Genomic DNA, 111,917 nt, shown 5'->3' with positions numbered 1-111,917 from the left:
GAAATTCCCCCGCGATGCGCCCAGCCGCTCGACCTTGAAGCTGGAAGAGGCCTGGCACCACTTCATCCCCCGCGACCAGTGGGACGAGCGCCTGCACGGCGACATGACCGGCGTCGACCTGGGCGCGGCTCCGGGCGGCTGGACCTGGCAACTGGTCAACCGGGGCATGCTGGTGACCGCCATCGACAACGGCCCCATGGCCGAAAGCCTGATGGACACCGGCCTGGTGCAACACTTGATGGCCGACGGTTTCACCTTCGTGCCCAAGCAGCCGGTGGACTGGATGGTGTGCGACATCGTCGAAAAACCGGCTCGCAACGCCGCCTTGCTGGAAACCTGGATCGGCGAAGGCTATTGCCGTGAAGCGGTGGTCAACCTGAAACTGCCGATGAAGCAGCGTTACGCCGAGGTCAAGCGTTTGCTCGAGCGCATCGAAGACGGCTTCAAGGCGCGCGGTATTCGTGTGGAAATCGGCTGTAAGCAGCTGTACCACGACCGCGAGGAAGTGACCTGCCACTTGCGTCGGCTGGTGGATGTGAAGAAAACCAAGGCCCGTTAAACTGAGCGCCTGCCGTAGGAGTAATCAATGAGCGATATGACCGACACTGCCGTCGACGGCACCCTCGACGCCACCGGGCTGAACTGCCCGGAGCCGGTGATGATGCTGCACCAGCACATCCGTGACCTGCCGCCTGGCGGCTTGCTCAAGGTGATCGCGACCGACCCGTCGACCCGCCGCGACATTCCCAAGTTCTGCGTGTTCCTTGACCACGAACTGGTGGCTCAGCAGGAACAGGCCGGTACGTACCTGTACTGGATCCGCAAGAAGCTCGACTAAGCCCCCGATTCCTGTAGGAGCGAGCTTGCTCGCGAAAACCCCGAGAGCGCCACGTCAAACCAGGCAAGCTGCGTTATCGCTGGCGACCTTCGCGAGCAAGCGCAGGTGTGTGCTGCTTAACCCCGCACCTTGTCCCGGCGAATGCGTCGGCGTGCGCTGCGCGCCAGGCGCACCAGCAACATCCCCGCCGCGCAGCTCAGGCCCACGATCAGCCCCTGCCACAAACCGCTGGGGCCGCTCGCAGCGCCCAGCCAGTCGGTCAGCCCCAGGGCGTAACCCACCGGCAAGCCCACGCCCCAGTAGGCAAACAGGGTCAGCACCATGGTCACCCGGGTGTCCTGATAGCCGCGCAACGCACCGGCGGCGGTGACCTGGATCGAGTCGGAAAACTGGAACAGCGCGGAAAACACGATCAGCGTCGACGCCAGGTGGATCACCACCGGGTCCGGGGTGTAGATCGCCGCGATCTGCTCGCGAAACACCAGCATCAGGCTGCAGGACAGGCAGGCATACGCCAGCGCCGTGCCCATGCCGACCCCGGCAGCGAAGCGCGCTTCACGCGGCAGGCCACGGCCGAGGGCCTGGCCGACGCGCACGGTGACGGCCGTGCTCAGGGAGTAAGGGATCATGAACACCAGGGAGCTGACGTTCAGGGCGATCTGATGGCCGGAGACCACCGTGGCGCCCAGGCTGCCGATCAGCAGGGCGATCACCGCGAAGATGCTCGATTCGGCAAAGATCGCGATGCCGATCGGCAGGCCGATGCCCAATACGCGCTTGATCACCGCCCATTGCGGCCAATCGAAACGCTTGAACAGTTCGCTGCTCTGGTACGCCGGCCCCCAGCGCGTCCAGCCCGCCAGGCCGAGCATCATCACCCACATCGCAATGCCCGTGGCCCAGCCGCAGCCCACGCCGCCCATGGCCGGCACGCCGAAATGGCCATAGATGAAGATGTAGTTCAGCGGGATATTCAGCGCCAACCCGCACAGGCCCATGACCATGCTCGGGCGTGTGCGGCCCAGGCCGTCGCTGAAACAACGCAACACGTAATACAGGGCAACGGCCGGCATGCCTGCGGCGATGCCGTGCAGGTAGCCCATGGAGGGTTTGATCAGGTCGGGTTCAACCTTCATCGCGTGCAGGATCGGTTCGGCGCTGAGCAGCAGCAGTGACGCGGTGATGCCGACCACCACCGCCAACCACAGGGATTGGCGCACCAGTGGCCCGATCTCGCTGTAGTGACCGGCGCCATAGCGCTGGGCGACTTTCGGCGTGGTGGCCAGCAAGGTGCCGGTCATCAGCAGGTACACCGGAATCCAGATCGAATTGCCCAGGCCCACCGCCGCCAGGTCCTGCGGGCTGACGCGCCCGGCCATCACCGCATCGACAAAGCTCATCGCGGTGGTTGCCAGTTGGCCGATCATGATCGGCACGGCGAGTGTCAGCAGGCCGCGCACTTCCCGGCTGATGCGGGCGGGACGGGTGAGGGTGGCGGTGGCGGTGTTCACGTGCAGATGTCCAAAGAAGAGCGCAGGACGGCGGATTCTACGCGTTGACGCAGCGGTCAGGAAAAAACCTGTGTTAGCGATTTGTAAGCGATCTTCCAGGCGCCGCAGCGTCCACCTTCGATCTGCGGTGGAACACCGATCGCATCCCTGTACACTGCTGTTCCGCCAAAGGAGCCTGCCATGCTGATTGTTGCCGACGAAAATATTCCGCTGCTCGATGCTTTCTTCCAAGGATTTGGCGAAATACGCCGGGTGCCCGGCCGTTCCATTGACCGCGCCACCGTCGAGCAGGCCGATGTGCTGCTGGTGCGCTCGGTGACCAACGTCAACCGAGCCTTGCTCGAAGGTTCCAAGGTGCGCTTTGTCGGCACCTGCACCATCGGCACCGATCATTTGGACCTCGACTATTTCCAGCGTGCCGGCATTCAATGGTCCAGCGCGCCCGGCTGCAATGCCCGTGGCGTGGTGGACTACGTGCTGGGCAGCTTGCAGACCCTGGCCGAGATCGAGGGCGCCGACCTCAACCAGCGGACTTACGGTGTCGTCGGCGCCGGTGAAGTGGGCGGGCGTTTGGTCAAGGTGCTCAAGGGCCTGGGCTGGAACGTGCTGGTCTGCGACCCGCCGCGGCAGATCGCCGAAGACGGTGACTACGTCAGCCTGGAGCAGATCATCGAGCAATGCGACGTGATCAGCCTGCACACGCCGTTGACCAAGTCCGGCAACGGCTCCACCTGGCACTTGTTCGACCGCGAGCGCCTCAACCGCCTCAAGCCCGGTGCCTGGCTGATCAACGCCAGCCGTGGCCCGGTGGTGGACAACGCCGCCCTGCGTGACGTGCTGCTTTCGCGTGAAGACCTGCAAGCGGTGCTGGATGTGTGGGAAGGCGAGCCCGAAGTGGATGTCGACCTGGCCGACCTCTGCGTGCTGGCCACCCCGCACATCGCCGGTTACAGCCTGGACGGCAAGCAGCGCGGCACGGCGCAGATCTACCAGGCGTTCTGCGCGCATCTGGGCCAGGCGCCGGCGATTGAACTGAGTGATTTGCTGCCGCCGCCGTGGCTGGCCGAGGTCCACTTGAATGCGTCTACCGACCCGGCCTGGGCGCTGGCGACGTTATGCCGCAGCGTGTACGACCCGCGTCGCGACGATGCGGATTTCCGTCGCAGCCTCGTGGGAACGGTGGACGAGCAACGCAAGGCGTTCGATCTGCTGCGCAAGCACTATCCGGAGCGCCGTGAGATCGATGGCTTGAAGGTGCGTATCCATGGGCAATCGGCGCTGTTGTCTGGCATCGTCGAGGCATTGGGCGCTGAGCTGCTGTAGGAACGAGGTCACAAAAAAACCGGCCATCAAGGCCGGTTCTGAAAGAGCGTGGGCGCTTCAGCCTTGCTGGGCAGGCTTGACCAGTCGCTGTTCCAGCTCGCGGCACGCTTGCTGGATCATGTCTTCGGTAATCTGCACTTCGCGGCCTTGGGCGTCGATGACGGAGCAAGGCAGGTATTGCGGTTGGCGGATTACTTCAATCTTGGCATCGCTGCTGTTTTGCAAGGTCATGGCCTGTCTCCTCATCAGGTTGTGTACCAACTTTAACCCCCCCGCGTGACCGAGCTGTTACAACTCCTTGCAAGATCATCGCTTCGAATACTCAGTCCACCAGAAACCGTTACAAATTTCCAGCCGGGTGTTAGACCGATAACCTCTAGGGGGCAGAGTGGGCGGGCATAATTAACCCGACTCATTGTTATTTACCCAAGTTCCCCCAATGTTGTCTGTAGGTTCCGATCTCCCCTCATCAGGTGATGCCCCCCATGTTCTCTGTCCGACAACGCCGTGCAATTCGCCTGGCCAGCCGCTTCATTGCGCCCTATCGCTGGCAGGCGCTTGGCGCGCTGGTGGCGCTGATCGTCACCGCCGGCATCACCTTGTCCATGGGCCAGGGCATTCGCCTGTTGGTGGACCAGGGCTTCATGACCCAGTCGCCGCACCTGCTCAACCAATCCATCGGCCTGTTCATGATCCTGGTACTGGGCCTGGCCGTCGGCACGTTTGCGCGGTTTTACCTGGTGTCGTGGATCGGCGAGCGGGTGGTGGCCGACATTCGTCGGCAGGTGTTCAACCACCTGATCTACCTGCATCCTGGCTTCTATGAAAACAACCGCAGCTCGGAAATCCAGTCGCGGTTGACCACCGACACCACATTGTTGCAATCGGTGATCGGCTCCTCGCTGTCGCTGTTCCTGCGCAATGCGTTGATGGTCATCGGCGGCATCGTGCTGCTGTTTGTCACCAACCCCAAGCTCACCAGCATCGTGGTGGTGGCGCTGCCGCTGGTGTTGGCGCCGATCCTGATTTTCGGCCGCCGCGTGCGCAGCCTGTCGCGCTTGAGCCAGGACCGTATCGCCGACGTCGGCAGCTACGTGTCCGAGACGCTCGGCCAGATCAAGACCGTGCAGGCCTATAACCACCAGGCGCAGGACGAACAACGCTTTGCCGTGACCGTCGAGGACGCTTTCAGCACCGCACGTAAGCGCATCGCCCAGCGTGCCTGGCTGATTACCCTGGTGATCATGCTGGTGCTCGGCGCCGTCGGGGTGATGCTGTGGGTCGGCGGCATGGATGTGATCAGCGGGCGCATTTCCGGTGGTGAACTGGCCGCGTTCGTGTTCTACAGCCTGATCGTCGGCAGCGCCGTCGGCACCTTGAGCGAAGTGCTCGGCGAGTTGCAGCGCGCCGCGGGGGCGGCAGAGCGGATCGGCGAGTTGCTGCAGTCGCACAGCGAGATCCAGGCGCCCGTCGCCGGCGGCGTGCAATTACCGCCACGCGTCAGCGGCCGCATGGAGCTGCAAGACCTGCGCTTTTCCTACCCGTCGCGGCCGGACACTTACGCCATCGACGGTTTGAACCTGACCATCAACCCCGGCGAAACCCTCGCGCTGGTAGGGCCGTCGGGCGCGGGCAAGTCGACGATTTTCGACCTGTTGCTGCGCTTCTATGATCCCCAGCACGGCCGCATCCTGCTCGAAGGCCAGCCGCTGACCGAACTCGACCCCCAGGACCTGCGCCGCCACTTTGCCCTGGTGTCCCAGAGCCCGGCGCTGTTCTTTGGCAGTGTCGAAGACAACATCCGCTACGGCAACCCGAGCGCCACTCGCGAGCAGGTCGAAGCCGCCGCGCGCATTGCCCATGCTCACGACTTCATCCTGCAAATGCCCGATGGCTACCAGACCCACCTCGGCGACGGCGGCATGGGCCTCTCCGGCGGCCAACGGCAACGCCTGGCGATCGCCCGCGCGTTGCTGGTAGATGCGCCGATCCTGCTGCTGGACGAAGCCACCAGCGCCCTCGACGCCCAGAGCGAACACCTGATCCAGCAGGCGCTGCCACAACTGATGCAGGGCCGCACCACGCTGGTCATCGCGCATCGGCTGGCGACGGTGAAGCATGCGGACCGGATCGCAGTGATGGACCAGGGCAAGCTGGTGGCGATCGGCACGCATCAGCAGTTGATCGCGAGCAACCCGCTGTATGCGCGGTTGGCGGCGTTGCAGTTCAGTGATGGCGTGGAGGAACAGGCTGCGCACTGAAATCACTGCGCATAAAAATGCCCGCATCCTTCGATGCGGGCATTTTTGTGTGTGCGTCACGCTTTATTGATCGTCGAAATACCGCTCATGCCAGTCCACCAACGGCTGTGGCGAATTGAGCTTCTGCCCGTAGATCACCGAATAAGACAGCACGTTCTGCACGTACTGGCGGGTTTCGTCGAACGGGATGCTTTCCACCCACACGTCGAAACTCAGGTGATCGGCGCCGCGCAGCCACTGGCGCACGCGGCCCGGGCCGGCGTTGTAGGCGGCGGAAGCGAGGACGCGGTTGCCGTTGAACTGGCTGTGTACCTGGCTCAGGTAAGCGGCGCCGAGCTGGATGTTTTTATCCGGATCGAGCACCTGGGCCGGGGAGGCCAGCGGGATGCTGAACTTGCGCGCGGTGTCTTTGGCGGTGCCGGGCATCAGTTGCATCAGGCCGCTGGCGCCGACGCCGGAGCGGGCGTCGTCCATGAACGCGCTTTCCTGGCGGGTGATGGCGAACACCCAGCTCGAATGCAGGCCGCGCACCTTGGCTTCGCGCACCAGGGTGTCGCGGTGGGCCATTGGGAAGCGGATGTCGAGGTCATCCCAGTACTGCGCCTGGCTGATGGTACGGATCGCCGGGAAGTACCACTTCATGTCGTAGGCCAGCCTGGCCTGGGCGACCATTTCGTCGCGATTGAAGTGACGGCTGACGTGGTACCACTCGCGGCGGCCATCGACCACCTGGCCCCGCGCATAGAACTCCAGGGCGCGGCGCACGCCGGGGGTGTTGCGCACTTTGTTGATCAGCGCCTGGCTCATCAACAGCGGCTTGTTCATCAGTTGGTACGGCGCTTTGGAGCGGTCGGCGGCGAGGAAACCGTAGAAATCGCGCTCCCGCGACAGGTTCTTGTACAGCACCAGGGCTTGCGGGTTTTTCGGCTCGGCCAGCTCCAGGCTGCGGGCCTGCCAGTAGCGCCAGCGGTTGGTGGTGGCCAAGTCCTGCGGGAGTTTGCGCGTGAGTTGGTAGGCGTCTTCCCAGCGGGCCAGGCGCAACAGCAGGCGCAGGCGCCATTCGGACACGGTGTTGTCGCGCAGTTCCGGGTCGTACTTGGTCATCACCTCAAGAGCGCGTGGATCAAAGCGCTTGGCCAGGGTCAGGCCGATCTCACGGGCAATCGCCACTTTTTCGTCACGGGAGAAGTGCATGCTGCTGGCATAGCCGTCGAGCATGGCCATGGCCTTGTCCGGGTCCTGGCGCGCCAGGCGGCGCAGGCCCAGGCCCACGGCGTCAGACATGGCCTCGGTGGCCGGCAGGAAGCGCGATGGGTCGTTGAGCATCTCCGGCTTTTGCGCCACGTCCACCATCAGGCGGCCTTGAGCGCCGAGGGTCGGCAGGCTTTTCACCAGGCTGTTGGCCAGCGCGTAGTTGCGGGCTTCGGCGGCGAGCTTGGCGCGGTCCCAGATTTTCTGTTCGGTGAGTTGGCCATCTGCGGCCCACTGCGCGAACGTGGCATCACAGGCGGACGGTTGCGATTTACCGGTCAGCCAGAGTTTTTCGGTGGTTTTGTAGCCTTCGGCCTTCAGATTGTGCGTGAGCTGGAACTGGCCATGCAGGCAATCGAGCTCGACGAAATTGAGCTTGGGGTCGTAGTACTTTTCAAAGGTCTGCCAGTCGCCACGCTCGGCCAGCCAGCGCAACCAACGCAGTTTCATCCAGTTGGCCTGGGGCAGGTCGCCGTTTTTGGCGAGGAACTGTTCGATTTCCTCGTTGCTCGCGGTCTTCAGGCGTGCGGTCAGCTCGTCGTAGGCCAGGTACGGCGTCAGCGGGTAGTCGGCCAAGGCCTGGCTGTATTGCATGTAGGGCCCGGTGTCGCCCTTGGCCAGGGCGCGTTTGGCTTCATCGTAATATTGACGTTGGGTGGTTATGTCCACGGCCAGGGCGGATTGAGCGGCAGTGGCGGTAAGAAGCAGACAAGATAAAAAGTTGAAAAGGCGACTGCGCATGAGACGTCCGTGCAGAGAAATCACGACTAGCGCCGGCACCGCCGACACTCATTGCCTCTAGCTTAGCCTTTTGCCAGCGGCCGGTGAAAGCTTTGCCGACCTGTTCGTTCAAGTTCGCCGGAATTGTCTTACAGAACCCACCCGTAGCGAAAATGCCGGCCGCATCCCACCCTCAACTCAGGTAGAATGCGCGCCCAGTTTTTGGAGAAGCGTATGACCCTGCTCAAATTCAGCGATGTGTCCCTTGCTTTCGGCGCTATGCCGTTGTTGGACAAGGTGTCCTGGCAGATCGCCCGTGGTGAGCGGGTGTGCATCATCGGCCGCAACGGCACCGGCAAGTCCAGCATGATGAAGCTGGTAAAAGGCGACCAGAAGCCCGATGACGGCTCTGTATGGCGCGCCCCGGGCCTCAAGATTGGCGAATTGCCGCAGGAACTGCCGGTGGCCGACGGACGGACAGTGTTCGACGTGGTCGCCGAAGGCCTGGACGGCGTCGGTGAGTTGCTTGCGCAATACCATCACCTGGCGCAGAACTGCGTTACCGAAGAAGACCTGGACAAGCTGATGCACGTCCAGCAAGACCTCGAAGCCCGTGACGGCTGGCGCCTGCAGCAACTGGTGGACAGCACCCTGAGCCGCCTGCAACTGCCGGCCGACAAGACCCTCGCCGAATTGTCCGGCGGCTGGCGTCGCCGCGTCCTGCTGGCCCAGGCCCTGGTGTCCGAGCCGGACCTGCTGCTGCTCGACGAACCGACCAACCACCTGGACATCGGCGCGATCGCCTGGCTCGAAGAAGCCCTCAAGGATTTCCAGGGCGCCGTGCTGTTCATCACGCACGACCGGTCCTTCCTGCAGAACCTGGCGACCCGTATCCTCGAGCTGGACCGTGGTGGCCTGATCGACTGGAACGGCGACTACGCCAGCTTCCTGGTCCACAAAGAAGCCACCCTGGCCGCCGAAGAAACCGCCAACGCCTTGTTCGACAAGCGCCTGGCCCAGGAAGAAGTGTGGATCCGCCAGGGCATCAAGGCGCGCCGCACCCGTAACGAAGGCCGTGTACGCGCACTCAAGGCCCTGCGCGTTGAACGCAGTGAGCGTCGCGAGCGCACCGGCAAGGCCAATATCATGCTGGAAACCGCCGACAAGTCGGGCAAGCAGGTGATGGTGCTGGAGAACGTCAGCTTCCATCACCCGGACGGTCCGTTCCTGATCAAGGACTTCTCCATGGTCCTGCAGCGCGGCGACCGTATCGGCCTGCTCGGCGCCAACGGCACCGGCAAGACCACGTTGCTCAAGCTGATGCTCAACGGCCTGCAACCGACCAGCGGTAAAGTGGAAGAGGGCACGCGCATCGACGTGGCCTACTTCGACCAATTGCGTCACCAGTTGGACCTGGAAAAAACCGTGATCGACAACGTCGCCGAAGGCCGCGACTTTATCGATATCGACGGCCAGAGCCGCCATGTGCTGAGCTACCTGGGCGACTTCCTGTTCAGCCCGCAGCGCGCGCGCACGCCGGTCAAGGCCTTGTCCGGTGGTGAGCGTGCGCGCTTGCTGCTGGCCAAGCTGTTCAGCAAGCCGGCCAACCTGCTGGTCCTCGACGAACCGACCAACGACCTCGACGTGGAAACCCTCGAGCTGCTGGAAGAGGTCCTGCTGACCTTCAACGGCACTGTGCTGATGGTCAGCCACGACCGGGCATTCCTCGACAACGTGGTCACCAGCACCCTGGTCTTCGAAGGTGAAGGCAAGGTGCGCGAGTACGTCGGTGGTTACCAGGACTGGCTGCGCCAGGGCGGCTCGCCGCGCCTGCTGGGCGTGACCGAGAGCAAGTCCGGCAAGGCCGACTTGACCTCTGCCGTCGTCGCCCCCGTGGCCGCCGCTGCACCGGCGCCGGAAGCCGCGCCTGCCGCGAAGAAGAAACTCAGCTACAAGCTGCAGCGTGAGCTGGAAGCCCTGCCGGGTGAAATCGACGCCAAGGAGCAGCAGATCGCTGCGGTCGAAGCGCAAATGGCTGACGCGGGTTTCTACCTGCGTCCGGCGGCGGAAACCGCCGAGGTCATCGCGTCCCTGGAAACCTTGAACCAGGAGCTGGAAGTGCTGGTTGAACGTTGGGCCGAGTTGGACGCCTGATTGATTCCAGTGCATTAAAAAACCCGGTGTTCATTTCAATGAGCACCGGGTTTTTTATATGAGCTGCAGTCCAACATATGGGAGGGAGCAAGCTCCCTCCCATATTTGGGTCTCGATCGGTCTTACGCGTTCTTTTTCAGCTTCACCGCCAGCACATCGCACGGTGCGCCGTGCAGGACGTCATTGGCTGTGGAGCCCAGCAGCAAGGCCAGGCCGTGACGGCCATGGCTGCCGACCACGATCAGGTCGCAGCCCTGTTCCTTGGCCAGGTGATGGATTTCCTGGCGTGGCTGACCATAGGTCAGGTGGCTCTGACCTTTTTTCAGGTTCGGGTACTTGGTGGTCAGGCGCTCAAGGCGTTCCTTGGCTTGATCGAATTGCTGCTGTTGCAGTTGTGACAGGTCCATCGGCACGTCGCCGCCAAAGGCCATGGCCATCGGTTCGACGATATGCACCAGGGACAGCTTGGCAGTGGTGCCAGCCAGATCCACGGCGCGTTTGATCACTGGATCGCACTCTTCGGTCAGGTCTACGGCGACCAGAATATGTTCGTATGACATGGGGCGTTCCTCCAGGGGACTGCAATAAGTTCAGTATGGCTGCTTTCAAGCGGATGGGGTTGCGTCAGGTCAAATCCGCTTATCTAAAAAATCGGGAGTACACATATGACGGTCTGGATAGTGGTGTCAATCCTTGCGGTGGTTTTGAGCCCCCTGGCATGGCTGCGCCCGTCGCGCCATCAGAGTGGGCGCATGGCCCTGCGCATGGAGGCGCGCCGCATGGGCCTGGCGATGCAACTGGCGCCCCAGGCGTGGCCGCACTGGCTCAAGCAGGAGCCGCCGAGCCCGTGCGCGCAATACCACCGGCCACGGCGCGGCAAGGTCCCTGCACTATGGAGTTATTGGCAGCTGGAGCCTGGCGTGTGGGTCAACCAGTGGCAGGAAGCCTGCGTGGACGAGCAATTGCTGGCGCATTTTGCGACGCTGCCGGCCAACGTCTACAAAGTCGAGGCAGACCGGCAAATGATCGCGTTGTGCTGGGGCGAGAAGGGTGAGGTGAGCGACCTGCAGGCCATTGATACGTTGCTCAAGGCCCTGGCCTGAACGTCGGGCAATAAAAAGCCCGACATCATCATCGGGCGGGGTTGGCCAGGCAGGCCGGTAAAGCTGTGTGTTTCACGCCGGGTATTCACCCAGGCGTTTTGACTATTCTGTAATGGCTGCCGCAAGCCTAGCCGGATATCCGGATCTGTACAGTCTTTTCCTACGCTGTGTTCATTATTGATTTGGTGAATAGTTGAATATTGGCGAAGCGTGGGCCAAGGGTTGGGGTTCTGAAATGACTGGAAAGTCGCGTTTTTCCTAGCGCTTTCGAGCGATTGACAATTGCCCGGAATTGGATGAAGGTGGCGTACCCAAATCAAACGGGCGTATGAATTGAGCGTTTGTCTGTCAGACGTCTCATACAGAATCCCGACTATCGCATTGGCGGGTGTGCCTGGCGCATTGGGGTGAGCATTGACGAAATCATCAATGTCCAACCAGAGGCCAGCGTCCGATGTGTACTGTTCAGCTTCCATATCGTGGAGATCAGTTGATGATTTACGAAGGTAAAGCCATCACGGTTAAGGCTCTTGAAAGTGGCATCGTCGAACTGAAATTCGACCTCAAGGGTGAGTCCGTCAACAAGTTCAACCGTCTAACCCTGAACGAACTGCGTCAGGCCGTAGACGCCATCAAAGCAGATGCTTCGGTCAAGGGCGTGATCGTCTCCAGCGGCAAGGACGTGTTTATCGTCGGCGCCGACATCACCGAATTCGTCGAGAGCTTCAAGCTGCCCGATGCCGAGCTGGTGGCTGGCAACCTCGAAGCCAACAAGATTTTCAGCGATTTCGAAGACCTCAACGTGCCGACCGTTGCCGCGATCAACGGCATCGCGCTGGGCGGCGGCCTGGAAATGTGCCTGGCCGCGGATTTCCGCGTCATGTCGGCCACTGCGAAAATCGGCCTGCCGGAAGTCAAGCTGGGCATCTACCCAGGTTTCGGCGGCACTGTGCGCCTGCCGCGCATCATCGGGGCCGACAACGCCATCGAGTGGATCGCCGCCGGCAAGGAAAACAAAGCTGAAGACGCGCTGAAAGTCGGTGCCGTCGATGCCGTGGTTGCCCCGGACAAACTGGCCGAAGCCGCGCTGAACCTGATCAAGGGCGCCATCAGCGGCGAATTTGATTACAAGGCCAAGCGTCAGCCGAAGCTGGAAAAACTCAAGCTCAACGCCATCGAACAAATGATGGCGTTCGAAACCGCCAAAGGTTTCGTGGCTGGCCAGGCCGGCCCGAACTACCCGGCGCCGGTTGAAGCGATCAAGACCATCCAGAAAGCCGCGAACTTCGGTCGCGACAAAGCCCTGGAAGTGGAAGCGGCAGGTTTCGTCAAACTGGCCAAGACCTCCGCTGCCCAGAGCCTGATCGGTCTGTTCCTGAACGATCAGGAACTGAAGAAAAAGGCCAAGGCCTACGATGAAGTCGCCAAGGATGTGAAACAGGCCGCCGTACTCGGTGCCGGTATCATGGGCGGCGGTATCGCCTATCAGTCGGCGTCCAAAGGCACGCCGATCCTGATGAAAGACATCAACGAACACGGCATCGAGCAAGGCCTGGCGGAAGCGGCCAAGCTGCTGGTGGGTCGGGTTGATAAAGGTCGCATGACCGCGGCGAAAATGGCTGAAGTGCTCAACGGCATTCGTCCTACGCTGTCCTACGGCGATTTCGGCCACGTCGACCTGGTGGTCGAAGCGGTTGTCGAAAACCCGAAGGTCAAGCAAGCGGTACTGGCGGAAGTGGAAGCCCAGGTCAAAGACGACACCATCCTGGCGTCCAACACCTCGACCATTTCCATCACGCTGCTGGCCAAGGCCCTCAAGCGTCCGGAAAACTTCGTCGGCATGCACTTCTTCAACCCGGTGCACATGATGCCGCTGGTGGAAGTGATCCGTGGTGAGAAGTCCAGCGAGCTGGCCGTCGCCACTACCGTTGCTTACGCCAAGAAAATGGGCAAGAACCCGATCGTGGTCAACGACTGCCCGGGCTTTTTGGTCAACCGCGTGCTGTTCCCGTACTTCGGCGGTTTCGCCAAGCTGGTCAGCGCCGGTGTGGACTTTGTGCGTATCGACAAGGTGATGGAAAAATTCGGCTGGCCGATGGGCCCGGCGTACCTGATGGACGTGGTCGGCATCGACACCGGCCACCACGGTCGCGACGTGATGGCTGAAGGCTTCCCGGACCGCATGAAAGACGACCGCTGCTCGGCGATCGACGCGCTCTACGAGGCCAAGCGCCTGGGCCAGAAGAACGGCAAGGGCTTCTACGCCTACGAGACCGACAAGAAGGGCAAGCAGAAGAAGGTTGCCGATCCGTCGGTCCACGAAGTGCTCGCGCCGGTCATCTATGAACAGCGTGAGGTGTCCGACGAGGACATCATCAACTGGATGATGATCGCCCTGTGCCTGGAAACCGTGCGTTGCCTGGAAGACGGCATCGTCGAAACCGCCGCCGAAGCCGACATGGGCCTGGTGTACGGTATTGGTTTCCCTCCATTCCGTGGCGGTGCACTGCGTTACATCGACTCGATCGGTGTGGCCGAGTTCGTTGCCCTGGCTGATCAATACGCTGATTTGGGCCCGCTGTACCACCCGACCGCGAAGCTGCGTGAGATGGCCAAGAACGGCCAGAGCTTCTTCGGTTAAGCGTCCCATACACTTGAGCGAGAATATTTATGAGCTTGAATCCAAGAGACGTCGTGATTGTCGACTTCGGTCGCACGCCGATGGGCCGCTCCAAGGGCGGCATGCACCGCAACACCCGCGCCGAAGACATGTCGGCGCACCTGATCAGCAAATTGCTGGAGCGTAACGTCAAGGTCGACCCGAACGAAGTCGAAGACGTGATCTGGGGCTGTGTCAACCAGACCCTGGAACAGGGCTGGAACATCGCCCGCATGGCCTCCTTGCTGACCCAGATCCCGCACACCGCGGCCGCCCAGACGGTCAGCCGCCTGTGTGGTTCGTCGATGAGCGCATTGCACACGGCTGCCCAGGCGATCATGACCGGCAACGGTGATGTATTCGTGGTCGGTGGCGTGGAGCACATGGGCCACGTCAGCATGATGCACGGTGTCGATCCCAACCCGCACATGTCGCTGCACGCGGCAAAAGCCTCGGGCATGATGGGCCTCACCGCGGAAATGCTCGGCAAGATGCACGGCATTACCCGCGAAGCCCAGGATGCGTTCGGCCTGCGTTCCCACCAGCTCGCCCACAAGGCGACCGTGGAAGGCAAGTTCAAGGATGAAATCATCCCGATGAACGGCTACGACGAGAACGGTTTCCTGAAACTGTTCGACTACGACGAAACCATTCGTCCGGATACCACCCTGGAAAGCCTGGCCGCCTTGAAACCGGCGTTCAATCCAAAGGGCGGCACCGTGACAGCCGGCACTTCGTCGCAAATCACCGACGGTGCCTCGTGCATGATCGTGATGTCGGCGCAGCGTGCCAAGGACCTGGGTATCCAGCCGATGGCGGTGATTCGTTCGATGGCCGTAGCGGGTGTGGACCCGGCGATCATGGGCTATGGTCCGGTACCGGCGACACAAAAAGCCTTGAAGCGCGCGGGCCTGACCGTCGCCGATATCGACTTCTTCGAGCTCAACGAAGCCTTCGCCGCACAGGCCCTGCCGGTGCTGAAAGATTTGAAAGTACTCGACAAGATGAACGAGAAGGTTAACCTGCACGGCGGCGCGATCGCCCTGGGCCACCCGTTCGGTTGCTCCGGCGCGCGAATCTCCGGCACTTTGCTCAATGTGATGAAGCAAAATGGCGGCAACCTCGGGGTTGCAACCATGTGCATTGGTCTCGGCCAAGGCATTTCCACCGTCTTCGAACGCCTTTAAGCGTTGGGTTGACGGAAGCCGGGGCCCAGTGCCCCGGTTTTTGTTTTTCGGTAGTTTTATTATTTTTTTTTAACAAATTTTGTAAGGTGGCCAGAGCATGAAAGTCGAACCAGGGCTCTACCAACATTATAAAGGTCCGCAGTACCGCGTTTTTAATGTGGCGCGGCACTCCGAGACCGAAGAAGAAGTGGTGTTCTACCAAGCACTGTATGGCGATTACGGCTTTTGGGTGCGCCCGTTGAGCATGTTCCTCGAGTCCGTCGAAGTTGACGGCGAACAGGTCCCACGCTTTGCTTTGGTGCAGGCCGAACCCAGTCTTTTTTCAGGGCAATAACGGCAGGCTGCGCAGAATGCTGCGCTTGACCTCACCCGGTTGCCACTATATATAGCGTTGCCGCGTCAGGCGCCAACTGCCTTTCACTTCTCGAATTCAGGAATTTTCCGATCCATGGGCAAATCGCTGGTCATTGTGGAATCCCCGGCTAAGGCCAAGACCATCAACAAGTACTTGGGCAACGAGTACGTGGTGAAGTCGAGTATCGGCCATATCCGAGACCTGCCCACCAGCGGTTCGGCTAGCGCCAGCAAGGAGCCTGCCGCCAAGCGCGGCAAGGCGGCTGCGGGCGAAGGTCCGGTGCTCACGCCTAAAGAGAAAGCGCGCAAGCAACTGGTCTCGCGCATGGGTGTGGACCCGGAACATGGCTGGAAGGCCAAGTACGAAATCCTTCCGGGCAAGGAAAAGGTCATCGAAGAGCTGCGCCGGCTCGCCAAAGATGCCGACACCATCTATCTCGCAACGGACTTGGACCGCGAAGGGGAAGCCATTGCCTGGCACCTGCGGGAAGCCATCGGCGGTGATGACAGCCGCTACAAGCGTGTGGTGTTCAACGAAATCACCAAGAAAGCCATCCAGGAAGCCTTCTCCAAGCCGGGCGAACTGGATATCGACCGCGTCAACGCCCAGCAGGCCCGTCGTTTCCTCGACCGTGTCGTGGGTTACATGGTCTCGCCACTGCTGTGGGCCAAGATTGCCCGTGGCCTGTCCGCTGGCCGTGTGCAATCGGTCGCGGTCAAGCTGGTGGTGGAGCGTGAGCGCGAGATTCGTGCGTTCAACCCTGAAGAATACTGGGAAGTCCACGCCGACCTCGGCACCGCCAGGGGCGCCAACGTGCGCTTTGAAGTGGCCCGTGAAAAAGGCGAGGCCTTCAAGCCGCTGAACGAAGCCCAGGCCATGGCCGCGCTGGAGAAGCTCAAGTCTTCCAGCTACAGCATCGTCAAGCGCGAAGACAAACCGACCAGCAGCAAGCCGTCGGCGCCGTTCATCACGTCCACCCTGCAACAGGCCGCGAGTAACCGCCTGGGCTTCGGCGTGAAGAAAACCATGATGATGGCCCAGCGTCTGTACGAAGCCGGCTACATCACCTATATGCGTACCGACTCCACCAACCTGTCGCAAGACGCAGTGGCGATGGCGCGCACGTATATTGAAAGCGAGTTCGGCAAGAAGTACCTGCCGGAGAAGCCGAACGTCTACAGCAGCAAAGAAGGCGCCCAGGAGGCTCACGAAGCGATTCGTCCTTCGGACGCCAACACCGAGCCGAGCAAGCTGAGCGGCATGGAACGTGACGCTGAGCGCCTCTATGAGCTGATCTGGCGCCAGTTCCTGGCCTGCCAGATGCTGCCGGCGCAATACCTGTCCACCACCGTCAGCGTGGGCGCAGGCGACTTCGAGCTGCGTGCCAAGGGCCGTATCCTCAAGTTCGACGGCTACACCCGCGTGATGCCGCAAATCGCCAAGCCAGGCGACGACGACGTACTGCCGGACATGGCCCAGGGCGACACGTTGAAGCTGATCAAGCTCGACCCGTCCCAGCACTTCACCAAGCCGCCGGCGCGTTATTCGGAAGCCAGCCTGGTGAAAGAAATGGAGAAACGCGGTATCGGTCGTCCTTCGACCTATGCGGCGATCATCTCCACGATCCAGGACCGTGGCTACGTGGCGCTGCACAACCGGCGTTTCTATTCGGAAAAAATGGGCGACATCGTCACCGAGCGTCTGTCCGAGAGTTTCTCCAACCTGATGGACTACGGCTTCACCGCCGGCATGGAAGAGAACCTCGATGACGTGGCCCAGGGCGAGCGCGACTGGAAGAGCGTGCTCGACGAGTTCTACGGCGACTTCAAGAAAAAACTCGAAGTGGCCGAAAGCCCGGACAGCGGCATGCGTGCCAACCAGCCGGTGATGACCGACATCCCGTGCCTGACCTGCGGCCGGCCGATGCAGATTCGTACCGCGTCCACTGGCGTGTTCCTCGGTTGCTCGGGCTACAGCCTGCCGCCGAAAGAGCGCTGCAAGGCCACCGTCAACCTGGTGCCGGGCGATGAAATCGCCGCCGACGACGAGGGTGAATCCGAATCGCTGGTGCTGCGTGGCAAGCACCGTTGCCCGATCTGCAGCACGGCGATGGATGCCTACCTGTTGGACGAGAAGCACAAGTTGCACATCTGCGGTAACAACCCGGATTGCGACGGCTACGAGATCGAAGAGGGCAGCTACCGCATCAAGGGCTACGAAGGCCCGAGCCTGGAATGCGACAAGTGCGGCAGCGAGATGCAACTCAAGACCGGCCGTTTCGGCAAGTTCTTCGGTTGCACCAACCCGACGTGCAAGAACACCCGCAAACTGCTGAAAAGCGGTGACGCGGCGCCGCCGAAGATGGACCCGGTGAAGATGCCCGAACTCAAGTGCGAGAAGGTCAACGACACCTATATCCTGCGTGATGGCGCTTCGGGGCTGTTCCTGGCTGCCAGCCAGTTCCCGAAAAACCGCGAGACCCGTGCGCCGCTGGTGCTCGAGATCGTGCCGCACAAGGATGAGATCGATCCGAAGTACCACTTCCTGTGCGAAGCGCCGAAGAAGGACCCGGACGGTCGCCCGGCCGTGATCCGCTACAGCCGCAAGACCAAGGAACAGTACGTGCAGTCCGAAGTGGACGGTAAGCCGACCGGTTGGAAGGCGTTCTACGACGGTGGCAAGTGGAAGGTCGAGGACAAGCGCCAGGGCGCTTGATCGGTTAATCTGATAACGCTAAAAGCCGTCTGCATAGACGGCTTTTGCTTGCTGTAGGAGCGAGCTTGCTCGCGAAGGTCGCTAACGATTACACGAAAAACCTGATGCCCCACGGCGCCCCCAGGTTTTTCGCGAGCAAGCTCGCTCTTACATACCAGCATTACGCCTATTCGTTGTGGAGATTGCCGTCATGGCCAACGAACTCTATACCCGTACCAACCAGAAAATTTACTTCGCGGGTTTATCCCTGGAAGCCCTTGGCCGTGCCGAGGAAGGGAAGGAGATGAACGCCATCGCGCTGGTCCAGGCGGGGCGTGAGGCGGCCCTGTTCCACCTGTACGGCGCCTTGCTGGGGCTGTGTCATGAAATCGCCGGGTTCTACCGTTTGCCCCAGGCCGGTTCGCCGCGTGCGGAAATGATCATGAATCGCGAAGTGCTGGACGCCATGGCGATCCCTGAACTCGCCGAATTGGTGGAAATGGCGCAAAGCCCCGACAGTTGGGTGGCACGCCTGCTCAAAGCGCATGCCGATATGTTCCAGCCGCCACGTGTTCCCCATGTGCCCAAGGGCGATGTGACACAGCCGTTGATCGTGGCGCTGTCGCTGGAAGAGGATGAACCGAAGCCGTTGAGCCGCGAAGAGCTCGAAGGTTGGCGCCAGGAGCTGAAAAACATGGCGCTGCGGTTTCGCGAAGGTTTGAACGAGTGCTGAGACACGCTCGTTGAGCCGGTGATCATTGCGAGCTGACAGCCAAGGCACCTGCGCAGATGGGTGCCAATCAAAATTGTGGCAGTGGGCTTGCTTTCACTAAGCACCATTCATCCAGCCGTAAAGAAACCTCGCCAGATCCACTGCGAGGCCCGGCAGATGACTGATATAATCCCGGCCTTTCGTGGAGAACAGACTTTTATGCCAACGTCCTTTCTGGAAATTGTTGAATTGCCTGACGGCCGAATCGAGCTGCGCCGGGCTGAGGACGAGGGTTCTCTGGTTATCTTGGACTTTTCCGAAGACGCCAAGGCGTTCCTGCAAGGCCAGCACGTGGAAGTGGCAAAAGCCATGTTGAGCGTTGGCGTACAGATGGCAGGCCGCCTGGCAGAAGGCGAACCGGAGAAAGAAGACGGTCCACGGGTTCTGCACTGAGTGTGGCGTGGGAGCTTGCTCCCGCTGGGGCGCTAAGCGGCCCTGAACATGCGATTGCTGCACCGTCCAATGGGAGCAAGCTCCCTTGCCACAGGGTTAGCCTGCGGCACCTCGAATTACCCCAAACGAATATTCAAGCTCTGCGCATCGCCGGTACGTGCGGCGCTGATCAACTGTTGCTTGGCGTTGGCATTCAGCGGGTTCAACCAGCTCACCACTGTATGGCTGCGGCCCAGGCGCAGGGCTTCGCAGGTCAACTGCTGGGCACTTTGCGCGCCGCGTGGTTGCAGCAACAGGATGCGTTCGCGGTTGAGACCGGCGTCCCGCAGCCAAGCCTGGGTCAGGCTGGCGGGTGGGGCGATCAGCGTCAACCAGCGTGCATCCTGTTCCTCGCTTAGTTCGCGCAGGATCGGCGCCAGCAGGCTCAGGCAGCTCCCGGCCGCACCGCGCAACGACAGTTCACTGAACGCCTCAGGCTCGGCGCACCAGGGCGCCTCGACCGTTTCCTTGAGGATGGGCGCAAGGGGTTGGGCCATGAAGGCCTCGAACAGCGACAGTTGTGTGTGTTGTGGGGTGTGCACGAGCTGCATGATGCCTCCTTTAGCGGCGAATGACGCCGACGCTCAGGCCTTCGATCACCAGGTCCTGGTCTTTCAGGTTGACTTCGATCGGGGCGAACTCAGGGTTCTCGGCCAGGAGCCAGACCTTGCTGCCTTCGCGCTTGAAGCGTTTGACGGTGACTTCATCGCCGATGCGGGCGACGACGATCTGGCCGTTACGGGCTTCACGAGTGGTGTGGACAGCCAGCAGGTCACCGTCGAAAATGCCCACGTCCTTCATGCTCATGCCATGCACCCGCAACAGGTAGTCGGCGCGAGGATGGAAGAAGGTCGGGTTGATGTTGCAGGATTCCTCGACGTGCTGTTGCGCCAGGATCGGCGCGCCGGCAGCGACGCGGCCGATGATCGGCAGGGTCGATTCGTCGGCCTTGGCTTCGAAACCGGGGATGCGAATGCCCCGCGAAGCGCCCGGGGTCATCTCGATCGCGCCTTTGCGAGCGAGGGCCTTGAGGTGTTCTTCGGCGGCGTTGGGGGATTTGAACCCCAGTTCCAGCGCAATTTCCGCGCGCGTCGGCGGGTAGCCGTTGTCGTCGAGGCAGCGCTTGATAAAAGCCAGAATCTCAGCTTGGCGTGGCGTCAGTTTTAGCATGTTGATCGCTCTGTCTTTTTATACAGTGACTGGGATTATATACAGTGGACTGCGCTTGGCAATCATCCTTTTTTGCGCGTCCGCTGGACGGTCATTCGTCAGCCCTCCTACAACGCAAAGACAGCGCTGCCTACAGAGTTGAAAGGATGTGATTAAATAGCGTTCAAATAGATGACTGCCTGGCCGGAAAGCGAACCCACAGGCTTGACAAGACACAAGCTGAAACGTATGTTTCAAACAAGTGTTTGTCAGGCGGAGTAGCCATGGCCCAGTCGGAAACCGTTGAACGCATTCTCGATGCTGCCGAGCAATTGTTCGCGGAAAAAGGATTTGCTGAAACCTCATTGCGGCTGATCACCAGCAAGGCCGGGGTCAACCTCGCCGCCGTGAACTACCATTTCGGCTCGAAAAAAGCCCTGATCCAGGCGGTGTTCTCGCGTTTCCTGGGGCCGTTCTGCGCCAGTCTCGACCGTGAGCTCGAACGCCGCCAGGCCAAGGCCGACCATAAGCCAAGCCTGGAAGAACTGCTGGAAATCCTCGTTGAGCAAGCGCTGGTGGTGCAGCCACGCAGCGGCAACGACCTGTCGATCTTCATGCGCCTGTTGGGCCTGGCGTTCAGCCAGAGCCAGGGCCACCTGCGCCGCTACCTGGAAGACATGTACGGCAAGGTGTTCCGCCGCTATATGTTGCTGGTCAACGAAGCCGCCCCGCGCATCCCGCCGATCGAATTGTTCTGGCGCGTACACTTCATGCTCGGCGCTGCGGCATTCAGCATGTCCGGGATCAAGGCCTTGCGGGCGATTGCCGAGACCGACTTTGGCGTCAACACCTCCATCGAGCAGGTGATGCGCCTGATGGTGCCGTTCCTCGCTGCCGGCATGCGCGCCGAAACCGGCGTGACCGACCAGACCATGGCTGCCGCGCAATTGCGTCCGCGCAGCAAATCGACGCCAATCCCCGCGAAGGTTTGACCGCCCCGGGTGTGCGCGGCCGCCAGCATCCGCTAAGCTAGCCGCCCATGCCGAATTCAGCTATTTACTCGCAACCCATTGTTCTTGCCGCGCCCGCCGCGCCGCGAGGGCAATGGGTTGTGTGCGTTATTTAAGGAAGGTTTATGACTGCTGCCCTGCAAGGTTCTTTGATGGTCGACGTTGCCGGTACCTGGCTGACGGCCGAGGATCGCCACCTGTTGCGCCAGCCTGAGGTGGGCGGCCTGATCATTTTTGCGCGCAATATCGAGCATCCGCGCCAGGTGCGGGAATTGAGCGCGGCGATTCGTGCCGTGCGCCCGGACCTGCTGCTGGCGGTCGACCAGGAGGGCGGTCGCGTGCAGCGCCTGCGCCAGGGTTTTGTGCGCCTGCCGGCCATGCGCGCGCTGGCGGATCACCCTAACGCCGAATACCTCGCCGAACAGTGTGGCTGGATCATGGCCACTGAAGTCCTGGCCGTCGGCCTGGACCTGAGTTTCGCCCCCGTGCTGGACCTGGACTACCAGCGCAGCGCCGTGGTCGGCAGCCGTTCCTTCGAGGGCAACCCCGAGCGCGCCGCGGTGCTGCGGTGCTTGCCGGGGCGTTTATCCGCGGCATGAACAGCGCCGGCATGGCCGCCACCGGCAAGCACTTCCCGGGGCACGGGTGGGCTGAAGCCGATTCCCACGTTGCGATTCCCAATGACGAACGCAGCCTGGAACAGATTCGCGCCAATGACCTGGTACCTTTCGCACGCCTGAGCCGGCAATTGGCGGCGGTGATGCCAGCCCACGTCATTTACCCGCAAGTCGACGCCCAGCCGGCCGGTTTCTCGCGCCGCTGGTTGCAGGACATCCTGCGCGGCGAATTGCAATTTGACGGGGTGATTTTCAGCGACGACCTGTCCATGGCTGGTGCCCACGTGGTTGGGGATGCGGCCAGCCGAATTGAAGCCGCACTGACGGCGGGGTGCGACATGGGCCTGGTGTGCAACGATCGGGCGGCTGCCGAACTGGCGCTGAGCGCGGCCCAGCGGATGAAGGTCACGCCATCGGCGCGGATCGCACGGATGCGTGGGCAGGCGGTTGCGTCGACGGAGTATAAGCAAGACCCGCGTTGGCTGGTGGCGCTCGGCGCGTTGCGGGATGCGCAGTTGATCGATTGAAACGGCGGCGCGCCTATCGCGGGCAAGCCCGCTCCTACACTTGATTGTGTACATTCTGTCGAAGTGCGGTTGAATGTGGCGATGCGCTGGCCCGCGAGGGCGATCTAACCGTCAGCGTTTTTCTTGTTTGTTGGGCAGCGGCGCAAACAGCGCCTCGATCTCTTCGTTGCCCAACTGCCAATCCCCGGTGGTCCGCCCGTCCAGCACGCCCGCTGCAAGGTCGGACTTTTCCTTCTGCAGGTGCTGGATTTTCTCCTCCACCGTGCCCCGTGCAATCATCTTGTAGACGAATACCGGTTTCTCCTGGCCGATGCGATACGCACGGTCGGTGGCCTGGTTTTCCGTGGCCGGGTTCCACCACGGGTCATAGTGGATCACGGTGTCGGCTTCGGTCAGGTTGAGTCCTACGCCACCTGCCTTCAGGCTGATCAGAAAGATCTGCAGCTTGCCGCTCTGGAAGTCTTTCACCGGCGTGCGCCGATCGCGGGTCTGGCCGGTCAGCAGCGCATAGGCGACGCCGCGTTTTTTCAGCTCGAGTTCAATCAGGCTCAGCATCGAGGTGAACTGGGAGAACAACAGAATCCGGCGCCCTTCGGCAAACAGCTCTTCGAGCATTTCCATCAAGCTGTCGAGCTTGCCCGAGCTGCTGCCGCGCGTTGGCAGGGTGGCATCGTTGACCAGGCGCAAATCGCAGCACACCTGGCGCAGCTTGAGCAGCGCTTCAAGAATGATGATCTGGCTGCGCGCCACGCCTTTGCGGGTGATCTCATCGCGGACTTTTTTGTCCATGGCCAGGCGCATGGTTTCGTACACATCGCGCTGGGCCTCATTGAGCTCGACCCAGTGGATGATCTCGGTTTTCGGCGGTAATTCCGTCGCCACCTGTTCCTTGGTGCGACGCAGCAGGAACGGTTTGATCCGACCGTTCAGGTGCTGCAATCGCACATCGCTGGCGCGTTTTTCAATCGGCACGCGGTAGTCGCGGTTGAAGCTTTTCACGTCGCCCAACCAGCCCGGCAACAGGAAGTGGAACAGCGACCACAGCTCGCCCAGGTGGTTTTCCAGCGGGGTGCCGCTCAGGCACAGGCGCTGCCGTGCGTTCAGCTCACGCGCCGCCTGGGCCGCCTTGCTCGAAGGGTTCTTGATGTACTGCGCTTCGTCGAGGATCAGCACATGCAAGGGCAGGGCGGCGAGTTGCTCGATGTCTTTGGGCAGCAACGCATACGTGGTCAGCAGCAGGTCGTAGTCCTGCAGGTTTGCGAAGTGCTTTTTGCGGGTGGCGCCATACAGCGCCAGGACCTTGAGTTGCGGCGTGAAGTGCGCGGCCTCGTCGAGCCAGTTGGGGATCAGGCTGGTGGGCATCACCACCATGCACGGGCGGTCCAGGCGCCCGGCGATCTTCTCGCTGAGAATATGCGCCAAGGTCTGTAAGGTTTTGCCCAGGCCCATGTCGTCCGCAAGAATGCCGCCCACTTCCAGCTGGCGCAGTGACTGCATCCAGCTCAAGCCCTCCAGCTGATAGGGGCGCAAGGTCGCGTTCAAGCCTTCGGGCGCGACGCAGGTGAAATCCTTGATGTCGCGCAGGCGCTGGGCGAAGGTGCGGATCTTCTCGCCGCCTTCCCATTGCAGCGGCAGGTCTTCCAGCGGGTTGAGGCGGATCGCGTCGGCCTTGGCCAGGCGCAGCGTGGTGGTGCCGGGTTCCTGCAGGTAGAACTCGCCGAGGGTGGCCAGGACGGGTTTCAGGCGGCCGTAGGGCAGCGCCACTTGCAGCGGGCCGTGGCCACCGTTGGGCAGGCCGGGGATGTTGACCAGGATCAGTTCGTCATCGCGGCGGCGTGCGAGTTTTTCCGGGTTGAGGATTTCGGTGTGCGAACGCATCAGGTTGAGCAGGATCGGCAGCAGGCTCAGGCGTTCGCCGTTGACGATGATCCCCAGTTCCAGGTCGAACCAGTCGCGCTCCGGCCCTTCGTCGACGGTGGCATACCAGTCGTCCACCGGGCTCAGGTCGAAGCCGAAGTCGTCGTCGATCTGCAACTCCCAACCTTCGGCCCGCAGTGTCGGCGATGCGTTGAGGGTGAAGTTCAGCCAGGCGCTGTCATTGATCATCTCGAACAGTTCGCCGGCACTTTCCGGCAACGCTTTGCTCTGGCGCGTGGCGATCTTGAAACCGAGCAGGCGCAGTTGTTCGCGATAGCGCTGTTCCAGCTCGGGGTGCCGCTTGATCCGCAGGCTCTGGGTTTCCTGGCGGACGATGATGTCGGCGTTCTTTTGCCCGCTGACGTAGTTGCCCAGATAGTTGAACGACAGCGCCGCACGGTGCTGGATATAGCGCTGCATCTTGCCGTTGCGCGGCTCGAACGCGCTGAACTCGACACTGGCCAGCCACAGGCGCGGCACGGGCAGCACGTCGTCCATCACCACCTGCGGCAGCACCACGCGGTTGTCCAGCACGGCCTGGAGTTTTTCCAGCAGTTCGGCGTCCTGGGCCGCCGCCGGGTAGGCCAGGGTTTCCTGGACCTTGAGCAGCACCGCGGCGATGTGTTTGCAGTTGGTGTGTACCGGGCAGGTGCAGCGGCTGTCCACCAGGATCAGCGTGCCCTTGGCCGATTCGCGCAACGAGATGGTCTGCCGGTAGACGTTGCTGCCCGAGCCTTCGCAACTGGCGATGATGGTGCTGTCGCCCGACTCGACGATGCGTACCCGGTTCTCCAAGGCATAGCGCCGCCCGCGCTCCAGGCTTTGTTCTTTGAAGCGATTGGCCCACGAAGGGGCCAGGGGCTTGGTGAGCGGCGACGTCAGGGGCATGGCGCTGGATCAGTCCTGAAAGTCGACGGGCGGTGCGCTGGGCTGTTTGGCGGTCAACGAAGTGATCTTGATCAGCAGCGCCAGGTGGCCGCCATCCAGGTAGTTGAGCTGGTTGTTCTTGGTCCGCACGTCTTTCTGCGCCAGATGCTCGCTGGCGATGACGCTGCCGTTGCCGTCGAACTGGTTGATCCAGAAGTCCGCGTCGATATCGGTAAAGCGCCCCAGTTGCAGGCTCAGCACACCCTCGAGGGGAAACTGACCGAACTGCTCCCGGCCGTCGGTGATCGCGATTTTTACCGGCTGCTCACCGAGGTTCTGTTCCCAGGCCTTGTGCGCCAGCACCGTGTAGTTGGCGTCTGCGCGGAGTTTGTCGACGATCGTGCCCAGGCGCGCCGGGCTGCTTCTGTCGCCCAGGCGCTCGGCGCCGGCATCCCAGTCTTCCGGCGCGGCGCGGCTGTTGATCACCGGCTCCGCGTTCTGGCGCACCAGGACCATTTCCACTTGGTACAGGCTGTCGGCAAACGCCGAAGGTGCGAGTACCACTAATAACAAGCTCAGAATGCGAAACACGCGCATTGGGGCGTCCTTCAAACAGATTTCGGGATGAGGCGCTCAAACAGCGCCTCCAAGGTATTGAAGCGTTCTTCGGCACGTTCCATCGGCACCATGAACTTGAACAGCGTAGCCCCTTCGAACTTGTACCGGTTGGGCTGGCCCTGGATCAGCTTGATCAGCACCAACGGGTCCACCGGCGTCTGCGCTTCGAACTCGATGCGCCCGCCCTGCGGCCCGGCGTCGACCTTCTTGATCCCCAGTTGCTCGGCCTGCAATTTGAGCAGGGTCAGGCGCACCAGGTTCTTGGTCGGTTCCGGCAACAGGCCGAAGCGATCGATCATCTCCACCTGCAGGTCCTTGAGGCCTTCTTCGTCGGTGGCCGAGGCGATGCGCTTGTACAGGATCAGTCGCGCGTGGACATCCGGCAGGTAGTCTTCGGGGATCAATGCCGGCAAGCGCAGGTTGATCTCCGGACCGCCGCCCAGGGGTTGGTCGAGGTTCGGTTGCTCGCCCTTGCGGATGGCTTTCACTGCGCGTTCGAGCATCTCCATATATAAGGTGAAGCCCACGGCCTGGATCTGCCCGCTCTGGCCGTCGCCGAGCAGTTCGCCGGCGCCACGGATTTCCAGGTCGTTGGTGGCCAGCACAAAGCCGGCGCCCAGGTCCTGGGTGTTGGCGATGGCTTCCAGGCGTTTTTCCGCGTCGCCGGTGATTTGCTGGCGCGGTGGCGTCAGCAGGTAGGCGTAGGCCTGGTGGTGACTGCGTCCGACGCGGCCGCGCAGTTGATGCAGTTGTGCCAGGCCGAACTTGTCGGCGCGCTCGATGATGATGGTGTTGGCGCTCGGCACGTCGATGCCGGTCTCGATGATGGTCGAGGCGATCAGCACGTTGAAGCGCTTGTGGTAGAAGTCGCTCATCACCTGTTCGAGGTCGCGCTCGCGCATTTGCCCGTGGCCGATGGCGATGCGTGCTTCCGGCACCAGTGCGGCGAGGTCGGCGGCGCATTTCTCGATGGTTTTCACATCGTTGTGCAGGTAATACACCTGCCCGCCACGCAGCAATTCGCGCAGCAGCGCTTCCTTGACCGTGCTGTTGTTCTGCTCCATCACGAAGGTGCGTACCGACAGGCGCCGCGCCGGTGGAGTGGCGATGATCGACAGGTCGCGCATGCCCGACACCGCCATGTTCAGCGTGCGCGGAATCGGCGTGGCGGTGAGGGTCAGAATGTCGACTTCGCTGCGCAGTGCCTTGAGCTGTTCTTTCTGACGCACCCCGAAGCGGTGTTCTTCGTCGATGATCACCAGGCCCAGGTTCTTGATCTTCACATCGTCCGACAGCAGCTTGTGGGTGCCGATCACGATGTCGATCTTACCCTCCGCCAGGTCGGCGACGGCGGCGTTCACTTCCTTGGCGGATTTGAAACGGCTCATCACTTCCACGGTCACCGGCCAGTCGGCAAAGCGGTCGCGAAAGCTGTTGTAGTGCTGCTGGGCGAGCAGGGTAGTCGGCACCAGGATCGCCACTTGCTTGCCGCCATGCACCGCGATGAAGGCGGCGCGCATCGCCACTTCGGTCTTGCCGAAGCCCACGTCGCCGCACACCAGGCGGTCCATCGGCTTGGGCGCGAGCATGTCGGCGCGCACGGCTTCGATGGTGGTTTGCTGGTCCGGGGTTTCTTCGAAGGCGAAGCCGGCGCTGAAGGTGGCGTAGTCGGCTTTCGGGTCGGCGAACGCATAACCCTCGCGGGCGGCGCGACGGGCATAGATGTCGAGCAGCTCGGCGGCGACGTCGCGCACCTGTTCGGCGGCCTTGCGCTTGGCTTTCTGCCAGGTCTCGGAACCCAGGCGGTGCAACGGCGCCAGGGCGTCGTCGCTGCCGGTGTAGCGGGCGATCAGGTGCAGGTTGGCCACCGGCACATATAGCTTGGCGCCTTCGGCGTATTCCATGGTGAGGAATTCGGCGGCCTGGTTGTCGATTTCCAGCGTTTGCAGGCCCAGGTAGCGGCCGACGCCGTGGTCGATATGCACCACCGGCGCGCCTTCGCGCAGTTCGGTGAGGTTTTTGATCACTGCGTCGTTGTTGGCGTCGGCGCGTTTTTCGCGGCGACGGCGCTGCATCACCCGTTGCCCGAACAGCGGGCTTTCGGCGATCAGCGCCAGGGCCGGATCGTCCAGCAACAGGCCTTCATCCAGCGGCGCAATGGTGATCGCCAGGCGCTCTTTGCCGGCGACGAAGTCCGGCCAGCTGTCGACGGTTTTCGGGCGCAGCTTCAGGCGTTCCAGCAGCTCCAGCAGCACTTCGCGGCGCCCGGCCGATTCGGCGGTAAACAGCACGCGCCCGGCGAAATCGCCGAGGAAGTTGGACAGCGCTTCGAGCGGCTGGCTGGCCTTGGCTTCAATCGCCAGGTTCGGCAGGTTTTGCGCGGGGAAGCGCGTGCGGCCGCTGCCTGCGTCCACATCCTCTTGGCTGGCGACCACGCGCGGCCAGTTTTTCAGGCGGGCGAAGCAGTCTTCCACCGGCAGGAACAGTTCAGCCGGCGGTAATAAAGGACGGGACGGATCGACGCGACGCTCTTCATAGCGGTTGCGCACGTCGCTCCAGAAGTTTTCCGCCGCCTGCTCGATGCCCGGCAGCGAGAACACTTGGGTGTCCTGGGGCAGGTAGTCGAACAGGGTGGAGGTTTCGTCGAAGAACAGCGGCAGGTAGTACTCGATACCGGCGGGGGTAATCCCGCTGCTCAAGTCCTGGAAGATCGGGCAGCGGCGGAAGTCGACGTCGAAGCGTTCGCGAAAGCGCGCCTTGAAACGCGTCACCGCGTCTTTCTGCAGCGGGAATTCCCGCGCCGGCAGCAGTTTGATCGACTCGACTTTGTCGATGGAGCGCTGGTTTTCCGGATCGAAGGTGCGCAGGGTCTCGATTTCGTCATCGAACAGGTCGATGCGGTACGGCAACTTGCTGCCCATCGGGAACAGGTCGATCAGCGCTCCGCGCACCGCGAATTCGCCGTGCTCGTACACCGTGTCGACGCAGCGGTAGCCGCTGGCTTCCAGGCGTGTACGCATTTGCTCCACGTCGAGCTTCTGGCCGATATCCAGCACCAGGCTGCTGCCCAGCAGGAACTTGGTCGGCGCCAGGCGGTGCAGCGCCGTGGTGATCGGCACCACCAGCACGCCGTGGACCAGTTCCGGCAGGCGGTACAGGCTGGCGATGCGCTGGGAAATGATGTCCTGGTGCGGCGAGAACAGGTCGTAGGGCAGGGTTTCCCAGTCGGGAAAATGCAGCACCGGCAAATCGGGGGCGAAGAAGCTCAGCTCCTGCTCCAGCCGTTCGGCGCTTTGGCTGTCGGCGGTAAGCAGCAGGGTAAAGCGCTTGGCTGCGCTGGCAGCCTCGGCGATGGCCAGGCTCAGGGCGGCACCGGGCAAATTGCCCCAGTGCTGTTTACCTGCCGCGGCAGGGAGTTGCGGTAGACGCAGAACGGGCACGGAAGGTTGAGCTCCAAGCGTTGCGACAAAGTCGGTAATTGTAACGGCCCGAGGTGCCGCCTGTCAGTTGCTGACTGAGCCTATTACGGTTTGCGGGAAATGTGGTGGCTAAGACAAACAATGGCGCGTTTTGACTCAATATGTAGTGCCAATATGCATATAGTTTTCGGAGGGTTACGGACAAGTCGTGCTGCCCGCTCCACTAGTGGCCTTCTGGAACCCGCGTATTTACTGGGCTGCAGCGAGGTGGCTTTTTTGGGTAAGCGCTTTTTGTTGTAGGACGCGCATTGCTCCGGGGGCGGCCGGGCGGCATAATGTAGCCCCTTTTTTCAGCCCCTACATGTGGAAGGTTCCCGTGACTCAGAAGCCCGACCAGTGTCTTGGTGAATGGATCGACCGTGAAGCACTCGCTGAAGCGATGATCCCGCTTATCGGTCAGCTGTACCGCAATAACAATGTGGTGAGCTCGATCTATGGCCGCAGTCTGATCAACCAGTCAGTCATCGCGATTCTCAAGGCGCATCGCTTTGCTCGCCATCGTTCGACCAACGACAGCGAACTCTCCGTCCACGAAACATTCCCTCTGCTCAAAGCCATGAGCGAGCTCAAGCTCGGCGCGGCTTCGGTAGACCTGGGCAAGTTGGCCGCCAAGTTCCGCGCTGAAGCCAACGGCCGTTCCGTCGAGCAGTTCGTGCGTGAAGAAATGGCCGACGTGGTCGGCAAGCAGAACGCCTCCGCCCGTAAAGGCACTGACGTTGTGCTCTACGGCTTCGGTCGCATCGGCCGCCTGCTGGCACGCATCCTGATCGGTAAAACCGGTGGCGGCGACGGCCTGCGCCTGCGCGCCATCGTGGTACGCAAGGGCGCCGAGAACGACCTGGCCAAGCGCGCGAGCCTCTTGCGTCGCGACTCGGTACACGGTCCGTTCAACGGCACCATCGTCATCGACGAAGAAAACAACACCATCACCGCCAACGGTAACCTGATCCAGGTGATCTACGCGAAGAACCCGACCGAGGTGGATTACACCCAGTACGGCATCAAGGACGCCCTGCTGGTGGATAACACCGGCGTATGGCGCGACGCCGAAGGCCTGGGCCAGCACCTGACCTGCCCGGGCGTTGCCCGCGTTGTCCTGACCGCGCCTGGCAAAGGCAAGCTGAAGAACATCGTTCACGGCATCAACCACACGGAAATCACCGCTGACGACAAGATCGTGTCCGCCGCTTCCTGCACCACCAACGCCATCGTGCCGGTGCTGAAGGCAGTCAATGACAAGTTCGGCATCATCAACGGTCACGTCGAAACCGTTCACTCGTACACCAACGACCAGAACCTGATCGACAACTTCCACAAGGGCAATCGCCGTGGTCGCAGCGCCGCGCTGAACATGGTGATCACCGAGACCGGTGCCGCCACCGCTGCCGCCAAGGCCCTGCCTGAGCTGGCCGGCAAGCTGACCGGTAACGCGATCCGCGTGCCGACGCCTAACGTGTCGATGGCCATTCTCAACCTGAACCTTGAGAAAGCCGCTACCCGCGACGAGATGAACGAGTACCTGCGCTACATGGCGCTGCACTCCGATCTGCATAAGCAAATCGACTTCGTCAACTCCCAGGAAGTGGTCTCCACCGACTTCGTTGGCTCGCGCCACGCCGGTGTGGTGGACGCGGAAGCGACCATTACCCAGGACAACCGTGTTGTGCTGTACGTGTGGTACGACAACGAGTTCGGCTACAGCTGCCAGGTCGTTCGTGTGATGGAAGACATGGCTGGGGTCAACCCGCCTGCATTCCCGCGCTAAGCGTTCAGGTTGAATGAAAAAGCCCCGACTGGTTCGGGGCTTTTTTCTGCCTGTGGGTTTCGGCTGTGTGGGAGGCATCGCGCGCAAGCCCGCGCCTACAGGGGCATGCATTTTTTCAGGCGATACGCCGTCAACTGTGGCCGGCCAAGGTGAGACGATCCGCCTCATTGGTGAGCGCCGGGAGTGCGAACATCAGCCATAAACAGATAACGGCATGCCGCATAATGGGCGGTCCTGCCAGGGTGTGTGCCTGCGGGTTAATTCACTTTTCGACGGCGATCAGGTTTATGGGCAATCTGCGACAGATAGCGATGGTGTGCGGTTTTGCGGCGCTGGCCGGCTGTGGCGGCGATACGCTGGAGCAGTTTGGGGGGCCGACCATGGGCAGCACCTATTCGATCCAGTATGTCAGAAGCTCGACGGCACCTACGCCGAAAGAGCTGCAGCGCCAGGTGGAAAAAATCCTGGGGGATGTCGACCGACAGATGTCGACCTACCGCAGCGACTCGGATATCGAGCGTTTCAACAATCTGCCGGCCAATAGCTGTCAGCCGATGCCTGCGCCGGTGCTGCAACTGGTGCGTACCGGCGAGCAACTGTCCCAGGCCAGCGCGGGTGCGTTCGACCTGACGGTGGAGCCGCTGCTGAACCTGTGGGGGTTCGGGCCCCAGGCCCGGCAACTCAAGGTGCCGGACGCCGCGACGCTGGCCGAGGTGCGTCAACGGGTCGGTCACCAGCATCTGCGCATCGACGGCGAACAACTGTGCAAGGACGCCGCCGTCGAGGTCGACTTCAACAGCATTGCTGCCGGTTACGCGGTGGATCGTATCGCCGAGCTGTTGAGCGGCCTGGGTATCCATCACTACCTCGCCGAAGCCACCGGCGAACTCAAGGCTGCCGGCCACAAACCGGATGGTTCGCCCTGGCGCGTCGCGCTGGAAGAGCCTCGCGATGACCAGCAGGTCGCCGAAAAAATCATCCGCGTAGACGGCTTTGGTGTGTCCACATCGGGTGACTATCGTAATTATTTCCAGCAGGGTGGTCGGCGCTATTCCCACACCCTGGATGCGCGGACCGGCGCGCCGATTACCCATCAACTGGCATCGGTGACAGTGTTGCACCCGTCGGCGCTGATGGCCGATGGGTTGTCGACGTTGCTGTTGATCCTTGGGCCGGAGCAAGGCTGGGACTACGCCGAACAGCACCAGATCGCCGCGTTTTTTGTGCAGCGCGAGGGGGATGTTTTTGTCACGCGCAGTAATCCGGCGTTCGAACAGATGACCGCTGTGAAACCGTAATCCACGCTGTGTAGTAAAGGCAAAACTGGCCTACGACGCGACCAAGGGTTAATGTGCGCGGCGTTGAGCCTTATATAGACTGTGCCCCGGTTCACACACTTGAGCCAAATTGTCCTTCATGACCGCTGGCCGCGGCATGATTTAGCCAGGCGTCAAACCGCGCGCCTGGCCTGTTCTGAGGAGTACGCATGGCTGTCTACAACTACGACGTGGTAGTACTGGGTTCCGGCCCGGCTGGAGAAGGTGCGGCGATGAACGCCGCGAAGGCAGGGCGCAAGGTGGCAATGGTCGATAGCCGTCGCCAGGTCGGCGGAAACTGCACCCACCTGGGTACCATCCCGTCCAAGGCCTTGCGTCACTCAGTGCGCCAGATCATGCAGTTCAATACCAATCCGATGTTCCGGGCCATTGGCGAGCCGCGTTGGTTTTCGTTCCCGGACGTGCTCAAAAGCGCGGAAAAAGTCATCGCCAAGCAGGTGGCGTCGCGGACCGGCTATTACGCCCGTAACCGTGTCGACCTGTTCTTCGGCACCGGCAGCTTCGCCGACGAGCAAACCGTCGAAGTGGTCTGCTCCAACGGCGTGGTCGAGAAGCTGGTGGCCAAGCACATCATCATCGCTACCGGGTCGCGCCCGTATCGCCCGGTGGATATCGATTTCCTCCACCCGCGTATCTACGATAGCGACACCATCCTCAGCCTGGGCCATACCCCGCGCAAACTGATCATCTATGGCGCCGGCGTGATCGGCTGCGAATACGCCTCGATCTTCAGCGGCCTTGGGGTGCTGGTAGAGCTGGTGGACAACCGTGACCAGTTGCTGAGCTTCCTCGACTCGGAAATTTCCCAGGCGTTGAGTTATCACTTCAGCAACAACAACATCACCGTGCGCCACAACGAAGAGTACGAGCGCGTCGAAGGCCTGGACAACGGTGTGATCCTGCACCTCAAGTCCGGCAAGAAGATCAAGGCCGACGCCTTGCTGTGGTGCAACGGTCGTACCGGCAACACCGACAAGCTGGGCATGGAAAATGTCGGGGTCAAGGTCAACAACCGTGGCCAGATCGAAGTGGACGAGAACTATCGCACCTGCGTGTCGAATATCTACGGTGCCGGCGACGTGATCGGCTGGCCAAGCCTGGCCAGCGCCGCCCATGACCAGGGCCGTTCGGCCGCCGGCAGCATTGTCGACAATGGCAGCTGGCGCTATGTGAACGACGTGCCGACCGGGATCTACACGATTCCGGAGATCAGCTCGATCGGTAAGAACGAACACGAACTGACCAAGGCCAAGGTGCCTTACGAAGTGGGCAAGGCGTTCTTCAAGAGCATGGCGCGTGCGCAGATCGCCGGCGAGCCGCAAGGCATGCTGAAGATTCTGTTCCACCGTGAAACCCTGGAAGTCCTCGGCGTGCATTGCTTCGGCTACCAGGCTTCGGAGATCGTCCACATCGGCCAGGCCATCATGAACCAGCCGGGTGAGCAAAATACCCTCAAGTATTTCGTCAACACCACGTTCAACTACCCAACCATGGCGGAAGCCTATCGGGTCGCGGCCTACGACGGCCTCAACCGGCTTTTTTGAGCGGCTCCGGCCGGTGGCCTGAGCCGGCCGGGGAGACCGATTTCAGTAATTCTCGAGCGTGGCAGTGGCCAAACCGGGAAAGTCTGTAATCAGGCTATCTACGCCGAAGTCGGCGAGCCTGCGCATCAGCGCAGGTTCGTTGACTGTCCACACCGACACGTGCAATCCCTGGCGCTGGGCTTTTTCCAGACGCTCGGGGGTACACAACGTCCAGTTCAACGCCAGAAACTCACAGCCATAGTTTTGCGCGACCTTCAGCGGGTCGAGCCAGGCGTATTCGGCCACCAGCCCGCGCGACAGGTCCGGGGTGAGTTCCACCGCCGCTTTCAACACTTCCCGTGAGCTTGAGGTCACTGTGACCTTGTCCATGAGGCCGAAACGCACGGCCATTTCCCGGATCGCCAGCACGGTGGTCGCGGCGCGGGTGCGCGAGGCGCTTTTGACTTCCAGTTGCCAGTGATCGAAGTCGCACTTTTCAAACAGTTCTTCCAGGCGCGGGATCGGGCAGGGGTTGATCCAGCCGGGGCCGCCTTTGCGGGCGTCCATCTTCACCAGGTCTGCCGCCGAATACTCGACGACTTTGCCGCGCCGGTCGGCGGTGCGCTTGAGGGTCGGGTCGTGGATGACCATCAGTTCGCCGTCCATGGACAGGTGCAAATCCAATTCGCAACGGCGTACACCGTGCTTGAGGCACTGCTGGAAGCTGGTCAGGGTGTTTTCTGGTGCTTCGCCTTTGGCACCGCGGTGGCCGTAGATCAGGGTCACAGTTGCTCCTTTGCGCCAGGTCGTCTGGCGGGGTGAATACGAATTCAGGTGTCTTTGGCGTCGCTCTGTTCCCGCGCCAGGCGCCGTTGCTGCGCCTGTTTCTGCAGGATGTAGCGCGCCAGCAGTTGGCGTTGGGCGTCGGTCATCGATTCGAATTCCGTGCCAATGGCAAAAGCGCCGCCCTTGGCATCGCAATGGGTGACCCGCGCCCGTAACAGCAGGCCCAGCGCCTGGGGCATCAGCACCAGCTTGACCGCCAGGTGGGCGTCGAGTGCCAGGGGCGTCGGGTGCAGGAAGTCGATGCCGCCTTCGGAAATGATCACCGGCTGCGGTGCGCCGACTTCATCCAGTAGGCCGCGCGCCATGATCTGGCTGAGCAGATCCAGGCGTTTGTTCTGGATTCGGAGGAGGGCGGCCAGGCTGCGATCTTTCTCGCTGAGCTGGCGCAACAGGTGTTGGGCTTCGAATTCGCTCAGGTGCAGTTCACTGAGTAGATTGAATAGCGGCGAATCATCCAGCAACACTTCCTTGCTCGCCGCTTCGGGGGCGGACAGGCTTTTGATTTGAAGTGCGATCATGTCGTCGATACGGTAGTATTCGCGGCGTTCTTCTTCATCTAATGTCGACATGGCGAACCCAAAGTAGCGGTAATGGTCTGAGTGTAAAGCTGCTTACCAGACCCCGCCACCGGGACGTCTTCTTTTCCTCCGAACAAGCCCCGACATGTTCAGACCTCTCTTCGTATTTATTGGCACGCGTTATACCCGTGCAAAGCGTCGCAATCATTTTGTGTCGTTCATTTCCTTGACCTCGATGATCGGTCTCGCCCTTGGCGTGGTCGTGATGATCGTGGTGTTGTCGGTGATGAACGGCTTCGATCATGAGATGCGTACCCGCGTGCTGGGCATGGTGCCCCACGCGACCATCGAGTCGGGTGAACCGATCAGCGACTGGCAAAGCCTGGCCGACAAGGTCAAGCAGAACCCCAAGGTCGTGGCCGTGGCGCCGTTCACCCAGATGCAAGGGTTGCTGACCAATGACGGCAAGGTGCAGAAAATCCTGCTCAATGCCATCGACCCGGTCCAGGAGCGCAAGGTCTCGATCATCGACAAGTTCATGCTGCAGGGCAAACTTGACGACCTGGCGCCCGGCAGCTTCGGTATCGTCATCGGCGACAAGGCCGCGGCCAAGCTCGGCGTGGGCATCGGCGACAAGCTGACCTTCGTCGCCCCGGAAGTCACCGTGACCCCGGCCGGCATGTTCCCGCGCATGAAGCGCTTTACCGTGGTCGGCACCTTCCACGTCGGCGCTGGCGAGATCGACGGCTACCTCGGCCTGACCAACCTCACCGACCTGGCGCGTCTGCATCGCTGGAAGCCGGACCAGGTGCAGGGCCTGCGCCTGAAGTTCAACGATTTGTTCGACGCCCCGCGCGGCGCCTGGGAAATCGCCCAGCACCTGGGTGAAAACCAGTACTACGCCCGCGACTGGACCCGTACCCACGGCAACCTGTACCAGGCCATCCGCATGGAAAAAGCCATGATCGGCCTGTTGTTGCTGCTGATCGTCGCCGTCGCGGCCTTCAACATCATCTCCACCCTGGTGATGGTGGTGAACGACAAGAAGGGCGACATCGCCATCCTGCGCACCCTGGGCGCCACGCCGGGGCAGATCATGGCGATCTTCATGGTGCAGGGCACGGTGATCGGCGTGGTCGGCACCTTGATCGGCACCGCGCTGGGCATTCTGGCTGCGCTCAACGTCAGCGCTGCCATCGCCGGCCTCGAAACCCTGATCGGCCACAAGTTTCTCAACGCCGACGTCTACTTCATCGATTACTTGCCGTCCCAGGTTCAGGCCCAGGACGTGCTGATGGTGGGCGGCGCTGCGTTGGTCCTGAGTTTCCTTGCCACCCTGTATCCAGCCTGGCGCGCGGCACGTACCCAGCCAGCACAGGCCTTACGTTATGAGTGAATCGGGCATGAGTGAAAAAGCAATCCTGAGCTGCCGCAACCTGGGCAAGTCCTACGAGGAAGGTCCGGAATCGGTGGTGGTGTTGTCCAACCTGCAACTTGAGCTGCACCCCGGCGAGCGCGTGGCGATCGTCGGCAGTTCCGGTTCCGGCAAAAGTACCTTGCTCAACCTGTTGGGCGGCCTCGATACGCCGTCCCAGGGCAGCGTGTGGCTGGCCGGCGAAGAACTCTCGGCCCTCGGCGAAAAGGCCCGCGGCCAACTGCGCAACCGTTCGTTGGGTTTCGTGTACCAGTTCCACCACCTGTTGCCGGAGTTCACCGCCCTGGAAAACGTGTGCATGCCGCTGCTGATCGGCAAGACCGCGATCCCAGAGGCGCGCCAGCGTGCCAAGGCTTTGCTGGAGCGCGTTGGCCTCGGCCATCGCCTGGAGCACAAACCGGCCGAATTGTCCGGCGGTGAGCGCCAGCGTGTGGCGATTGCCCGTGCCCTGGTGAACAACCCGGGCCTGGTGATGCTCGACGAGCCGACCGGCAACCTCGATTCCCACACCGCCCAGGGCATCAAGGACTTGATGCTCGAACTGAGCACCCAGATGCGTACCGCGTTCCTGGTGGTGACCCATGACATGAGCATGGCCCGGCAGATGGACCGCGTACTGCACCTGCAGGAAGGTCATCTGGTCGCCATCTGACCTGTTTCAAGCCCGGTGCATGACGCCGGGTTTTTTCATTTTTTCAGGCGGTGCAAGCGAATGTTCAGACCGTTATCGATTTTCATCGGCACGCGCTATACCCGCGCCAAGCGCCGCAACCGTTTTGTTTCGTTTATCTCGATGACCTCGATGATCGGCCTCGCCCTGGGCGTGCTGGCGATGATCGTGGTGTTGTCGGTGATGAATGGCTTTCAACGCGAAATGAGCTCGCGCATCCTCGGCATGGTGCCTCACGCCACCATCGTCGGCGTGAACCCGATCGACAACTGGCAGCCGGTGGCCGCCGCCGCGATGAAGAATCCCGAAGTGACCGCCGCAGTACCGTTCACGCAGATGGACGGTATGTTCTCCTACAAGGGCGCGATGCAGCCGATCGAGATCAGCGGCGTCGACCCGGCCCAGGAAGGCAAGGTGTCGATCGTGGCCCAGCATATCGTCCAGGGTAAACTGGAAGACTTGAAACCCGGCGAGTTCGGCGTGGTGGTCGGTGAAATCACCGCGCGGCGCTTTCGCCTGAACGTGGGCGACAAGCTGACCCTGATCGTCCCGGAAATCAGCAGCGCGCCGGGTGGCATCACCCCGCGCATGCAGCGATTGAACGTGGTCGGTATCTTCAAGGTCGGCGCCGAGCTGGACGGTTCGATGGCGTTGATCCATATGGCCGACGCCGCAGAAATTCAGCATTGGCAGCCGAACCAGGTGCAGAGCGTGCGCCTGGCGGTGAAGGACTTGTACGCGGCGCCCAAGGTCTCGGCGGACATCGCCGCCAGCCTCGGTGCGGCCTACAAGGCGGATGACTGGACCCACACCCAGGGCAGTCTGTTCAGCGCGATGAAGATGGAAAAAACCATGATCGGCCTGCTGTTGCTGATGATCGTCGCGGTGGCGGCGTTCAACATCATTGCCACGTTGATCATGGTGGTGAACGACAAGGGCGCGGACATCGCGATCCTGCGGACCATCGGCGCCACGCCACGGCAGATCATGGCGATCTTCATGGTGCAGGGCACGGTGATCGGTATCATCGGCACCCTGATCGGCGGTGTGCTGGGCGTGATTGCGGCGCTCAACGTCAGTGAGCTGGTGGGTTGGCTGGAGCGCGTGAGCGGGCAGCATATCTTCAGTTCGGACGTGTACTTCGTCAGCAACCTGCCCTCGCAATTGCAGGGTGGGGATGTGCTGCTGATCTGCTCGGCCGGGTTTGTGTTGAGCTTTTTGGCCACGGTTTACCCGGCGTATCGGGCGGCGAAGATCGAGCCGGCGCATGCCCTCAGGTATTCGTAGGATTTAAGACCGCTATCGGGAGCAAGCCCCTCCCACATTTTGAATGTATTCACAGATCAAAATGTGGGAGGGAGCTTGCTCCCGATAGCGCCGGCACAGCTTGCATCACCCCCCCCTGGCAACTCGATCACAAACCGCGTCCACCCCGGCTCAGACTCGCAATAAATCCGCCCGCCATGCGCTCGCACAATCGACTGGGTAATCGCCAGCCCCAGCCCTGCGTGTTCACTGCTGCCTTCATGCCGCGCCGGGTCCGCCCGGTAGAAGCGGTCGAACAATCGCGGTAACACCTCCGCCGGAATGCCTTCGCCGCTGTTCTCCACTGTCAGCGTCACGCCTTGTGCGCCCTGCGCCAGATGCACCCGCACTTCGCCGCCCGCGGGCGTAAAGCGCAGCGCGTTATCCAGCAGGTTCGACAATGCCCGGCGCAACATGCCGCGATCGCCGGTTGTGTGAGCCATACCCTCGCGCACCAGGCTGACGTGCGCGTCTTCCGCCAGCAAGACGAAGAACTCCAGCAGTGCGTCCACTTCGTCCGCGAGCTTCAACGGTTCGCGCGTGGGCGCCAACAGCCCGTGATCGGCCTTGGCCAGGTACAACATGTCGTTCACCAACTGCGCCATCCACTGCAACTCTTCCAGATTGCTGTGCAGCGCCTCGCGGTAATCCTCCAGCGGGCGCGGCTGGGTGAGGATGACTTGGGTGTGGGTCAACAAGTTCGACAGGGGCGTGCGCAGTTCGTGGGCGATATCGGCGGAGAACGCCGAGAGGCGCTGGAACGCGTCGTCCAGTCGGCCCAGCATGGCGTTGAAGGCCTGGGCCAGTTCCGCCAGTTCCACCGGCATGCCCTGCTCGGGCAAACGCTGGGTCAGGGAGTGGGCCGACACGCTGGCGGCCACTTCGCCCATGCGCCGCAACGGTCGCAGCCCGCTGCGCGCCGCCCAGGCGCCTAGCAGCGCGGTGGCCAGGGCCGAGAGGCTGACTGTGAGCCAGATCAAATGCTGCATGCGTTGCAGGAAGTGCTGATGGTGGGTGATGTCGAGCATCAGGCTCAGTTGCGGCGAGTCGGGTTGGCCCGGCCTTAGCGGCGCGTTGTACACGCGGTAGTCGATGCCGGCGTTTTGCAGGCTGTGCAGGCCGGGCGACTCGGGCAGGGCAATGGCCGGCGCGCCGTCAAACCAGCGCTGGCCGGCGGCGGTGATGCGTACTGTGAGGTCGGGCTGACGATTGAGCTCGGCGCGCAGTTGCGCTTCGCGCTGGGCGAATAGCTGCGGTGAGTCGACGCCCTGCAAGGTGCTGCGCAGCGCCACCAGTTTGCTTTCGAGCAGTTGCTGGTCCAGCTCGACAAAATGCGCCTCGCTGGCGCGGTTGAACAGCACGCCGGCGAGCAACGAGACCACCGCGGTGCAGGCCGCAAACAGCAGGGCCAGGCGGCTGGCCAGGGACAGACGCTTGATCAACTGCATCGTTCCTCCAGCACATAACCCATGCCGCGCACGGTGTGGATGAGTTTATTGGGGAAGTTGTCGTCGATTTTCAGGCGCAGGCGGCGGATCGCCACTTCGATGATGTTGGTGTCGCTGTCAAAGTTCATGTCCCACACCTGGGACGCGATCAGCGACTTGGGCAGTACTTCGCCCTGGCGCCGCAGCAGCAGTTCGAGCAGGGCGAACTCCTTGGCGGTGAGGTCGATGCGCTGGCCGTCGCGCTCGACGCGGCGACGGATCAGGTCCAGGCGCAGGTCGGCCAGTTGCAGGGTGGTTTCCTGCGGTGCGCTGCTGCCACGGCGCAACAGGCTGCGCACCCGCGCAAGCAGTTCGGAGAAGGCGAACGGCTTGACCAGATAATCGTCGGCGCCCAGTTCCAGGCCGTGTACGCGGTCTTCCACTGCGTCGCGGGCGGTGAGAAACAGCACCGGGACGTCGAGGCCAGCGCTGCGCACTGCCTGTAGGATCTGCCAACCATTGCGACCGGGCAGCATCACATCGAGGATCAGCAGGTCGTAATCGCCAGTCAGCGCCAAGTGTTGGCCGCTGGTGCCGTCGGCCACCAGCTCGGTGGTAAAACCGGCTTCGGTCAGGCCTTGGCGCAGGTAATGGCCGGTTTTGGGTTGGTCTTCGACGATCAGCAGTTTCATGGGCAGCTCTTGGCGGCGGGTCACGTCAGGCTTTATACCGTGGTGGCCAGGGGAGGGGCGCAACCTGACAAAGTTGTAATCTAGCAGTCAGCTGGCTGGCAGCGCTGCAATCTTAGAGTGGTCCTCAGACTGATCCCACACCTTTGGAGAATTGAGATGGCATTGCGTACCCCCTTGTTGTTGGCGGGCTGCCTGTTGGCGTTGAGTGTCGGAGCAATGGCCGGCACGGCCCACACCTATGCGTTCGGCCAGCCGGCATCTGCCGATAAGGCCACGCGCACCGTGGAAGTGGTGCTGCAGGATATGTCCTTTTCGCCCAAGTCCCTGGACGTAAAAGCCGGTGAGACCGTGCGCTTTGTGCTGGTCAACAAAGGCCAGTTGCTCCATGAGTTCAACCTGGGCGATGCGGCCATGCATGCGGAGCATCAGAAGCAAATGATGCAGATGCAGGCCAGCGGCATGCTGAACGCCACCGGCATGGGCAAGATGGACCACGGCGCCATGGAGCACGGCAATATGGGCAATATGGGCGGGATGAAGCACGATGATCCCAACAGTGTTCTGGTCGGACCGGGTAAAACCGCCGAGTTGACCTGGACCTTCAGCAAAGCCACCGGGTTGGAGTTTGCCTGCAATATTCCCGGGCACTACCAGGCGGGCATGGTCGGCAAGATCAACGTCGATTGAGCCGCTGCGGCGATTGACGGTGTCGATGCGGCGGTTGTTAGAGGCGGGGGCAAAGGCTGGTAGACTGGTGGGGTTAATTTAGCCAGGTTTCCGCCATGCATCCCGCAGCCGAACATTCGCCGCTGGGCAAGTCCAGTGAATACATCTCCACCTACACCCCTTCGTTGCTGTTCCCGATTCCACGCGCCGCGAAATGGGCCGAGCTGGGCCTGAGCGCCGAGACCCTGCCGTACACGGGCGTGGATTTCTGGAACTGCTTCGAACTGTCCTGGCTGCTGCCGTCGGGCAAGCCGGTGGTGGCCATCGGTGAATTCAGCATTGCGGCCGACTCGCCGAATATCATCGAGTCCAAGTCCTTCAAGCTGTACCTCAACTCGCTGAACCAGACCGTGTTTGCCGATACGCAAAGTCTGGAGGCGACGTTGCGCACCGACCTCAGCGCTGCTGCCGGCAAGCCGGTGGGCGTGCGCGTGCGCAGCCTGGCCGAGGTTGAAGCCGAAGGCGTGGTGGCGTTGCCGGGAGTGTGCATCGATGACCTGGATATCAGCGTCAGCAACTACGAACATCCGCGTCCGGAACTGCTGCGTTGCGATGACTCGCGCATTGTCGAGGAGAGCGTGTACAGCCACCTGCTCAAATCCAACTGCCCGGTCACCAGCCAGCCCGACTGGGGCAGCGTGGCCGTGCAATACCGCGGCGCACAGCTGGATCACGCCAGCCTGTTGGAGTATCTGGTGAGCTTTCGCCAGCACTCGGACTTCCATGAGCAGTGCGTGGAGCGGATCTTCCTGGACTTGCAGCGCCTGCTGAAGCCGGAGAAATTGACGGTATATGCGCGGTATGTGCGGCGGGGTGGGTTGGATATCAACCCGTATCGCAGTACTGAGGCGGTGCCGTTCCAGAACCTGCGCCTGGCGCGCCAGTAACCTTTACACAAACCCAATGTGGGAGGGGGCTTGCCCCCGATAGCGGAGTGTCAGTCACAGTCTCTGTGTCTGACCCACTGCAATCGGGGGCAAGCCCCCTCCCACATCGCACAGCTGGATCACGCCAGCCTGTTGGAGTATCTGGTGAGCTTTCGCCAGCACTCGGACTTCCATGAGCAGTGCGTGGAGCGGATCTTCCTGGACTTGCAGCGCCTGCTGACGCCGGAGAAGTTGACGGTATATGCGCGGTATGTGCGGCGGGGTGGGTTGGATATCAACCCGTATCGCAGTACTGAGGCGGTGCCGTTCCAGAACCTGCGCCTGGCGCGCCAGTAACCTTTACACAAACCCAATGTGGGAGGGGGCTTGCCCCCGATAGCGGAGTGTCAGTCACAGTCTCTGTGCCTGACTCACCCCTATCGGGGGCAAGCCCCCTCCCACATTGGGTTCTGTGCTTGGTTTGGGCGCGGGTTAAATGCCGATGTTGCCCAGGGTGATCACGATATTGCGCAGCGTCCCGGCAATGCCTGGGTGGTCTAACTCGAAACCTTCTACCGCCCGGTTCACTTCGTCGGCGATGCTGGGCGGCTGGGTGGCCGGTTCCAGTTCAAGTTGTACTTCAAACTTGGCCAGCAAGGCTTCCAGCGCTTCACGTTTTTCGGCTGGCAGCGGTGGTTCCTGGTCCAGTTGCTCGCGCAGGATGTTGACCTGTTCTTGCAGTTTTTCGCGGGCAGGCATGGTGTTGTTCCTTTTATCGATAGGCACTGGCATAGACCACGGCACGCCGAGAAAGGTCTACGAGAGGAGCTGTAGATTAATCTACCGGCGCCGTCTGTGCATGATCTCAATCAGGGCTTTTCGCCTTTGAGCTGGCGCAGGCTGATGTCTGCCAGGCAGGTGCCGAGCTCGCCGAGGTGATCGATCACCGAATGCACCCCCAGCCCATACAGCGCCACGGTGGCCTTGCCGCGTTTGTATTCGCGTTGTTGGTCGGTCAGTGCCTGCCATTGCTCGGGCGCCAGGCCGCACAGCGAACCGCAGGACGCCAGGCCGATAGTCCACAGCCCGGCATTCAGGCCCGATTGCAGCAGGCGCGGCTCGCCGCTGACCAGCACGCAGCCTTCCAGGCGTTCGATGTTCAATTCCATCAAGGCTTGCCAGCATGCATGAGGGGCGGGCCAGCGGATGGGAGAGGACGATGCGGCCTTGAGCCAATCGGGCAGCGCAGCGGCCAGTGGGGTTGTTACCGAGGGCGGCAGCTCATCCAGCCAGGCGCAGGGCACGCCTTGTTCCTTGAGGCTGCGCAGGACCTTCAGCGCACCTGGTGTGGCTTCGGCGTGCGGGGAGGGTGAATCGGTGCGCGCCTGGGAACCGAAATCGACCAGGCAGCCACTCAGGCCAAACAACACGGCGGTCAAGGTGGGGGCAGTGGCGACGGCAATCTCGGCGTGAGGCATTTCGACATCCCTGAAATAGCTACGACGCTATCGGAGTGGCGTGACAAGTCCGTGACAGTTTGTAGGAATTTTGTACATTCTCCGTATGTCGTTTCCTGGCAGCTGCCTAAAAGGACACTTCCGTCATATACTGGCGCCTTATTCAGGGCATAGCGCCCATGACAGACTATTCAAGGAGCAAAAGCTATGCGCTGGAGCCACTACTTCGCTCAGTTTTCGGTGTGTGCCGTTATCCTGATGGCCCCTTTCGCCGCACAGGCCGCGTCGGAAGATGATCCATGGGAAAGCATCAACCGCCCGATCTTCACCTTCAACGACACCGTTGATACCTACGCCCTCAAACCATTGGCCCAAGGCTATCAGTTTGTGACCCCGCAATTCGTGCAGGACGGCGTGCACAACTTCTTCCGCAATATCGGCGATGTCGGCAACCTGGCCAACAACGTGCTGCAACTCAAGCCACACGCGGCCGGCGTGGATACTGCCCGCCTGTTGATGAACACCACCTTCGGCGTGCTGGGCTTTATCGACGTCGGCACCAAAATGGGGCTGCAACGCAGCGATGAAGACTTCGGCCAAACCCTCGGTTACTGGGGCGTCGGCAGCGGTCCTTACGTGATGCTGCCGCTGCTGGGCCCAAGCACCCTGCGCGACGCGCCGTCCAAATACGTGGACAGCTACACCCAACCGTACCGCTACATGAACGACATCGGCTGGCGCAACAGCACCTTCGGCCTGAACATCGTCGACACCCGTGCCAGCCTGCTCGACAGCGAGAAGTTGATCACCGGCGACAAGTACACCTTCATCCGCAACGCCTACCTGCAGAACCGCGAGTTCAAGGTCAAGGACGGCAAGGTTGTCGACGACTTCTAGGTCGAGACCTCTTGAAACGAAAAAAGGCGACCATGTGGTCGCCTTTTTTGTGCGCGGGTATCAGCGCATTTTCAGGATCTTCAGCCCCAGATGCTGGCCGTCGCCCTCGTTCCTCGCCCATACCACCTGGGTGTCCGCTTCCAGGCCCGCGAGGGCCGCGTGTTCCGACTCGATACGCACGGTCAGCAGATCGCCCACCGTGAACTGGCGAGGTGCCTGCACCTGCATGCCGGAGCTGGAGAGGTCCACGCAAACCCCGTCAATTTCTTGCCCGGCATGGATCAAAGAGACATTGGCATCCACTCGCATGCGGATGAAATCGCGCTTTTCAGCGTAGTCGCGCTCGTGTTCGCTCACAGCTTCCATCCTTACTTTGTGTTGTGGTGATGGCTGTTCTTATAACTCCCGGTGATTTGCGATGTAAAGACGTTCGGCGACCATCGGCATGAGCTTGAAACCCCTGTCGGATGGGAGTACCGTCTGCGCCTTAGAAGGGCACCTCTGCTTTACCTTTGTGCGTGGGCAAAAAGCCTATGCTTTGTAGGACAGAGAGGCTAGAAAGCGAATCCAGTAGCGTGAGCCCGGCCATTGCCGAGCCGCCTACGCCAACCTAATTCTGGCGCCGTTTGCCCACATGCCAAAAACCAGTGCCACGCTGCTGATAATCGATGACGACGAAGTAGTGCGCGCAAGCCTTGCGGCCTATTTGGAAGACAGTGGCTTCAGCGTCCTGCAGGCCAGCAATGGCCAACAGGGTCTCCAGGTGTTCGAGCGCGACAAGCCCGACCTCGTGATCTGCGATCTGCGCATGCCCCAGATGGGCGGCCTCGAACTGATTCGCCAGGTGACCGAGCTTGCTCCGCAGACGCCGGTGATTGTCGTGTCCGGTGCCGGGGTGATGAACGATGCCGTCGAGGCCCTGCGCCTGGGCGCCGCCGACTACCTGATCAAGCCCCTGGAAGACCTGGCGGTGCTGGAGCACTCGGTGCGCCGCGCCCTGGATCGCGCACGCCTGCTGGTGGAAAACCAGCGCTACCGCGAAAAGCTCGAAACCGCCAACCGCGAACTCGAAGCCAGCCTGAACCTGCTCCAGGAAGACCAGAACGCCGGTCGCCAGGTGCAGATGAACATGCTGCCGGTCAGCCCGTGGACCATCGATGAGTTCAAGTTTGCGCACCAGATCATCCCGTCGCTGTACCTGTCGGGTGATTTTGTCGACTATTTCCGCGTAGATGAGCGGCGGGTGGCGTTTTATCTGGCCGACGTGTCCGGCCACGGCGCGTCCTCGGCATTTGTCACCGTGTTGTTGAAGTTCATGACCACACGGCTGCTGTTCGAATCCAAGCGCAATGGCACCTTGCCGGAGTTCACCCCCTCCGAGGTGCTGGGCCACATCAACCGAGGCCTGATCAGCTGCAAGCTGGGCAAGCACGTGACGATGGTGGGCGGCGTGATTGATGAAGAAACCGGTCTTTTGACCTACAGCATCGGCGGTCACCTGCCGATGCCGGTTTTATACACTCCTGACAGTGTGCGCTACCTGGAAGGGCGTGGTCTGCCCGTCGGCTTGTTCAATGAAGCCACCTACGAAGACCACATCCTGGAGCTGCCGCCGACCTTCAGCCTGACGCTGATGTCCGATGGCATCCTCGACCTTCTTCCAGAGCCTACACTCAAAGAGAAAGAAGCTGCCTTGCCCCAACGGGTCAAGTCGGCGGGCGGCAGCCTGGATGGCCTGCGGCAGGTTTTTGGATTGGCCACGCTAGGGGAGATGCCGGATGATATCGCCCTATTGGTGTTGAGCAGGAATCTTTGATGAGTACCGGAAGAATCCAATTCGCCGAGCAAGACGGGACGTTTGTCCTGAAGTTTGTCGGTGAAGTGCGCCTGACCTTGTGTTCGGCGCTGGATGCAACGATTGAGCGGATCTTCACAGCGCTGAATTTCTCGGCGATCGTGATCGATCTGACCGAAACCCGCAGCATCGATAGCACCACGCTTGGGCTGTTGGCCAAGTTGTCCATTCTGTCTCGGCAGAAGGTCGGCCTGTTGCCCACTGTCGTCACCACCCACGAAGACATCACCCGTCTGCTGCAATCCATGGGCTTCGATCAAGTGTTCAACATCGTTGACCGCCCGATCCCCTGCCCGGAATGTCTGACCGACCTGCCGTCCCAGGACCAATCCGAGGAAATCGTGCGGATCAAGGTGCTGGAAGCGCACAAAATCCTGATGGGCTTGAACGAGTCCAACCGCGAAGCCTTCCACGACCTCGTCAACGCCCTCGAACGCCACTGATCTCTCCAGGTGTGGGAGGGGGCTTGCTTCCGATTGCCCCAGACCTGTCAGTACATGCCTAACGGATTGACACAAAAAAAGGGCGGAACCCTCACAGGTCCCGCCCTTTTTGCTGCCGCCGCTGTTACAGCTTGGCAGCCAGCAACGCCTCCAGCTTCTCCTGGTCGCGGGCAAACTGACGAATCCCCTCGGCCAGCTTCTCGGTCGCCATCGCATCCTCGTTGGACTCCCAACGGAACTGCGCTTCAGTCAGATGTACCCGCGCTTCACCGGCATGGCCTGGCGACAACTTGCGCTCCAGCTTGCCAGTATCGGCCGCCAGTTTCTCCAGCAGGTCCGGGCTGATGGTCAGGCGATCACAGCCGGCCAGCTCTTCGATCTGGCTCAGGTTGCGGAAACTCGCCCCCATCACCACGGTCTTGTAGCCATTGGCCTTGTAGTAGTTGTAGATGCGCGTCACCGACTGCACGCCCGGATCGTCTGCGCCGGTGTAGTCGTTGCCGTTGGCTTTCTTGTACCAGTCGTAGATACGGCCCACGAACGGCGAAATCAGGAACACGCCCGCTTCGGCACAGGCCACGGCCTGGGCGAAGGAGAACAGCAGCGTCAGGTTGGTCTGGATGCCTTCTTTTTCCAGCTTCTCCGCCGCGCGGATGCCTTCCCAGGTGGACGCGATCTTGATCAGCACGCGATCACGGCCAACCCCGGCTTTTTCGTACAGGTCGATCAGACGGTGCGCGCGCTTGAGTACGGCGTCAGTGTCGAACGACAAGCGCGCATCCACCTCGGTGGAGATACGGCCGGGCACCACTTTCAGGATCTCTTGACCCACCGCCACCGCAAAACGGTCGCTGGCCAGGCCGACATCACCGTTGCAGTCTTTCACGCACTCATCCAGCAACTTGGCATAGCCCGGGATCGACGCGGCCTTGAGCAGCAGGGAAGGGTTGGTGGTGGCATCTTGCGGCTTGAGATTGGCGAGGGCCGCAAAATCGCCGGTATCGGCGACGACGGTGGTGAACTGTTTGAGTTGTTCCAGCTTGGAAGTCATGAGCGTGCTCTGTCCTATGGGTCTGATGACATTACCCGAGCGCTGGCAGGCGCTCAAGGGCGCAAATGCGTTCGATCGTTTGCGAGGGCAACAACCTGAAAACAGCCGTTTGAATGACTGGCCTTGCTGGTAAATAGGAGGGCAAAATCGCCCGCAGGTTCAACCCAACAGCTCGATGAACACCGCGATCAACCTGTGGGCGCCGGTTTCACCGGCCCTCCAACAACTCCGCCGCCTGATCCAGCAACGCCAGCGGGTCACTTGCTTTATGAATATCCACCGACAACAACTGCCGGAACTTGCGCGCCCCAGGGAAACCCGTGCCCAACCCCAGCACATGCCGCGTAATGTGATGCATCGAGCCACCGCTTGCCAAATGCTCCGCGATATAAGGCCGCAACTGCGCCAACGCCTCTGCCCGACTGATCACCGGCCGCGTGCTGCCAAACAACTGCTGATCCACCTCTGCCAGTAAATACGGATTGTGATAAGCCTCCCGGCCCAGCATCACCCCGTCAAACGTCTGCAAATGCTCATGGCACTGCTCCAGCGTCTTGATCCCGCCGTTGAGAATAATCTCCAGCTCGGCAAAATCCCGCTTCAACTGCGCCGCCACGTCATAACGCAACGGCGGAATGTCGCGATTCTCCTTCGGCGACAACCCCTCCAGAATCGCAATCCGCGCATGCACGGTAAAACTGGTACACCCCGCGTCCTTCACCTGCCCGACGAAATCACACAACTGGGCGTAACTGTCCCGCCCATTGATCCCGATACGGTGCTTCACCGTCACCGGAATCGACACCGCATCGCGCATCGCCTTCACACAATCGGCCACCAACGCCGGATGGCCCATCAGACACGCGCCGATCATATTGTTCTGCACCCGATCGCTGGGGCAGCCGACGTTCAGGTTCACTTCATCGTAACCGGCAGCCTCGGCCATACGGGCACAAGCGGCCAAATCGGCGGGAACACTGCCGCCCAGTTGGAGGGCGAGCGGGTGCTCGGCGTCGTTGTGGCGCAGGAAGCGCTCGTGATCGCCGTGGAGGATCGCGCCGGTGGTGACCATCTCGGTGTAGAGCAGGGCGTGTTTGGAGAGCAGGCGCAGGAAGAACCGGCAGTGGCGGTCGGTCCAGTCCATCATCGGGGCCACACTGAAGCGTCGAGACGACTTGGAGCGGGGCGGGCTTTTATTTACGGGCGCTTCAGGTTTTTCGGAATTCATTTGTTCGACTGATCTTTTATACAGCTGTTTTTACCCATTTTTCCTTGTTTTTCGAAGTCGGTTGCTACAATGTAGCAAGCGAATTCGGCAATGTAGCAACTGGAAATGGGCACGATCACATCACGCAAGCGCAAGGACAACTCGACGGCCTATACGGCGCAGATACGGATCAATCGGGATGGGCGCACAGTTTATCAGGAAAGCCAAACCTTCGACCGCAAGCAGGTCGCTCAGGCTTGGATCAAACGGCGTGAGACGGAGCTGGCCGAGCCTGGTGCAATTGAGCGCGCGAACCGCAAGGGCGTAACGATAAGGAAGATGATTGAGCAGTACCTGGACGAGTACGAGAAGATCCGGCCGTTGGGTAAGACAAAGAACGCAACACTCAATGCGATCAAGGAAACTTGGCTAGGTGACCTTGATGACTCGGCGCTGACCAGTCAGAAGCTGGTTGAGTTCGCTCAGTGGCGGATGAGTGAAGAGGGCGGTGGCGTTCAGGCGCAGACGGTCGGCAATGATCTCTCGCACTTGGGCGCTGTGCTGTCGGTGGCCCGGCCTGCGTGGGGCTATGAGGTCGACCCGCTAGCTATGCCTGATGCGCGCAAGGTGTTGCGTAAGCTGGGTATGGTGAGTAAGAGCAAGGAGCGCAACCGGCGGCCGACGATCGAGGAGCTGGACAAGCTCATGGCGCATTTCTTCGAAATGCAGGAACGGCGCAATGCTCAGATCGACATGCCGAAGGTGATCGCCTTTGCGCTTTTCTCGACGCGCCGACAGGAGGAAATTACGCGTATCCGCTGGGTTGATCTCGACGAGTCGCGGCAGGCTGTCCTGGTGCGCGATATGAAAAACCCTGGTCAGAAGATCGGTAATGACGTTTGGTGTCATCTGCCAGATGAGGCTTGGGCAATTTTGCAGAGCATGCCCAAGATCGAGCGGGAAATCTTTCCCTACAACGCCAAGTCAGTGTCGGCCGCATTTACGCGGGCGTGCCCGATGCTCGGCATCAAGGATCTCCACTTTCACGACCTTCGTCACGAAGGTGTGAGCCGGTTGTTTGAGATGGATTGGGACATACCTAGGGTGTCGAGTGTATCTGGGCACCGGGACTGGAACTCGTTGAGACGGTACACCCACTTACGAGGACGAGGCGACCCATACATTGCCTGGCGCTGGCTTAGCGCGGTTATTTCTTGATTTTAAAGTGACGCCGCTGGCATATTCCTTGCCTCATATCGGCCTATTCCAAGGATAGAAAATGACTGAGTATTACGTTACTGCGGTACGTCACAACAAGGAACAATCAAAAATTATTGCCTTGCAGGTTCGTAGGCGTATTCTGGAAGAGAAAAAGGTTGGTCCGCGCGTCGGCAGTAGTCGTGAGTTTATTGCTGATTTGATCTTGTCGAAGACGGCGACCTTTAAAACTGCGACTTACAACAAGGCGGAAAAATATTGGGAGAGTGGCGCTCTTGTTCATGTAGTGGGTGACAATTTCCTCTCGACAGATCGAAATGATAAAACAAAAGACAATTTAGGGGAGCTGCCGCCGTTTTGACCTTTACTGTTTTTGGAGTAAAGCCCTGACTTCTTCAGGGCTTTTTCACTTTTGTTATGCGGCTTTCCTTCCCATTAGTTGATTTTGTTCAGCTCGCGCTTTTTCGGTCTGACGATCGATGTAGTCGGCAAGGTCTCTAAGATGTATTCCCAGCGCCGCTTTTTGACTGTCTGCCCCCAATCGCACAACAGGAATATCAATCTCACCATCTAGCCTTTTACGCTTGAATTTCTCCACTGTCAGATGCATGTAATCCGCGCATACACGATCTAGGGGGATAACTGCCTGCCCATCGTACTGAGCCATCAATAGGAACAAGGTATTCATTGATGCACCTCTTGTGTCGACGCGCTTAGCGCAATGGCTACCGGTTGCACCCAGATCGAAACGTTGCTGAGCATAAATGTCTCGCCTGCCTCCGAGAGTAGTAGCGTCATACCAAACACGTCAGCCATGGCCTTTGCTGCGGCGCGGGGTACTGCGTTGCCGATGCGTTCACGGTGGCTGCCATCGTTGATTCCGTCCAGCTGGAAGAACCTCGCATGTTCAAGCTTGCGAGCATGTTGCATCACTCGAATGTCACGGGCGGTCTGCGGATCTGCTGACCAGTGATCTTCTGGATCAAACAGCGACTGCAGCGCGGCCAGCTCCAGGGTGGTGAACGGACGGTGCCAGGTGCCGTCGAGGCTGGTGATCATGCAGGTCAGCCGGTCGTTGGGCGCCGGCATACGCTGATCGGCAACCGACCACCGCCCGTTGTCGTGGCAGGCACTGGCGGACACGGCACCTGCCGGCGTGTTGTAGTCGACGACTCCGTAATGCCCGCCTGTAAGGTAGGCGTCGCCCTTGCTGCGCGACATGCCCGGGCGCGGATCTGCGATCGATAAAGCCCCACTGGCAACCTGTTGAGAGCCAGTCACGGTTTTGGCGCTCTCGCACCAGGGCGTGATCCGCAGCTTTTGCGTGCTGGCGTTCGGGTGCCAGTTTTTATAGGTCGGATCTGCCACAGCGAAAGCGCCTTGCCCGGTGGTGCTGCCGGCGATCACGGTGCCGGCCGGCTTGCTGTAGTCGGTGACCAGGTACTTACCGAAGCCCTTTGACGGTTGTCGAGGGTCAGCCACGGCCTGCACGCCGGAGCTAGGGCCGTGCCCTGCGGTGGCAGTGCCTGCGGCTTGGTCGTTGCGAACTACCCGGAATATGTTGTTGCGCCGCTCGCGGCTCATGCGCGGGTCTGCAACGCTGAACGTCCCTTGCCCTGGGCTGCGTTGGCCGGTGACTACGCCGCAATGGCGGTTGTAAGGCAGCACGCCGTATTGGGTGTATTCGAATTTGCTGGTCGGACGCGGATCCGCGACGGAAAACTTGCCGTTCATAGGCCGGCTCGCACCTGCAACCACGCCTGCTGTATCGTCCCAATCGACAACACCGAGTACGCCGTTGTGGTATTCCGGCACGATCACAAAGTCACGTAGGTGACCGTCCTCGATCGCAAACCGACTTAGGCTGCGCCAATCCTTCCCGGCCTCAACTAATGCCAGGCGCACCCACGTTTTCCACTGCAGCGCAGGTACTCGGTGCATCGGGCCGGCCTGTTCGATGTCACCTGCCAGCGGCATGCGGCTCAGCACGTCGCCAACGGCGCGCAGGCTGCGCTTCTCGGGCTCGTATAGAAACGCCGGCACTTTCTCGACGTGTCTGGCCACCAACAGGAATCGCTTGCGGCTCTGTGCCAAGCCACCGATCTCGCCGCAATCATGGGTGGTTTCCGCGACCGCGTATCCATAGAAACTGAGCAGCTTGTTGATTTGATCGAGCAGGTGACGGCCGCGAGTAGCTAAACGTGGCACGTTCTCGAAGATAATCAGCGAGACTGGGTTGTGCTTCCATGCTTCGCACATCAGCCAGACACAGCGCAGCGTCAGTTCGTTTAGGGCCTGATACTTCGGGGTTTGGCTCATCGTCTCGGAGAGCAACCCCGACGCACCTTTGCAGGGACTGCTGATGAATACGGCGTCCGGATCTTCATTACAGGCGGCGCGGCGTAGATCTTCAGCGGTGGCTTCTTTCCAGCCTGCAGGCGGTTCCTTTCCATGGAATGCGGTGAACTGTTCGCGGGTGAACAGATCCATCAGCGTACCTGGTACGCCGGTCATCATTTGAAAGTCACGTAGTCCAGCGGGATCAACGTCAACACCACCTAGGCATCGCCATTCGGCTTGTACTGAGCCCAATGCAGGCTTGGAGTCACTAAAACCTGCGGCACCACTGCCCAGCCCGCAGCACATGTGGAAGTGTTTGAAAGTACGCTTGATCACAGGCGAACTCCCTTGGCTTGCTGGCCAACGAGTGCGGCGTGCTTCCACCCTCTGCGCTTCCATGCTGCGAAGCCTGCCCGGTACGCGTAATGCTCACGGGCGAACGAGTCGGATGTCTTCGCACTAGGTGCGGTGATGTACGTACCTCGCTGGGCGCAGTACCGCAGGCCTTCGGGGACTGGGAACTCTTTCTCGAACTCGGTGCGCTCGTCGATCTGAGGCTCGTCGACGGTCTCTTGTGACGGGTTTTCAGAGTTGCTGTGAAGGTGCGTATACCCCACAGCAAGCTGCGCGGGCGGGCGACTTTGAGCGTTTAGCGTTGCATCAGCGAGCGCTGCCCCGCGCAGCTTTTCGTGGGGTATAAGTGCCTTGGCAGTGGCGCTGGAAGAGGCAATATTGCCTGCTGCTGCGCAGCAGAGACTGTTTGTTTCTAGCGTGTCGAAGCCACCTGCATCGCGGAGCAAAGCGGGCAGGGCATTAGCGTTGTCCTGGCGGGTCTTCATGCCGCTTTCCTCCGATGTTCGAAAGCAAGTTGGTCCATCAGCCGCTGGTGGTAAGTGAGTCGGGCCTCTGCGGCGGGCCATGGCCGGATGGTTTCAAGCATGGGGTTGATGCCGGCCAAGCAATCCCACATAGCCGGATCGGTTGGCATGAGGTCGCGGCGTTCTGTTGCCAGGGCAATCAGATCGGCATGGTGCACGCTGGCAGGGAGATCGAGGGCCAGGTCGAAGCGCTCACAAACGCGCATCCAGATCACATCCTCGAAGCCTAGGTAGTCGGGCATCCACTGCTTTAGTGGGCGTGTCATGTCGCCCAGGTATGCCTCGGTCGCGTCGTGGAGCAAGGCCGCGAGCTTGTGCTCTTCCGGCACCAGCTCGGCGACGATGCAGCTGTGTTGGGCCACGCTGTAGAACTCGCGGGTGTGGCCGTTGAAGCGGCACAGGTGGGCCAGCGCGTGCGAGATGTCCCGTGGGTCAATCATGTCGACGTCTGGCTCGTATAGGTCGAAATGCTTGCCGGTTGAGGTGAGAATCCAGTTCATGCGGCTTCCCTCATAAGATCGGCCAGCAGCAGGGCGTTGTCTGTTGCTTTGTGCAATTGGCGCAAAGCGTCATAACCGATCAGCGCTTTCAGCTGCCGGTCGAATTCCTTGTTGTAGCGGGTCAGGGCGCGCAGGTGCTTGGTGGCCTTAGCGTGCTGCTGTTGCAGTGTGCCGGCGGCTTGTGGCGTCAAGCGCAGCATTGGAATGGAGCTGCTCATACGTCACCGCCGACTGCTTTTTGGTTTCGGGTGTGAATTTCCGCTTCGGTTCGAAAGAATTGCGCTGCTTTGCGGGCGTCTGCAGGGCACATTTCTTCGGTTTGCTCGCGCTGTATCACCCAGCGGCCTTGGGGCTCAGTGATTGAGATGGCCGCTGGGGCCGGTGCCAGCTTTGAGGCTTCTGAACCCAGTAAAGCTGCCATTGCAAGAGCTTGGTCACGGAGAGTAAGTGTGTCGCGCTCCAGTTTCTTGCCGGTACGGAATGCGCTGAATGTTTCTGCGGCAATTCGCAACTTTTCGGCGATCTCCAAGAGAGTTCGGCGGGATGGCTCCCCAAGTTTTGAAGCGGCCAATGCTCGTTCGTAATGGGAATACAGTTTCATATACTGGGCCTGGGCCTGATTAAGCAGTCGCTTCAGATCCTCAATCGCCACTGAGTTATCCGATTGCTGAATGGCCTTGCCTTCGCCGATACCTTCGATGCGGCCATCAATTAGGCCTCCTCGATAGCCGACCCAGTAGAGAATGCCAGCGGCTATTACGATGCTGATTAGTGCGCAGATTTGTATTGCGGTCATGTGGTGTGCTCCTTTTGGTTTTGTTGGCTGGTGGTGGCAGCCGTTTGGTTACTGGTCTTGCTCAGTTAAATCGTTCTGCGGACGCGGCATGTCCTCGTCCGCCTTGTAGGCGCGGATGTCGATCAATGCTGCGATGTGCTTGATGTGGGCATACCTCAACGCCTTGACGCTGTGGTCCAGGGTGGTCACCGGCAACTGAATCCGGCCGCTGTTGATCGCCTCGGTGAAGGTCTTTTCATTGAGGTTCTTGAAGTAATGCACGCGCAGCTTTTCCAGGGGGATAAGCACGTCGCCGAAGAGTTGGTGGAGCATCTCGACGGTTGCGCTATCCGGCGCGGGTTGCAGCCGTAGCGGTGTTTGAATGTTGTTGCTCATGTGCGGCGGCCTCCTTGCGTTTGAGTCGTGAAGGGTGGTTCCAGGCATTCAGGCAGTGGCGTTTGGTTAGCTCCCGCAGATGCTCCGGCACTTCGAGGAGTGCAGCGTTGCGCTCCTCTCGTGTGTGCATGGCGACGATCTGGCGGGCGTACTCCCTAGGCCACGTCACGGTTGTCTGCCGGGATGGCTGGCAGTTCGAGGCCCAACTGTTCGGCGAGCCAGCGTATGCCTGCCTGCCGGACCTTGGTCGACTGGCTGTACTGCATGCCGGCGGTCTCGTGATACCAGTTGCTGTCCTTGATCCGCAGGTACTCACGGTCGCGGACGGGGAAGGCCGGTAGGTTGCGGTCGTTGAGCAAGCCCTTCTCACGCATGAGCGCGATCAGTTTGGGACGGGTGAGGCCAAAGTACTTGGCGGTTTTTTCCAGGCTACGTTCCATCTCGGCCTCCTAGGCTGCATGCGCGGCGGGTGTTGCCACGGCAGCCAGATGGGTGATGGATTCGGCGACCATGGAGTAGATCTCCACGTCACTGCCGTACACCGTGAAGCACTTGGTACGCGGCTTCCTGACGCCGATGCTCATGATGGTGGTGATGCCTGCGCGGGTTTTGTTACGGTGGATTGCCAGGTTGATCGGTTGTTCAAAGCCCATATCGAGGCTGAGGGCGCCGCCGGTTTGCACTAGGTCGAATACCTGCTGCCGGTGTTCAGTTTCGAACACGCCGTAGCGGCGGTCTGCATGCGGCAAAGGCGATGGCTCGGAGGAGGTGGTTGGCCCGTTGACGATCTCTTCAATGAAGTCTGCAAGCTTGAGGTGCATCTTTTTGCTGTTGGTCAGGGTCAGCGTGTGGCGTTCGCTGTCCAGCTCAACGGTGAAGTGTGTGTCGACTTTGCGGCGTTCGACTTTCAGGCGGAAGGCCAGGGGTTCACGCTGCGTCTCGGCGCGCAGGAGGTGATTGAAGGTTTCGGTCAAGTTGACCTGTGCCTTGAGCAGGGTCAGGGTGCGATTGTCGAGTTTGTACTTGCTCATGCTGCTTGCCCTCCGCCGTTTGGATCGAAGGGGGCGGGTGCGGCGCGCTGTTTCAGCCTGGGGCTGGACGAGATGAAGGCGCAGCCGCTGTCTTGCGCCAGGCGGCGGATTTCGAATATGCGGGAGGGGTTAGCAGCGGCCGGGTGGACGTGCAATGTGGCTGTGGTGTGCATGGTTTTGCCTCGCTCTGTGGTGAAAGAGTGAAGCAAATATCAACCAGTGGTTTATAATTGTCAACCACCGATGGTTGATATTTGAGATGGCTAAACTCTTGTTGGACATATTGATGGCATTTTAGTAGCGTTCATCCTGACGAATTTCCTCTTAGGATAGAGAATGGATATTATGGAGAGACTTCTACCCGCTAATTTTTTGGAGCTCCTAGGAGGAGTTCTAGCTATTGTCGCTATCTTTGCCGGGTTGGGATCATTAAAGTTTAATTTGAGAGTTCATCTGCTGAAGTTGTTATCTATAGCCTTTATTTGTGCGCTAGCTTTGTTTTCTAATAGCGTTACAACATACTTTGTGGCGATCTTTGTTATTGCGACTGCAGTTACTGAGCTGGATTTTTTACAGAATCTTGCTGCAATAATTAGAGGGAATGATGGTTACTTTAATTACAAGAAAGAGGCTTTGTCTAGAGAAAGTAAGTTTGGGAATTTGGCGGCGGATGTCGCGCAGGCTGATGTTGTCTCCTCTAGTGGGTTGGATAGCGCGGGCGAGAGAAGCACTAATTCGGGCCCTGAAGAATTTGCAGGATCAGAAGCGGGGAATGCTAAAAATGATGCTGAAACAACCCCTTTGGAAAAGGTTGTAGTCGAGTCAAGTCATGAAGACATTGAGGTTGAAGCTGAGAAGCCTGACGGGGTGATTGCATTAAAAAGTAGTGACCACCGACGTGCTTTTGGAGAGAGCGATAGATTCTTAGGACTTTCAAGCACTACAGAGCGGTTGAGGCGAGTATTTGACCTGGAAAACAAAGCGTTCGACAGATTGGAAGTGTCATATAGGACTACGATTGAGCGCGGTGTCCGCCTTGTCTCAAAAAGCGGACTGCAAGTTGAACTCGATGGACTAATTTCTACTCGCATGATTCGGCATACAATATTCGAAATCAAATATTTGAGATCTCCGAGAAATTTCATTTCTTGGGTAAAGCTAGTTTCATCTCAGTTGGATCGCATTCGGGCGCTGTATAAAGAGATTACGAATAAAGATGCAGTTATTCATTTTGTATTGATTCTTGAAGATGGTGTTTCTTTAACCGAAAGGCAGACAAGAGAACTAAAGGGCATGAATGCTGATGATGTTTCGGTTTTTACTGCCGCATTGCTTGAGTCTAAGGTGGAGTAGTTGGCGTGATCTTATTCTGGGATAAATGATCCAACGACTTTTCCGCATATATGAGTCTCTTCCGTAATGTCAATGATTGGATATTGCGGATTGATAGGCTTCAAAAACTGCCTCCCTGCATCTTCGACTAAAACTTTGAATGTCGCCTCATTTGTTCTTGGCACTCTTGCAATTACTCTGTCTCCAGTATTTGCTTCTGCCTCCGGATCGACAAAAATAATACACCCCGTAGGATAGCTGCGACCTGGGCCTGGGTTCGTCATCGAGTCTCCAAGAACTCGAAGGGCATAGCCACTGTCACTGATGGGGACTGGGCAAGATAGCCAGGACTCACCATCGTATTGTTCACAATTTGCCTCGCACCATGCTCCTGCCTGTACCCACGAAATTAGTGGGACTTTGCCAAATCGTTTTGTAATTTCGAGAACATTGTTGTCGCCTCTGTTAATGAGTTGACGAACGTTGCTGTCTCCAATCTGCTCTTTAGGCTGGACACCATATTCTAACCACTCGCGCCGGACTTTGAGCCACGCGCAAAGGGCAACCATACTGTCAGCCTCGGCGATGGCATCTCCATTAAGCCACTTACTGACAGCTTGCGGACTCTTGACCACGCCAACGCTCTTCAAGTGCTTATGAATGTCCACCCCACGTCCCCGGGTGCGTACACCGGCATCGTCAAGTGCTTCGTGTAGGCGCGCCGTGAAAGCTGCCCGTAGCTCGTTCTTATCAACCATGAGTTGATACTCTCACAGGGGTTGCGCAATAGTCAGTTGATGTTAATATCAACCGCGAGTTGATAAATGGAGGTTGCCATGTTGAACCCCGCAGATTTTCCAAACGCTATCGCGTTCGCATTTGAAGCAGTAGGCGGCATTGGTGCCGCCGCCAAGGTGTGTGAGAGGAGCTATCAGGCGCTCAATAAATGGCGCTTGGCTGCCAGCCTTCCCCGCACCGACTACACCGGCGAAACCCACTACGCAAAACTGTTAGCGACCGCTGCTGAGCAAAAGGGCAACGCGTTTGATGCTGCCTGGTTGCTCAACGCATCGGCACCGCAGAAAGCTGCAGCGTAGATAGAAAAAAGGCGACCCACGGGCCGCCCAGTTCCTCCCGGCACACACCACCACAGTGCTGTCGGGTCGCGACGAAAGTTGGAGGGCACACCACATGCAAACCACCTCCTTTTATCGCGCTACCAAGACACGGATGTCTTGGGTTGCTGCCTTTTCCACCACAGATTAGGCAGCTGTTGCGCCAGAGGTGAGCAACGGATTGTTCGCCTCGGCACGGTGCCGGTTTCGATCCCTAAGATCTGGCCGGCGTTTGGGCCCTTTCAAGCCACGCGGCAAATGTAACACCACTGCATGTCGCGGGGCACTGGCAACTTAGTAGGATTAATGCCATGAGCCGAGTAGCTTTAAGCTGTGTTGATCGAGCGCAAAGGGAAGTCCTGACGCTCGAATTAGCCCTGTACCACGCCGCACGGGACTACCCCGGCGGTGCCGCTGCAATCGCCGCCACCACCGGCCGCAATGCCACCACGTTGCAGCACAAGTTGTCTCCCACCCATCCCTCGCACGCGGTCAACATTCAAGAGTTCGGCGAGATCCTCGAATTGACCAAGGACCGCCGCATCCTCGATGCGGTGCATGCATTGGTCGGCGACACAACGTGGCAAGAGCTGGCAGAAACCTATACCAGCGACATGCCTGAGACCCTAACCACAGGTATCGCCTCGTACTTCAGGCAGGTGGCTGATCTGGCTGACACCTGGGCCAAGAGCATTGGCGATGGCGTTGTGAGTGATCAGGAACTGGCTGAAATTCGCCTGCAGGTATTTCGCGGTATCCAGGGACTGTTGGGGATGTTCAACCGCGCCAAATACGTCAACCAGACAACTCGGGGGGCGGACCGTGGCTGACGACATCGACTTTGCAAATGACTTGGTGCAGGAGCGCATGGACCGTGCGCTCGCCGCACGGCATGCGAACAAAACCGCCACGCTCGCGCATTCCTTCATGTTCTGTGAAGAGTGCGACGCGCCGATCCCAACAGCGCGCCGTGTAGCTATCCCCGGCTGCACCCATTGCGTGATCTGCCAATCCATCGACGAAGCCAGGAAGGCCCGCCATGCTCGATGAGGTATTGAATCAGTTCGCGGACTACGGCCTTGAACCCGCTCAGCCCCTGGCCTTCGGCAAACTCACCCGCTGCAAAACCACCCAGGACAAGGGCAAGGAAAAAAACGGCTGGTATGTCATCCACGAACACCGTACCGAAAAAAACGAAACGCTGATCTTCGGCAGTTTCGGTGACTGGCGCTCCGGCGACACCCAGAAGATCAAGGTCAAGGCCGGCCGTATGAGCCCAGAAGAGCGCGACGTCATGCGCGCTCGCCAGGAGGATGCCAAGCGCAAGGCCGCTGAGATCGCGGCCAACGCGTCACGTCGAGCGGCCAACCGCGCAGCCGGCCTGTTCAAGCGCATGCCCGAAAAGGGCAAGAGCGCCTATCTGGATCGAAAGCAGATCGTTGGCTTCAAAGTCCGCTATGCGCCCCGTACCGGCGCATTTTTGGTACCCATGTGTAACGTGCGCGACCAGATCGTCGGCCTGCAGGTGATCTTCCCCGCGAAGCAAGAGGACACCGGGCGCGACAAAGCGTATTGGCCCTACGGCATGTCGAAAGAGGGCGCCTTCCACCTGATCGGCCCGCACCCTGAGCCCGGCGAACCGGTGCTGGTGTGTGAGGGCTACGCCACGGGCGCCAGCCTGCACATGGCGACGTCGCTTACTGTTGCCATCGCCTTCGACGCGGGCAACCTGCTGCCGGTCTCCAAGGCCATGCGAGAGCGTTTCCCCGGTTGCCCGCTGATCATCTGCCGCGATGATGACTGGAAGACCACGCGCCCCAACGGTGTCCCTTGGAACCCTGGCGAAGAGAAAGCCAACAATGCAGCGCTGGTTGTCGGTGGCCAGGTGGTTGCCCCTGTGTTCTCCGGGGAACGCGAGATCAAGTGGACCGACTTCAACGACCTGCATGTCGCCGAAGGTTTAGAGGCCGTCCGCCGCCAGGTGCTGGCAGTGGTCAAGCCTCCTGCAGCGGGTGGCTGGAAAGACCAACTCGCCCGCACCGAGAACGGCTCCCTTATCGCGCACATGCAAAACGTCGAGCTGATCCTGGGTAATGACGAGCGCTGGGCCGGGGTCATTGGTTACAGCGTGTTCAGCTCCAAGATCGTCAAGCTCCGGTCCGCGCCCTTCGGCGGCGGTGCCGGCGATTGGGCTGACATCGACGACATGCGCGTGATGAAGTGGCTCGCGCAGCAATACAACCTCCGCGTAAAGGCATCCCATGTGATCGAGGCGGTCAGTGTGGTTGCACACGACCACGCCTTTCACCCGGTGCGAGAGTACCTGGAGAAGCTTGAGTGGGATCGCGTGCCTCGCATTGAAACCTGGCTGACCGACGTGCTGGGCGTTCAGGCAAGTGAGTACTCGGCCAAGGTCGGCAAGCGCTGGCTGATCTCGGCGGTCGCCCGTGTGATGCGCCCAGGCTGCAAGGCCGACTCGGTGATGATCCTCGAAGGCGGGCAGGGCGCCGGTAAGTCCACGGCCATGGGCGTACTCGGTGGCGAGTGGTTCATGGATACGCCCTTTGCCCTCGGCGACAAAGACAGCTTCCAGGCGATTCGCGGCAAGTGGATTGTCGAGTTGGGGGAGCTGGACAGCTTCAACAAGGCTGAAAGCACCAAGGCCAAACAGTTCTTCTCCGCCTCCACCGACACTTACCGCGAGAGCTACGGCCGCAGAACGAATGACGTGCCACGCCAGTGTGTTTTTGTGGGCACTACCAACCAAGAGGAGTACCTCAAGGACGCCACGGGCAACCGCCGCTATTGGCCGGTGTTCTGCAACAAGGTCGATCTGGAGCAACTGCGCGAGGTCCGCGATCAGCTATGGGCTGAGGCGCTGTTCTGTTTCGAAGCCGGCGATATCTGGTGGGTGACCAAGGACGAATCTTGGATGTTCGCAGAGGCCCAGGACGAACGCTTCGTGGTGGACGAATGGGAAGGCCCAATCCTCGCTTGGATGGAAGAGTCTCAGATCGGTGAAACCGCCACCGGCAACGAGATCCTGACCCAGGCGCTGAAGCTCGACTTCGGTCACTGGGGCAAACCCGAGCAGATGCGAGTCGGGGCGATCATGCACCGGCTGGGTTGGCGTAAGCGACGCATGCCGGCATTGGCAAAAAGCGGCGTGCGGCCCTGGGCCTATGAAAAGCCTGCGGGTTGGGGGCGTGCGTCTGCGCTGCAGCAGTCGGTGATCGAGGAGCCTTGCTTTGATTAAGCGAATCGACGAGATGCTCAAGCTCTGGGCACAGGATCTGCACTCGCCGGTGCCAGAAAACGTGGGCGGGCCGAGCGGCGGCAACATGATCGCCATGCTGATGGAGTGCAAGGGCGAGCTGATACGCGGCACACGCGGCAGTCGGGTGTTGCTGGATGAGTCTGCGGACATTGAGCTGATCGTCAACAAGCACTTGCCGCCGCAGCTGTCGGTCGTTGTGCGTGAGCACTACTGCAACCACGAAAGCTTCCTCTCGCAGAAGTACACCCACTGCGGATGCGGTCGGGATACCTACTACCAGCGCCTGCACGAAGCCCACCTGCACATCGCCGGCATGCTGATGGGGAAGGCTGCATGACCCCTGGCGTCACTCCGCGTGCCTTTGTCCTACTGTCCCGCCTTGTCCGACTCGCATTTAGCGCAGTTGGACAGGCGCAGGCCGCGCCGTTGTTGGCTTGTCCTACCGTCCAACCTTCAACCGCCCCACGCACACATGAGCATAGCGGGTACGTAATCGCGCCCATGGCGCGCATGCGTGCTTTTAGCTTTCTCTCTATACACAAGAGAAAAGGAATAAAGGTAGGACAGTAGGGCAGAGCCCCGTATTCAGGCGCCTGTAGCTGTCCTACTTCGATCAAGAGTAGTGGGACAGGTCAGACGGGGCACCAGAAGCGATAACCGAATGAATGCGTTGTACCTGCGTTGCACCTGCGTCATACCTGTATTGCACCCGTATTGCGCCATGGCATTAAAACTCACTTGCTGCCACCGGAATCGACCTGTAAAAAGTACCCATCTTCGATAGGTGCGACCGCAAGCAGCGGGACACACCACCACACTGAACCCGGCCATTGCGCCGGGTTTTTGCGTTTATGGGGTAGGGCGATGACAAACGAGCAGCAAGCGCTTATTGAGATGCCGATCTGGATGGTGATCCTGCTATCCCTGATCGGCGGTATTTCCGGCGAGGCATGGCGGGCCGACAAAGCGGGGGTAAGCGGCTGGTCATTGGTTCGCCGCTTGCTGCTTCGATCCGGGGCCTGTGTGGTCTGCGGGCTCTCCACCATGATGTTGTTGCACGCATCGGGCATGTCGGTCCTGGCGGCGGGGAGCATTGGCTGCCTCACCGCGATGGCCGGCGCCGATGTCGCCATTGGCCTGTACGAACGCTGGGCCGCCAAGCGGTTGGGCGTGTGCGATGTGCCGCCCTCGGGTAGCGGGCAGGTCTGATGCTCTGGAGGCCACGAAATACGTGGCCTGTAGATGATTGAATCAAGATGGTGCGCCGAAAAGTCGCCGGGGACCCTGGCAGCATTCGAGGGACACGGGGCATGAAACCCGCGGCTTTTTGTTAGTGGCTGGGTTCCAAAGTTAGTTGACCTCAGTTGACTGGTTGACCAGTTGACCGGGCTTGGAAATAGGAGGGTTTATGGCTTTTTTGACTCGTAAGGAATACGGCACGCTGAAAGGCTGGTCCAAGCAGCACATCAGCAAACTGATACTGAATAATCGCTTGGTGTTGGATGAGGCAGGGTTGATCGATGTTGATGCCAGCGAGCAGTTCCTGGCGCTGACACGCGACCCGAGCAAGGCTGGGGTGAGCGCTCGCCATAAGCTAGACAAGCAGTCTCCAGCCCAGACTCCTGCGGTATCGGTACATCAACCGGCTTACAGCGGACAGCCGCCAATTCCCGATTATCAACGGTCTCGCGCACGTCGTGAACATGCTCAAGCTGAGCAAATTGAAACCCAGGTCCGCAAGGAAAACGGTTCCTTAGTAGAGGCTGAGGTGGTCGATAAGGCCGCCTTTGAGGCCGGACGTATGCTGCGCGATCTTCTACTTGGCCTGCCGCCTCAAATCGCTTCGGAATTGGTTGCGCTTACTGATCCCTGGGAAATCGAAAAACACCTGACGGCGGCGATCAGAAGAACCCTTGAAGACGCTGAGCGCATGTCAATCAGCGATCTTTCCCGAGCACTAACCAAGAGCTAAGCCTGATGCATTTTCCATACGCTGACGGTGAAGAGGTTTACCGCACGGCGTATTTACGCGGCTTGCATCCTGACCCTGACCTTTGGGTTGATGAGTGGGCCGATGAATACATGCGAATTCCGCGCAGTGTGGGCGCCGCTGAGCCAGGCCAATATCGAACATCCCGCACGCCCTATGCCCGTGAGCCTATGCGTTGTTTGTCCCCGGCACACCCTTGCAAGCGTGTAGTCACCATGGTGGCTTCGCAGTTGATGAAAACGCAGATTGCTTTGAACTGGATCGGAGCGTTAATTCACATGTCGCCTTCGAACATTTTGACATTGCTGCCAACGCTAAAACTGGCTTCTCGGGTTTCATCTCGGATTAGTAAAACGATAGATGCAACACCGGTTCTACGCGAAAGAGTGGCTGCGCCGCGTTCGCGTGATGCTAAGAACACACAGGATACGAAAGAGTTTGAGGGGGGGACGCTTTACGCAGTAACAGCAGGTTCAGCGGCCAACCTAGCCGAGTTGGCAGCGCGCTTTATATACGGTGATGAGATCGACCGCTGGGAGGTCGATGTGGGTAACGAGGGCGACCCGGTAAAGTTGGCAGAGATCCGGGGCAGCACATTTGGCAGAAAGGCCAAGTTTTACTTCTCCAGCTCACCAACCCTCAAGGGCGCCTCCCGTATTGCCGACCTTTTTGCTATGAGCGATCAGCGTTATTACTACGTTCCGTGCCCACACTGCCAGCACATGCAAGTGCTGGAGTGGGAAAACCTCAAGTACACCGAGGACTACAGCCAAATCCAATATCTTTGCAGCGGGCCAGAATGCGGCGCGCTTATTGATGAACACCATAAGGGTGAAATGCTAGCTCGCGGGGAGTGGCGTTCCCACGCTGAAGGTGACGGTGAAACTGTCGGTTTTCATCTCAATGCTCTTTATGCCCCACTGGGTTGGACTAGTTGGTTGTCGATGGCAAAAGACTATGACGAAGCTGTGGTGAAGCAGGCTAGTGGTGATCTTGAAGCTATGCAGGTGTTTTTCAACACGCGCCTGGCGAAGGTCTGGGACAGTACGCAAGAACAGACAAAGGCCAGCGTGCTGCAGGCTCGTGCGTTGCAGGAAGACTACGTACTGGGCTCTGTACCTAACGGTGCACTAATGTTGACGGCCTCCGTGGATGTTCAAGCCAACCGACTTGAGTTCATGGTAATGGGCTGGGGTGTTGGCATGGAGCGTTGGGTCATCGACCATCAGGTGATTATGGGCAATCCATCGGACGAGCAGACCTGGTCCGCATTGGATGAAAAGCTGAAGGCAAGGTACTGGCACCCCTGCGGTGTAGGTCTGACGATTCTGGCAACTGCCGTCGATACGGGTGGTCACCACACCAATGACGTTTACCAGTTTTGCCGCGTGCGCCGTTGGCGCAATGTCTTTGCGATCAAGGGGGCCAGCAAGCCCGGCAAACCGCCGATTGCCCAGCGCCCCTCAATGGTCGACGTAACCTGGCGAGGCCAGACCGAACGTAATGGTGCCGAACTTTGGTTTGTTGGCACCGACACCGCGAAGGATTGGATCTACAACCGATATCCTTTTGAGTCCGGTCCGGGGGCATTGCACTTTGCCAAAGATTTGCCTGACGATTTTTTCGCGCAATGCGTGGCCGAGCGCAGGATAACCCGCTATGTGAAAAACAAGCCGGTCACTGAATGGATCAAAGGTAAGTCGGAGCGTAACGAAGCCTTAGACCTGATGGTGTATTGCTTGGCGATGGCGCATTACCTCGGCCTAGATCGATACAAGGAAAGGGATTGGGATCGGGTCGCTCAGGCTCTCGCTCAATCTGAGCTGTTCGCAGAGAAACCCGCTTCCAATATCCCGGATGTTAGGGACGTTGAAGGCCCAGCGCCGGTTTCAAGGCCTCAAACTTTACAACAACCTGTCGCCCCGACCGTCCAACCGCGCCCCGCTGCACCCCCTCAACGCCGCAGTTCCACCAGCGGTTACCTGAAGAGACGCTGATATGTCGTTTACCCCGAAGCACCTCGAAGCCATCGAGCGCGCCATCGCACGCGGTGAAAAGACCGTGCGCTACAGCGACCGAACGGTGGAGTACCGCTCCATCGACGAACTGCTCAAGGCCCGCGACGAGATCCGCACGTCGCTCAGCCAAGCCACCGGGCCTCGCTCTCGCGTGGTTCGGCTTACCCACGGAGGCAAAGGACTCTAATGGCCCGACATTATCCGACGCTGACCCGTAATGGATTCTTGCTGCCGTCGAACATCAAGGCCAGTTACGAAGGCGCCGGGGAGGGCCGTCGTTCGGCCAGTTGGGAAGCCACCGACAACGGTATCAACAGCATCAACACTCCGGCCTTGCGCAACCTGCGGGCTCGCTCGCGGGCGGCGGTGCGCAATGACCCGTACGCGTTCAATGTCATCGACAAGCGTGTCAGCAACCTGATCGGTACCGGCATCACTCCTAGGCCGACCACGGATGACGCGGCCCTGCGCAAACTCAAGCAACAGCTGTGGGATGACTGGGTGGATGAGGCGGACGCCGACGAGTTGACCGACTTCTACGGCATGCAGGCCCTGGTGGCGCGCACCGTGGAAACGGCCGGTGAGTGCTTTGTGCGGCTCAGGCCGCGCAGTCCGAGCGAAGGCTTGGCGGTGCCGCTGCAGCTGCAGGCGCTGGCCCCTGAATTTGTCCCACACGACAAGTTCGAGACCGCCAAAAACGGCAACGTGATCCGCGCCGGGATCGAGTTCAACCCGGCCGGCAAGCGAGTGGCGTATTGGATGTACCTCTCGCACCCACGGGATTCGTCGTCGTTGAACGCCGGCTACAACCAACTCGTGCGTGTACCGGCGGCGCAGGTGCTGCATATCTTCGAACCGATGGAGCCGGGGCAACTGCGCGGCGTGCCACGTTTGGCTCCAGTGTTGAAGCGCCTGCGCAGTCTGGACAACTACGACGACGCGGTGTTGTTCCGCCAGGAAGTGGCGAACCTGTTCGCCGGTTTCATCAAACGGCCATCGCCGGACATGGGGCAGCAACCACGCGACCCTGTCACGGGACAACTCCTGACCACCGACCGCGACGGCTTCACGCCGATGGTCGCCTTGGAGCCCGGCACGATGCAGGAGCTGGGGCCGGGTGAAGAGGTGGAGTTCTCCAAACCGCCGGACGCCGGCAACAACTACCCGGACTTCATGCGGCAGCAACTGATGGCTGCGGCGGCGGGTTCGGGGACGCCCTACGAGATCCTCACCGGCGACATGCGCGAGGTCAACGACCGGGCGCTGCGGGTGGTGCTCAACGAGTTTCGGCGCCGATTGGAGCAACTGCAATTCGGCGTGTATGTGCATCAGTTATGTCGCCCGGTGCGGGCCGCCTGGATGGACATGGCGGTGCTGTCCGGCGCCCTGATGCTGGAGGACTACGCGCAACGTCGCCGCGAATACCTGCGTACGCGTTGGGTACCGCAAGGCTGGGCCTACATCCAGCCGGTGCAGGACGTACAGGCGAGGCGCATGGAAGTGCAAGCGGGCTTTGCCTCACGCAGCGAGATGGTGCTGCGCACCGGTTACGACGCGGAAACGGTCGACACGGAAAACGCTGCTGATCTCGTCAGGGCCACGGATCTTGGACTCAACTACACGACTCTTGAAGCCATCGAGGTGATCGATGACAAGGAACAACCATGAGCAAAAAGACAAAACCCCGCGTTTATGACAAGGCGGGCAAGCAGGTAACGGTGGCCGATAAAAGCTGGTACACCCTCCAGGCTAACGGCGAAGCCGAGCAACGCAGCATCGAAATCTTCGTGTACGGCGAGATCGGCACCTGGGGCGTCACCGCCAATCAGTTCGTGCAGGATCTGCGCGCCATGGATGACGGCACTTCCCCTGTGATTGTCGCGTTCAATAGCATCGGCGGTGATCTGTTCGACGGCCTGGCGATTCACAACGCGCTGTCGAGATTGGGCGAGCGCTGCACTGGTCGTATTGACGCCCTGGCGGCCAGCGCGGCCAGTGTCGCGGTGTGCGGCGCTCACCGGGTAGTGATCGCGGCCAACGCCATGTTGATGATTCACAACCCCTACACCTTTACCGGTGGTGATGCCGAAGACTTCCGTCGTGTCGCGGATGTGCTGGACCAGACCCTGGAAGCGATTATCGCGGCCTACAAAGCCAAGGCGCCGAACATCGACGAAGCCGAGCTGCGGCGCATGGTCAACGCCGAAACCTGGCTCACGGCCAATGAGGCTGTGGCGCTGGGCCTGGCCGATGAAGTTGGCGACGGCCTCAAGGTCAGCGCCTGTCTCGGCCAGGGCAGCGTGTTGCAGCGCTTCCAGAACGCCCCGCCCGAGCTGCTCGCCCAACTGGACGAGCAGCCGGAAGTTGAACCGCCGGAGCCCGATCCTGCCCCTGTGCTGGACGCGGCAAAACTGGCGCTGCTGGTCACTCAGGGCTGCGCGGCGGCAGGTATCAGCAACCTGGTGGACCCGATACTCGCCACGACGAAGCTGGAAAGCGAAGTGATAGTCCAGGCGGCGCTGACCAAGGCCAAAGCGCTGCATGGCCTGTGTGTCGCTGCACGGTTGCCAGAGCTGACCGGTGAATTTATCAACGCAGGCTTGGACGAGGCGGCCGTCAGGGCGCGCCTGTTCGACAAGCTGGTGGGTAGCGGCGGCGGGTTTGAAATCAACAACAGCCTGCCGCTGGACAATGACCCAGCACCAACGATCAAGGCCAAACAGGTCGACACCCATGCAGTCTGGGCGGCTCGCCAGGCAGCACAGAACGGAACCTCGAAAGGAGTAAGATCATGAAAATCGAATCGATGCACGCAGGTGAGTTCCTGCTGTCTGAGGGCCCCGGCACCATTTCACGCGAAGCGATTAACGTCGCAGCAGGGCCAGCGCTGGAGCCGGGCCAGATCCTGGGGCTGGTGACCGCTACGGGCGAGTTCGCCCCCTATCTGCCGACAGCTGAAGACGGCTCTGAGAACGCCATCGCGATTCTTTACGGCCCGCTGGGGCAGTCTGATGTGGTCCGTCGCGGCCGAGCCATAGTGCGCCAGGCCGAGGTCAGCGAAGCCCATTTGACCGGTCTCGACCCCGCTGCCGAAAAGGCTCTTGCCGCTCATTTCGTGATCGTTCGCTAGGACGCTCACTCCATTTATCCATCCCGCCGAGTGCGGGATTTTTCGTTTCTGGAGAGTACCCCATGGCCGATATCGCCATTTTTGAAGACGATGTGTTCAGCGTCTCCTCGTTGACCGCTGCAATCAATGAACAGGAATACCTGCCGGGCCGCATTAGCAGCTTGGGCCTGTTCCGTGAGGAGGGCATCAGCACCCTGACTGTGCAAATCGAGAAGGACGGCGACACCCTGGCCCTGGTACCCGCCGGTGAGCGTGGCACCTCTGGCCTGGTGGTCGCCGGGTCCAAGCGTCAGATGATCCCGTTCAACACCGTACACCTGCCTGAACGCTTCACCATCAAGGCGGATGAGATCCAGGGCATTCGTGCCTTTGGCACGCGTAGCGAACTACAGGCGGTGCAGGATGTGGTCAACAAGCGCCTGGCGAAAGCACGTCGCCAGTTGGACGCCACGCACGAATTCCAACGCATGGGCGCCTTGAACGGCCAGGTATTAGATGCAGACGGTAAGACGGTGCTGTTGGATATCTATAAAACTTTCGGCGTTGAGCGCAAAAGGTTGCCGATGGACCTGGATAACCCTGGCACTAAGGTTCGGGTCAAATGCGGTGAGGCACTCGATATGCAGGAGGATGCGCTGGGCAGCATTACCAGCACAGGCTCCCGTGCCCTCTGCGGTAAAACTTTCTGGAACGCGCTAATTTCCCACGAATCGGTGGAGAAAACCTACCTCAACACTATGCAAGCCGCGTCCCTGCGTGGCGATGCACGTGAAAGCTTCGAGTTCGGCGGGATCGTCTGGGAGCGTTATCGCGGCAAGGTGGCGGGCGTCTCGTTTATCCACGACGACAAGGCCCTGCTGATCCCCGAGGGCGTCCCGGACCTGTACATCTCGTCCTTTGCGCCGGCCGATTACATGGAAACGGTCAACACCCAGGGCATCCCGTACTACAGCAAGATCGAGCCGCTGCCATTCAACAAGGGCGTGGCCGGTGAAGCCCAGTCCAACCCGTTGCACCTATGCACGCGGCCCTTGGCGCAGATCCTGCTGGAGCTCTGACCGTGGCCTTCCGCGATCTGATCGACGATATCGACGACGTGGTCTTTGAAACCCTGGGCGATAGTGCGTTGATCGAAGGCCGCGCTGAGCCGGTGCTGGGCATGTTCTCTGCGCCCTGGAAACAGCCCCAGTTCGGCAAGCTCAACACCGGCCTGCGGGAGCCACGCTTCGAGATCCGCGTCAAGGATTCGGACGGATTGGTAAAGGGCTTACGGGTCAGCGTCGATCTACCGGCGTTGGATGGTGGCGGCGACTATGACCTGCTGCAGCTTGAGCCAAACGGTAATGGCCTGGTGGCCTTGATCTTGAGGAAGCGGCCATGAGCATTGGCAGCTACACCCAGCAGAAGCGTGGCGGCGGGATGCTCACCATCCAACCGTCGGCAGTGCATGTTCAGACGTTGAAAGAGTTCGGCGAGCTGGTGCCCAAGGCAGCAGCGGCGGCCCAGCGGCGTGCAATCAACAAGACAATACGTCGGCTGCGTACCCATATCGCACGGGCGGTAGGCAAGCAGGAGCGGATCGCCATCGGCGCCGTCCGGCAACGCTTGCGGGCTTACCCGGTCAGCGGTGGAGCGATGCGCGGCAAGTTGTGGTTTGGGGTCAACGCCATTGAGGCCAGCCGCATCGGACGGCCTCGGCAATCCCGCGCCGGTGTCTCGGTGGCGGGGCGGCGCTACCAGGGCGCGTTCTTCAAGCAGGTGTACGGCAGCAGTCCTGACATCTGGATCCGCACGTCGAGCAAGCACTTCAATGCCACGGATTACCCCGACAGCACGCAGGGGCGGCGCAGCTCTGGCTTCATTGCCGAGAGCGACAACCGCTTCCCCTTGGCGAAAGCCAAGGTCTCGCTGGACCAAGTGCGGCCGCACTTCGACACCTGGGTGAAACGCGCCGATGAAATCTTGCTGGAGATCCTCAAGCAAGAACTCAACTTTGAATTGCAGAAGTACCTCAAGGGGACCGCCCGTGTCTGATCAGCCTTTCAGCCTCGACCGTCTGTATGAAGCCATCGAGCAGCACCTGCAGGAGCACTTGCCGGGTATTCAGGGAGCGTCGTTCTGGCCGGATCTGTCGGCAGACACCAGCATTCCCACGCCGGTGGTGCTGCTGGAGATGGCTGAAATGGAGCCGGCGACCGATATCGGTACCGGTGAAACTGCGCTGACCTGTAAGTTCGAGGCGCGGATCATTGTCGATTCGATCAGCGCGGATCCGCAACGTCAGGCCGTGCAACTGGCCTCACAACTGGCGGTGCTTCTGCGAGGGCAGAGCTGGGGCTTGGAGGTCGCCTGCGCGCAGTTCGTGCGCTCCACCCAGGACTGGACCAAACCCGAACTGGATGGCTACTTCGTCTGGCTGGTGGAGTGGGATCAGACGGTATACCTGGGCGCTGAGGAATGGCCATGGCCTGATGAGCCGCCTGGTTCGCTGGTTTTCAACATCGAGCCGGGCGACGGGCCCGTGAGCCCCGAGGATCTTCAGTGAGTTACGCCGAGGCGGAGCATGACCGCATGATCGCCGCCATGCTCATGCCTTGTGTGGTGGTCGGCGTGGACCTGGCGGCGCCGGCGGTGCGTGTCAGCAATGGCGAGTGGACCAGCGCCTGGGTGCGTTGGCATAGCCTGGCGGCCGGCAAGGCGCGGCACTGGCGCGCGCCCAGCCTGGGCGAGCAGGGAGTGTTGTTCAACCCCAGCGGCCAGGCGGGCATGGGCACGTTTATTCCCGGGCTGTACGGCAATGCCGGCGGCCCGCCAGATAACCGCGACCATGTAGAGGTCTGGCGGTTTGATGATGGCGGCTCTCTGGTTTACGACTGGGAGGCCAAAACCTACACCATCACGTTGCCCACCGGCACGGTCACCATCAAAGTGGGCAGCACGGTTGTAACCGTTACGGATAACGCGGTGAATGCCACGGTCGGCGGCACAGAGTTTGACTTGGCGCCCGGATGGGCGGCGGTTAAGTCGCCTCAGATATCGTTGATCGGCGCGGTTGAGATCGACGGCCCGTTACACGTAACGCAGACCATCACCGGCGCCGCCGATATCCTGGCAACCGGTAACAGCGACAACCACCACAAGCATTAACCCAAATCATCTACAGCCCGCCGCGTGCGGGTTTTTTCATGCCCGGAGAAAATCATGGCCAAGACCATCGACAAGCCCGTAACCGACGAACAAGCCCCGGCCGCGTCGGCGTCCCTGACGTTCCGCGATCTGGTCTACACATCGCGCACGCTGGTTGTGCCTGGCACCGAACGCACTTATCCAGTGGTCAAGGCCCTGGTGGTGGTGCCGGAGTCTGACAAAGAGGCAGTGGCCTTCCTGAAGGCCAGCAGCGAATACGCTGCCCAGGAGGGCTAAGCCAGATGATCGGAATGGATCGCCACACCGGGCAGCCCATATCCGGCATTGAGCATTTGCGACAGTCCATCGCGGACATCTTGAGTACGCCCCTGGAAAGTCGTCGGCACCGGCCGGAATACGGCAGCAAGTTACGCCAGTTCGTTGACTTGCCAATCAATGCCGGTTGGAAAAGTGCGGTGCAGGCCGAAGCGGCTCATGCCCTCGGCCTACATGAGCCGCGCCTGAAGCTTGAGCGTGTGACGGCGCTGTCGCTGCTGGACGGGAAAATAAACATGATCATTTCCGGCAAATACCTGGGCGATAGCTTTGTCTTGGAGGTCAGCGTATGAGCATCGTGGACTTGTCGGCCTTGCCGGCGCCGGAGGTGCTTGAGCCGCTGGACTTCGAAGAGGTTTACGAAGAAGGGCTGTCAGCGTTTCGTGACTACATGGGCGACAATTGGAACGCCGCACTTGAAAGCGATCCAGTTACCAAATTGCTGGAGGTTGGTGCTTATAACAAGGTTGGCAACCGCGCCCGGGTTAACGATGCGTGCAAGGCGCTTTTGTTGGCGCACGCCATTGGTGCCGACCTCGATCAGCTGGGCGCAAACGTCAACCTGAAACGTCTGGTGATCCAGCCCGAGAACTTTCTGGCGGTGCCGCCCGTGCCGCAAGTGCTTGAGGATCATGATTCGTTTCGTGAGCGCATCCAGTTGGCATATGAGGGGCTGACCACTGCGGGGCCGCGTAACAGCTACATCCTGCATGCGCGTAACGCGTCCGGCCTTGTGCGCGATGCCACGGCGGAAAGTCCGTCGCCGGCGAGCGTTACCGTAACGGTGTTGAGCACGGAAGGGGACGGGACACCCACGCCGGAGCTGTTGGCCACGGTGGCTACAGCTCTTAATGACGATAACGTGCGGCCGCTGGGTGATCGGGTGACAGTCCAGGGCGCCGAAATTCTGCATTACCGAATTGACGCAATCCTTCATATGAACAGCGCCGGTCCAGAAGGTGACGCGGCTCTGGCCGAAGCCCTAAGCCGCCTTTCGAAATGGGTAAACCCCCGCAAGCGTCTTGGCGTTGAGGTGGCCCGTTCTGCTGTAGACGCCCAGGTGCATGTTGCCGGCGTTTCCCGTGTCGATCTGCCTGGGTGGGTCGACTTGGCTCCTACTAGAGCCCAGGCCGCGTACTGCACTGGTTACAGCGTGAGGTTGGCGGATGAAAAGCCTACTGCCCAGCAATAGCACCAAGCTAGAGCGGGCCATTGAGACGGCGCTCTACGAAAAAACCATTGTTCCGCTGCGCACGCTCTACAACGCCGATACATGTCCGGCTCACTTGCTGCTGCATTTGGCGTGGGCCTGGTCGGTCGACCGCTGGGATTATCGGTGGAGCGATGCGACCAAGCGTGCCGCTATCAAGGCCTCGTATTACATCCATAAGCACAAGGGCACGATTGGCGCTTTGCGCCGCGTTGTCGAGCCGCTGGGTTATCTGATTGAAGTCGTTGAATGGTGGCAGACGGTGCCGGCGGGTGTTCCCGGTACGTTCGCGCTGAAAGTCGGCGTTCTGGACACCGGTATTACCGAAGAAATGTACGAAGAGCTTGCCCGGCTCATTGATGACGCCAAGCCCGTCAGTCGGCATATGACAGGCCTTGCGATAAGCCTTGAAACGCGTGGCGCCGTAAATATCGGCGTTGCCCTCTATGACGGCGACGTAATCGACGTCTATCCACCAGTACAGCGTGATATCGACGTGACCAGCTATATCAGTGCGGCCGGTCGTGAGCACAGCATAGACACTCTGGATGTGTATTCATGATTGATCAAAACTCGCAATTTATGGCGATCCTCACGAACGTGGGTGCTGCCAAACTCGCTAATGCTAATGCCCTTGGTACGGCCTGGAGCCTTACAGCCTTGGGTGTTGGCGATGCCAATGGTACAGATCCGATTCCCAGCAGCACACAAACAAAGCTCATTAATGAGCGTCGTCGTGCACCGCTTAATCAGGTTCGCGTCGATCCAGTAAATGACGCCGTTATCATCGCAGAACAAGTAATTCCGCCGGATGTGGGTGGCTTCTGGATTCGTGAAATAGGCGTGTATGACGCGGACGGCGATCTGGTGGCTGTTTCGAACTGCGCACCTAGCTTCAAGCCAGTGCTATCCCAGGGGTCGGGGCGCACGCAGATTGTGCGTATGAATTTCATCGTTTCCAGCACTGGAAACATCGTTCTTAAAATTGATCCGGCGGTGGTGCTGGCGACGCGTGAGTATGTCGACCTGGCTGTTGCTGAGGCTTTCAACAAACAGGACTTTAAAAACTCTGTGCTGTTGGCAACTACTGGCCCCATCACGCTCAGTGGGTCTCAAATAGTTGACGGTGAGGCGACCGCTGACAAGGCCAGGGTGCTAGTTAAAGATCAGCTTGAAGCCAAGGATAATGGCATTTACATCGTTTCTCACAGCGGCGCTTGGGCCAGGTCACAGGATGCAGATGTAAGCATTGAAATCACGCCGGGCCTTATGGTGCCGGTCGAAAAAGGTGTGGCAAACGGAGACAGTATTTTTCAGCTTACGTCTGACGGCCCGATTGTGCTGGGAACCTCTCGGCTGTTTTTCGAAAAGCTCGCTGGTCGAAGCGGAGTTTATGCCGGCACATATCGGTCGGTTACCGTCGATAGCATGGGCAGGGTGCTTGGTGGTAGTAATCCGACGACGCTTGCAGGGTACGGATTGGTTGACGCCGCTCCGCTCGATAGCCCGAAGTTGTCGGGAGTACCTAAGGCGCCGACAGCTTTACCCGGTACTAGCGATGAGCAAATATCTAATGCGGCATTTGTCCAGGCTGCGATTGCCGCGCTTGTGGGTGGCGCCCCCGGCTCGCTGAACACCTTGAAAAAGCTGGTCGACGCCATGGAGTTGTTGGCACCGCTCGCAAGCCCAGCGCTTTCGGGAGTTCCCAAGGCGCCTACACCTGCTGTCGGGGCGAATAACGACCAAATTGCGAATACGGCGTTCGTTCAAGCGGCCATCGCGGCGTTAGTCAATTCGGCACCTGGCGCGCTGGATACGCTCAAAGAGTTAGCCGATGCGTTGGGCCAAGACCCAAACTTTGCCACCACCATAAACAATGCTCTTGCGGCCAAAGCTCCCTTGAACAGTCCTCTTCTGTCAGGCAAGCCGAAAGCTCCAACCGCTCCGCTGTCTGGCGAGGGCTCTAACAATGAGCAAATTGCCAACACCCAGTTTGTTCAGAGCTTGATATCGACCCTATTTCCCAAACGCACGTTTTCGGCAAATGACTTTATTCGGATTCCTGATACGCCGGGAGGTTTCATCATTCAGTTCGGTAGTGCAGTGGTCGCGCCTGAGGGAACCACTGACGTGACGCTGCCTATTTCTTTCAACAGTATTCGAGGGGCTATTGCTGGAATGGGTGTGTCGGGATGGAACAACAATGGCAACTATAGCGCTTATGCGGGGCTTATATCTCAATCAGTGATCAGGCTAACTCAGGACGTTTCTTCCAGCAGTGGCGCAGGTAATCAGACGCTGTATTACTTGGCTTGGGGTAATTAAATATGCGGTTTTATTACTGCTACGAATTGTCGGGTTGGTTTAGCCCTGAATACAATCAAGTTATTCCGCCCGATGCCGTCGAGGTCGATCAGGAAACGCGTATAGCTTTGCTTGCGGGATTAGAGGCTGGTTTTGTAATCGTCAAAGGCGAGGACGGTATGCCGGAACTTGCTGATCGTCCTGGCCCCTCCCTGGATCAACTACAGGCGAAAGAGCGCGTTTGGCGGGATGCACAATTGGCACTCACTGACCCTCTTGTTATGCGTCACCGCGACGAGTTGGAGCTTTCGGAAGTGACCACTTTAACTTCCGAGCAGTACAGCCAGTTGCAGGCTTACCGAAGCGAGCTGCGCAATTGGCCTAACGGCTCGCTGTTTCCAGCGTCTGCTCATCGCCCTGTTTTGCCTTCCTGGCTTGCCGCCGAGTCGGTGTAGTCGCCCTTACCTTTTTTTGGGGGGCGCTCCAAGTACAGCTAACTCGAACAACCTACGGCCCTGCTCATGCGGGGCTTTTTCGTTTCTGGAGATTGACCCTTATGAGTTTCTTTCACGGCATCACCACTTCGCTGATCGACACCGGGGCGCGCACTATCTCGCTCCCGTCGTCCTCGATCATTGGTCTGTGCGACACCTTCACCCCTGGCGTACTGGGTGGCGGCAGTGCCAAGGCTGGTGAGCTTAAGCTGATCACGTCCGAGCGTGAGGCTATTGCCGCGTTCGGGGCTGACTCGGCTATCACCCGGGCGTGTCAGGCGATCTATGTGCGGGCGAAGGCTGTAATCGTCGCAGTTGGCGTCCCTAAGCTCGCTGACGCCGCGCTGCAAACGTCCGCCATCATCGGTGGCGTTCTGGCGGATGGACAGCGCGCGGGCCTTCAGGCGCTGCTGGACGGCAAGAGCCGACACAACGCCCAGCCCAAGTTGCTGATTGCCCCAGGGCACTCGGCCATCCAGGCGGTGGCCACTGCCATGGATGCCCTGGCCGGCAAGCTGCGGGCGATTGCCATCATTGATGGCCCGAACACGACTGACGAGGCCGCCATGGCCTACGCGCTGAACTTCGGCAGTAAGCGCATTTACCTGGTGGATCCTGGCTTGCAGTTCTGGAGCACCGTCGAAAACGCGACCGTTGATGCCCCAGCCTCGGCCTGGGTGGCAGGCCTGTTTGCCTGGACCGACGCGGAATACGGCTACTGGGCGTCGCCGTCGAACAAAGAGTTTGTTGGTATCACCGGTACCACCCGCCCGGTGGAGTACTTGGACGGTGACGCAACGTGTCGGGCCAACCTGCTCAATAACGCGAACATCACCACGATCATCCGTGACGGCGGCTACCGACTGTGGGGTAACCGCACCTGCTCGGCCGATGCCAAATGGTCGTTTGTCACCCGCGTGCGAACTTGCGACATCCTCATGGATGCGATCCAGGCCGGCCACAAGTGGGCGGTAGACCGCTCGATCACGAAAACCTATGTGTCGGACGTGACCGAAGGGCTTCAGGCCTTCATGCGTGACCAGAAAAACGCTGGCGCTGTGATCAACTTTGAGGTGTACGCAGACACCGAAATGAACACGGCCTCCCAGTTGGAGCAGGGCAAAGTCTACTGGCGCATTCGCTTCACCGACGTGCCGCCAGCCGAGAACCCGAATTTCCTGATCGAGGTCACCAACGAGTGGCTGACCGAAGTACTTGAAGCAGCCTAAGGGGGCCGAGCAATGATTCCTGAAATGTTGACCAACTGCGTCATGTTCTGTGACGGCGTGAGCTTTTCCGGTGATGTGCCGTCGATGACGTTGCCCAAGCTGGCGATCAAGAGCGACGAATACCGGGGCGGTGGTATGAGCGGCCCTGTCGACCTGCCCACTGGCTTGGAGAAGCTGGAAGCGGCATTCACTACCAACGGCGTGCGTAAAGAGGCGCTGAAGTTCTTCGGTCTGGCGGATCAGACCGCGTGCAACCTCGTTTTTCGTGGAGCGTTCAAGGGCCAGAAGGGCACCGTCAAGGCGGTAACGGTGACCCTGCGCGGCTCGCTTAAAGAGGTGGACATGGGCGATTGGAAGCCGGGCGATAAGGCCGAAATCAAGCACGCCGTGGCCGTCACTTACTACAAGCTCGAAATCGACGGTCGTGTGATGTTTGAAATCGACTTTGCAAACATGGTGCAGCTGATCAACGGTGTTGATCAGCTGGCCGCTGAACGTTCGGCCCTGGGCCTTTAAGGATTGATGACATGACCGATTCTCTTGCAGCGCCGCTGCCATCCTGGCTGGTCCTGAGCGACGACGGCGTTACCGTAACGCTCAAGCATAAGGCCAATCTCAATGGGGTTGTGACCGATAAGCTGATGATGCGGGCGCCCAGCGTGAAGGATGTTATGGCCGCCAAGATCGCTGGCAATGGTGACCATGAAAAGGTGGAGCTGAACTTGTTTTGCAGCCTGCTCATGGCTACCGAGGCCGAACTCACTGCCCTCAAATACAAGGACTACATGCGCCTTCAGGCGGGCTATTTTCGCCTGGTTGAAGAAGACGACGTGTAACGAGGGCACGCTTAAGGTGCTGGCCAAGCGCTTGGCAAAAGAGACGGGTTTCTCGTCTGCCGAGATCCTGGCCATGCCTTTTAACGTAATGGTTTGGTGGCTCACGGACTGAGCCGCTGTTGATGTAACCGACGTATAGGGCGTGCATATGGCGAACAAACTTGCTCTCGGCCTGGTGATTGGCGGCGCCGTCAGCTCGACGGTAGGGGCGGCGTTCAAGGACGTCAGCAACAAAATCAAGAAGCTGGAGGAACAAGGTTCCCGCGCGCGGGTGCTGGAAAAGACCATTGGCGAAACCATGCGCTTGCGTGACGAATGGCGCAAGGCGCACATGGCTGGCGACAAAGGTGCGGACGCGCTACGGCGAAAGCTTGAGAATAATCTGGACGGCCTGCGCAAGCAGGGCGTTGAGGTGCGCAACCTGACCAAGGCTTATTCGGCCATGGGGCAGGTGGCGACAAAAGCCGAGCTTAAAGCCAAGGGCCATATGCAGCTCGATGCTGGTAAACAGCAGATGAAAAGCAGCATTGGCCAGGCAGCGGCGGCGACGGCAGCGATGGCCATTCCGACGAAGGTTAGCGCGGACTTTGGCGCGATCATTCGTGACATTGCGATCAAGGCGAACATTGCCAACAAGCCCGAAGAAGCGCAGATGGCCAAGACGATTATTGGTACGTCGCGCGATTCCGGCATGGCCCGCAATCAGGTGGCCGAGGTGGTCAACGCCCTGGTGGGGGCCGGCATGGAGCTGGATAAGGCGCTGTCGTACGCACCAGTGGCGGCCAAATTTGCCGTAGGGCAGGGGGCGGATGGCGGCGAAACGGCCCGCATGATTAACGCCTTGGGGCAGAACGCCAAAATCTCCGACCCGGCCGTGATGCAAAAGGCACTGGAGGCCATCGCCTATCAGGGCCAGGCGGGTAGTTTTGAAGCGGCTGACATGGCGCGCTGGTTTCCCGAGTTGCTGGCAGGCATGGGCAAGATCGGCATTACTGGCATGGATGCGGTCACGCAACTGGGCTCAATGCTTCAGGTTCAAATGAAGACCGCCGGCGGCGCCGACGAAGCGGCCAATAACCTCAAGAACTGGATGGAGAAAATCGGTTCTGGCGAAACGGTCAAGGCCTACAAGGATGCCGGGATTGATTACCAAGGGTCGATGAATACCGGCCTGCAGAACGGTAAATCAACCTTGGAATCCAGCTTTGAGCTGGCACAGAAGTACATTGCGGCGACGGATCCGAAGAAGGCCGCCGCGATGGCAGCTGCTACAGCCAAGATCAGTAAGGAAACTGACCCCGAGAAAGCCAAGGCCATGATTGCATCCCTGGAGCAAGCGTTGCGCACCGGGGATCTGTTCGCGGACATGCAGGTTAAGGGTGCTTTGACGGCCTACATGCAGAACAAAGAGCTGTATGCCCAGCTCAAGAAAGACTCGGCCTCGGCCACTGGGATCCTTGATAAGAACCTTGAGGAACGCCGGCAGGCGTCGGCTCAGAAATGGGCGGAAATGGCCCAGGGCATGGACGAAGCCATGCGCGCCATTGGTGACGCATTCCGGCCCGTCACTGACAAGGTGGCGGATGGGTTGGCCTATGTCACCCAGGGGCTGGCCAAGCTGTCGGATGAGTCGCCCCGGGTTGTGACCGGGATCGGCGCCGCTGTGGCCGCTGTGATCGCGTTTCAGACCGCTATGAGCGGATTCAAGATTGCCAAGGGGTTGCTCAACCTTGGGCGCGGCTCGCTGATGGGTAACCCGAATATCCCGCAAAAAGTCATTGTCACCAACATGCCTGTTGGTGGGTCTGGCGGTATGGATATCGGCGCCGATGATGCCGGCGGCAAGGATGGGAAAGGGAAGGGCAAGGGCGCCGGCCGTGGCGGCCGAAGTCCGGGGCGAGGTATTGGGGCTGGGGTGAAAGGCCCGGCAGTGCTGGCGCTGGTTGAGGCCGGTTTTAAGGTCAAAGATACCTACGACAACGCTGAAACCCAAGATGAAAAAGCCGAAGGCTATGGCGCAGCGGCAGGCGGTCTTGCCGGCACGCTCGCCGGCGCTGCGGCCGGTGCGGCCATCGGTTCGGCGGTGCCGGTAATCGGCACCATCTTGGGGGGGCTGATTGGTGGCTATCTTGGGAGCTTGGGTGGTGACGCCCTGGGCGGTGCCATCGGCAAGTCGATGTTTGGTTCTGACGAAAGCAAGAAGGTCATGCCCGTGGCCGGCCCGTTGATGATGAAGGATGCCGGCAAAGACATCCCGCCGGTGCTGGGGGATATCGCCAAGTCGTTCGCTCCGTCGCGCACGGGGCCTCTCATGCTGACCAATCCGGGCCAGGGTGCATTGCCGGCAACGCCTGGCGCGGTCAACCCAGGTGATGCTGCGCGTTCCATGATGATGCCCCAGGCCGTCGCAGATGCGACGGCTGGGCCGCTAGCGGCGGCCGTGGTCGCCAAGGTGCAGCCGGCGAAGATCGAGCCCAAGGTGGACATTACCGCGCCCTTCACGCTGACGGTGCAAGGCGATGTGAAAGATCCGAACGAGTTGGCGGCCAAGTTGCAGCCGTTGCTGGAGCAGCACCGCCGGGAAATCGCCCAGCAGCTCGAAAACCGCAAGCTTTACGACGCGCCGCACATCTAAGGGGGGGATCATGGAATCACTGGCACAGCTACAGTCCGGCCTGAAGTATCTGGCCTCGGCCGGGGAGGCGGGCCGGCGCAGTATCGACGGCATGATGGGGCCGGTAAATGGTGCAATCAGCGAAATCACCGGCGCCGCCAACGAGCTGGAGGATCTGCCGTTTATTGGCCCGGCCGTAGGGGCAAAGCTTCAGCGCGTCATGCGTGGCATTGCCACCGCCCAGGCCAAGGTTGGCCAGGTGGTGGCCACCTACAACCGTGCGACGCGCGCCCTGTCGCAGATAGACGAACGCCTGGGCACCTTGAAAGAGCAGGCCGGGCGTGCTGCTACAGCGATCAACAAGATCGCCGGCAAGATTGACCCGTCACTGGCCAACATCCTGCCCACCGGCGCATTTGCCACGGATTCGACGCCGGCAAAAGAGGCGGTAAAGCCTTTTCCCCATCTGCTGATCATTCAGCCGCTGGACTCGAAGGCGCAGCCGTATTACTTCAACCTTGATACGGCTGCCTTTGATTCGCTGCGCCGCTCGACCGAATACCGCTGGGCCTCCCAGGAACGCCTGACGCGTCGGTCTGCCCAGCAGGCCGTGGGCATGGGTGATGAGAAAATCACGCTCAAGGGCGATATTTTTCCGGGCTACCGGGGCGGGCTGGAACAGCTCAATACGCTGCGCTCAATAGGCTCACAGCTTAAGCCGGTGACCCTGACCACGGGTTATGGCTTTGTGCTGGGCACCTGGTGCCTCAAGACCATTGACGAAGACCAAAGCGCGCTGATGCAGGGCGGTATCCCCCGAAAACAGGCGTTTACCTTGGAGTTTGTGCGCTATGGCGACGACATGCAGAACATCTGACGGCGATCTGTTGGACACCATTTGCCATAACTTTTATGGCCATCTGGTGGGCAGTGTCGAGGCCGTGTTGGCAGCCAATCAGGGGCTGGCGGATGAGGATCAGCCTTACCGTGCCGGCGTGGTGATTTTCTTGCCGGATCTGCCAGGTCCCGTGGATGAGCAAGTGGCGCTGTGGGATTGATTCAGTTCTATCGGCTGCGCCCTTGTTCCGTTACGCGTAACGCCTCCTTTCCCTAGAGCCCGCCCAGTGCGGGTTTTTATTGGCCAATGCCCTATGACTCCCCAATTTAGAATCGTCGCGAACGGTTCCGACATTACGTCGCTGATTAACGATCGGCTTTTGCTGTTGCGCACCACGGATAAGCCCGGCATGGAGTCGGACGAGTTTGAGTTGCGTATTGATGACCGCGACGGCCTGGTAACGCTGCCCAAACGCGGCGCCGGGATCGAGGTCTACCTGGGCTATGCCGAAACGTCCCTGGTGCGCCTGGGGCTCTATGTGGTCGATGAAATCGAGGTATCCGGCCCGCCGGACACCATCGTTATCCGTGGCAAGGCGAGCGACATGCGCGGTACCGGTAAATCGATCCGCAGCGGCAGCTGGGAAGGCGTGCCGCTGTCGAAAATCGTTTCCGATATCGCGGCCCGTAACGGCTGGACCCCAGCCTGCACCATCGCTACGAAAGTCGCCCGGGCTGACCAGCTCCACGAATCTGACTTCAGCTTTGTCACGCGCCTGGCCAAGCAATACGACTGCACCGCCAAGGTGGGTGACGGTAAGTTGATGGTGATGCAGCGCCAAGCGGGCCTGAGTGCCAGCGGCAAGGTGATTGGCGCGATCACCATCACGCGCAGCGACGTAAGCCGCTGGCAGTTTCGCCTGGGCGACCGTAACGCGCACAAGACCGTGGCGGCCAAGCATCAGGACAAGAAGACGGGCAAGTTGTCAGTGGTCTCCCTGGAGAATGACGACGTGCCGGATGGCCTGCCGGCAGTTCACACCGACCGCCATATTCACCCGAACAAGACCGCCGCCGAGTCAGCGGCTAAGGCGCGATTGGCTGCGTTCAACCGCTCGACGGCGGGAGTGCGCCTGGAAATGGTCGGGCGCACGGATCTTTTCGCGGAGCGCTCTATCAACGCCCAGGGCTTCAAGGTGGGGCTCGATGGCGAGTACCTGGTGGATTCAGTCGAGCAGACATTCACCCAAGCCGGCTGGTCCACCACCGTCGAGTGCAACGGCGGTAAAAAGGGCAAGGCCAAAGCCAAAGGCAAGAAAACGAAGAAAGCCGCTAAGCCAGTCAAAGTCGTCAGCCTGGCTTAGCGGTCGCGCACCACAACCCCCGCCAAGTGCGGGCTACTCATGTTAGGAGCTTGTATGCCCATCACCCAGCAGCAGTTGCTGCAGATCCTCCCGAACGCCGGCCGCCAAGCCGGCGTTTTTGTATCCGCCCTAAACGCGGCCATGGCGAATCGAAAGATCGACACACCGAAGCGCCAGGCGGCATTCCTCGCCCAGATCGGCCACGAGTCGGGCCAGTTGCAGTACGTGCGTGAGCTGGGGAGTGGTCAATACCTCAGCAAGTACGACACCGGCGCGCTTGCGGCCAAGCTGGGGAACACGCCTGCAGCCGACGGTGACGGCCAACGCTATCGAGGGCGCGGGCTGATCCAGATCACCGGCCACGACAACTACCTGCGCTGCAGCTTGGCATTGTTCGGCGATGAGCGATTGCTTGGCACGCCTGAGCTGCTCGAGCAGCCGCAGTGGGCGGCAGAGTCAGCTGCGTGGTTCTGGTCCGTGAATGCATTGAATGCACTCGCTGATCAAGATCAGTTCAACACCATCACCCGCCGGATCAATGGCGGGCTCAACGGACTGGAAGATCGGCTGCAGCTGTGGGCCAGGGCGAGGGCAGTGTTATGCGTCTCTTCGACCTGATCCCTGAGCAGTTCCGTATCGCTGCTGTTGGCTTGTTGCTGGTGATGTTGGCGGCCGGCTCTGCTGCATTGGCCTGGACCGTTCAAGGATGGCGTTACGGCCAGCAGCTGGAGCGCCAGGCCCGGCTGCATGCGGACACCCTCAACGAGCTATCGCAAGCCTCTGCCGCTCTGCAGCGCACCGAGCAGGACAAGCGCTTTGCTCTGGAGCAACGCCTGCAGGACAAAGATGAAACCCACTACAAGGAATTGACTGATGAGCAAACGAAGCAGGCTCGTCTGCGTGATCGCCTGGCTACTGCTGATCTGCGGCTGTCAGTCTTACTCGCCGCCACCGACGCCGCCAGCGGCTGTTCAGTGCCAGCCACCACCGCCACCGGCCGCGTGGTTCATGGCTCCACAAGAGCCCAACTTGACCCAGCGCATGCTCAGCGAATTATCGGAATCACCGATGCCGGCGACCAAGGATTGATCGCCCTACGGGCCTGTCAGGCCTACGCAAAAGAAGTCTCTACACCGAAGTAAAAGGAGCGGCCGGGCAGGATGCGTCAACATCCAGCCCGGCCACCTTCCCCGCAGAACGTCCCTGCAAGTCCAGCCAAGGCTCCTGCTTCGTGCACAAAGCGGAGCGAGCCTAGCACTGTTTATCCATACAGCAAAGGTCTTGCTTTTATATGTCTACACCCATCATCCCTTGGATGGGCGGCAAACGCCGCCTGGCCGACCGCCTTATCCCGCTCTTCCCTCCCCACGAATGCTACGTGGAAGTCTTTGCCGGGGGCGCCGCGCTCTACTTCATGCGTCCTCAGGCCGCGCCGGTTGAAGTCCTCAACGACATCAACGGCGACCTGGTGACGCTGTACCGCGTGGTGCAGAATCACTTGGAAGAATTCGTCCGCCAGTTCAAATGGGCGCTCAGTTCTCGGCAGGTGTTCGAGTGGCAGAAGATGACCCGCCCGGAAACCCTCACTGACATTCAGCGCGCCGCCCGATTCTTTTACCTGCAGCACCATGCCTTTGCAGGCAAGGTCACCGGGCAGACGTTTGGTACTGCCACCACTGGCCCGGCCATCAATCTGTTGCGGATCGAGGAGAATCTCTCGGCCGCTTGGCAACGGCTGTCCGGGACCTACGTCGAAAATCTCCCCTGGCTTGAATGCGCAGAACGCTACGACCGCGCCCACACCTTTCACTACATGGATCCGCCTTACTGGCAGACAGCGGGCTATGGCGTGGATTTCCCCTTTGAAAACTACGAGCGCATGGCCGACTTCATGCGACGGTGTAAAGGCAAGGTGATGGTCAGCATCAACGATCACCCGGACATCCGGCGGGTATTCGAGGGCTTTCACTTCGAAACTTTGGATATACGCTACTCCACGACCAATCAGCGGCAGGGGAAGGCTGAGATTAGCGGTGAGTTGGTGATCATGAACTGGGAACCATCGGCGTTTGGAGGCTTGTTCTGATTCGATTTTCGGCTGGATTGCTGGCGCCAGCTTAATTACCCGCCTTCTGTGTGGCTGCGTCCGACCCAAAGCTGCCCTTCACCGAGGGCAGGAATCGGCCCAGGCTGTGTAAAACGTTTTTGAGCGCGTCAGGTACTCCAAACCGGACTGGAAATCGCGTTTCTACGCGAAATCCACATCTGCAGACTTGCCGATAAATTTCAGATTTAACGTAGACGCGCACACTTCAATTTTGGCGAAGCGTTTTTACACACTCTGGGCCAATTGCAGCCCTTCGCCATAGGTAGCAATCGTGAAAAGCGGCGTGCCACCAATTCAGCTAAAGGCTAAGAACAGTTACTCCCGACACAGAAATGGCACCGAAATTCCATTAATTTTCTAAAGCGAAAGAAAAACCTAAAATTATAGTAAAAAAAAACAGAAATAACTTTCTTTTTAAAAAAATTGCCAACACCGTAAATCTCGACTAAACCCTAAGCTGTCAATGAGTTGCTAAACCCACTAGCAACCATTAAATCCTTAATAATCTAAAGGGACATACAGTCTACTAATGGAGCACGTATGCCTGATCGAATTCAGTGTGTTGACTTAGCCCACGTTCACATAATTGTCGACGATATCGACTATGCCAGCGAGTTCTACAGAGAAGTTTTAGATTTCGTAGAAATGCAAAGCCATGACAACTTGGCCAATCCAGGACTTGCTAGATATTATGGCTGGTTTGGAAATGTTGATGACTTTCGAGTAAGCCTTCGCTTCCTCACTTGGCCAGATACATTAACAATTAAACTAGTAAAGGTTCGAATACGTGGAGTATATGACGGATCAAATGCTCAAATGCCTACGCAGTTCGAACCCAGGCTAACTTCAGGATTCTCGCAATACTTTTCTAATGGCACAGGAGCTTTATCTGTAAGAGTGAAAGACTTAGATGCTACCTTTGCTCATCTTTTGGCCTATGCTCAAGATTACACATCAAAATACAAAATTACATTGATAAGTAACCCTACGTTTTTGTCAGCCTTGAAACCCGGGGACATTGGCGCAACGAGCAATAGCGCGCTTTATCAAAACGACGTAGTACTAGAAGCTTTAGCAAAGACTTTCGATCAGCGATCAAAGTTCCAACTTATAGACCCGTTCGGGGTTAGATGGGAATTTAATAATGACATTGTCTGAGCATAGGAGTGAATGACATGGGCTGGACATGGAAAGACCGTAACCTATTACTTCAAATGTACCCTTCACTAGCTTTGTCTCCTATATTACTGGAGCGCTGGCCCGGTCTGAAAGAGGCCGTAGCGGAGCTACAGGCAAAACAAGACGCGCAGAACTCAGGCGGAAGCAGTGCAGTTGCGAACCCTCTAGTTGACGCGGGCAACATAGATACCCAGAAGGATAGCTGATATGTCCCCCGGGCTTATATTTCCGAAGGAAACACTTTACGCATACCCGCTCGAAGTGTCCGGAGAGGGACTGGCGCCAAGTATTTCGGTAGCGTCCCACCTTTCGAGTCTTGACGGTGCAAATTCGCAGTGGCTAAAAAAGCCGCTAGCGATATACATACATATTCCGTTCTGTCCAAGCCTCTGTCAATTCTGCGGATTTATCAAGCAAAAGGTTGGTCCCTATGAGCAAATAAACGAGTATGTAAACCTTCTTACTTCTGAAATAGAATTTGTTGCAAGCCATATCCCTCGCGAATTACGCACAGTCAGTTGCATTTATTTCGGGGGAGGCACACCCAGCGTCCTTTCAATTGGCCAAATCAAAATAATTCTTGATGCTATCAATAGCAACTTCGACACTAATTTAGCTGTTGAGATATCTTTTGAGGGTGAGGCGAACTCTCTGAGGCGACCAAAGTATTTAAGTGAGATAGCATCTCTCGGATTTAACAGGCTCTCATATGGCATCCAGACAATGGATCCCAATATGCGCAGCATTCTTAACCTCAAACCAACACTGGAAACTCTATCAACTGTGTATGCATTAGCATCGCCTTTGTTTGAAGAGGTAATGGTTGATTTCATCTTCGGATGGCCAGGTCAGACATTGGATGCCTTGCGAAATGATCTTGAAGAGCTAATGCAAAGAATCCGGCCAAATGCTATTGAAGCGTTCTTGTTTGAGGCGCTTGATGCCTCTCCTAGCTTCTTAGCTGCACTGTCCGCGTATGGTGTTGAACCTATTGAGCCCTCCGAAGCTATAAAAATGCGGAGCTTTGTAAAAAAATTTTTAAATAAAGAATTTAGCATGATGGGATATACCAAATTCAGACGAGACTTTTCGATTGAAAATAATCTAGTCAATCGGCCAGGAAACTACGATGAATGCTACTACGGTTGGAATAATGGTCAGGTTTTAGGGTTCGGCAGAGGAGCACAGTCTTTTTTTTCCGGAGCAATGTGGGGCTCCTCCACTACACCTAAGCAGTACAGCGATCTAACATCCAAGAAAATAATTCCGGCAACAACGTTCACTACCTATTCGCTTGACGAGCGTGAACGTGTGACTTGGCCAAGAAAGGGATACGTTAGCGAAAAAGTGATTTCCAATGACATTGAGTGCTTTGAGAAGATAGAGAATTTAGTATCATTAGGTTTGTGTGCTAGAACTACGGATGGCTACTCTCTGACCGAGACAGGTGAAGAATTAGTTCCCGCAATACTGACAATGCTAATTCCGGAGAATCGCAAAGAGACAATTGATAAGATCACAAGGCAGCGTCTTTCTGCTCGGAGCACTATTGATGATCACTTCAGGAGATAGCCAGAGATTTGAGGGGCTTGACCCCAATGATCAAGCAACTACCACATTACTTGATTCGGTCCAGGCGGGAATATTAAAATCTCATGGAAGAGATTTTGTCGCGTATTTATTCATAACATGGAACCTAGCCCTTCTAAACAGAATACAAGTAGGTAAGTGGCTCCATAGCTTAAAAGTCACATCTGCTGCACAACAACTAGAACAAATCAAAAATTATAAGACGCTGCTAATAGAGGATTCAGTCATCCTCAGCGTTATGCTAAGCATTTTTGCCTACAAAGCCTTAAAAATACCTGCTCGATTAATACCTCGTGAAGTCGCTTTTCGAGACGGGATGAAAACTTCAATGTTACGCCTAGGGGAAAGAGGCACCGTAAATTGGGATCCATTTTATAAATCCAGTCCTCACTGCTGCATCCAAATTGCATGCTCAGACCAGCAAAAACTTGAACAAAAAATCGCGGATCAACAAGATAGCGTTTCGTTTTATTTTGGCGAAGGCGCGGAAGTTCACATAGAACGTGGTGAAATGCTCAGGAATTCCCAGGGAGAAGTTATCGAGCACTTTGGATTCAGAGACGGAATTAGTCAACCTTTATTCTTCAAGGATCAAATAGAGAGCCAGAGCAGTCATATCTATGACAACTCTTATGATCCTCATGACATTGTATTGGTCTCAGAGGCTCCGATTACTTCCAGCTTCGGGAGTTATTGTGTTTATAGAAAAATTGAACAAAACATGTCAATTTTTAAAAAATTGGAATCTGAACTTTCTCAGGCCATCGGTGCTAGTGAAAAGCTTGCAGGTTCATTAGCTATGGGTCGTTTCCCTGAAGGCGATCCAACTGTGAAAGTAATGTCGGGAGACATTAACTCATTCACGTTCGCCGACGATTTAGATGGCATGCAGTGTCCATTGCACAGTCATATTCGAAAATCAAATCCTAGAATACCAGCGGAGGATGTAAGAATTGTGAGGAGAGGTATTCCCTACGGAAACTCCAACAAAACGTCTACATGCGGACTTCTATTCTTTTGTTTTCAGCGGGATATCTCTACTCAATTTGAGAAAATACAAGGCGCGTGGTTGAACAGCCCTCGCAGCTCTGAGTCGCCAATAAAAATGGTCGGCCAAGATGGAATTAGCGGCCTGTGGGACCTTCAAAATTCATTAAATCAACAGTGGCCGCAGCCATGGCCTTCACCTATAAGCAAAATAAAATTTTCTTTCGGGAATGTAACCACCATAAAGGGCGGCGAGTATTTTTATACTCCAAGCATAAAAATGCTACAGCTAATTGCGTCAAACTTGGATGACACAAACAATGACTAATATCAATCCTGTAAGCATGCTGATTGAAGCAGTCAATCTCAAAAACTCAAGTGAAACAACAAAAGCGACAAGAATACTAAAAAGAATTAATGAACTTTGGCCAAATTATGACGCAGCCTATTACCTCGCTGCTGAGCTATTCATTCAAAGCGGATTATTTAAAGATGCAGCTCAAACACTTGAAACCATGCATATTGAAGTTGGCGCACTCCAAGACAGTAACTATCTTTTGGCTACCGCCATGCTACGAGACGGTCAGTATGACAAATTTAAATCGGCATTAAATCGTGCGCTGATGTCACCAACTCAACCAACAGAAAGTCGAATGCTACCTTTCTCATATGTTACTCCGGCACGTATAGTTCACGACACCCTTCAGCTCCAACATTTGATAGATATAGAGGTAGTTGATAAAACCTATCAAGCTGAAGTTTCAATTTTAATAGAAATATTTGAAAAACACTTTCTACAAAATTTTTACTCGTGGCCTAGCATAGATGCACGGATTGCAACAACACTTGACCCCATGGAAGTTGGTTTATTACATAGAGTTTACAGGCGGGTTGTTAATGTCTTTCCCGCCAACCGAACAAATGAATGCTTCAATTGCATAGACTGGGCTGAGAAAGAGGCTACTTTTTTTAGATCACAGCCCGAGTGCAGATATGTGATTGTCGACGACTTACTTTCCCCAAACACATTGAAGGCACTTCAAAATTATGTTCTGGAATCTTGGATTTGGTTTAACGATGCTCAGAAAGGATTTGGATACCTTGGCGCATATGAGCATAATGGTTTTCGCACCCCACTTATAGACCAAATAGCAACTGAACTATCTGCGCGACTTCCCCAGTTACTAGGGGGACTCTGTTTGAGTCAAGTATGGGCATACAGAAATGTCATCGGGACGCGAGGAGTCGGAGTGCATGCTGACTTTGCGAAAATCAATATAAATTTTTGGATTACTGATGACTCGGCAAAACTAGGAGAATCAGGAGGTGGATTAAAATTATATAGCGCCAGTCGCCCTGAAGACTGCTCGTTCCAACAATACAATGGCGATGAAAAACTAATACATAGCTTTATACATAATAAGCCATACGAGAAAATTGATTACAAATGCAATAGAGCTGTGATTTTCGACTCTGCACTTTTTCATTGCTCTGATGAGCCAAAATTTGGGGAGCTATTTCAAGATCTAAGAACCAACATAACTTTGTTGTATTCATGACACCGCCGACGAACATGCTGCCGGCAGTCACAGTACGATAAAACCTAGACACCTAGGCCCTTCGCGACAGGCAGCATCGGCCATTAGCAGTCGGTGGCAAGCGCTCCAGTGCGCAGTCGGTGTCCGGCGTTTCCGAGGCCGGTGACGCGGTTAGCACAATCGTAACCATGATCGAGCGGATCAACGGCATGAACCACCAAATCGCCGCTGCCGCCGAGCAGCAGAGTACCGTTGCCGAGCAGATCAGCCGGGGCATCGTGACCGTCAGCGAAAGCGCCGAGCAATCCGCTGCAGCCTTCCGCAGCGCGCAGAAGGAAAGCGAAGGACTGGCACGCACCAGCGTGACATTGCGAGAGAACATCTCGCGCTTTCAGCCCTAGGGTCTGTTGCCGTTTCATCGCGAGCCGAGTTGCTGCGAGAAATGTCCCCCGTTTAGCCACAGGACGCAGGTAACGGTCCGAGTCCTGCAATAACATCGGGGGGCCATTTTCCTCGCAACCCTATGGTCTGACCCCAACTTCGCAATACCTGCCATTTTTGAGCGCCTGCTTTTGGCCGATCCGGGAGCGTGCGATTCGGGTTGTTCATCCGGCTAGGAACCAGATATAAAGCGAATGCGCTTTGTATTCAGGGGGAATACAAGCATTCATAAGGTGATCACGGATGTACATCTACAAAATGGTTCAAGTGCCGCCAAACATTGAAGTTCGTGCGAAGGAGCACCGGGGGAACGAGGCCGCTGTTTATCTACAAAATGTGGTCAACACTCATGCTGAGGATGGATGGGAGTTCTATCGGATTGACACGATTGGCGTTTCAGTCAAACCGGGATGCTTCGACGCGTTACTGGGGAAGAAAAACGTGCTGAACCACTATTACGTGATTTCTTTGCGCAAGCCCCGATGATCAAGCTTTGCGCCGTCTCAGCAATTCGCTGCTATCAGCGAGTTGCTCCATCTCGATTGCGAGATGCCTGCCGATTTGAGCCTTCCTGTTCAAACTATGCGATACAAGCCATCGAAAAGTATGGTGTTCTAAACGGCTGCCGTATGGCTGTGGGCCGCATCTGCAGGTGTCGGTACCCGAACGGCGGGAAAGATTTTCCCTGAATAAGTCGGACAGTGAGCCCCGACGCCTTAACTGTTCAGCTCTGCTTGCCATGATCCTGACGGGCTGCTTTTGGCCGATTGCTGCTTACTAGCACCTTATGCTGCCCGCGTTGGGATTACCGGCTGCACACCTCAGATGGCTTAGGCTTGGCCGGAACTCGAACCCCTGAGCTTGGCTAAGCCCTGTTTGATGTGGCCGGCGTTTTCACCAATCGTGTCAAGCGCCCCACGAACGTTATTCCCAACCTCTGACGAGCCATGCTGTTCCAGGTGTAGTGTCAGCTCCATTAAGGCTGCCTCCAAGGCAAGCTGGTTGGTGTACATCCTCTCAAGTACATCGGACAGCGAATAATCACCAAGCATGGCGTCGGCTCCTCCCGAGAAAAAGTACAAGCATAGTACCGGTAGTGCCCTTGGCAGGCAGTGATGTCAAGTTGCTTAGAAATTGCTACAAGACGAGAGGATTATAGCTGCTCAGCCCGTGAGGGCAGGTTGTTGGGGGAGGACTATGCCCAATCCATCATCGGCGCGACAGAGAAACGGCGGGAAAGTGGACCTGTCTGTAGGGACATTGGCAATCTGAGTCAACGAGGCGAATGGCGTAGTTTATCGGGGATGTTTCTTAGGTGTCGGGGAGGTGTATACCGTGCTCTTCACCACTTCGAGCGGGGCATTGCCATGTGTGGAATATGCCGGGAATGTCGGTGAAATATCCCGCATTCTTCTCGACTTGCTCCTCAAACCTCCCGCCGCTAACCTCCTCAAGCCGCTGCCAATCCAGCGGCCGGAGGTGGAAGTCCGTATCGCTAAAGGCGTTTTAACTCCCGTCACTATTTGGAGCTTCGCCCATGCACAGCAACACGCCCAGTCTCTCTATTGATCGCGACCCTTCGCCCGTCGATACCAAGCTTCACGCCACAGCTCAACGTGCCATTGCTCGTGACTTGCCTCAATCCACCGACAATGCGCCTGACGAACACCCAACCCACAACCTATTCCTCGTCAGCCCCGACATAGACACCGAAACCCTCCTGGCCAACGCTTCCGAAAACCTTGCGTCCGCCAGCGAAATGGCCGCTACCGTGGCTTTCAACCTCGACGAGTCCCAGCGCTCCATTGTCTTGGGCATTCAGCAACTGATCGACCTGAGCGGGCTACTCGTTGACCGGGCCCATGACCAAGTCGCTCGTGTCATCAGCCCGGCTACAGCCTGACAATCGACCTCTGCCGCCTTAGCCCAAGGCGGCAACCTGAACCCATTCTGTCTTCCGGCGAAGTTTCATCATTCCCTGCGCCGTTGAGGCCTACGATCATCTCTATGGGAAACCCCCGAACCCACAGGGAGCTGAAAAAATGATCTCGAACCTTGTCAAAGTCGTGATGATCGCCGGCGCGTTGCTGTTGAGCGCTTGTTCGTCGGATTCGTCGGGCGTGAGTCGCGACCCTTGTTTTGCAGGGGGATGCCAGGCGTTTGGTGACCACAGCCCCAACAAGGCCGCCAAGATGAATTTTGGCGGCAGTGGGCTGGGTAGTAGTTATGGTGAGTATGGTTCTGGGTTGTTGCATGATGACTGATGGGGCAGTGGGGCAGTCAGGGATGTGTTGATTGAACCGCCGCTATCGGGAGCAAGCCCCCTCCCACATGAGGGGCCCCGGCGCGTGAGGCTGCACGCTATCAAATAGCCATGCCTGTGACTTCACGTCGCGTCTGTCAGGCTTGACACTCACCCCGATCAGCCTTGCCAAAACGCCTATTTTAGAGCTGTCAATTAGCCAAACAGCGCATGATCGCCGGTTGGCGTGATATTCTGCGCGCCATCTTGGTCTAGTCTTTCTCCGGAACGTACACCCGTATACGTCCCGGCGGCTGGCTGTCGCCCAGGTAGCTGAAGCCAATAATGATAAGAAGTCAGCGCAGAAGGGACATAAAAGTGAGGTCGATACGTCGGCCTTGTGTGCCCACCCTGCGGTCTTTGAGTGAATGTGCAAACCCGGCGCTGCGTTGCCTGACGCCGCGTGATCGAGGGTTGCCCGGGCTCAGAGGCAGTGGGGCGGATGGCGTTTTATCATAGGTGCTACTGATGTTTAAGAAAGTAAACACGGCCCTGCTGGGGCTGGCTTTGTCGATGGGGATCACGTCCGTTCATGCGGAAGAGGCAAAGAAAGTCGATGTGCTGCTGATCGGCGGCGGCATCATGAGTGCGACCCTGGGTGTCTGGCTCAACGAGCTGGAGCCGGGCTGGTCGATGGAAATGGTCGAGCGCCTCGACGGCGTCGCCGAAGAAAGCTCCAACGGCTGGAACAACGCCGGTACCGGTCACTCGGCCCTCGCCGAGCTGAACTACACCCCGGAAGACAAGAACGGCAACGTTGAGATCCCGAAAGCGGTCGAAATCAACGAAGCGTTCCAGATCTCCCGCCAGTTCTGGTCCTGGCAGGTCCAGCAGGGCGTGCTGAAGAACCCGCGTTCGTTCATCAACTCCACTCCGCACATGAGCTTTGTGTGGGGCGATGACAACATCAAGTTCCTGAAAAAGCGTTACGAAGCCTTGCAAGCGAGCCCGCTGTTCGCTGGCATGCAGTATTCCGAAGACCCGGCGCAGATCGCCAAGTGGGTTCCGCTGATGATGGAAGGGCGTGACCCGAACCAGAAAATCGCGGCCACCTGGAGCCCGCTGGGTACGGACATGAACTTCGGCGAGATCACCCGCCAGTTCGTCGCTCACCTGCAAACCACGCCTAAGTTCGACCTGAAACTGTCGAGCGAAGTGCAGGACATCACCAAGAACGCCGACGGTTCGTGGCGTGTCAGCTACAAAAACCTGAAAGATGGCAGCAAGACCGAAACCGACGCCAAGTTCGTGTTCATCGGTGCCGGCGGCGGTGCCCTGCACCTGCTGCAAAAGTCGGGCATTCCTGAAGCCAAGGAATACGCGGGCTTCCCGGTGGGTGGTTCGTTCTTGGTGACCGATAACCCAACCATCGCCGAGCAGCACCTGGCCAAGGCCTACGGTAAAGCTTCGGTGGGCGCGCCGCCGATGTCGGTGCCGCACCTGGACACCCGCGTGCTGGATGGCAAGCGCGTGATTCTGTTTGGCCCGTTCGCGACCTTCTCGACCAAGTTCCTGAAAGAAGGCTCGTACCTGGACCTGCTGACCAGCACCACCACCCACAACATCTGGCCGATGACCAAAGTCGGTATTCGCGAATACCCGCTGGTCGAGTACCTCGCCGGGCAACTGATGCTGTCGGATGACGACCGCTTCAAGGCACTGCAAGAGTACTTCCCGAACGCCAAGCAGTCCGACTGGCGCCTGTGGCAAGCCGGCCAGCGTGTGCAGATCATCAAGCGTGACGAAGAGCAGGGCGGCGTGCTGAAACTCGGCACCGAAGTGGTCAGCTCCGCCGACAACACCATCGCCGGCCTGTTGGGTGCATCGCCAGGCGCGTCGACCGCGGCTCCGATCATGCTGACCGTGCTGCAGAAAGTGTTCAAGGACAAGGTCGCGACTCCGGCCTGGCAGGAAAAACTGCATCAGATCGTGCCAAGCTACGGCACCAAGCTGAACGACAGTCCTGAGGCTGTTGCCAAGGAATGGGCCTACACCGCCGGTATCCTGCAACTGACTCCACCACCAGCGATTCCGCAGATGACCGCTCCCAAGGCCACCGAGGCTGCCAAGCCTGCGGCTGAGCCGAGCAAACCGGCGTCTGATCTGGCGCTGTAAGACCAGGCCCTGAGACTGGGGCCGATCGGTCAAAAAAAGCCCGCTGAGCCGATGACGCTCAGCGGGCTTTTTGTGGGCGCGTGTTTATGCGCGGGGGTGGGTGCGCTCCACCGCAGGCAGTTCAACCGTTCGTTCGGCTGCCGCCAGCGCCGCCGTCAAGCCGGCTCGGTCCAGCACAACGCAATAGGCCGGTTTGGCCCGCTCGAAGCGCCAGCTTTCATCCAGCCCACCGGCATCCACGGCGTCGAAACCGAGTTCGTCGAGTAACTCGATCACTTGCGCTTTCGCCGCGGCGTCATCCGCCGCCACCGGCAGTGCGCGGCGGTCGGGTGCGCCGTGAGGGCGGGCGTCCCGCGTCAGGTCCGGTGCAAAGATTGCGTTGAATACTTTCACCACATGGGAATGCGGCAAATGCTCGGCGAGCAGCCGGCTGGTGGTGGTTTCAAAACGGTCCAATTCAGGGATATGCCCGTCGCGCTCGGGGTAGTAATTGTTGGCGTCCATCACTGTTTTGCCTTCCAGCCACTGCGCGGGCACGCTGCGGTAATGTTCCAGGGGGATCGCCACGAGGACCACGTCGCCAAATCTGGCTGCGTCTTGCGCGCTGCCCACTTTAACGCCCCAGATGCCGCTGAGTACGCTGCTCATGGACTGCGGGCCGCGGGAGTTGCTCAACATCACTTCGTGACCGGCCGCCAGCGCCAGTTGGGCCACCGCGCGTCCGATGAAACCTGCTCCAATCACGCCAATCTTCATGGCCTTGCTCCTGCAAAGTAGGGGAGCGGTTATGATGATTAACAATCACAGGGTGATAAACGAGCGTATTGGCGTGGGTGTCGTTACTGGGAGTTGGGAATGATGGACCGTCTTTCGAGCATGAATGCCTTTGTGGTCGCCGCCGAGTTGGGCTCGTATGCGCGAGCCGCCGAGCGTTTGAATATGTCGGCGCAGATGGTGGCCAAGCATGTCACAGCGCTGGAGCAGCGCCTGGGTGCGCGCTTGCTCAATCGCACCACGCGCCGACAAAGCCTGACGGAGTTGGGTAGCGCTTACTACGAGCGTTGCAAGCATATTCTGACGGAGGCTGAGGCCGCCGATTCCCTGGCGCAGATCATGAATGACACCCCACGCGGCACGCTGAAAATCACCGCCCCGGTGACCTTCGGCTCCTACAGCCTGATGCCCTTGGTGACCGCGTTTTTGCGTGACAACCCCGATGTGAACATCGACCTGCACCTCACCGATCGTTTTGTCGACCTGGTGGAGGAAGGCTACGAAGCCGCCTTCCGCATTGGCCCCCCGGCGATCACGGGGCTGACCGCCAGGCCCCTGGCGCCGTATCGCCTGGTGGTCTGCGCGGCGCCGGCCTACCTGGCGGCACGAGGCACACCGCTGTGGCCGGCGGACCTTCAACAGCATGAATGCCTGGGCTACGCCTTCTGGTCACGCCCGGCAGATCGCGAATGGGTGTTCTACCAGGGCTCGGTCCCGCACACCGTGCAGGTTGCCAGCCGTTTGCAGATCAACGAAAGCAGGGCCTTGATGTCGGCCGCGCTGGATGGGTTTGGCATTGTGCTCGGCCCGGAAGATTTTCTGCGCCCGGCCCTGGCCAGGGGCGAGTTGGTGCGAGTGCTGCCGGACTTTGACGCGCCGAGCCGGCCCATGCATTTGGTCTACACCGCCAACCGCCAGCGTACCGCCAAGTTGCGGCGTTTTGTCGAGGCTGTGCTGGAGCGCTTTGGCCCGGCTTGAGCGTTCAAATCGCGACTCGGCCTTCCGTCTGTTCCTCGGGATGCACTGTCGGCAGGTTCAGCAACCCGACAGACACCACCTGTTAAAAAGTACCCAGGCCTTGCAGGAGCGCGGCTGGAACAAGGGGGGATTTTTTACTGAGGTAGGTGTGGGGCGTTAGCGCCCGAGGGGTTTGTATGTTGCTACGTTATGCAGCATTGGCGGCCATGGTCGTCGCGGCGTCCGGGTGTGTGCAAGAGCGTGTCGTGCATGAGCGTCGACCGGTAGAACGTGAGTATGTGGAAGTGGTCGCGCCACAACCGCCGCCGATGCAAGTGATCGAAGTCGAGCCGGCGGTGCGCGAAGGTTATGTATGGTCACGCGGGTACTGGCGTTGGGAAGGCGGGCGTTATGTGGCGGTACACGGCCATTGGGAGCCGGTGCGCGAGGGCTACCGTTATGTGCATCCGCATTGGGTGCAACGAAATGACGGTTACCACTGGCAGCATGGTGGCTGGGTTCGCTGAACCCCGCTCAGGCCAGTCGCTTCATGCCCGCAGCCTTGGCCGCATCGAGGTCAAAGGTGGCGGTGTACTCGCAGCCGGCTGCGTGGGCGCAGCGCGCTATCAGACAGTCGGCGAAATCGGCTTTGTTCGCCGAAAACCGCCGGAGCGCCTGCCAGATGATCTCGGCATACTCGACGATCAATTCACGGGTTCGCAGCAGCGTTTCCAGCACCGCCACCACATCGCTCTTGGCTGACTGGTAGCAACTTTGTAGCACCCATACCAACTCCACCACCGACACCAGGCTGACAAAGCCTGGCGACAGGGTGGTGAGGGATTCGATCAGCTCGGATGCCTTGGCGGATTGGACCGGATCATCCTGGGTGACATAGCGCACCAGCACATTGGTATCCAGGCCGATCATCGGGCTTTCGCTCCCTGTGCCGCAATCGCGCGGTTCATGTCCTCGATGGAAATGGCCTGGGCAGGCTTGCGGATCAGCCCCTTGAGGTCGTGAACGGTTTTGCTCGCGGCAATAATGGAAAATTTGCCGTCTTCCATTTCGACGAATTCAACCCGGTCTCCCGTTTCCAGGCCCAGGGCTGTCCTGACCTGGACGGGGATGGTGATTTGTCCTTTTGAAGTCAGTGTGGCGGTCGCCATATTGAAGGTCTCCATCGTGATACTCCTTACATTAGGGTAAGGCGTCTGGGAGAACAAGATCCGTTGGTCCATAGGTCGCTCCTCGGTGTGGGTCAGTCGGGCTTCGTAAAAACGATAGCCCGACGTCTCCCGCCGACAAGCCTGAACACAAGGTTAAAGCGCTACAGCATGTGTGCTGACTTATTGCACCACGCGGTAGCACGGCACATATGCCGCGCCACCCGGCAACTTCATGCGGTGCTGGGCGACGAACGCCTGCAGCAGTTCATCCAGCGGCTTCATGATGGCCGGGTCGCCATGGATCTGGTAAGGGCCGTTCTGCTCGATCAGGCGAATGCCCTTGTCCTTGACGTTGCCCGCCACAATCCCCGAGAACGCGCGACGTAGGTTGGCTGCCAGTTCATGGGGTGGCAGCGCGTGGTTCAGTTGCAGGCTGGCCATGTTTTCGTGGGTCGGGTCGAACGGGCGCTGGAAGCCTTCGTCGATCTTCAACAGCCAGTTGAAGTGGAACGCATCGTTACGCTCGCGGCGGAACTGCTTGACGGCCTTGAGCCCGGCGGTCATCTGGCGGGCCACTTCGGCCGGATCGTCGATGATGATCTGGTAGTGCGCCTGCGCGGCCTCGCCGAGGGTGGCGCCGACGAATGCGTGCAACTGTTGCAGGTACGGTGCGGCGTGCTTTGGCCCGGTGAGGATGACCGGGAACGGCAGGCCGCGGTTGTCCGGGTGCATCAGGATGCCCAGCAGGTAGAGGAACTCTTCCGCCGTGCCGGCGCCGCCCGGGAAGATGATGATGCCGTGGCCGACGCGCACGAAGGCTTCCAGGCGCTTCTCGATGTCCGGCAGGATCACCAGCTCATTGACGATCGGGTTCGGTGCTTCCGCAGCGATGATGCCCGGCTCGGTCAGGCCCAGGTAGCGCCCGCCGTTGATGCGTTGCTTGGCGTGGGAAATGGTCGCGCCCTTCATCGGCCCTTTCATCACGCCGGGGCCGCAACCGGTACAGACGTCGAGGCTGCGCAGGCCCAGTTCGTGGCCGACTTTCTTGGTGTATTTGTATTCTTCGGTGTTGATCGAGTGCCCGCCCCAGCACACCACGATCTTCGGCTCGACACCCGGGCGCAGCGTGCGTGCGTTGCGCAACAGGTGGAACACGTAGTCGGTGATGCCCTGGGAGTTGCTCAGGTCGATGCGCTGGCTGTCCAGTTCGTTCTCGGTGTAGACGATGTCGCGCAGGGCGCTGAACAGCATTTCGCGGGTACTGGCGATCATTTCGCCATCGACGAAGGCGTCGGCCGGGGCGTTCAGCAGTTCCAGGCGCACGCCGCGATCCTGCTGGTGGATACGCACTTCAAAGTCTTTATAGGCGTCGAGGATGGTCTTGGCGTTGTCGATGTGCGCGCCGGTGTTGAGGATGGCCAGGGCGCACTGGCGGAACAGGGTATAGATGCTGCCGGAGCCGGCTTCGCTCAGTTGCTGGACTTCACGCTGGGAGAGTGTTTCGAGGCTGCCCTTGGGGCTGACGGAGGCATTGATGACTTGACGTTGGGGCATTCTGATTCCTTGAAAGCACAGCCACCGCGCCCGTCATGGGGGCGATGGCTTGAGAAGAATGGGCGCGGGATACGGTCGCACGAGACGGCTATTTTCGCTGGCCCGCAGGCGCTACGCAAATACTGTCCAGCCCCATCATGCCGCAGAACCTACTGGATCAGCTTCCAGTTTTTGTAGAAAACCCGACGCAGCGTGAACACCAGGCCGGCAAACCCTGTGATCACGGCATTGAGGACGGCGGGCAACGCGGTCGGCCGCACGATATCAATGAACAGGCAGTAGCGCTTGGCATCGTTCTTGTTGAAGGACGCATGCATCAGCGTGTCATCGAAGATAAACAGTGGGTCGTCGTGCCAGTAATGCTTGTGTTTGCCCACCTGGATGTACACGCCCTCATGGTGAGGCGCCGGCGCCATGTTATAGAGCACCCGGAACATCATGCGCAGGGGGCCGAAGTGGAAGGAGGTCGAACGGTTTTCGTTGAACACCGACACGCCGATGGTCTTCACGAACGGCAATTTCTTGCGCAGTTCCGGGATGTCCAGGGTGGTTTCGATCGGCCGGCCGTACCATTGGAAAAACAGCATGCCGCGTTTCTTCTCGGCCATGCGTTCGTCCAGGTAGCCGATGATTTCATCCTTGTGGGCCATGGCGTCGTCGATCACCTGTTGCAGGTCTTCACGCCAGGCGGGCGGCAGGTCTCGCATCGTGTAGACGTGGCGGTTGCGGCTGCTCAGCAGGTCGAACAGGGTGTTGAACGGTGCCAGCAGCCAGGTATTGCGGCCGCTGCCGATGAAATATTTCTTGAAGGTGTCGCGGTCATACAGGCCGTTACGCAGGAAATCATAGATACCGCAGACCAGCACGAGGCCGAGGAACACCACGGTGGTCAGGGGAAAGAGGTAGATAATCAGCAGGACGCCGAATGCCCAGGCGAACGACACGGCTTTTTTGCGTAACGCAGATTTACTCATGAAACTCAGCTCCAGCTGGACTCCATTCGACAGGTCCAGATGCGTGGCTGCGAGTGGTGGGGTTGCGAAACATATCGAAACAATCTCGTCATGATAAGACGTTCTCAGGACGATGGGCGTTTTAAATATTGCGAAATTGTGAAGAACTGACACAGTTTTTAACCCGCGGCGCGGCTTGCGCGGCGAGTTTGGGATTGGATTTTGTAAACAGAAGATTTGCGACTATCGTGACGCTTCGGTTTTTTGGACGTCATAGACCGGTACGATTACGTTGAATGGCCACCATTGGCCTTCGGCACCTTGGAAGAGGCAGAAATTTTATGATCATCAAACCGCGGGTTCGTGGCTTTATCTGTGTGACCGCTCACCCTGTTGGCTGTGAAGCGAACGTCAAGGAACAGATCGACTACGTCACCCAACACGGCGTCATCGAAGGCGGCCCGAAAAAGGTGCTGGTCCTCGGTGCTTCCACTGGTTACGGCCTGGCCGCGCGCATCAGTGCTGCGTTTGGCTGCGGCGCCGATACCCTGGGCGTGTTTTTTGAGAAAGAAGGCGAAGAAGGCAAGCTGAGCTCCGCCGGCTGGTACAACAGCGCCGCGTTCGAGAAGTTTGCCGTCGAAAAAGGCCTGTACGCCAAGAGCATCAACGGCGACGCGTTCTCTGACGAGATCAAGCGCCTGACCATCGAGACCATCAAGAAAGACCTGGGCAAGATCGACCTGGTGGTCTACAGCCTGGCCGCGCCACGCCGCACCGACCCGCAGGGCGTGGTGCACAACTCCACGCTCAAGCCGATCGGCAAGGCCGTGACCCTGCGCGGGATCAACACCGACAAGGGCGTTGTCGTCGACACCACCCTTGAGCCGGCCACCCAGGAAGAAATCGACGGCACCGTGAAAGTCATGGGCGGCGAAGACTGGCAGCTGTGGATCGACGCCCTGCGTGAAGCGGACGTGCTGGCCGAAGGCGCCAAGACCACGGCGTTCACCTACCTCGGCGAGAAGCTGACCCAGGATATCTACTGGAACGGCTCCATCGGCGAAGCCAAGAAGGACCTGGACAAGAAAGTCCTGACCCTGCGCAACAACCTGGCCGCACTGAAGGGCGACGCCCGCGTGTCGGTGCTCAAGGCTGTGGTCACCCAGGCCAGCTCGGCGATCCCGATCATGCCGCTGTACCTGTCGTTGCTGTTCAAAGTGATGAAAGAGCAGGGCACCCACGAAGGTTGCATCGAGCAGGTCTATGGCCTGTTCAAGGACAGCCTGTACGGCCGCGAGCCGAAGCTCGACGCCGACGGCCGCCTGCGTGCCGACCTGGCCGAGCTGCAACCGAAAGTCCAGGACGCCGTGGCTGCGCTGTGGAATCAGGTCACCGACGACAACGTCAACGAGATCAGCGATTTTGCCGGCTACAAGGCTGAGTTCCTGCGCTTGTTCGGCTTTGAGATCGACGGCGTGGACTACGAGGCTGATGTGAATCCGACCGTGAAGATCAACGGTCTGGTCCAAGCCTAAACACGCTCGAAAAACATGTGGGAGCGGGCTTGCCCGCGATTGCAGTGGGTCAGCCGAAACCTCCGGCACTGACAAACCGCCATCGCGAGCAAGCCCGCTCCCACATTCGTTGTGTGTAAAGCCATCGCGATCTGCCAGACTCCATCCGCTATCAACTCACGCTAACGGAGGATCTGATGACGATTCGTGCAGTCGTTTTTGATTTTGGCGGTGTCCTGTTCGATTGGAGCCCGCAGCACCTGTACCGCCAGCTGATCGCCGATGATGACGAGCGGCAATGGTTCCTCGACAACATCTGCACCCAGGCCTGGAACACCGAGCAAGACGCCGGTCGCACCCTGGCCGAGGCGACGCGCAGCCTGGTCGCGCAATATCCCCAGCACGAAACCTTGATCACGGCCTACTACGACCGCTGGCATGAAATGCTGCGCGGGCCGTTGCCCGAGGGCGTGGCCATTCTCAAGGCGCTGCATCAGGCCGACGTGCCGCTGTTCGGGCTCACCAATTGGTCGGCCGAGACGTTCCCCTATGCGCGGGCCAACTACCCGTTCCTGCAGTGTTTTCGCGACATCGTGGTCTCCGGCGAGTTGAAGCTGATCAAGCCCGATGCCGCGATCTATCACGCCAGCCTCGGCCAGGTGCGCGCTCATCTGCCGGATATCCAGCCTGCCGAAGTGGTGTTCATCGATGATGTCGCGGGCAATATCGACGCGGCTATCGCGCTGGGCTGGCAAGGCATTCACCACGTTTGCGCCGAGCGCACCGCTGAGCGTCTGCGTGAATTGGGCGTGGGCTTTTAGCGCGCCCATTTCTCCAGGACAAAATCCACGAACGCCCGCAGTTTAGGCAGGCGGTAACGATCCTGGCCGTACAGCAAATGCATGGGGCGGCGGGGCAGTTGATAGGCGGTCAGCAAGGCCACCAGCTTCCCGCTGTGCAGGTCGGGCTGCACCAGGGCATCGGGCAGCATGACGATGCCCATGCCTTGCACTGCCGCCTGGCGCAGGGCTTGCGAGCTGTTGATGGTCAGCGAGCCGGACACCGGAATCTCCACTTCGCCGTCCGCGTCGCTCATGCGCCACAGTTTGTCGGCGTTACGCCAATCGTCGCCGGATGGGTAGGCGAAGGCCAGGCAGTCGTGTTGTTGCAGATCCTCGGGCGTTTGCGGCGTGCCGCGTCGCGCCAGGTAATCCGGCGCGGCGCACAGGGTGATGGTGTAGTCCTGCAGGGGCCGGGCGATCAGGCTTGAGGGTTCCAGCTCGCCCAGGCGGATGGCCACGTCGAAGCCGCTGTCGACCAGGTCCATGCGTTGATTGCTGAGCACCACGTACAGCTTGATCAGCGGGTAACGTTGGGAAAATTCGCTCAAGGCCGGCGCCAGGCGTTCGGTGCCGAAGGCGGGCGGGGCGGTGATGCGCAGGGTGCCCTTGGGCACGTCGCTGTGGGCCTGTTCGGCCAATTGCTCGGAGTCGGCCACCAGCCCCAGCACTTCCAGGCAGCGCTGGTAATACTGCCCGCCGAATTCCGTGAGGCTTTGCTTGCGCGTGGTGCGCTTGAGCAGGCTGACCCCCAGGCGTTGCTCCAGGGCACGCAAATGGTTGCCGACCATGGTGGTCGACATCCCACTGGCATGGGCCGCGGCGGTCATGCTGCCGGTCTCGACCACTTTCACATACACCGACATCGCCTGGAACAGATCCATTATCAAGCCCTGGTTTAAAGTCATTGCAGGAAAGCACAGTTTATCCAGCTTGGGTGGCTAACGATACTGGACCCATCCCAACCCAGCACTGGAGCTTGCCACCATGACCGCCGCTTGCCTGATGACCACTTACCAACCCTTGGCCTTGAGCTTTGCGCGTGGCCTGGGCACGCGCCTGTGGGACCAGCAGGGGCGCGAATACCTGGACGCCGTGGCAGGCGTGGCCGTGACCAACGTCGGGCACTCCCATCCGAAACTGGTGACAGCCATCAGCGAACAAGCCGGGTTACTGTTGCACACCTCCAACCTTTACAGCATCGATTGGCAACAACGCTTGGCCCAGCGTCTGACCCAACTGTCGGGCCTCGATCGTGCGTTTTTCAACAACTCCGGCGCCGAAGCCAACGAGACCGCGCTAAAGCTGGCGCGGCTGCACGGCTGGAAAAAAGGCATCGAGGCGCCGTTGGTGGTGGTGATGGAAAACGCCTTCCACGGCCGCACGCTGGGCACCATGGCGGCCAGCGACGGGCCTTCGGTACGCCTGGGGTTCCAGCGCTTGCCGGGGGATTTTCTCAAGGTCGGCTTCGGCGACCTGGCGGCGCTGGAGGCGATCACGCAAGCGTTCGGCACGCGCATCGCAGCGGTCTTGCTGGAACCGATCCAGGGCGAAAGCGGGGTGCAAGTGGCGCCGCCGGGTTACCTGAAAGCCCTGCGCGCTCACTGCACGCGCCACGGCTGGCTGATGATGCTCGATGAAATCCAGACCGGCATCGGCCGCACCGGCGCCTGGTTTGCCTTCCAGCACGAGGGCATCGTGCCGGACGTGATGACCCTGGCCAAAGGCCTCGGCAACGGCGTGCCCATCGGTGCCTGCCTGGCCAGGAACGTGGCGGCCGACTTGTTCACTCCGGGCAGCCACGGCAGCACGTTCGGCGGTAACCCATTGGCCTGCCGGGTGGGTTGCACCGTGCTGGAGATCATTGAAGAACAAGGCCTGCTGCAGAACGCCGCGCAACAGGGCGAGCGCTTGTTGGCCCGCTTACGGGTGGAGTTGGATGAGCACCCGCAGGTGCTGGCGATTCGCGGCAAGGGCTTGATGATCGGCATCGAGCTGGCAGACCCGTGTCGCGAGCTGGCCCTGCGCGCCGCCGAGGAACATGGGTTGTTGATCAACGTGACGCGGGGCAAGGTGATTCGCCTGCTGCCGCCGCTGACCCTGGAGGCCAAGGAGGTCGAGATGATCGTGCGGGCCATCACCCGCTTGCTGGATTGAAATGAGATCCCCTGTGGGAGGGTGCTTGCCCCCGATGGCGGTGTATCAGTCGAGCAATCTGCAACTGACACACCGCCATCGGGGGCAAGCCCCCTCCTACAAGGGATTCCGGTGATCTTCAGTGGTCACTCCCATTCAACCACTCTTGGTTCATCGTCTCGCTATCCCCCAGGTAGTCCAGCAACCAACTCATCGCCGGGGACAGTTTGTTCTGTGCCCAGGCCACGCATGACGGGCTGGCCGGGAACGGCCGGCGCAGTTGCAGCGCGACCAGCTCACCGCGTTCGATCCACGGCAACACCTGATGCGCCGGCGCCATGCCGACGCACAGGCCGTCGCGCAGGCAGTCAATGGCCGAGGCCCAGTTCGGTACCACCAGCCGGCGCTGGTTATCCAGGGTCCAGGTATCGCGCTTGGGCAGGTTGCGCGAGGTGTCGGTCATGCACAGGGACGCGAACGGGCGCAGTTGATCGTCACTGAGCAAACCATCCAGCGCCGCCAGCGGGTGTTTCGCGCTGACCACGCACAACCAGTTCAACAGGCCCATATCGCGAAATGTGAAGTGACTCGTCACCGGCACCGCGCTGGTGGCGCCGATCACGATGTCGGTGCGCTCATCGGCGAGGGCGTCCCACACGCCGTTGTACACCTCGTACTCCAGCAGCAATTCCACGTCAGGGAACTGCCGATAGAAATCCAGCACCAACTGCCGGCAGCGCTGGGGTTTGACGATGGAGTCCACCGCGACCTTCAACTGGCCGCTCCAGCCATTGGCCACTTGCTGGCACAGGCGCCGTGTACCGAGCATGGTTTTCATCACGCCGCGGGCTTCGTCTATAAATAGACGGCCGGCCGCGGTGAGCTCGACGTCGCGATGGCGCCGCACGAACAAGGGCACGGCCAGCCACTCTTCCAACTGACGCACCGTGTAGCTGATGGCCGACGGCACGCGGTGCAATTCCTGGGCGGCGGCGCTGAAGCTGCCATGGCGTGCGACGGCATCGACCACATCCAGGGAGTATTCGGACCACATGGCGGTTGCCTTCAAATTAATTGATAGAAGTGTCCAATTATTATCGCTTCACAGAGAGGCTGCCAGCTTCATAATGGGCAGCAGTCAGCAAATAGTTTGATGGCAGGTTCAACAAGGCTTCAATGAAAAACTCTTTTGGTTTCACCTGGTACCTGGCGGGGCTGAGCATGCTCGGTTATCTCGCCATGGACATGTACTTGCCGGCGTTCGGTGCCATGGGCGAGCAATTACACATCGGCGCGGGCGCGGTGGGCGCCAGCTTGAGTATTTTCCTCGCGGGCTTTGCCGTGGGGCAGTTGTTGTGGGGGCCGTTGTCTGACCGACTGGGGCGCAAACCGATCCTGCTCACGGGCCTGAGCCTGTTCGTGCTGGGTTGCGTCGGCATGTTCTGGGTCGAGACCGCCACGCAACTGCTGGCACTGCGTTTTATCCAGGCGATTGGCGTGTGTTCCGCCGCCGTGAGCTGGCAGGCACTGGTGATTGACCGCTACCCGGCCGACAAGGCTCACCGCGTGTTCGCCAGCATCATGCCGCTGATGTCGTTGTCGCCGGCCCTGGCGCCGCTGTTGGGGGCCATGGTGCTGAATCACTTTGGCTGGCAGGCGATTTTCGCGGTGTTGCTGGGCGTGTCGCTGCTGTTGCTGCTGCCGACTCTGTTCCTGCGCACGGCGCCGAAACGGCTGGCGGAGGAAGGCGAACCGACGCGCCTCGGTTATGGGCAATTGCTCGGCTCGCGCGTGTTCACCGGCAACGTCATGATCTTTGCTGCCTGCTCCGCCAGTTTCTTCGCCTGGTTGACCGCCTCGCCGTTCATCCTCGGCGATATGGGCTACAGCCCGAATGACATTGGCCTGAGTTATGTGCTGCCGACCCTCGCGTTCCTGATCGGAGGCTACAGCTGCCGCAGCGCGTTGCAGCGATTCCAGGGCAAGACGCTGTTACCCTGGCTGCTGGTGGCCTACTGCATCAGCATGCTGGCGTTGTACCTGGTCGCCACCTTGAGCGTGCCGACCCTGACCACCTTGCTGATTCCGTTCTGCCTGATGGCGCTGGTCAACGGCGCCAGTTATCCCATCGTGGTGGCGAATGCGCTGATGCCGTTTGCGGAAAATTCCGGCAAGGCAGCGGCGCTGCAAAACACCCTGCAACTGGGCCTGTGTTTTCTCAGCAGCCTGTTGGTGTCGTCGATGCTTGAGCAGCCGCTGCTGATCACCGTGATCGTGATGCTGGCGACCGCGCCGCTGGCGGTGCTGGGTTACTGGTTGGCGCGGCCGAAAACCGATGATTCGCAATTGGCGAATGCTTGATCTGACAAGTGGGCGCTGGATTGCCTGCGCTGCATCAGGTTTACCGAGCCGATGCGATCGCAGGCAAGCCAACCCCCACACTTGATTGCGGCTTTTTCAGTGTCTTGAGCGGTAAATCCTAGAACGTCACTTCCATATTCAGCGTGGGTGTCGACGTGCGACTGCCCCGACCGCCGTCCACACCGAACTTGTTATGCCAGTACTCGTAGCCCACTCCGAGGTACAGGTTCGGCGTTACGCGCTTGCCGGGTCGCACCGCGACCATCAGCGCGCTACGCATCAGCGTTTCCGCTGCGGTATCGCGGCCGTGGAAGTCCTCGCCCTTGTTGCCGACATGGTTGATAAACCCCTGGAACTTGGCCGCGTGGCTGCCGATCTCGAACGGACGCATCCACGTCAGGTTGAGCATGTAGGTGTCGTCGAAGGTATGGTCCGACTCTTTCGCGCCGGGAATCCCGCTGTGATTGCGTTCTTTGTAATACATCAGGCTCAGGTCCAATACGCCGACGGTGTTGAACTTCAAGGTCGGGCCGAGCACCAGCGCGCGTTTTTTCGCCGAGGCAAAGTTGTTGTTGCGGTTGGCATCGAAGCCCAGGGTCAGGGCGTAGTCCTTGATCAACCCGGTGCCCAGCGGCGTATCGAAAACGCGAGAGGCATACAACTGGTGTCGGTATACCGCATACACCTCACTGCCGCCGTGGTCGGTGCCCTTGCGCGGGTCGCGGCTGTCGGACAAAAACACATCGAGGTTCAGAAAGTTGCTGCCGTACTGGTAGCCACTGGCGTGGGTGACGCTGTAGATGCGCTTGCTGAATGCGTCGGGGTTGTTCGGGTTGGTGAATTGCTGGCCGTAGCGAAATCCTACGCTGTTGTTCATCCATTCCAGCGCGACAGCCTCCCCGCCGCCGAGGAGGGTCAATGCAACGGTTGCGCCCTGTAATGCCTTTTTCATTGTTTTAGGTCCTATGGCGTTCTGGCTCATGACGGCCGGATTGTTTTTGTAACGCCGGTGGAGGGTATCTTGTTCGAACGATTGTATACAACTCTATGGACATCTAGTCTCGGTATTGCATACAGTGGCGCCACAACAAAAACAGAGAACCCCTCACCATGACTATCCCGAAGGCGTCATCGCAACGACCCGAAGATGAGAATCTCGGCGTCGCCGCCAACATGGCTTACGGCCTGCAGCATGTGCTCACCATGTACGGCGGCATCGTTGCCGTACCGTTGATCGTCGGCCAGGCGGCCGGGTTGTCGCCGGCGGATATCGGCCTGTTGATCGCCGCGTCGCTGTTTGCCGGCGGCCTGGCCACGTTGTTGCAAACCCTTGGCCTGCCGTTCTTTGGTTGTCAGTTGCCGCTGGTGCAAGGCGTGTCGTTTGCCGGTGTGGCGACGATGGTGGCGATTGTCGGCAGTGATGGCGCCGGTGGGGTGCCAGCGATTCTCGGGGCGGTGATGGCTGCGTCGTTTATCGGGCTGCTGATCACGCCGGTGTTCTCGCGGATCACCCAGTTTTTCCCGCCGTTGGTGACCGGCATTGTGATCACCACCATCGGCCTGACGCTGATGCCGGTGGCCGCACGCTGGGCCATGGGCGGCAACAGCCGTGCGGCGGATTTCGGCAGCATGGCGAACGTCGGCCTGGCCGCGTTGACCCTGTTGCTGGTGTTGTTGCTGAGCAAGATCGGCAGCGCGACGATCTCGCGGTTATCGATCCTGCTGGCGATGGTGATCGGCACCGTGATTGCGGTGTTCCTGGGCATGGCGGACTTTTCCGGCGTGACCCAGGGGCCGATGTTCGGCTTCCCCACGCCGTTCCATTTCGGCATGCCGACCTTCCATGTGGCCGCGATCATTTCCATGTGCATTGTGGTGATGGTGACGCTGGTGGAGACTTCGGCGGACATCCTGGCCGTGGGCGAGATCATCGACACCAAAGTCGACTCCAAACGCCTGGGCAATGGCTTGCGTGCCGACATGCTGTCGAGCCTGTTCGCGCCGATCTTTGGTTCGTTTACCCAGAGCGCGTTCGCCCAGAACGTCGGCCTGGTGGCGGTCACCGGGGTGAAAAGTCGTTTTGTGGTCGCGACAGGCGGGTTGTTCCTGGTCGTCCTCGGCCTGCTGCCGTTCATGGGGCGGGTGATTGCGGCAGTGCCGACCTCGGTGTTGGGTGGTGCCGGGATCGTGTTGTTCGGCACCGTGGCAGCCAGCGGTATTCGCACACTGTCCAAGGTGGATTACCGCAACAACATGAACCTGATCATCGTGGCCACGTCCATCGGTTTCGGCATGATCCCGATTGCCGCGCCGAGCTTCTACGATCATTTTCCCAGCTGGTTCGCGACCATTTTCCATTCGGGCATCAGTTCGTCGGCGATCATGGCGATCTTGCTGAACCTGGCGTTCAACCACTTCACCGCCGGCAATTCGGACCAGCAGTCGGTGTTTGTGGCCGGGACTGAGCGCAGCCTGTGTTTCCAGGATGTGGCCGTCTTGCGCGAAGGCGATTACTTCAGGGGCGGCAAGCTGTTCGATGCCGAAGGCAAGGAGATTCCACTGGTGGCCGAGGTGCCGAGAAAAACCGCGAAGGCCGAGACCAGCGAGGTTTGAAACGGTGGCAGCGGGTTTGCTCGCGATGGCGGTCAGGCGCTGACTGAACCACCGCCATCATGAGCAGGCCCGCTGCCACATTGCTCGTCAGCTTGCTTTGAGGGTCTTGTGCGGCACTGAACAGGCCTCATCCAAAAACTTCACCACTGTCCCCATGCACGCCTGGCGCTCTTCGACATGGGGCATGTGGCTGGAGTCTTCAAACAGCGCCCAGCGCACATCCGCGATTTCATCCAGGAACGGCTTGACCACCAGCGGTGTGGCTTCGTCATGCTGGCCGGAAATCACCAGGGTCGGCACCTTGATTGCCGACAGACGGCCAATCACGTTCCAGTCCTTCAAACTGCCGATCACATGGAACTCGGTCGGGCCGCTCATGGCGTGGTACACGGTCGGGTCTGCATCGACCTGAGCGAACGTGCGCGCAACCTCGTCCGGCCATGGGTTGACCCGGCAGACGTGCTGGTCGTAGAAAATCCGCGAGGCGGCGAGGTATTCCGGGTCCTGGTAGGTGCCGGCGGCTTCATGCTTGAGCAGGGTTTCATGCACGCCTTCGGGCAGCAACTGACGCAGGCGGTTGGCTTCGCTGACCCAGGTACGCATGCAGGTGGGCGAGTTGGCCGGGATAAACGCACGCAGGCCCTTGGGTTGCAGAATCGCGTGTTCGCTGCCGAGCATGCCGCCCCAGGATTGCCCGAGAATCGCGTAGTCCTGGCTGATTTGCAGGTGGTCCAGCAGGTTGTTCAGTTCGTCGAGGAACAGGCTGACAGTCCAGAAGGACGGGGCTTTGTCGGGCAAGTGCGTGGAGCGGCCGTTGCCCAGTTGGTCGTAGTGGATGACGGCGTGACCACTGGCGGCGACGTCCTTGAAGGCATCGACGTAATCATGGGTGCAGCCGGGACCGCCGTGGATGATCACCAGCGGTGTACGGCCCGAGGCCAGGTCGCCGGTGACGCGATACCAGGTCTGATAGG

115 protein-coding genes and 3 pseudogenes (2 of these 118 only partly in view) are annotated in these 111,917 nt (G+C 59.4%); 80 read left to right on the top strand and 38 right to left on the bottom strand.

Annotation, left to right across the window (positions count from 1 at the left end; translation table 11 throughout):
• Both rlmM and tusA read left to right on the top strand, forming a co-directional pair.
• Positions 1-559: the 3' portion of a 23S rRNA (cytidine(2498)-2'-O)-methyltransferase RlmM gene (gene rlmM / locus ACVWZP_RS12655; RefSeq protein ID WP_046490414.1), read on the top strand. It extends 518 nt beyond the left edge of the window; the window shows 559 of its 1,077 coding nt (coding positions 519-1,077); the start codon falls outside the window, past its left edge; it ends in the stop codon at positions 557-559.
• 27 nt (positions 560-586) lie between these two features.
• Positions 587-838, top strand: a complete 252-nt coding sequence (gene tusA, locus ACVWZP_RS12650) for a sulfurtransferase TusA (protein ID WP_017848764.1) — start codon at positions 587-589, stop codon at positions 836-838.
• A 116-nt stretch (positions 839-954) separates the two neighbouring features.
• Here the strand turns inward: tusA and ACVWZP_RS12645 are convergent, their stop codons facing one another.
• Positions 955-2,349: an MATE family efflux transporter gene (locus tag ACVWZP_RS12645; RefSeq protein WP_046384327.1), complete on the bottom strand. Its 1,395-nt coding sequence runs from the start codon at positions 2,347-2,349 to the stop codon at positions 955-957.
• Positions 2,350-2,529: 180 nt separating this feature from the next.
• Between ACVWZP_RS12645 and pdxB the strand changes: the two genes are divergently transcribed.
• The gene (gene pdxB / locus ACVWZP_RS12640) at positions 2,530-3,672 is read left to right on the top strand and encodes a 4-phosphoerythronate dehydrogenase PdxB (protein ID WP_017848766.1); all 1,143 of its coding nucleotides are present in this window, start codon (positions 2,530-2,532) and stop codon (positions 3,670-3,672) included.
• A gap of 57 nt (positions 3,673-3,729) precedes the next feature.
• Here the strand turns inward: pdxB and ACVWZP_RS12635 are convergent, their stop codons facing one another.
• A complete protein-coding gene (locus ACVWZP_RS12635) occupies positions 3,730-3,903 on the bottom strand; it encodes a PA1571 family protein (protein WP_017848767.1) in 174 nt (57 codons plus the stop codon).
• 245 nt (positions 3,904-4,148) lie between these two features.
• On the opposite strand from ACVWZP_RS12635, the gene ACVWZP_RS12630 reads away from it, so the two are divergent.
• The gene (locus ACVWZP_RS12630) at positions 4,149-5,933 is read left to right on the top strand and encodes an ABC transporter ATP-binding protein/permease (RefSeq protein ID WP_432782345.1); all 1,785 of its coding nucleotides are present in this window, start codon (positions 4,149-4,151) and stop codon (positions 5,931-5,933) included.
• Between the two features lie 63 nt (positions 5,934-5,996).
• Here ACVWZP_RS12630 and ACVWZP_RS12625 read toward each other — a convergent pair whose 3' ends face one another.
• Positions 5,997-7,925 carry a transglycosylase SLT domain-containing protein gene (locus ACVWZP_RS12625; RefSeq protein WP_017848769.1) on the bottom strand — a complete coding sequence of 643 codons (1,929 nt, stop codon included), beginning with the start codon at positions 7,923-7,925 and terminating at the stop codon, positions 5,997-5,999.
• Between the two features lie 213 nt (positions 7,926-8,138).
• Here ACVWZP_RS12625 and ACVWZP_RS12620 point away from each other — a divergent pair, with 213 nt between their 5' ends.
• Complete coding sequence (locus tag ACVWZP_RS12620; RefSeq protein ID WP_017848770.1) at positions 8,139-10,058, top strand: ATP-binding cassette domain-containing protein; 1,920 nt, start codon at positions 8,139-8,141, stop codon at positions 10,056-10,058.
• A gap of 122 nt (positions 10,059-10,180) precedes the next feature.
• Here the strand turns inward: ACVWZP_RS12620 and ACVWZP_RS12615 are convergent, their stop codons facing one another.
• Entirely contained in the window at positions 10,181-10,618 is a 438-nt protein-coding gene (locus tag ACVWZP_RS12615; protein ID WP_201021990.1) for a universal stress protein, read from the bottom strand.
• Between the two features lie 105 nt (positions 10,619-10,723).
• Between ACVWZP_RS12615 and ACVWZP_RS12610 the strand changes: the two genes are divergently transcribed.
• The 7 genes from ACVWZP_RS12610 (at position 10,724) to ACVWZP_RS12580 (ending at position 19,221) form a co-directional block, all read left to right on the top strand.
• Positions 10,724-11,161 carry a hypothetical protein gene (locus tag ACVWZP_RS12610; RefSeq protein WP_017848772.1) on the top strand — a complete coding sequence of 146 codons (438 nt, stop codon included), beginning with the start codon at positions 10,724-10,726 and terminating at the stop codon, positions 11,159-11,161.
• A gap of 493 nt (positions 11,162-11,654) precedes the next feature.
• A complete protein-coding gene (fadB, locus tag ACVWZP_RS12605; RefSeq protein ID WP_457369825.1) occupies positions 11,655-13,802 on the top strand; it encodes a fatty acid oxidation complex subunit alpha FadB in 2,148 nt (715 codons plus the stop codon).
• Between the two features lie 29 nt (positions 13,803-13,831).
• Positions 13,832-15,007 carry an acetyl-CoA C-acyltransferase FadA gene (gene fadA, locus ACVWZP_RS12600; RefSeq protein WP_026140242.1) on the top strand — a complete coding sequence of 392 codons (1,176 nt, stop codon included), beginning with the start codon at positions 13,832-13,834 and terminating at the stop codon, positions 15,005-15,007.
• Between the two features lie 97 nt (positions 15,008-15,104).
• Complete coding sequence (locus ACVWZP_RS12595; protein WP_010563748.1) at positions 15,105-15,341, top strand: DUF1653 domain-containing protein; 237 nt, start codon at positions 15,105-15,107, stop codon at positions 15,339-15,341.
• Positions 15,342-15,455: 114 nt separating this feature from the next.
• Positions 15,456-18,077 (top strand): type I DNA topoisomerase, encoded by a 2,622-nt coding sequence (topA, locus tag ACVWZP_RS12590; protein WP_457369824.1) that lies wholly within the window; start codon positions 15,456-15,458, stop codon positions 18,075-18,077.
• 190 nt (positions 18,078-18,267) lie between these two features.
• Positions 18,268-18,789 (top strand): DUF6586 family protein, encoded by a 522-nt coding sequence (locus ACVWZP_RS12585; RefSeq protein WP_017848776.1) that lies wholly within the window; start codon positions 18,268-18,270, stop codon positions 18,787-18,789.
• 198 nt (positions 18,790-18,987) lie between these two features.
• Positions 18,988-19,221, top strand: a complete 234-nt coding sequence (locus ACVWZP_RS12580; protein ID WP_017254451.1) for a hypothetical protein — start codon at positions 18,988-18,990, stop codon at positions 19,219-19,221.
• Between the two features lie 116 nt (positions 19,222-19,337).
• On the opposite strand, the gene sulA is transcribed toward ACVWZP_RS12580, so the two are convergent.
• Together sulA and lexA are read right to left on the bottom strand one after the other, a co-directional pair.
• On the bottom strand, positions 19,338-19,811 hold the full coding sequence (sulA, locus tag ACVWZP_RS12575; RefSeq protein WP_017848777.1) for an SOS-induced cell division inhibitor SulA: 474 nt from the start codon (positions 19,809-19,811) through the stop codon (positions 19,338-19,340).
• A gap of 10 nt (positions 19,812-19,821) precedes the next feature.
• Positions 19,822-20,430 carry a transcriptional repressor LexA gene (gene lexA, locus ACVWZP_RS12570; RefSeq protein WP_003172575.1) on the bottom strand — a complete coding sequence of 203 codons (609 nt, stop codon included), beginning with the start codon at positions 20,428-20,430 and terminating at the stop codon, positions 19,822-19,824.
• A 263-nt stretch (positions 20,431-20,693) separates the two neighbouring features.
• Between lexA and ACVWZP_RS12565 the strand changes: the two genes are divergently transcribed.
• Together ACVWZP_RS12565 and nagZ are read left to right on the top strand one after the other, a co-directional pair.
• Positions 20,694-21,401 carry a TetR/AcrR family transcriptional regulator gene (locus tag ACVWZP_RS12565; protein ID WP_046384321.1) on the top strand — a complete coding sequence of 236 codons (708 nt, stop codon included), beginning with the start codon at positions 20,694-20,696 and terminating at the stop codon, positions 21,399-21,401.
• 143 nt (positions 21,402-21,544) lie between these two features.
• Positions 21,545-22,563 (top strand): annotated as a pseudogene (gene nagZ, locus ACVWZP_RS12560) (beta-N-acetylhexosaminidase).
• Between the two features lie 111 nt (positions 22,564-22,674).
• Here the strand turns inward: nagZ and ACVWZP_RS12555 are convergent.
• From ACVWZP_RS12555 to mfd, 3 genes are read right to left on the bottom strand one after another with little or no spacing between them, the layout of a single operon-like run.
• Complete coding sequence (locus tag ACVWZP_RS12555; RefSeq protein ID WP_288075675.1) at positions 22,675-25,368, bottom strand: DEAD/DEAH box helicase; 2,694 nt, start codon at positions 25,366-25,368, stop codon at positions 22,675-22,677.
• Positions 25,369-25,377: 9 nt separating this feature from the next.
• Complete coding sequence (locus tag ACVWZP_RS12550; RefSeq protein WP_017848781.1) at positions 25,378-25,944, bottom strand: CsiV family protein; 567 nt, start codon at positions 25,942-25,944, stop codon at positions 25,378-25,380.
• An 11-nt stretch (positions 25,945-25,955) separates the two neighbouring features.
• The gene (mfd, locus tag ACVWZP_RS12545; RefSeq protein ID WP_026140243.1) at positions 25,956-29,405 is read right to left on the bottom strand and encodes a transcription-repair coupling factor; all 3,450 of its coding nucleotides are present in this window, start codon (positions 29,403-29,405) and stop codon (positions 25,956-25,958) included.
• A gap of 340 nt (positions 29,406-29,745) precedes the next feature.
• On the opposite strand from mfd, the gene ACVWZP_RS12540 reads away from it, so the two are divergent.
• The 3 genes from ACVWZP_RS12540 (at position 29,746) to sthA (ending at position 34,090) form a co-directional block, all read left to right on the top strand.
• Entirely contained in the window at positions 29,746-31,209 is a 1,464-nt protein-coding gene (locus ACVWZP_RS12540) for a glyceraldehyde-3-phosphate dehydrogenase (protein WP_046384318.1), read from the top strand.
• A gap of 287 nt (positions 31,210-31,496) precedes the next feature.
• Positions 31,497-32,507, top strand: a complete 1,011-nt coding sequence (locus ACVWZP_RS12535; protein WP_457369823.1) for an FAD:protein FMN transferase — start codon at positions 31,497-31,499, stop codon at positions 32,505-32,507.
• A gap of 188 nt (positions 32,508-32,695) precedes the next feature.
• On the top strand, positions 32,696-34,090 hold the full coding sequence (gene sthA / locus ACVWZP_RS12530) for a Si-specific NAD(P)(+) transhydrogenase (protein WP_046384317.1): 1,395 nt from the start codon (positions 32,696-32,698) through the stop codon (positions 34,088-34,090).
• 42 nt (positions 34,091-34,132) lie between these two features.
• Here sthA and ACVWZP_RS12525 read toward each other — a convergent pair whose 3' ends face one another.
• Together ACVWZP_RS12525 and ACVWZP_RS12520 are read right to left on the bottom strand one after the other, a co-directional pair.
• Positions 34,133-34,855 (bottom strand): glycerophosphodiester phosphodiesterase, encoded by a 723-nt coding sequence (locus ACVWZP_RS12525; RefSeq protein ID WP_017848786.1) that lies wholly within the window; start codon positions 34,853-34,855, stop codon positions 34,133-34,135.
• A gap of 44 nt (positions 34,856-34,899) precedes the next feature.
• Positions 34,900-35,484, bottom strand: a complete 585-nt coding sequence (locus ACVWZP_RS12520) for a PilZ domain-containing protein (protein WP_017848787.1) — start codon at positions 35,482-35,484, stop codon at positions 34,900-34,902.
• Positions 35,485-35,578: 94 nt separating this feature from the next.
• Here ACVWZP_RS12520 and ACVWZP_RS12515 point away from each other — a divergent pair, with 94 nt between their 5' ends.
• Genes ACVWZP_RS12515 through ACVWZP_RS12505 form a run of 3 tightly spaced genes read left to right on the top strand, consistent with a single transcriptional unit; the run spans position 35,579 to position 38,825 of the window.
• Positions 35,579-36,829, top strand: coding sequence for a lipoprotein-releasing ABC transporter permease subunit (locus tag ACVWZP_RS12515; protein WP_046384316.1), 1,251 nt, complete (start codon positions 35,579-35,581; stop codon positions 36,827-36,829).
• A 7-nt stretch (positions 36,830-36,836) separates the two neighbouring features.
• On the top strand, positions 36,837-37,520 hold the full coding sequence (lolD, locus tag ACVWZP_RS12510) for a lipoprotein-releasing ABC transporter ATP-binding protein LolD (protein WP_017477213.1): 684 nt from the start codon (positions 36,837-36,839) through the stop codon (positions 37,518-37,520).
• 60 nt (positions 37,521-37,580) lie between these two features.
• Positions 37,581-38,825, top strand: a complete 1,245-nt coding sequence (locus tag ACVWZP_RS12505; RefSeq protein WP_046384315.1) for a lipoprotein-releasing ABC transporter permease subunit — start codon at positions 37,581-37,583, stop codon at positions 38,823-38,825.
• Between the two features lie 56 nt (positions 38,826-38,881).
• On the opposite strand, the gene ACVWZP_RS12500 is transcribed toward ACVWZP_RS12505, so the two are convergent.
• Both ACVWZP_RS12500 and ACVWZP_RS12495 read right to left on the bottom strand, forming a co-directional pair.
• Positions 38,882-40,285, bottom strand: a complete 1,404-nt coding sequence (locus tag ACVWZP_RS12500; RefSeq protein WP_079444993.1) for a heavy metal sensor histidine kinase — start codon at positions 40,283-40,285, stop codon at positions 38,882-38,884.
• Positions 40,282-40,962, bottom strand: coding sequence for a heavy metal response regulator transcription factor (locus ACVWZP_RS12495; protein WP_046384314.1), 681 nt, complete (start codon positions 40,960-40,962; stop codon positions 40,282-40,284). The genes ACVWZP_RS12500 and ACVWZP_RS12495 overlap by 4 nt, the downstream gene beginning before the upstream one ends.
• Before the next feature lie 156 nt (positions 40,963-41,118).
• Here ACVWZP_RS12495 and copI point away from each other — a divergent pair, with 156 nt between their 5' ends.
• From copI to ACVWZP_RS12480, 3 genes and pseudogenes are all read left to right on the top strand, one after another.
• A complete protein-coding gene (copI, locus tag ACVWZP_RS12490) occupies positions 41,119-41,649 on the top strand; it encodes a copper-resistant cuproprotein CopI (RefSeq protein WP_046384313.1) in 531 nt (176 codons plus the stop codon).
• Between the two features lie 95 nt (positions 41,650-41,744).
• Positions 41,745-42,575, top strand: coding sequence for an NADPH-dependent 7-cyano-7-deazaguanine reductase QueF (queF, locus tag ACVWZP_RS12485; protein WP_046490437.1), 831 nt, complete (start codon positions 41,745-41,747; stop codon positions 42,573-42,575).
• A 114-nt stretch (positions 42,576-42,689) separates the two neighbouring features.
• Positions 42,690-42,911: pseudogene (locus ACVWZP_RS12480) on the top strand (NADPH-dependent 7-cyano-7-deazaguanine reductase QueF); the annotation flags it as partial.
• Between the two features lie 135 nt (positions 42,912-43,046).
• Here ACVWZP_RS12480 and ACVWZP_RS12475 read toward each other — a convergent pair.
• Positions 43,047-43,313, bottom strand: a complete 267-nt coding sequence (locus ACVWZP_RS12475) for a DUF4404 family protein (protein ID WP_046384312.1) — start codon at positions 43,311-43,313, stop codon at positions 43,047-43,049.
• Positions 43,314-43,423: 110 nt separating this feature from the next.
• A complete protein-coding gene (locus tag ACVWZP_RS12470; RefSeq protein ID WP_079443078.1) occupies positions 43,424-44,032 on the bottom strand; it encodes a phosphatase in 609 nt (202 codons plus the stop codon).
• Between the two features lie 237 nt (positions 44,033-44,269).
• Between ACVWZP_RS12470 and ACVWZP_RS12465 the strand changes: the two genes are divergently transcribed.
• Entirely contained in the window at positions 44,270-44,908 is a 639-nt protein-coding gene (locus tag ACVWZP_RS12465) for an MlaA family lipoprotein (protein ID WP_370737570.1), read from the top strand.
• Positions 44,909-44,968: 60 nt separating this feature from the next.
• Here ACVWZP_RS12465 and ACVWZP_RS12460 read toward each other — a convergent pair whose 3' ends face one another.
• A complete protein-coding gene (locus tag ACVWZP_RS12460) occupies positions 44,969-45,265 on the bottom strand; it encodes a PilZ domain-containing protein (protein WP_046384310.1) in 297 nt (98 codons plus the stop codon).
• 277 nt (positions 45,266-45,542) lie between these two features.
• On the opposite strand from ACVWZP_RS12460, the gene rssB reads away from it, so the two are divergent.
• Together rssB and rssC are read left to right on the top strand one after the other, a co-directional pair.
• The gene (rssB, locus tag ACVWZP_RS12455) at positions 45,543-46,724 is read left to right on the top strand and encodes a two-component system response regulator RssB (protein WP_017848892.1); all 1,182 of its coding nucleotides are present in this window, start codon (positions 45,543-45,545) and stop codon (positions 46,722-46,724) included.
• The gene (rssC, locus tag ACVWZP_RS12450; RefSeq protein ID WP_017848891.1) at positions 46,724-47,206 is read left to right on the top strand and encodes an anti-sigma factor antagonist RssC; all 483 of its coding nucleotides are present in this window, start codon (positions 46,724-46,726) and stop codon (positions 47,204-47,206) included. Before rssB ends, rssC begins: the two co-directional genes overlap by 1 nt.
• 124 nt (positions 47,207-47,330) lie before the next feature.
• Here rssC and tal read toward each other — a convergent pair whose 3' ends face one another.
• Positions 47,331-48,257, bottom strand: a complete 927-nt coding sequence (gene tal, locus ACVWZP_RS12445; RefSeq protein WP_017848890.1) for a transaldolase — start codon at positions 48,255-48,257, stop codon at positions 47,331-47,333.
• A gap of 208 nt (positions 48,258-48,465) precedes the next feature.
• Positions 48,466-49,485, bottom strand: a complete 1,020-nt coding sequence (dusA, locus tag ACVWZP_RS12440; RefSeq protein ID WP_457369822.1) for a tRNA dihydrouridine(20/20a) synthase DusA — start codon at positions 49,483-49,485, stop codon at positions 48,466-48,468.
• A gap of 105 nt (positions 49,486-49,590) precedes the next feature.
• On the opposite strand from dusA, the gene ACVWZP_RS12435 reads away from it, so the two are divergent.
• Both ACVWZP_RS12435 and ACVWZP_RS12430 read left to right on the top strand, forming a co-directional pair.
• Positions 49,591-50,682, top strand: a complete 1,092-nt coding sequence (locus ACVWZP_RS12435) for a site-specific integrase (RefSeq protein ID WP_457369821.1) — start codon at positions 49,591-49,593, stop codon at positions 50,680-50,682.
• A gap of 61 nt (positions 50,683-50,743) precedes the next feature.
• Entirely contained in the window at positions 50,744-51,043 is a 300-nt protein-coding gene (locus ACVWZP_RS12430) for a hypothetical protein (RefSeq protein WP_457369820.1), read from the top strand.
• A 54-nt stretch (positions 51,044-51,097) separates the two neighbouring features.
• Here the strand turns inward: ACVWZP_RS12430 and ACVWZP_RS12425 are convergent, their stop codons facing one another.
• The 9 genes and pseudogenes from ACVWZP_RS12425 to ACVWZP_RS12385 all read right to left on the bottom strand — a co-directional run bounded on the left by ACVWZP_RS12425 (position 51,098) and on the right by ACVWZP_RS12385 (position 56,602).
• Positions 51,098-51,370 (bottom strand): pyocin activator PrtN family protein, encoded by a 273-nt coding sequence (locus tag ACVWZP_RS12425; RefSeq protein ID WP_457369819.1) that lies wholly within the window; start codon positions 51,368-51,370, stop codon positions 51,098-51,100.
• Positions 51,367-53,358, bottom strand: coding sequence for a DNA cytosine methyltransferase (locus tag ACVWZP_RS12420; protein WP_457369818.1), 1,992 nt, complete (start codon positions 53,356-53,358; stop codon positions 51,367-51,369). The genes ACVWZP_RS12425 and ACVWZP_RS12420 overlap by 4 nt, the downstream gene beginning before the upstream one ends.
• On the bottom strand, positions 53,355-53,861 hold the full coding sequence (locus ACVWZP_RS12415) for a hypothetical protein (protein ID WP_457369817.1): 507 nt from the start codon (positions 53,859-53,861) through the stop codon (positions 53,355-53,357). The genes ACVWZP_RS12420 and ACVWZP_RS12415 overlap by 4 nt, the downstream gene beginning before the upstream one ends.
• Positions 53,858-54,400, bottom strand: coding sequence for a phosphohydrolase (locus tag ACVWZP_RS12410; RefSeq protein ID WP_457369816.1), 543 nt, complete (start codon positions 54,398-54,400; stop codon positions 53,858-53,860). The genes ACVWZP_RS12415 and ACVWZP_RS12410 overlap by 4 nt, the downstream gene beginning before the upstream one ends.
• Entirely contained in the window at positions 54,397-54,618 is a 222-nt protein-coding gene (locus ACVWZP_RS12405) for a hypothetical protein (protein ID WP_457369815.1), read from the bottom strand. The genes ACVWZP_RS12410 and ACVWZP_RS12405 overlap by 4 nt, the downstream gene beginning before the upstream one ends.
• Positions 54,619-54,806: 188 nt before the next feature.
• Positions 54,807-55,196, bottom strand: a pseudogene (locus tag ACVWZP_RS12400) (hypothetical protein); the annotation flags it as partial.
• Between the two features lie 48 nt (positions 55,197-55,244).
• Positions 55,245-55,571, bottom strand: coding sequence for a pyocin activator PrtN family protein (locus ACVWZP_RS12395; RefSeq protein ID WP_457369814.1), 327 nt, complete (start codon positions 55,569-55,571; stop codon positions 55,245-55,247).
• A gap of 155 nt (positions 55,572-55,726) precedes the next feature.
• Positions 55,727-56,011, bottom strand: coding sequence for a phage antirepressor KilAC domain-containing protein (locus ACVWZP_RS12390; protein ID WP_457369813.1), 285 nt, complete (start codon positions 56,009-56,011; stop codon positions 55,727-55,729).
• Between the two features lie 9 nt (positions 56,012-56,020).
• Positions 56,021-56,602: a hypothetical protein gene (locus ACVWZP_RS12385; RefSeq protein WP_457369812.1), complete on the bottom strand. Its 582-nt coding sequence runs from the start codon at positions 56,600-56,602 to the stop codon at positions 56,021-56,023.
• Positions 56,603-56,938: 336 nt separating this feature from the next.
• Between ACVWZP_RS12385 and ACVWZP_RS12380 the strand changes: the two genes are divergently transcribed.
• Positions 56,939-57,955: a hypothetical protein gene (locus tag ACVWZP_RS12380; RefSeq protein ID WP_457369811.1), complete on the top strand. Its 1,017-nt coding sequence runs from the start codon at positions 56,939-56,941 to the stop codon at positions 57,953-57,955.
• Between the two features lie 11 nt (positions 57,956-57,966).
• On the opposite strand, the gene ACVWZP_RS12375 is transcribed toward ACVWZP_RS12380, so the two are convergent.
• Entirely contained in the window at positions 57,967-58,692 is a 726-nt protein-coding gene (locus ACVWZP_RS12375) for a LexA family protein (protein ID WP_457369810.1), read from the bottom strand.
• 78 nt (positions 58,693-58,770) lie between these two features.
• On the opposite strand from ACVWZP_RS12375, the gene ACVWZP_RS12370 reads away from it, so the two are divergent.
• The 40 genes from ACVWZP_RS12370 to yidD all read left to right on the top strand — a co-directional run bounded on the left by ACVWZP_RS12370 (position 58,771) and on the right by yidD (position 92,345).
• Positions 58,771-59,031 (top strand): hypothetical protein, encoded by a 261-nt coding sequence (locus ACVWZP_RS12370; RefSeq protein ID WP_457369809.1) that lies wholly within the window; start codon positions 58,771-58,773, stop codon positions 59,029-59,031.
• Positions 59,032-59,360: 329 nt separating this feature from the next.
• On the top strand, positions 59,361-59,879 hold the full coding sequence (locus ACVWZP_RS12365; protein WP_457369808.1) for a phage regulatory CII family protein: 519 nt from the start codon (positions 59,361-59,363) through the stop codon (positions 59,877-59,879).
• The gene (locus ACVWZP_RS12360) at positions 59,872-60,099 is read left to right on the top strand and encodes a TraR/DksA family transcriptional regulator (RefSeq protein ID WP_457369807.1); all 228 of its coding nucleotides are present in this window, start codon (positions 59,872-59,874) and stop codon (positions 60,097-60,099) included. Before ACVWZP_RS12365 ends, ACVWZP_RS12360 begins: the two co-directional genes overlap by 8 nt.
• Entirely contained in the window at positions 60,089-62,305 is a 2,217-nt protein-coding gene (locus ACVWZP_RS12355) for a VapE domain-containing protein (RefSeq protein WP_457369806.1), read from the top strand. Before ACVWZP_RS12360 ends, ACVWZP_RS12355 begins: the two co-directional genes overlap by 11 nt.
• Positions 62,298-62,663, top strand: coding sequence for a PA0613 family protein (locus tag ACVWZP_RS12350; protein ID WP_034106743.1), 366 nt, complete (start codon positions 62,298-62,300; stop codon positions 62,661-62,663). The genes ACVWZP_RS12355 and ACVWZP_RS12350 overlap by 8 nt, the downstream gene beginning before the upstream one ends.
• A 527-nt stretch (positions 62,664-63,190) precedes the next feature.
• A complete protein-coding gene (locus ACVWZP_RS12345; RefSeq protein ID WP_104503377.1) occupies positions 63,191-63,535 on the top strand; it encodes a phage holin family protein in 345 nt (114 codons plus the stop codon).
• Between the two features lie 199 nt (positions 63,536-63,734).
• Positions 63,735-64,298: a terminase small subunit gene (locus tag ACVWZP_RS12340; protein ID WP_457369805.1), complete on the top strand. Its 564-nt coding sequence runs from the start codon at positions 63,735-63,737 to the stop codon at positions 64,296-64,298.
• A 5-nt stretch (positions 64,299-64,303) separates the two neighbouring features.
• Positions 64,304-66,313, top strand: coding sequence for a phage terminase large subunit family protein (locus tag ACVWZP_RS12335; RefSeq protein ID WP_457369804.1), 2,010 nt, complete (start codon positions 64,304-64,306; stop codon positions 66,311-66,313).
• Position 66,314: 1 nt separating this feature from the next.
• Positions 66,315-66,521, top strand: coding sequence for a phage head-tail joining protein (locus ACVWZP_RS12330; protein ID WP_457369803.1), 207 nt, complete (start codon positions 66,315-66,317; stop codon positions 66,519-66,521).
• Entirely contained in the window at positions 66,521-68,002 is a 1,482-nt protein-coding gene (locus tag ACVWZP_RS12325; RefSeq protein WP_457369802.1) for a phage portal protein, read from the top strand. The genes ACVWZP_RS12330 and ACVWZP_RS12325 overlap by 1 nt, the downstream gene beginning before the upstream one ends.
• Positions 67,999-69,129: a head maturation protease, ClpP-related gene (locus ACVWZP_RS12320; protein WP_457369801.1), complete on the top strand. Its 1,131-nt coding sequence runs from the start codon at positions 67,999-68,001 to the stop codon at positions 69,127-69,129. The genes ACVWZP_RS12325 and ACVWZP_RS12320 overlap by 4 nt, the downstream gene beginning before the upstream one ends.
• Entirely contained in the window at positions 69,126-69,464 is a 339-nt protein-coding gene (locus tag ACVWZP_RS12315; protein ID WP_305433212.1) for a head decoration protein, read from the top strand. Before ACVWZP_RS12320 ends, ACVWZP_RS12315 begins: the two co-directional genes overlap by 4 nt.
• A 62-nt stretch (positions 69,465-69,526) precedes the next feature.
• Entirely contained in the window at positions 69,527-70,522 is a 996-nt protein-coding gene (locus tag ACVWZP_RS12310; RefSeq protein ID WP_457369800.1) for a major capsid protein, read from the top strand.
• A gap of 2 nt (positions 70,523-70,524) precedes the next feature.
• Entirely contained in the window at positions 70,525-70,845 is a 321-nt protein-coding gene (locus tag ACVWZP_RS12305; protein WP_305433208.1) for a head-tail joining protein, read from the top strand.
• On the top strand, positions 70,842-71,498 hold the full coding sequence (locus tag ACVWZP_RS12300) for a hypothetical protein (protein WP_457369799.1): 657 nt from the start codon (positions 70,842-70,844) through the stop codon (positions 71,496-71,498). Before ACVWZP_RS12305 ends, ACVWZP_RS12300 begins: the two co-directional genes overlap by 4 nt.
• Positions 71,491-72,009, top strand: a complete 519-nt coding sequence (locus tag ACVWZP_RS12295; protein ID WP_457369798.1) for a hypothetical protein — start codon at positions 71,491-71,493, stop codon at positions 72,007-72,009. The genes ACVWZP_RS12300 and ACVWZP_RS12295 overlap by 8 nt, the downstream gene beginning before the upstream one ends.
• Positions 72,006-72,611 (top strand): phage baseplate assembly protein V, encoded by a 606-nt coding sequence (locus ACVWZP_RS12290; RefSeq protein ID WP_457369797.1) that lies wholly within the window; start codon positions 72,006-72,008, stop codon positions 72,609-72,611. Before ACVWZP_RS12295 ends, ACVWZP_RS12290 begins: the two co-directional genes overlap by 4 nt.
• 54 nt (positions 72,612-72,665) lie before the next feature.
• Positions 72,666-72,887, top strand: coding sequence for a hypothetical protein (locus ACVWZP_RS12285; RefSeq protein ID WP_457369796.1), 222 nt, complete (start codon positions 72,666-72,668; stop codon positions 72,885-72,887).
• Positions 72,888-72,892: 5 nt separating this feature from the next.
• Entirely contained in the window at positions 72,893-73,219 is a 327-nt protein-coding gene (locus ACVWZP_RS12280; protein WP_457369795.1) for a GPW/gp25 family protein, read from the top strand.
• Positions 73,216-74,118, top strand: a complete 903-nt coding sequence (locus ACVWZP_RS12275; RefSeq protein WP_457369794.1) for a baseplate assembly protein — start codon at positions 73,216-73,218, stop codon at positions 74,116-74,118. Before ACVWZP_RS12280 ends, ACVWZP_RS12275 begins: the two co-directional genes overlap by 4 nt.
• Complete coding sequence (locus tag ACVWZP_RS12270; protein WP_457369793.1) at positions 74,093-74,698, top strand: phage tail protein I; 606 nt, start codon at positions 74,093-74,095, stop codon at positions 74,696-74,698. The genes ACVWZP_RS12275 and ACVWZP_RS12270 overlap by 26 nt, the downstream gene beginning before the upstream one ends.
• Entirely contained in the window at positions 74,695-76,461 is a 1,767-nt protein-coding gene (locus ACVWZP_RS12265) for a phage tail protein (RefSeq protein ID WP_457369792.1), read from the top strand. The genes ACVWZP_RS12270 and ACVWZP_RS12265 overlap by 4 nt, the downstream gene beginning before the upstream one ends.
• 2 nt (positions 76,462-76,463) lie before the next feature.
• Positions 76,464-76,895, top strand: a complete 432-nt coding sequence (locus tag ACVWZP_RS12260; RefSeq protein WP_457369791.1) for a phage tail assembly chaperone — start codon at positions 76,464-76,466, stop codon at positions 76,893-76,895.
• 101 nt (positions 76,896-76,996) lie between these two features.
• The gene (locus tag ACVWZP_RS12255; protein WP_457369790.1) at positions 76,997-78,163 is read left to right on the top strand and encodes a phage tail sheath subtilisin-like domain-containing protein; all 1,167 of its coding nucleotides are present in this window, start codon (positions 76,997-76,999) and stop codon (positions 78,161-78,163) included.
• A gap of 12 nt (positions 78,164-78,175) precedes the next feature.
• On the top strand, positions 78,176-78,679 hold the full coding sequence (locus tag ACVWZP_RS12250; protein ID WP_457369789.1) for a phage major tail tube protein: 504 nt from the start codon (positions 78,176-78,178) through the stop codon (positions 78,677-78,679).
• Between the two features lie 11 nt (positions 78,680-78,690).
• Positions 78,691-78,999, top strand: coding sequence for a phage tail assembly protein (locus ACVWZP_RS12245; protein WP_457369788.1), 309 nt, complete (start codon positions 78,691-78,693; stop codon positions 78,997-78,999).
• A gap of 148 nt (positions 79,000-79,147) precedes the next feature.
• Positions 79,148-81,634: a phage tail tape measure protein gene (locus ACVWZP_RS12240; protein WP_457369787.1), complete on the top strand. Its 2,487-nt coding sequence runs from the start codon at positions 79,148-79,150 to the stop codon at positions 81,632-81,634.
• A gap of 10 nt (positions 81,635-81,644) precedes the next feature.
• A complete protein-coding gene (locus ACVWZP_RS12235; RefSeq protein ID WP_457369786.1) occupies positions 81,645-82,490 on the top strand; it encodes a phage tail protein in 846 nt (281 codons plus the stop codon).
• Positions 82,465-82,671: a tail protein X gene (locus ACVWZP_RS12230; protein WP_457369785.1), complete on the top strand. Its 207-nt coding sequence runs from the start codon at positions 82,465-82,467 to the stop codon at positions 82,669-82,671. The genes ACVWZP_RS12235 and ACVWZP_RS12230 overlap by 26 nt, the downstream gene beginning before the upstream one ends.
• A gap of 93 nt (positions 82,672-82,764) precedes the next feature.
• Positions 82,765-83,814: a phage late control D family protein gene (locus ACVWZP_RS12225; protein ID WP_457369784.1), complete on the top strand. Its 1,050-nt coding sequence runs from the start codon at positions 82,765-82,767 to the stop codon at positions 83,812-83,814.
• Between the two features lie 54 nt (positions 83,815-83,868).
• Positions 83,869-84,432: a glycoside hydrolase family 19 protein gene (locus ACVWZP_RS12220; protein WP_457369783.1), complete on the top strand. Its 564-nt coding sequence runs from the start codon at positions 83,869-83,871 to the stop codon at positions 84,430-84,432.
• On the top strand, positions 84,414-84,956 hold the full coding sequence (locus tag ACVWZP_RS12215; protein ID WP_457369782.1) for a lysis protein: 543 nt from the start codon (positions 84,414-84,416) through the stop codon (positions 84,954-84,956). The genes ACVWZP_RS12220 and ACVWZP_RS12215 overlap by 19 nt, the downstream gene beginning before the upstream one ends.
• Positions 84,957-85,105: 149 nt before the next feature.
• Entirely contained in the window at positions 85,106-85,900 is a 795-nt protein-coding gene (locus ACVWZP_RS12210; protein ID WP_457369781.1) for a DNA adenine methylase, read from the top strand.
• 561 nt (positions 85,901-86,461) lie between these two features.
• Entirely contained in the window at positions 86,462-87,079 is a 618-nt protein-coding gene (locus tag ACVWZP_RS12205; RefSeq protein ID WP_457369780.1) for a VOC family protein, read from the top strand.
• 228 nt (positions 87,080-87,307) lie between these two features.
• Positions 87,308-88,672 carry a radical SAM protein gene (locus ACVWZP_RS12200; protein ID WP_457369779.1) on the top strand — a complete coding sequence of 455 codons (1,365 nt, stop codon included), beginning with the start codon at positions 87,308-87,310 and terminating at the stop codon, positions 88,670-88,672.
• Positions 88,653-90,005 carry a Dyp-type peroxidase gene (locus tag ACVWZP_RS12195; protein WP_457369778.1) on the top strand — a complete coding sequence of 451 codons (1,353 nt, stop codon included), beginning with the start codon at positions 88,653-88,655 and terminating at the stop codon, positions 90,003-90,005. Before ACVWZP_RS12200 ends, ACVWZP_RS12195 begins: the two co-directional genes overlap by 20 nt.
• The gene (locus ACVWZP_RS12190; protein WP_457369777.1) at positions 89,998-91,236 is read left to right on the top strand and encodes a tetratricopeptide repeat protein; all 1,239 of its coding nucleotides are present in this window, start codon (positions 89,998-90,000) and stop codon (positions 91,234-91,236) included. The genes ACVWZP_RS12195 and ACVWZP_RS12190 overlap by 8 nt, the downstream gene beginning before the upstream one ends.
• A 188-nt stretch (positions 91,237-91,424) precedes the next feature.
• The gene (locus ACVWZP_RS12185) at positions 91,425-91,616 is read left to right on the top strand and encodes a hypothetical protein (protein WP_457369776.1); all 192 of its coding nucleotides are present in this window, start codon (positions 91,425-91,427) and stop codon (positions 91,614-91,616) included.
• A gap of 283 nt (positions 91,617-91,899) precedes the next feature.
• Positions 91,900-92,142 (top strand): DUF4177 domain-containing protein, encoded by a 243-nt coding sequence (locus ACVWZP_RS12180; RefSeq protein ID WP_457369775.1) that lies wholly within the window; start codon positions 91,900-91,902, stop codon positions 92,140-92,142.
• Positions 92,067-92,345, top strand: coding sequence for a membrane protein insertion efficiency factor YidD (gene yidD / locus ACVWZP_RS12175; RefSeq protein WP_457369774.1), 279 nt, complete (start codon positions 92,067-92,069; stop codon positions 92,343-92,345). Before ACVWZP_RS12180 ends, yidD begins: the two co-directional genes overlap by 76 nt.
• Before the next feature lie 141 nt (positions 92,346-92,486).
• On the opposite strand, the gene ACVWZP_RS12170 is transcribed toward yidD, so the two are convergent.
• Entirely contained in the window at positions 92,487-92,708 is a 222-nt protein-coding gene (locus ACVWZP_RS12170) for a hypothetical protein (protein ID WP_457369773.1), read from the bottom strand.
• A gap of 283 nt (positions 92,709-92,991) precedes the next feature.
• Here ACVWZP_RS12170 and ACVWZP_RS12165 point away from each other — a divergent pair, with 283 nt between their 5' ends.
• From ACVWZP_RS12165 to mqo, 4 genes are all read left to right on the top strand, one after another.
• A complete protein-coding gene (locus ACVWZP_RS12165) occupies positions 92,992-93,225 on the top strand; it encodes a hypothetical protein (RefSeq protein ID WP_193040506.1) in 234 nt (77 codons plus the stop codon).
• On the top strand, positions 93,194-93,559 hold the full coding sequence (locus tag ACVWZP_RS12160) for a DUF6124 family protein (protein ID WP_457369772.1): 366 nt from the start codon (positions 93,194-93,196) through the stop codon (positions 93,557-93,559). The genes ACVWZP_RS12165 and ACVWZP_RS12160 overlap by 32 nt, the downstream gene beginning before the upstream one ends.
• A 139-nt stretch (positions 93,560-93,698) precedes the next feature.
• Positions 93,699-93,920 carry a hypothetical protein gene (locus tag ACVWZP_RS12155; RefSeq protein WP_057003769.1) on the top strand — a complete coding sequence of 74 codons (222 nt, stop codon included), beginning with the start codon at positions 93,699-93,701 and terminating at the stop codon, positions 93,918-93,920.
• Between the two features lie 506 nt (positions 93,921-94,426).
• Positions 94,427-96,073, top strand: coding sequence for a malate dehydrogenase (quinone) (gene mqo / locus ACVWZP_RS12150; protein ID WP_046384303.1), 1,647 nt, complete (start codon positions 94,427-94,429; stop codon positions 96,071-96,073).
• 84 nt (positions 96,074-96,157) lie between these two features.
• Here mqo and ACVWZP_RS12145 read toward each other — a convergent pair whose 3' ends face one another.
• Positions 96,158-96,829: an NADPH-dependent F420 reductase gene (locus tag ACVWZP_RS12145; RefSeq protein WP_046384302.1), complete on the bottom strand. Its 672-nt coding sequence runs from the start codon at positions 96,827-96,829 to the stop codon at positions 96,158-96,160.
• Between the two features lie 99 nt (positions 96,830-96,928).
• Between ACVWZP_RS12145 and ACVWZP_RS12140 the strand changes: the two genes are divergently transcribed.
• Positions 96,929-97,825 carry a LysR family transcriptional regulator gene (locus ACVWZP_RS12140; RefSeq protein WP_169863919.1) on the top strand — a complete coding sequence of 299 codons (897 nt, stop codon included), beginning with the start codon at positions 96,929-96,931 and terminating at the stop codon, positions 97,823-97,825.
• A 176-nt stretch (positions 97,826-98,001) separates the two neighbouring features.
• Positions 98,002-98,331, top strand: coding sequence for a YXWGXW repeat-containing protein (locus tag ACVWZP_RS12135; RefSeq protein WP_046384301.1), 330 nt, complete (start codon positions 98,002-98,004; stop codon positions 98,329-98,331).
• Positions 98,332-98,338: 7 nt separating this feature from the next.
• On the opposite strand, the gene ACVWZP_RS12130 is transcribed toward ACVWZP_RS12135, so the two are convergent.
• From ACVWZP_RS12130 to ACVWZP_RS12115, 4 genes are all read right to left on the bottom strand, one after another.
• Positions 98,339-98,734 (bottom strand): PIN domain-containing protein, encoded by a 396-nt coding sequence (locus ACVWZP_RS12130; RefSeq protein ID WP_457369771.1) that lies wholly within the window; start codon positions 98,732-98,734, stop codon positions 98,339-98,341.
• Positions 98,731-98,988: an AbrB/MazE/SpoVT family DNA-binding domain-containing protein gene (locus tag ACVWZP_RS12125; RefSeq protein ID WP_026140263.1), complete on the bottom strand. Its 258-nt coding sequence runs from the start codon at positions 98,986-98,988 to the stop codon at positions 98,731-98,733. Before ACVWZP_RS12125 ends, ACVWZP_RS12130 begins: the two co-directional genes overlap by 4 nt.
• A gap of 165 nt (positions 98,989-99,153) precedes the next feature.
• Complete coding sequence (gene ppnN, locus ACVWZP_RS12120; protein ID WP_046384299.1) at positions 99,154-100,527, bottom strand: nucleotide 5'-monophosphate nucleosidase PpnN; 1,374 nt, start codon at positions 100,525-100,527, stop codon at positions 99,154-99,156.
• A gap of 149 nt (positions 100,528-100,676) precedes the next feature.
• Positions 100,677-101,501: an aspartyl/asparaginyl beta-hydroxylase domain-containing protein gene (locus ACVWZP_RS12115; protein WP_046384298.1), complete on the bottom strand. Its 825-nt coding sequence runs from the start codon at positions 101,499-101,501 to the stop codon at positions 100,677-100,679.
• A gap of 320 nt (positions 101,502-101,821) precedes the next feature.
• On the opposite strand from ACVWZP_RS12115, the gene fabV reads away from it, so the two are divergent.
• Entirely contained in the window at positions 101,822-103,015 is a 1,194-nt protein-coding gene (gene fabV / locus ACVWZP_RS12110; RefSeq protein ID WP_017848874.1) for an enoyl-ACP reductase FabV, read from the top strand.
• A 176-nt stretch (positions 103,016-103,191) separates the two neighbouring features.
• Positions 103,192-103,815 (top strand): HAD family hydrolase, encoded by a 624-nt coding sequence (locus ACVWZP_RS12105; RefSeq protein WP_169863921.1) that lies wholly within the window; start codon positions 103,192-103,194, stop codon positions 103,813-103,815.
• On the opposite strand, the gene ACVWZP_RS12100 is transcribed toward ACVWZP_RS12105, so the two are convergent.
• On the bottom strand, positions 103,812-104,717 hold the full coding sequence (locus ACVWZP_RS12100; protein ID WP_457369770.1) for a LysR family transcriptional regulator: 906 nt from the start codon (positions 104,715-104,717) through the stop codon (positions 103,812-103,814). The genes ACVWZP_RS12105 and ACVWZP_RS12100 overlap by 4 nt on opposite strands.
• A 103-nt stretch (positions 104,718-104,820) precedes the next feature.
• On the opposite strand from ACVWZP_RS12100, the gene ACVWZP_RS12095 reads away from it, so the two are divergent.
• Entirely contained in the window at positions 104,821-105,990 is a 1,170-nt protein-coding gene (locus ACVWZP_RS12095) for an aspartate aminotransferase family protein (RefSeq protein WP_046490477.1), read from the top strand.
• Positions 105,991-106,108: 118 nt separating this feature from the next.
• Here the strand turns inward: ACVWZP_RS12095 and punR are convergent, their stop codons facing one another.
• On the bottom strand, positions 106,109-107,023 hold the full coding sequence (punR, locus tag ACVWZP_RS12090) for a DNA-binding transcriptional activator PunR (RefSeq protein ID WP_457369769.1): 915 nt from the start codon (positions 107,021-107,023) through the stop codon (positions 106,109-106,111).
• A gap of 122 nt (positions 107,024-107,145) precedes the next feature.
• Between punR and punC the strand changes: the two genes are divergently transcribed.
• A complete protein-coding gene (gene punC, locus ACVWZP_RS12085; RefSeq protein ID WP_017848869.1) occupies positions 107,146-108,330 on the top strand; it encodes a purine nucleoside transporter PunC in 1,185 nt (394 codons plus the stop codon).
• Between the two features lie 118 nt (positions 108,331-108,448).
• Here punC and ACVWZP_RS12080 read toward each other — a convergent pair whose 3' ends face one another.
• Entirely contained in the window at positions 108,449-109,282 is an 834-nt protein-coding gene (locus ACVWZP_RS12080; RefSeq protein ID WP_046384292.1) for a hypothetical protein, read from the bottom strand.
• A gap of 158 nt (positions 109,283-109,440) precedes the next feature.
• On the opposite strand from ACVWZP_RS12080, the gene ACVWZP_RS12075 reads away from it, so the two are divergent.
• Entirely contained in the window at positions 109,441-110,943 is a 1,503-nt protein-coding gene (locus tag ACVWZP_RS12075) for a nucleobase:cation symporter-2 family protein (protein ID WP_108524372.1), read from the top strand.
• An 87-nt stretch (positions 110,944-111,030) separates the two neighbouring features.
• Here the strand turns inward: ACVWZP_RS12075 and ACVWZP_RS12070 are convergent, their stop codons facing one another.
• On the bottom strand, positions 111,031-111,917 hold the 3' portion of the coding sequence (locus ACVWZP_RS12070; protein ID WP_457369768.1) for a proline iminopeptidase-family hydrolase. 46 nt of this gene lie beyond the right edge of the window; 887 of the gene's 933 nt are visible here — the last part of the coding sequence; its start codon lies beyond the right edge, outside the window; its stop codon occupies positions 111,031-111,033.

The sequence above is a fragment of the Pseudomonas sp. TE36184 genome, from assembly GCF_054060055.1.
Note: the sequence above shows the minus strand (reverse complement) of the source record. Positions and strands in the feature narration are given on the sequence as shown.

Bases quoted from the DNA above. Each gene is read 5' to 3' on its own strand.
- ACVWZP_RS12385 (WP_457369812.1), bottom strand. From the start codon at position 56,602: ATGAGCAAGTACAAACTCGACAATCGCACCCTGACCCTGCTCAAGGCA.
- ACVWZP_RS12335 (WP_457369804.1), top strand. From the start codon at position 64,304: ATGCATTTTCCATACGCTGACGGTGAAGAGGTTTACCGCACGGCGTAT.
- ACVWZP_RS12275 (WP_457369794.1), top strand. From the start codon at position 73,216: ATGAGCATCGTGGACTTGTCGGCCTTGCCGGCGCCGGAGGTGCTTGAG.
- lexA (WP_003172575.1), bottom strand. From the start codon at position 20,430: ATGCTAAAACTGACGCCACGCCAAGCTGAGATTCTGGCTTTTATCAAG.
- ACVWZP_RS12245 (WP_457369788.1), top strand. From the start codon at position 78,691: ATGACCGATTCTCTTGCAGCGCCGCTGCCATCCTGGCTGGTCCTGAGC.
- ACVWZP_RS12340 (WP_457369805.1), top strand. From the start codon at position 63,735: ATGGCTTTTTTGACTCGTAAGGAATACGGCACGCTGAAAGGCTGGTCC.
- rssB (WP_017848892.1), top strand. From the start codon at position 45,543: ATGCCAAAAACCAGTGCCACGCTGCTGATAATCGATGACGACGAAGTA.
- punC (WP_017848869.1), top strand. From the start codon at position 107,146: ATGAAAAACTCTTTTGGTTTCACCTGGTACCTGGCGGGGCTGAGCATG.
- copI (WP_046384313.1), top strand. From the start codon at position 41,119: ATGGCATTGCGTACCCCCTTGTTGTTGGCGGGCTGCCTGTTGGCGTTG.
- tusA (WP_017848764.1), top strand. From the start codon at position 587: ATGAGCGATATGACCGACACTGCCGTCGACGGCACCCTCGACGCCACC.
- ACVWZP_RS12145 (WP_046384302.1), bottom strand. From the start codon at position 96,829: ATGAAGATTGGCGTGATTGGAGCAGGTTTCATCGGACGCGCGGTGGCC.
- ACVWZP_RS12595 (WP_010563748.1), top strand. From the start codon at position 15,105: ATGAAAGTCGAACCAGGGCTCTACCAACATTATAAAGGTCCGCAGTAC.
- ACVWZP_RS12520 (WP_017848787.1), bottom strand. From the start codon at position 35,484: ATGTCGACATTAGATGAAGAAGAACGCCGCGAATACTACCGTATCGAC.
- ACVWZP_RS12235 (WP_457369786.1), top strand. From the start codon at position 81,645: ATGGAATCACTGGCACAGCTACAGTCCGGCCTGAAGTATCTGGCCTCG.
- rssC (WP_017848891.1), top strand. From the start codon at position 46,724: ATGAGTACCGGAAGAATCCAATTCGCCGAGCAAGACGGGACGTTTGTC.
- ACVWZP_RS12320 (WP_457369801.1), top strand. From the start codon at position 67,999: ATGAGCAAAAAGACAAAACCCCGCGTTTATGACAAGGCGGGCAAGCAG.
- ACVWZP_RS12260 (WP_457369791.1), top strand. From the start codon at position 76,464: ATGCGGTTTTATTACTGCTACGAATTGTCGGGTTGGTTTAGCCCTGAA.
- ACVWZP_RS12140 (WP_169863919.1), top strand. From the start codon at position 96,929: ATGATGGACCGTCTTTCGAGCATGAATGCCTTTGTGGTCGCCGCCGAG.
- ACVWZP_RS12515 (WP_046384316.1), top strand. From the start codon at position 35,579: ATGTTCAGACCTCTCTTCGTATTTATTGGCACGCGTTATACCCGTGCA.
- ACVWZP_RS12225 (WP_457369784.1), top strand. From the start codon at position 82,765: ATGACTCCCCAATTTAGAATCGTCGCGAACGGTTCCGACATTACGTCG.
- ACVWZP_RS12345 (WP_104503377.1), top strand. From the start codon at position 63,191: ATGACAAACGAGCAGCAAGCGCTTATTGAGATGCCGATCTGGATGGTG.
- ACVWZP_RS12075 (WP_108524372.1), top strand. From the start codon at position 109,441: ATGACTATCCCGAAGGCGTCATCGCAACGACCCGAAGATGAGAATCTC.
- ACVWZP_RS12475 (WP_046384312.1), bottom strand. From the start codon at position 43,313: ATGCCTGCCCGCGAAAAACTGCAAGAACAGGTCAACATCCTGCGCGAG.
- ACVWZP_RS12535 (WP_457369823.1), top strand. From the start codon at position 31,497: ATGGGCAATCTGCGACAGATAGCGATGGTGTGCGGTTTTGCGGCGCTG.
- ACVWZP_RS12355 (WP_457369806.1), top strand. From the start codon at position 60,089: ATGCTCGATGAGGTATTGAATCAGTTCGCGGACTACGGCCTTGAACCC.
- ACVWZP_RS12220 (WP_457369783.1), top strand. From the start codon at position 83,869: ATGCCCATCACCCAGCAGCAGTTGCTGCAGATCCTCCCGAACGCCGGC.
- ACVWZP_RS12080 (WP_046384292.1), bottom strand. From the start codon at position 109,282: ATGAAAAAGGCATTACAGGGCGCAACCGTTGCATTGACCCTCCTCGGC.
- ACVWZP_RS12565 (WP_046384321.1), top strand. From the start codon at position 20,694: ATGGCCCAGTCGGAAACCGTTGAACGCATTCTCGATGCTGCCGAGCAA.
- sthA (WP_046384317.1), top strand. From the start codon at position 32,696: ATGGCTGTCTACAACTACGACGTGGTAGTACTGGGTTCCGGCCCGGCT.
- ACVWZP_RS12100 (WP_457369770.1), bottom strand. From the start codon at position 104,717: ATGGATCTGTTCCAGGCGATGTCGGTGTATGTGAAAGTGGTCGAGACC.
- ACVWZP_RS12365 (WP_457369808.1), top strand. From the start codon at position 59,361: ATGAGCCGAGTAGCTTTAAGCTGTGTTGATCGAGCGCAAAGGGAAGTC.
- ACVWZP_RS12495 (WP_046384314.1), bottom strand. From the start codon at position 40,962: ATGAAACTGCTGATCGTCGAAGACCAACCCAAAACCGGCCATTACCTG.
- pdxB (WP_017848766.1), top strand. From the start codon at position 2,530: ATGCTGATTGTTGCCGACGAAAATATTCCGCTGCTCGATGCTTTCTTC.
- ACVWZP_RS12470 (WP_079443078.1), bottom strand. From the start codon at position 44,032: ATGCCTCACGCCGAGATTGCCGTCGCCACTGCCCCCACCTTGACCGCC.
- ACVWZP_RS12430 (WP_457369820.1), top strand. From the start codon at position 50,744: ATGACTGAGTATTACGTTACTGCGGTACGTCACAACAAGGAACAATCA.
- fadA (WP_026140242.1), top strand. From the start codon at position 13,832: ATGAGCTTGAATCCAAGAGACGTCGTGATTGTCGACTTCGGTCGCACG.
- fabV (WP_017848874.1), top strand. From the start codon at position 101,822: ATGATCATCAAACCGCGGGTTCGTGGCTTTATCTGTGTGACCGCTCAC.
- ACVWZP_RS12370 (WP_457369809.1), top strand. From the start codon at position 58,771: ATGTTGAACCCCGCAGATTTTCCAAACGCTATCGCGTTCGCATTTGAA.
- ACVWZP_RS12265 (WP_457369792.1), top strand. From the start codon at position 74,695: ATGATTGATCAAAACTCGCAATTTATGGCGATCCTCACGAACGTGGGT.
- ACVWZP_RS12130 (WP_457369771.1), bottom strand. From the start codon at position 98,734: ATGATCGGCCTGGATACCAATGTGCTGGTGCGCTATGTCACCCAGGAT.
- ACVWZP_RS12615 (WP_201021990.1), bottom strand. From the start codon at position 10,618: ATGTCATACGAACATATTCTGGTCGCCGTAGACCTGACCGAAGAGTGC.
- ACVWZP_RS12205 (WP_457369780.1), top strand. From the start codon at position 86,462: ATGCCTGATCGAATTCAGTGTGTTGACTTAGCCCACGTTCACATAATT.
- ACVWZP_RS12185 (WP_457369776.1), top strand. From the start codon at position 91,425: ATGAACCACCAAATCGCCGCTGCCGCCGAGCAGCAGAGTACCGTTGCC.
- ACVWZP_RS12380 (WP_457369811.1), top strand. From the start codon at position 56,939: ATGGATATTATGGAGAGACTTCTACCCGCTAATTTTTTGGAGCTCCTA.
- ACVWZP_RS12180 (WP_457369775.1), top strand. From the start codon at position 91,900: ATGTACATCTACAAAATGGTTCAAGTGCCGCCAAACATTGAAGTTCGT.
- ACVWZP_RS12155 (WP_057003769.1), top strand. From the start codon at position 93,699: ATGATCTCGAACCTTGTCAAAGTCGTGATGATCGCCGGCGCGTTGCTG.
- ACVWZP_RS12115 (WP_046384298.1), bottom strand. From the start codon at position 101,501: ATGAGTAAATCTGCGTTACGCAAAAAAGCCGTGTCGTTCGCCTGGGCA.
- yidD (WP_457369774.1), top strand. From the start codon at position 92,067: ATGCTTCGACGCGTTACTGGGGAAGAAAAACGTGCTGAACCACTATTA.
- ACVWZP_RS12325 (WP_457369802.1), top strand. From the start codon at position 66,521: ATGGCCCGACATTATCCGACGCTGACCCGTAATGGATTCTTGCTGCCG.
- topA (WP_457369824.1), top strand. From the start codon at position 15,456: ATGGGCAAATCGCTGGTCATTGTGGAATCCCCGGCTAAGGCCAAGACC.
- ACVWZP_RS12580 (WP_017254451.1), top strand. From the start codon at position 18,988: ATGCCAACGTCCTTTCTGGAAATTGTTGAATTGCCTGACGGCCGAATC.
- ACVWZP_RS12610 (WP_017848772.1), top strand. From the start codon at position 10,724: ATGACGGTCTGGATAGTGGTGTCAATCCTTGCGGTGGTTTTGAGCCCC.
- ACVWZP_RS12415 (WP_457369817.1), bottom strand. From the start codon at position 53,861: ATGAAGACCCGCCAGGACAACGCTAATGCCCTGCCCGCTTTGCTCCGC.
- ACVWZP_RS12285 (WP_457369796.1), top strand. From the start codon at position 72,666: ATGGCCAAGACCATCGACAAGCCCGTAACCGACGAACAAGCCCCGGCC.
- ACVWZP_RS12135 (WP_046384301.1), top strand. From the start codon at position 98,002: ATGTTGCTACGTTATGCAGCATTGGCGGCCATGGTCGTCGCGGCGTCC.
- ACVWZP_RS12170 (WP_457369773.1), bottom strand. From the start codon at position 92,708: ATGCTTGGTGATTATTCGCTGTCCGATGTACTTGAGAGGATGTACACC.
- ACVWZP_RS12310 (WP_457369800.1), top strand. From the start codon at position 69,527: ATGGCCGATATCGCCATTTTTGAAGACGATGTGTTCAGCGTCTCCTCG.
- ACVWZP_RS12625 (WP_017848769.1), bottom strand. From the start codon at position 7,925: ATGCGCAGTCGCCTTTTCAACTTTTTATCTTGTCTGCTTCTTACCGCC.
- ACVWZP_RS12200 (WP_457369779.1), top strand. From the start codon at position 87,308: ATGTCCCCCGGGCTTATATTTCCGAAGGAAACACTTTACGCATACCCG.
- ACVWZP_RS12215 (WP_457369782.1), top strand. From the start codon at position 84,414: ATGCGTCTCTTCGACCTGATCCCTGAGCAGTTCCGTATCGCTGCTGTT.
- ACVWZP_RS12330 (WP_457369803.1), top strand. From the start codon at position 66,315: ATGTCGTTTACCCCGAAGCACCTCGAAGCCATCGAGCGCGCCATCGCA.
- fadB (WP_457369825.1), top strand. From the start codon at position 11,655: ATGATTTACGAAGGTAAAGCCATCACGGTTAAGGCTCTTGAAAGTGGC.
- ACVWZP_RS12270 (WP_457369793.1), top strand. From the start codon at position 74,093: ATGAAAAGCCTACTGCCCAGCAATAGCACCAAGCTAGAGCGGGCCATT.
- dusA (WP_457369822.1), bottom strand. From the start codon at position 49,485: ATGAATTCCGAAAAACCTGAAGCGCCCGTAAATAAAAGCCCGCCCCGC.
- ACVWZP_RS12160 (WP_457369772.1), top strand. From the start codon at position 93,194: ATGCACAGCAACACGCCCAGTCTCTCTATTGATCGCGACCCTTCGCCC.
- ACVWZP_RS12635 (WP_017848767.1), bottom strand. From the start codon at position 3,903: ATGACCTTGCAAAACAGCAGCGATGCCAAGATTGAAGTAATCCGCCAA.
- ACVWZP_RS12435 (WP_457369821.1), top strand. From the start codon at position 49,591: ATGGGCACGATCACATCACGCAAGCGCAAGGACAACTCGACGGCCTAT.
- ACVWZP_RS12105 (WP_169863921.1), top strand. From the start codon at position 103,192: ATGACGATTCGTGCAGTCGTTTTTGATTTTGGCGGTGTCCTGTTCGAT.
- ACVWZP_RS12230 (WP_457369785.1), top strand. From the start codon at position 82,465: ATGGCGACGACATGCAGAACATCTGACGGCGATCTGTTGGACACCATT.
- ACVWZP_RS12585 (WP_017848776.1), top strand. From the start codon at position 18,268: ATGGCCAACGAACTCTATACCCGTACCAACCAGAAAATTTACTTCGCG.
- ACVWZP_RS12395 (WP_457369814.1), bottom strand. From the start codon at position 55,571: ATGAGCAACAACATTCAAACACCGCTACGGCTGCAACCCGCGCCGGAT.
- ACVWZP_RS12315 (WP_305433212.1), top strand. From the start codon at position 69,126: ATGAAAATCGAATCGATGCACGCAGGTGAGTTCCTGCTGTCTGAGGGC.
- lolD (WP_017477213.1), top strand. From the start codon at position 36,837: ATGAGTGAAAAAGCAATCCTGAGCTGCCGCAACCTGGGCAAGTCCTAC.
- ACVWZP_RS12190 (WP_457369777.1), top strand. From the start codon at position 89,998: ATGACTAATATCAATCCTGTAAGCATGCTGATTGAAGCAGTCAATCTC.
- ACVWZP_RS12410 (WP_457369816.1), bottom strand. From the start codon at position 54,400: ATGAACTGGATTCTCACCTCAACCGGCAAGCATTTCGACCTATACGAG.
- ACVWZP_RS12250 (WP_457369789.1), top strand. From the start codon at position 78,176: ATGATTCCTGAAATGTTGACCAACTGCGTCATGTTCTGTGACGGCGTG.
- ACVWZP_RS12375 (WP_457369810.1), bottom strand. From the start codon at position 58,692: ATGGTTGATAAGAACGAGCTACGGGCAGCTTTCACGGCGCGCCTACAC.
- ACVWZP_RS12555 (WP_288075675.1), bottom strand. From the start codon at position 25,368: ATGCCCCTGACGTCGCCGCTCACCAAGCCCCTGGCCCCTTCGTGGGCC.
- ACVWZP_RS12255 (WP_457369790.1), top strand. From the start codon at position 76,997: ATGAGTTTCTTTCACGGCATCACCACTTCGCTGATCGACACCGGGGCG.
- ACVWZP_RS12195 (WP_457369778.1), top strand. From the start codon at position 88,653: ATGATCACTTCAGGAGATAGCCAGAGATTTGAGGGGCTTGACCCCAAT.
- ACVWZP_RS12280 (WP_457369795.1), top strand. From the start codon at position 72,893: ATGATCGGAATGGATCGCCACACCGGGCAGCCCATATCCGGCATTGAG.
- queF (WP_046490437.1), top strand. From the start codon at position 41,745: ATGCATCCCGCAGCCGAACATTCGCCGCTGGGCAAGTCCAGTGAATAC.
- ACVWZP_RS12125 (WP_026140263.1), bottom strand. From the start codon at position 98,988: ATGGAGACCTTCAATATGGCGACCGCCACACTGACTTCAAAAGGACAA.
- punR (WP_457369769.1), bottom strand. From the start codon at position 107,023: ATGTGGTCCGAATACTCCCTGGATGTGGTCGATGCCGTCGCACGCCAT.
- sulA (WP_017848777.1), bottom strand. From the start codon at position 19,811: ATGCAGCTCGTGCACACCCCACAACACACACAACTGTCGCTGTTCGAG.
- ACVWZP_RS12390 (WP_457369813.1), bottom strand. From the start codon at position 56,011: ATGGAACGTAGCCTGGAAAAAACCGCCAAGTACTTTGGCCTCACCCGT.
- ACVWZP_RS12405 (WP_457369815.1), bottom strand. From the start codon at position 54,618: ATGAGCAGCTCCATTCCAATGCTGCGCTTGACGCCACAAGCCGCCGGC.
- ACVWZP_RS12300 (WP_457369799.1), top strand. From the start codon at position 70,842: ATGAGCATTGGCAGCTACACCCAGCAGAAGCGTGGCGGCGGGATGCTC.
- ACVWZP_RS12210 (WP_457369781.1), top strand. From the start codon at position 85,106: ATGTCTACACCCATCATCCCTTGGATGGGCGGCAAACGCCGCCTGGCC.
- ACVWZP_RS12620 (WP_017848770.1), top strand. From the start codon at position 8,139: ATGACCCTGCTCAAATTCAGCGATGTGTCCCTTGCTTTCGGCGCTATG.
- ACVWZP_RS12540 (WP_046384318.1), top strand. From the start codon at position 29,746: ATGTGGAAGGTTCCCGTGACTCAGAAGCCCGACCAGTGTCTTGGTGAA.
- mqo (WP_046384303.1), top strand. From the start codon at position 94,427: ATGTTTAAGAAAGTAAACACGGCCCTGCTGGGGCTGGCTTTGTCGATG.
- ACVWZP_RS12505 (WP_046384315.1), top strand. From the start codon at position 37,581: ATGTTCAGACCGTTATCGATTTTCATCGGCACGCGCTATACCCGCGCC.
- ACVWZP_RS12240 (WP_457369787.1), top strand. From the start codon at position 79,148: ATGGCGAACAAACTTGCTCTCGGCCTGGTGATTGGCGGCGCCGTCAGC.
- ACVWZP_RS12095 (WP_046490477.1), top strand. From the start codon at position 104,821: ATGACCGCCGCTTGCCTGATGACCACTTACCAACCCTTGGCCTTGAGC.
- tal (WP_017848890.1), bottom strand. From the start codon at position 48,257: ATGACTTCCAAGCTGGAACAACTCAAACAGTTCACCACCGTCGTCGCC.
- ACVWZP_RS12630 (WP_432782345.1), top strand. From the start codon at position 4,149: ATGCCCCCCATGTTCTCTGTCCGACAACGCCGTGCAATTCGCCTGGCC.
- ACVWZP_RS12465 (WP_370737570.1), top strand. From the start codon at position 44,270: ATGGCCCCTTTCGCCGCACAGGCCGCGTCGGAAGATGATCCATGGGAA.
- ACVWZP_RS12550 (WP_017848781.1), bottom strand. From the start codon at position 25,944: ATGCGCGTGTTTCGCATTCTGAGCTTGTTATTAGTGGTACTCGCACCT.
- ppnN (WP_046384299.1), bottom strand. From the start codon at position 100,527: ATGCCCCAACGTCAAGTCATCAATGCCTCCGTCAGCCCCAAGGGCAGC.
- ACVWZP_RS12425 (WP_457369819.1), bottom strand. From the start codon at position 51,370: ATGAATACCTTGTTCCTATTGATGGCTCAGTACGATGGGCAGGCAGTT.